Annotated in this window: 86 protein-coding genes and 1 pseudogene (2 of these 87 running past the window's edge); 38 read left to right on the forward strand and 49 right to left on the reverse strand. The window is 66.9% G+C overall.

All coding sequences use genetic code 11. The annotated features are described in order from the left end of the window. Positions 1-1,358, reverse strand: partial view of a PBP1A family penicillin-binding protein gene (locus tag LZC95_43960; GenBank protein WXA93398.1) — the 5' portion only. Its footprint begins 1,126 nt before the window's first position; only the first 1,358 of its 2,484 coding nucleotides appear in the window; the start codon lies at positions 1,356-1,358; the stop codon falls past the left edge of the window. A gap of 203 nt (positions 1,359-1,561) precedes the next feature. On the opposite strand from LZC95_43960, the gene LZC95_43965 reads away from it, so the two are divergent. The 3 genes from LZC95_43965 to LZC95_43975 all read left to right on the forward strand — a co-directional run bounded on the left by LZC95_43965 (position 1,562) and on the right by LZC95_43975 (position 6,430). Next, positions 1,562-3,556 (forward strand): serine/threonine protein kinase, encoded by a 1,995-nt coding sequence (locus tag LZC95_43965; protein WXA93399.1) that lies wholly within the window; start codon positions 1,562-1,564, stop codon positions 3,554-3,556. Next, complete coding sequence (locus LZC95_43970) at positions 3,556-4,656, forward strand: transporter substrate-binding domain-containing protein (protein WXA93400.1); 1,101 nt, start codon at positions 3,556-3,558, stop codon at positions 4,654-4,656. The genes LZC95_43965 and LZC95_43970 overlap by 1 nt, the downstream gene beginning before the upstream one ends. 1,549 nt (positions 4,657-6,205) lie before the next feature. Further along, entirely contained in the window at positions 6,206-6,430 is a 225-nt protein-coding gene (locus LZC95_43975) for a four helix bundle protein (protein WXA93401.1), read from the forward strand. A gap of 70 nt (positions 6,431-6,500) precedes the next feature. On the opposite strand, the gene LZC95_43980 is transcribed toward LZC95_43975, so the two are convergent. Continuing rightward, entirely contained in the window at positions 6,501-7,676 is a 1,176-nt protein-coding gene (locus tag LZC95_43980) for a serine/threonine protein kinase (protein WXA93402.1), read from the reverse strand. 104 nt (positions 7,677-7,780) lie between these two features. Here LZC95_43980 and LZC95_43985 point away from each other — a divergent pair, with 104 nt between their 5' ends. Both LZC95_43985 and LZC95_43990 read left to right on the forward strand, forming a co-directional pair. Next, positions 7,781-8,518: a polyphenol oxidase family protein gene (locus LZC95_43985; GenBank protein WXA93403.1), complete on the forward strand. Its 738-nt coding sequence runs from the start codon at positions 7,781-7,783 to the stop codon at positions 8,516-8,518. A 20-nt stretch (positions 8,519-8,538) separates the two neighbouring features. Continuing rightward, positions 8,539-9,930, forward strand: coding sequence for a pyridoxal-phosphate dependent enzyme (locus tag LZC95_43990; GenBank protein ID WXA93404.1), 1,392 nt, complete (start codon positions 8,539-8,541; stop codon positions 9,928-9,930). Between the two features lie 6 nt (positions 9,931-9,936). Here LZC95_43990 and LZC95_43995 read toward each other — a convergent pair whose 3' ends face one another. From LZC95_43995 to LZC95_44010, 4 genes are read right to left on the reverse strand one after another with little or no spacing between them, the layout of a single operon-like run. After that, a complete protein-coding gene (locus tag LZC95_43995) occupies positions 9,937-10,809 on the reverse strand; it encodes a DMT family transporter (protein WXA93405.1) in 873 nt (290 codons plus the stop codon). After that, positions 10,806-11,768 carry a quinone oxidoreductase gene (locus tag LZC95_44000; protein ID WXA93406.1) on the reverse strand — a complete coding sequence of 321 codons (963 nt, stop codon included), beginning with the start codon at positions 11,766-11,768 and terminating at the stop codon, positions 10,806-10,808. Before LZC95_44000 ends, LZC95_43995 begins: the two co-directional genes overlap by 4 nt. Positions 11,769-11,782: 14 nt before the next feature. Then, a complete protein-coding gene (locus LZC95_44005; GenBank protein WXA93407.1) occupies positions 11,783-12,106 on the reverse strand; it encodes a zinc-ribbon domain-containing protein in 324 nt (107 codons plus the stop codon). Positions 12,107-12,140: 34 nt separating this feature from the next. Continuing rightward, the gene (locus LZC95_44010) at positions 12,141-13,685 is read right to left on the reverse strand and encodes a methyltransferase (protein WXA93408.1); all 1,545 of its coding nucleotides are present in this window, start codon (positions 13,683-13,685) and stop codon (positions 12,141-12,143) included. A 113-nt stretch (positions 13,686-13,798) separates the two neighbouring features. On the opposite strand from LZC95_44010, the gene LZC95_44015 reads away from it, so the two are divergent. The 3 genes from LZC95_44015 to LZC95_44025 are packed head-to-tail and all read left to right on the forward strand — an operon-like array spanning position 13,799 to position 17,031. Continuing rightward, positions 13,799-14,515, forward strand: a complete 717-nt coding sequence (locus LZC95_44015; GenBank protein ID WXA93409.1) for a molybdopterin-dependent oxidoreductase — start codon at positions 13,799-13,801, stop codon at positions 14,513-14,515. Further along, on the forward strand, positions 14,508-15,101 hold the full coding sequence (locus tag LZC95_44020; GenBank protein WXA93410.1) for a PepSY-associated TM helix domain-containing protein: 594 nt from the start codon (positions 14,508-14,510) through the stop codon (positions 15,099-15,101). Before LZC95_44015 ends, LZC95_44020 begins: the two co-directional genes overlap by 8 nt. A 55-nt stretch (positions 15,102-15,156) precedes the next feature. Continuing rightward, entirely contained in the window at positions 15,157-17,031 is a 1,875-nt protein-coding gene (locus LZC95_44025) for an ATP-binding protein (GenBank protein WXA93411.1), read from the forward strand. Positions 17,032-17,038: 7 nt separating this feature from the next. Here the strand turns inward: LZC95_44025 and LZC95_44030 are convergent, their stop codons facing one another. The 3 genes from LZC95_44030 to dinB all read right to left on the reverse strand — a co-directional run bounded on the left by LZC95_44030 (position 17,039) and on the right by dinB (position 19,494). Next, positions 17,039-17,650: a deoxynucleoside kinase gene (locus tag LZC95_44030; protein ID WXA93412.1), complete on the reverse strand. Its 612-nt coding sequence runs from the start codon at positions 17,648-17,650 to the stop codon at positions 17,039-17,041. Positions 17,651-17,733: 83 nt separating this feature from the next. Then, the gene (locus LZC95_44035; protein ID WXA93413.1) at positions 17,734-18,192 is read right to left on the reverse strand and encodes a hypothetical protein; all 459 of its coding nucleotides are present in this window, start codon (positions 18,190-18,192) and stop codon (positions 17,734-17,736) included. A 90-nt stretch (positions 18,193-18,282) separates the two neighbouring features. Next, positions 18,283-19,494, reverse strand: a complete 1,212-nt coding sequence (gene dinB, locus LZC95_44040; protein ID WXA93414.1) for a DNA polymerase IV — start codon at positions 19,492-19,494, stop codon at positions 18,283-18,285. Between the two features lie 16 nt (positions 19,495-19,510). Between dinB and LZC95_44045 the strand changes: the two genes are divergently transcribed. Continuing rightward, positions 19,511-20,812: a pyridoxal phosphate-dependent aminotransferase gene (locus tag LZC95_44045; GenBank protein WXA93415.1), complete on the forward strand. Its 1,302-nt coding sequence runs from the start codon at positions 19,511-19,513 to the stop codon at positions 20,810-20,812. Positions 20,813-21,001: 189 nt separating this feature from the next. Here the strand turns inward: LZC95_44045 and LZC95_44050 are convergent, their stop codons facing one another. From LZC95_44050 to LZC95_44060, 3 genes are read right to left on the reverse strand one after another with little or no spacing between them, the layout of a single operon-like run. Further along, on the reverse strand, positions 21,002-22,180 hold the full coding sequence (locus LZC95_44050) for a hypothetical protein (GenBank protein ID WXA93416.1): 1,179 nt from the start codon (positions 22,178-22,180) through the stop codon (positions 21,002-21,004). 16 nt (positions 22,181-22,196) lie between these two features. Further along, on the reverse strand, positions 22,197-22,898 hold the full coding sequence (locus LZC95_44055; protein WXA93417.1) for a hypothetical protein: 702 nt from the start codon (positions 22,896-22,898) through the stop codon (positions 22,197-22,199). Between the two features lie 17 nt (positions 22,899-22,915). Beyond that, positions 22,916-23,893 (reverse strand): hypothetical protein, encoded by a 978-nt coding sequence (locus tag LZC95_44060; GenBank protein WXA93418.1) that lies wholly within the window; start codon positions 23,891-23,893, stop codon positions 22,916-22,918. Between the two features lie 282 nt (positions 23,894-24,175). Here LZC95_44060 and LZC95_44065 point away from each other — a divergent pair, with 282 nt between their 5' ends. The 7 genes from LZC95_44065 to LZC95_44095 all read left to right on the forward strand — a co-directional run bounded on the left by LZC95_44065 (position 24,176) and on the right by LZC95_44095 (position 43,694). After that, positions 24,176-25,198, forward strand: coding sequence for a hypothetical protein (locus tag LZC95_44065; GenBank protein ID WXA93419.1), 1,023 nt, complete (start codon positions 24,176-24,178; stop codon positions 25,196-25,198). A gap of 210 nt (positions 25,199-25,408) precedes the next feature. Then, the gene (locus LZC95_44070; GenBank protein WXA93420.1) at positions 25,409-25,993 is read left to right on the forward strand and encodes an RNA polymerase sigma factor; all 585 of its coding nucleotides are present in this window, start codon (positions 25,409-25,411) and stop codon (positions 25,991-25,993) included. Next, positions 25,990-26,559, forward strand: a complete 570-nt coding sequence (locus LZC95_44075; GenBank protein ID WXA93421.1) for a hypothetical protein — start codon at positions 25,990-25,992, stop codon at positions 26,557-26,559. Before LZC95_44070 ends, LZC95_44075 begins: the two co-directional genes overlap by 4 nt. Positions 26,560-26,570: 11 nt before the next feature. Further along, positions 26,571-28,019: a hypothetical protein gene (locus LZC95_44080; GenBank protein ID WXA93422.1), complete on the forward strand. Its 1,449-nt coding sequence runs from the start codon at positions 26,571-26,573 to the stop codon at positions 28,017-28,019. Positions 28,020-28,058: 39 nt separating this feature from the next. Beyond that, on the forward strand, positions 28,059-29,975 hold the full coding sequence (locus LZC95_44085) for a chloride channel protein (protein ID WXA93423.1): 1,917 nt from the start codon (positions 28,059-28,061) through the stop codon (positions 29,973-29,975). A 35-nt stretch (positions 29,976-30,010) separates the two neighbouring features. Beyond that, the gene (locus LZC95_44090) at positions 30,011-31,483 is read left to right on the forward strand and encodes a hybrid sensor histidine kinase/response regulator (protein ID WXA93424.1); all 1,473 of its coding nucleotides are present in this window, start codon (positions 30,011-30,013) and stop codon (positions 31,481-31,483) included. Positions 31,484-31,592: 109 nt separating this feature from the next. Further along, the gene (locus tag LZC95_44095; protein ID WXA93425.1) at positions 31,593-43,694 is read left to right on the forward strand and encodes a tetratricopeptide repeat protein; all 12,102 of its coding nucleotides are present in this window, start codon (positions 31,593-31,595) and stop codon (positions 43,692-43,694) included. Between the two features lie 314 nt (positions 43,695-44,008). Here the strand turns inward: LZC95_44095 and LZC95_44100 are convergent, their stop codons facing one another. After that, entirely contained in the window at positions 44,009-46,867 is a 2,859-nt protein-coding gene (locus tag LZC95_44100; GenBank protein ID WXA93426.1) for a protein kinase, read from the reverse strand. A 226-nt stretch (positions 46,868-47,093) separates the two neighbouring features. Between LZC95_44100 and LZC95_44105 the strand changes: the two genes are divergently transcribed. The 3 genes from LZC95_44105 (at position 47,094) to fusA (ending at position 52,344) form a co-directional block, all read left to right on the forward strand. Beyond that, positions 47,094-48,809, forward strand: a complete 1,716-nt coding sequence (locus tag LZC95_44105) for a sigma 54-interacting transcriptional regulator (GenBank protein ID WXA93427.1) — start codon at positions 47,094-47,096, stop codon at positions 48,807-48,809. Positions 48,810-48,960: 151 nt separating this feature from the next. After that, positions 48,961-49,998 carry a sigma 54-interacting transcriptional regulator gene (locus LZC95_44110; protein WXA93428.1) on the forward strand — a complete coding sequence of 346 codons (1,038 nt, stop codon included), beginning with the start codon at positions 48,961-48,963 and terminating at the stop codon, positions 49,996-49,998. Between the two features lie 291 nt (positions 49,999-50,289). Further along, complete coding sequence (gene fusA / locus LZC95_44115) at positions 50,290-52,344, forward strand: elongation factor G (GenBank protein WXA93429.1); 2,055 nt, start codon at positions 50,290-50,292, stop codon at positions 52,342-52,344. Here the strand turns inward: fusA and LZC95_44120 are convergent. The 6 genes from LZC95_44120 to gltB form a co-directional block, all read right to left on the reverse strand. Continuing rightward, positions 52,229-52,705 carry a DUF5990 family protein gene (locus tag LZC95_44120; protein ID WXA93430.1) on the reverse strand — a complete coding sequence of 159 codons (477 nt, stop codon included), beginning with the start codon at positions 52,703-52,705 and terminating at the stop codon, positions 52,229-52,231. The two genes, fusA and LZC95_44120, sit on opposite strands and share 116 nt — an antisense overlap. Positions 52,706-52,723: 18 nt before the next feature. Then, positions 52,724-52,924 (reverse strand): hypothetical protein, encoded by a 201-nt coding sequence (locus LZC95_44125; protein WXA93431.1) that lies wholly within the window; start codon positions 52,922-52,924, stop codon positions 52,724-52,726. Next, on the reverse strand, positions 52,914-53,333 hold the full coding sequence (locus tag LZC95_44130; protein WXA93432.1) for a hypothetical protein: 420 nt from the start codon (positions 53,331-53,333) through the stop codon (positions 52,914-52,916). The genes LZC95_44125 and LZC95_44130 overlap by 11 nt, the downstream gene beginning before the upstream one ends. After that, positions 53,330-53,683, reverse strand: coding sequence for a DUF4231 domain-containing protein (locus tag LZC95_44135; protein WXA93433.1), 354 nt, complete (start codon positions 53,681-53,683; stop codon positions 53,330-53,332). The genes LZC95_44130 and LZC95_44135 overlap by 4 nt, the downstream gene beginning before the upstream one ends. A gap of 147 nt (positions 53,684-53,830) precedes the next feature. Next, complete coding sequence (locus tag LZC95_44140; GenBank protein ID WXA93434.1) at positions 53,831-55,249, reverse strand: glutamate synthase subunit beta; 1,419 nt, start codon at positions 55,247-55,249, stop codon at positions 53,831-53,833. Then, a complete protein-coding gene (gltB, locus tag LZC95_44145; protein ID WXA93435.1) occupies positions 55,242-59,756 on the reverse strand; it encodes a glutamate synthase large subunit in 4,515 nt (1,504 codons plus the stop codon). The genes LZC95_44140 and gltB overlap by 8 nt, the downstream gene beginning before the upstream one ends. A 283-nt stretch (positions 59,757-60,039) precedes the next feature. Here gltB and LZC95_44150 point away from each other — a divergent pair, with 283 nt between their 5' ends. After that, positions 60,040-60,987 (forward strand): glycine--tRNA ligase subunit alpha, encoded by a 948-nt coding sequence (locus LZC95_44150; GenBank protein WXA93436.1) that lies wholly within the window; start codon positions 60,040-60,042, stop codon positions 60,985-60,987. Then, positions 60,984-61,298 (forward strand): hypothetical protein, encoded by a 315-nt coding sequence (locus LZC95_44155; GenBank protein ID WXA93437.1) that lies wholly within the window; start codon positions 60,984-60,986, stop codon positions 61,296-61,298. The genes LZC95_44150 and LZC95_44155 overlap by 4 nt, the downstream gene beginning before the upstream one ends. Before the next feature lie 3 nt (positions 61,299-61,301). Here the strand turns inward: LZC95_44155 and LZC95_44160 are convergent, their stop codons facing one another. From LZC95_44160 to LZC95_44175, 4 genes are all read right to left on the reverse strand, one after another. After that, positions 61,302-62,123 carry a hypothetical protein gene (locus LZC95_44160; protein ID WXA93438.1) on the reverse strand — a complete coding sequence of 274 codons (822 nt, stop codon included), beginning with the start codon at positions 62,121-62,123 and terminating at the stop codon, positions 61,302-61,304. Between the two features lies 1 nt (position 62,124). Then, the gene (locus LZC95_44165; protein WXA93439.1) at positions 62,125-62,733 is read right to left on the reverse strand and encodes a hypothetical protein; all 609 of its coding nucleotides are present in this window, start codon (positions 62,731-62,733) and stop codon (positions 62,125-62,127) included. A gap of 155 nt (positions 62,734-62,888) precedes the next feature. Further along, complete coding sequence (locus tag LZC95_44170; GenBank protein WXA93440.1) at positions 62,889-63,200, reverse strand: hypothetical protein; 312 nt, start codon at positions 63,198-63,200, stop codon at positions 62,889-62,891. Further along, complete coding sequence (locus LZC95_44175) at positions 63,188-63,493, reverse strand: hypothetical protein (GenBank protein WXA93441.1); 306 nt, start codon at positions 63,491-63,493, stop codon at positions 63,188-63,190. The genes LZC95_44170 and LZC95_44175 overlap by 13 nt, the downstream gene beginning before the upstream one ends. Positions 63,494-63,568: 75 nt before the next feature. Between LZC95_44175 and LZC95_44180 the strand changes: the two genes are divergently transcribed. Both LZC95_44180 and LZC95_44185 read left to right on the forward strand, forming a co-directional pair. Then, complete coding sequence (locus LZC95_44180) at positions 63,569-64,348, forward strand: tetratricopeptide repeat protein (GenBank protein WXA93442.1); 780 nt, start codon at positions 63,569-63,571, stop codon at positions 64,346-64,348. Positions 64,349-64,581: 233 nt separating this feature from the next. Continuing rightward, positions 64,582-66,030, forward strand: coding sequence for a thioredoxin family protein (locus tag LZC95_44185; GenBank protein ID WXA93443.1), 1,449 nt, complete (start codon positions 64,582-64,584; stop codon positions 66,028-66,030). 58 nt (positions 66,031-66,088) lie between these two features. Here the strand turns inward: LZC95_44185 and LZC95_44190 are convergent, their stop codons facing one another. Further along, entirely contained in the window at positions 66,089-66,985 is an 897-nt protein-coding gene (locus tag LZC95_44190; protein WXA93444.1) for a LysR substrate-binding domain-containing protein, read from the reverse strand. Positions 66,986-67,078: 93 nt separating this feature from the next. Between LZC95_44190 and LZC95_44195 the strand changes: the two genes are divergently transcribed. Then, the gene (locus tag LZC95_44195; protein ID WXA93445.1) at positions 67,079-68,011 is read left to right on the forward strand and encodes a putative sulfate exporter family transporter; all 933 of its coding nucleotides are present in this window, start codon (positions 67,079-67,081) and stop codon (positions 68,009-68,011) included. Here the strand turns inward: LZC95_44195 and LZC95_44200 are convergent. The 7 genes from LZC95_44200 to LZC95_44230 form a co-directional block, all read right to left on the reverse strand. Then, complete coding sequence (locus LZC95_44200; GenBank protein WXA93446.1) at positions 68,001-68,882, reverse strand: hypothetical protein; 882 nt, start codon at positions 68,880-68,882, stop codon at positions 68,001-68,003. The genes LZC95_44195 and LZC95_44200 overlap by 11 nt on opposite strands. 8 nt (positions 68,883-68,890) lie before the next feature. Beyond that, positions 68,891-71,476, reverse strand: a complete 2,586-nt coding sequence (locus LZC95_44205; GenBank protein WXA93447.1) for a GYF domain-containing protein — start codon at positions 71,474-71,476, stop codon at positions 68,891-68,893. Positions 71,477-71,546: 70 nt separating this feature from the next. After that, positions 71,547-72,188 (reverse strand): ComF family protein, encoded by a 642-nt coding sequence (locus LZC95_44210; protein WXA93448.1) that lies wholly within the window; start codon positions 72,186-72,188, stop codon positions 71,547-71,549. A 59-nt stretch (positions 72,189-72,247) separates the two neighbouring features. After that, entirely contained in the window at positions 72,248-72,874 is a 627-nt protein-coding gene (locus LZC95_44215) for a GNAT family N-acetyltransferase (protein WXA93449.1), read from the reverse strand. Beyond that, positions 72,871-75,126, reverse strand: a complete 2,256-nt coding sequence (gene priA, locus LZC95_44220) for a primosomal protein N' (GenBank protein WXA93450.1) — start codon at positions 75,124-75,126, stop codon at positions 72,871-72,873. The genes LZC95_44215 and priA overlap by 4 nt, the downstream gene beginning before the upstream one ends. Continuing rightward, positions 75,126-76,529, reverse strand: a complete 1,404-nt coding sequence (locus LZC95_44225) for a serine/threonine protein kinase (protein WXA93451.1) — start codon at positions 76,527-76,529, stop codon at positions 75,126-75,128. Before LZC95_44225 ends, priA begins: the two co-directional genes overlap by 1 nt. After that, positions 76,519-76,986 carry a hypothetical protein gene (locus LZC95_44230; protein WXA93452.1) on the reverse strand — a complete coding sequence of 156 codons (468 nt, stop codon included), beginning with the start codon at positions 76,984-76,986 and terminating at the stop codon, positions 76,519-76,521. The genes LZC95_44225 and LZC95_44230 overlap by 11 nt, the downstream gene beginning before the upstream one ends. A 100-nt stretch (positions 76,987-77,086) precedes the next feature. On the opposite strand from LZC95_44230, the gene LZC95_44235 reads away from it, so the two are divergent. From LZC95_44235 to LZC95_44265, 7 genes are all read left to right on the forward strand, one after another. After that, the gene (locus LZC95_44235) at positions 77,087-78,529 is read left to right on the forward strand and encodes an AarF/ABC1/UbiB kinase family protein (protein ID WXA93453.1); all 1,443 of its coding nucleotides are present in this window, start codon (positions 77,087-77,089) and stop codon (positions 78,527-78,529) included. A gap of 10 nt (positions 78,530-78,539) precedes the next feature. Further along, the gene (locus LZC95_44240; GenBank protein WXA93454.1) at positions 78,540-79,757 is read left to right on the forward strand and encodes a site-specific DNA-methyltransferase; all 1,218 of its coding nucleotides are present in this window, start codon (positions 78,540-78,542) and stop codon (positions 79,755-79,757) included. Then, positions 79,750-81,981, forward strand: coding sequence for a lytic transglycosylase domain-containing protein (locus tag LZC95_44245; GenBank protein WXB00269.1), 2,232 nt, complete (start codon positions 79,750-79,752; stop codon positions 81,979-81,981). Before LZC95_44240 ends, LZC95_44245 begins: the two co-directional genes overlap by 8 nt. A gap of 35 nt (positions 81,982-82,016) precedes the next feature. Further along, positions 82,017-83,327 carry a hemolysin family protein gene (locus LZC95_44250; protein ID WXA93455.1) on the forward strand — a complete coding sequence of 437 codons (1,311 nt, stop codon included), beginning with the start codon at positions 82,017-82,019 and terminating at the stop codon, positions 83,325-83,327. Beyond that, positions 83,324-85,741, forward strand: a complete 2,418-nt coding sequence (locus LZC95_44255; protein WXA93456.1) for an MMPL family transporter — start codon at positions 83,324-83,326, stop codon at positions 85,739-85,741. The genes LZC95_44250 and LZC95_44255 overlap by 4 nt, the downstream gene beginning before the upstream one ends. 11 nt (positions 85,742-85,752) lie before the next feature. Continuing rightward, positions 85,753-89,448, forward strand: coding sequence for a transcription-repair coupling factor (mfd, locus tag LZC95_44260; GenBank protein ID WXA93457.1), 3,696 nt, complete (start codon positions 85,753-85,755; stop codon positions 89,446-89,448). Between the two features lie 434 nt (positions 89,449-89,882). Then, positions 89,883-91,136 carry a hypothetical protein gene (locus LZC95_44265; GenBank protein ID WXA93458.1) on the forward strand — a complete coding sequence of 418 codons (1,254 nt, stop codon included), beginning with the start codon at positions 89,883-89,885 and terminating at the stop codon, positions 91,134-91,136. Between the two features lie 201 nt (positions 91,137-91,337). Here LZC95_44265 and LZC95_44270 read toward each other — a convergent pair whose 3' ends face one another. The 14 genes from LZC95_44270 to recA form a co-directional block, all read right to left on the reverse strand. Next, on the reverse strand, positions 91,338-91,844 hold the full coding sequence (locus LZC95_44270) for a hypothetical protein (GenBank protein ID WXA93459.1): 507 nt from the start codon (positions 91,842-91,844) through the stop codon (positions 91,338-91,340). Continuing rightward, positions 91,841-93,622, reverse strand: coding sequence for a serine/threonine protein kinase (locus LZC95_44275; GenBank protein WXA93460.1), 1,782 nt, complete (start codon positions 93,620-93,622; stop codon positions 91,841-91,843). The genes LZC95_44270 and LZC95_44275 overlap by 4 nt, the downstream gene beginning before the upstream one ends. Positions 93,623-93,640: 18 nt before the next feature. Next, positions 93,641-94,234 (reverse strand): hypothetical protein, encoded by a 594-nt coding sequence (locus LZC95_44280; protein WXA93461.1) that lies wholly within the window; start codon positions 94,232-94,234, stop codon positions 93,641-93,643. Next, a complete protein-coding gene (locus LZC95_44285; protein ID WXA93462.1) occupies positions 94,207-95,136 on the reverse strand; it encodes an RluA family pseudouridine synthase in 930 nt (309 codons plus the stop codon). The genes LZC95_44280 and LZC95_44285 overlap by 28 nt, the downstream gene beginning before the upstream one ends. Before the next feature lie 8 nt (positions 95,137-95,144). Then, positions 95,145-96,377, reverse strand: coding sequence for a hypothetical protein (locus LZC95_44290; GenBank protein ID WXA93463.1), 1,233 nt, complete (start codon positions 96,375-96,377; stop codon positions 95,145-95,147). After that, on the reverse strand, positions 96,374-99,076 hold the full coding sequence (locus LZC95_44295; GenBank protein WXA93464.1) for a phosphoenolpyruvate synthase: 2,703 nt from the start codon (positions 99,074-99,076) through the stop codon (positions 96,374-96,376). The genes LZC95_44290 and LZC95_44295 overlap by 4 nt, the downstream gene beginning before the upstream one ends. A 36-nt stretch (positions 99,077-99,112) precedes the next feature. Further along, a complete protein-coding gene (locus tag LZC95_44300; protein WXA93465.1) occupies positions 99,113-100,111 on the reverse strand; it encodes an esterase in 999 nt (332 codons plus the stop codon). Continuing rightward, positions 100,111-100,482: a hypothetical protein gene (locus LZC95_44305; GenBank protein WXA93466.1), complete on the reverse strand. Its 372-nt coding sequence runs from the start codon at positions 100,480-100,482 to the stop codon at positions 100,111-100,113. The genes LZC95_44300 and LZC95_44305 overlap by 1 nt, the downstream gene beginning before the upstream one ends. 74 nt (positions 100,483-100,556) lie before the next feature. Beyond that, positions 100,557-103,253: a hypothetical protein gene (locus LZC95_44310; protein ID WXA93467.1), complete on the reverse strand. Its 2,697-nt coding sequence runs from the start codon at positions 103,251-103,253 to the stop codon at positions 100,557-100,559. Next, on the reverse strand, positions 103,250-103,849 hold the full coding sequence (locus LZC95_44315; GenBank protein WXA93468.1) for a hypothetical protein: 600 nt from the start codon (positions 103,847-103,849) through the stop codon (positions 103,250-103,252). The genes LZC95_44310 and LZC95_44315 overlap by 4 nt, the downstream gene beginning before the upstream one ends. 44 nt (positions 103,850-103,893) lie before the next feature. Next, on the reverse strand, positions 103,894-104,778 hold the full coding sequence (locus LZC95_44320; GenBank protein WXA93469.1) for a hypothetical protein: 885 nt from the start codon (positions 104,776-104,778) through the stop codon (positions 103,894-103,896). Between the two features lie 231 nt (positions 104,779-105,009). Further along, positions 105,010-105,507: a (2Fe-2S)-binding protein gene (locus tag LZC95_44325; GenBank protein ID WXA93470.1), complete on the reverse strand. Its 498-nt coding sequence runs from the start codon at positions 105,505-105,507 to the stop codon at positions 105,010-105,012. Between the two features lie 30 nt (positions 105,508-105,537). Continuing rightward, positions 105,538-106,011 (reverse strand): phosphohistidine phosphatase SixA, encoded by a 474-nt coding sequence (gene sixA / locus LZC95_44330; protein WXA93471.1) that lies wholly within the window; start codon positions 106,009-106,011, stop codon positions 105,538-105,540. Between the two features lie 215 nt (positions 106,012-106,226). After that, a complete protein-coding gene (recA, locus tag LZC95_44335) occupies positions 106,227-107,405 on the reverse strand; it encodes a recombinase RecA (protein ID WXB00270.1) in 1,179 nt (392 codons plus the stop codon). 488 nt (positions 107,406-107,893) lie between these two features. Here recA and LZC95_44340 point away from each other — a divergent pair, with 488 nt between their 5' ends. Together LZC95_44340 and LZC95_44345 are read left to right on the forward strand one after the other, a co-directional pair. Beyond that, positions 107,894-108,208: a hypothetical protein gene (locus tag LZC95_44340; GenBank protein ID WXA93472.1), complete on the forward strand. Its 315-nt coding sequence runs from the start codon at positions 107,894-107,896 to the stop codon at positions 108,206-108,208. Positions 108,209-108,215: 7 nt separating this feature from the next. Next, a complete protein-coding gene (locus LZC95_44345) occupies positions 108,216-108,956 on the forward strand; it encodes a thioredoxin family protein (GenBank protein WXA93473.1) in 741 nt (246 codons plus the stop codon). Between the two features lie 83 nt (positions 108,957-109,039). Here the strand turns inward: LZC95_44345 and LZC95_44350 are convergent, their stop codons facing one another. From LZC95_44350 to grxD, 3 genes and pseudogenes are all read right to left on the reverse strand, one after another. Beyond that, positions 109,040-109,297, reverse strand: a complete 258-nt coding sequence (locus tag LZC95_44350) for a BolA/IbaG family iron-sulfur metabolism protein (GenBank protein WXA93474.1) — start codon at positions 109,295-109,297, stop codon at positions 109,040-109,042. Positions 109,298-109,306: 9 nt separating this feature from the next. Further along, on the reverse strand, positions 109,307-109,588 hold the full coding sequence (locus tag LZC95_44355) for a rhodanese-like domain-containing protein (GenBank protein ID WXB00271.1): 282 nt from the start codon (positions 109,586-109,588) through the stop codon (positions 109,307-109,309). 381 nt (positions 109,589-109,969) lie between these two features. Beyond that, a pseudogene (gene grxD / locus LZC95_44360) lies at positions 109,970-110,284 on the reverse strand (Grx4 family monothiol glutaredoxin). Between the two features lie 57 nt (positions 110,285-110,341). Here grxD and LZC95_44365 point away from each other — a divergent pair. The 4 genes from LZC95_44365 (at position 110,342) to LZC95_44380 (ending at position 113,634) form a co-directional block, all read left to right on the forward strand. Next, complete coding sequence (locus LZC95_44365) at positions 110,342-111,298, forward strand: ABC transporter ATP-binding protein (protein WXA93475.1); 957 nt, start codon at positions 110,342-110,344, stop codon at positions 111,296-111,298. Beyond that, positions 111,291-112,343 carry an ABC transporter permease gene (locus tag LZC95_44370; GenBank protein ID WXA93476.1) on the forward strand — a complete coding sequence of 351 codons (1,053 nt, stop codon included), beginning with the start codon at positions 111,291-111,293 and terminating at the stop codon, positions 112,341-112,343. The genes LZC95_44365 and LZC95_44370 overlap by 8 nt, the downstream gene beginning before the upstream one ends. Before the next feature lie 98 nt (positions 112,344-112,441). After that, positions 112,442-113,050 (forward strand): phospholipase D family protein, encoded by a 609-nt coding sequence (locus LZC95_44375; protein ID WXA93477.1) that lies wholly within the window; start codon positions 112,442-112,444, stop codon positions 113,048-113,050. Continuing rightward, on the forward strand, positions 113,047-113,634 hold the full coding sequence (locus LZC95_44380) for a hypothetical protein (GenBank protein ID WXA93478.1): 588 nt from the start codon (positions 113,047-113,049) through the stop codon (positions 113,632-113,634). The genes LZC95_44375 and LZC95_44380 overlap by 4 nt, the downstream gene beginning before the upstream one ends. Here LZC95_44380 and LZC95_44385 read toward each other — a convergent pair. Beyond that, entirely contained in the window at positions 113,631-114,815 is a 1,185-nt protein-coding gene (locus LZC95_44385; GenBank protein WXA93479.1) for a metallophosphoesterase, read from the reverse strand. The genes LZC95_44380 and LZC95_44385 overlap by 4 nt on opposite strands. A 42-nt stretch (positions 114,816-114,857) precedes the next feature. Between LZC95_44385 and aat the strand changes: the two genes are divergently transcribed. Next, positions 114,858-115,343, forward strand: the 5' portion of a protein-coding gene (gene aat, locus LZC95_44390) for a leucyl/phenylalanyl-tRNA--protein transferase (protein ID WXA93480.1). The gene runs 183 nt beyond the window's last position; the window shows 486 of its 669 coding nt (coding positions 1-486); its start codon is at positions 114,858-114,860; its stop codon lies off the right edge, out of view.

Raw genomic sequence — 115,343 nt, forward strand, 5'->3', positions numbered from 1 at the left:
GGCACCGGCGCCAAAAGGCTCACGCGCAGAAGGCTCCCCACCGGTGCAAACACGCTCGCCGCAAGCCCTTGCGGGTTGTACCGCTCGTAGTCCGCGAGCTTCACCGCACCGGTGACGGTGCCCACCTTCACATCGATGGTGCCCTGCGCATCGTCCGCGCCCGTCGCCACACCGATGAGCACCTTGTGCTTCTCGAAGCTCGGCGTCCCCTCGAAGGGCGCGTCCTTTGCCGCCGGCTTGGCGGGCTTGCCCTTCGACGCCGTCGGCGCCACCGGCACCTTCAGCGCCCCCGTCAACCCGTGGCGCTTATCGTACGCGAGCAGCCCGTCCCGCAACGCCTTGCGGGCAGCCACCTGCAGCTTCGGGTCGATCGTCGTCTGGATGGTGTACCCACCGCGCCGCGCCCCCTCCGGATCCAGCTCGAGCAGCATCCGCCGCGCGCGTTCCACCACCTCGGGTGCCAGCTCGCTGTTGATCTCGACGCTCGGCGCAAGCCGCACGGGCTCGTTGTTGGCCTGCTCGTACTGCGGATCGTTCAAAAATTGCTTCTCGTGCATCTGCGTGAGCACGAAGGCCCGCCGGCTGAGGGCCCGCTTCATGTCCTTGCGCGGCGAAAACGACTCCGGCCCGGCGACCAGCCCGGCGAGCAGCGCCCCCTCGGCAATCGTGAGATCTTTCGCGTTCTTACCGAAGTTGTCGCGCGCGGCCTCCTGGATGCCGTAGCGACCGTGCCCGAAGTAGATGTGATTCAGGTAAAGCTCGAGAATCTCGTCCTTTTCCAGCTCCTGTTCGAGCTTTCGCGCCAAAAGCGCCTCGCGGATCTTGCGCTTGTACGAGCGCTCCGAGTCGAGGAGCAGGTTTTTCACCACCTGCTGCGTGATGGTCGAGCCCCCTTGGCGCTTCTTGCCGGACTTCACGTTCACCACGAACGCGCGCAAGATGCCGAAATAATTGAGACCTTCGTGCTCGTAGAAGCCCGCGTCCTCTGCAGCGAGAACCGCCAGCTTCACGTGGGCGGGCAGCGTCTTGATGGACACGACCGTGCGCCGCTCCGTGAAAAGCTCGGCGAGCAAGGTCCCATCGCGCGCGAGCACCCGGGTCACCTGCGGAGGTCGATAATTTCCCTTGAGGTCCGCAATCGAGGGAAGCTGTGCCTCGAAGTGCCTCACCGCGAAGATCAGCCCTACGATTCCCAGGATCGCGAGCGCCGCCACGGCGAGCCCAATCCGCTTGCCCCAGCGAAAAATCCCTTCCCACGCCGGTGACTTGAAAAACCGCGTCCGCCCTCCGGAAACGTGCCCGTGCCCCTGTCCCTGCCCGTCGTCGTGCCCGTCCCCGAGTCCGCTAGACGAGGGCATCGTTTTGCCTTCGAGCATCTGCCTGGCCGATGGTTTCACACTAGGACGGGAAACGCCGGAGGCCGTTTGCGCCATTCCGGACGCGCGATCTTCGCGTGCCGGCGGACGACCAGAATTATCAGAATTGTCGGAGGGGCCGTGAGGCGGCTTGGAGTTAGCCACGGGGAGGAGGTTATCATCCGCGCCATGAGGAGGTCTTCTTGGTGAGCGCCAGCGATCCGTTGGGGATGATCGGGCAGGTTCTGCACGGCCAATTCCGTGTCGATGACCTCGTCGAGGACGGAAAGCGGCATTTTCTCTACCGCGGCGTGCACCTGATGCTCGAAGTTCCCATCGCCATCAAGTGCATGAAGGCCCCGCCCGGTGGCTCGCACGACCAATTCATCCGGCGCTTTCGCCACGAGAGCCGCCTGCACTACAAGCTGTCCCAGGCCAGCCCGCACGTGGTTCGCGTGCTGGCGAGCGGGACCGCGATGGCCCCCGCGGGCGAGCAGCAGCTCACCCCGTTCATGGTGCTCGAGTGGCTCGAAGGCGAGTCGCTCGCGCAGGACATCGCCAACCGCCGCGCGCAGGGCCTGCCCGGCCGCACCTTGGCCGAGGCGATTCGCCTGCTCGATCCGCCGGTGGAGGCGCTCGCCTTTGCGCACACGCAAGGCATCGTGCACCGCGAGGTCACGCCGGAAACGCTCTTTTGCGCGCGCGTGGGCGGTGGCACGCACGTCAAGCTGCTCGATTTCGGCGTGGCAAAGATCCTCACCGAGCGAGCCCTCGATCTGGCGCCGCCCTCGCAGTCCATGGGCCTCGTCCCCATCGGGGCACCCGGCTATGCGGCGCCCGAGCAATACAGCTCCAGCATCGGCACCGTCGGGCCTTGGACCGACGTGTATGCCATCACGCTGGTCCTGCTCGAGATGATGTTGAACCGCCCCGTGATGGAGGAAGGGCCCATTCCGCTGGGCGTGCGCGTGCTCGATCCGAAGCACCGCCCGACGCCGCGCGCGCTGGGCCTCGAGGTGAGCGATCGGGTCGAGGCCGTGCTCGCGCAAGCCGTGGCCGCGCGCCCGGAGAATCGCCAGCAGGAGGCCGGCGAGCTTTGGGGCATGCTGAAAAATGCCCTGATGCGCGATCAGGACTCGCTGCAGCGTGTCTCGAAGCTGCCGGTCACCGAGGTGCCCCGGCTCACCGATCCGTTGCTCACCGAGACCGGCCCCGAGATGCCCACCGCCGCCCTGCTCTTGTTGAACGAGCGCGAGCGCATCACCCTGGCCGAGGATCAGCGCGACACGCTGTCGGGGCGCGATTCCATCACCGTGCGGCGCCTCGAGGAGCAGGCGCTCCGCATGGCCCGAGCCGCGGCCGATGCCGCCCCGGAGACGCCGCGCGAGCCGCCGACCATGGTCGTGCACGAGGAGGAGCTCTCCTACGACGACCTCGGTGCGAAAACGGTGGAGCGCTCCGCCTTGCCGCGCGCCATCGTGGATGCCCAGGTCACGAGCGGCATGCGCGAGGCCCTCGCGCAGCCGCCCACGCCGCGCTTCAACGACGATCTTCCGCCGCCATCCATGGAAGAGCGCACCGTGGTGATGCAGGCCGACGAGCTGATGACCATCGCCAATGCGCCGCAACCTGTCCTGCCCCCGCCGCCCATGCCGCCTGCCGCGCCCGGCGTCTTGCCGGACTTCCGCCAGCCGATGGATTCCGCCGAGCCGGTCGCGCGTGAGGGTGAGCTCTTCGTGGGCGCCGACACGCTGGACGCGAAGACGATGGACGTGGCGGCCGCCGACATCACGGCAAAGAATCCCGATACGACCACGGTGTCTCCGGTCAAGGCGCCCGCCGCCCCACCGAGGCCGCCGCCCGTCGTCCCCAACATGGGGGCGACCTGGCCGATGACGCAACCTCAGGGAGCCGTCCCCGCAGGTCCCGGCACCCCGGCTCCCTTTCCGTTTCCCCCCACCGCACCGATGACCGGACAGGCCCCCGCCGTCGGGCAAATGATGGCGCCCGGCCAGCAATACATGCCGATGCCGCAACCAGGCGCGCAAGCCGGTCAACTTGGTCAGCCTGGTCAGCCTGGCCAAGCGGCGCCGAAGAAAGAAGCCGTCAGCGTCGCCGTCGTCGCCGTGCTTCTCGTATTGGGCCTCGTGGTCGCGGTGGGCGCCGCATTGTACGTCGCCCATCAATTGGGGTGGATCTGATGGGGGTGCCGCAGCGTCTTTCGCGCATCCGGCACTTCGTCGCCCTCTGCTTTGCGCTGGCCATCTTCTTCGGAGTCGGCCCGCACGTCACCGCCGCCGAACCGCCGCTCAAAGTCTACATCAAGCCCATCGTCCCTTTCACCTTCGAGGAGAACGGGCGCGCGGTGGGCTTCAGCATCGACCTCTGGGAGCGCGTCGCCAAGGAGACCGGCGTCACCTACGAGTACACCTGGGTCAAAAGCGTCGCCGACCAAATCGAAGCCCTCAAGAACAAGCAAGGCGACGTGGCCGTGGCGGCCATCAGCATCACCGCCGAACGCGAAGCGGCCATCGACTTCAGCCAGCCCTTCTACGAATCGGGGCTCGGCATCCTCGTGGGAACGCAGCGCCAAAGCTCCGCCACCGCGCTGGTAAAGAGCGTCTTCACCCTGGACTTTCTCAAGCTGCTCGGCGGCTTGGTGGTCCTTCTCATCATCACCGCGCACCTGCTCTGGTTCTTCGAGCGAAAGCGCAACCCGGATCAATTCCCCCAGGCCTACCTCGCGGGCGTCTGGGAGTCCGCATGGTGGGCCATCTCCACCATCCTGAGCGGTGGCTGCGACGCCAAGGGCCCCATCGTCTTGGGCGGCCGCATCGTCGGCGCATTCTGGATGCTCGCCAGCATCGTGCTCGTGGCCTACTTCACCGCGTCCATCACCACCGTGATGACCGTGAATCAACTGACCAGCGACATCAACGGCCCCGGCGATCTCCCCGGCCAAGTCGTGGGCACCGTCCGAGGCACCACCGGCGACAAATACCTCACCGCGCACCGCGCCAACGTCCGCACCTTCAACACCGTCGAGGAAGCCTATTTCGCCCTCGAGAAAAAGCAGATCAAAGCCGTCGTCTACGACGCCCCCGTGCTCCTCTACCACGTGAAGCAGACGAAAAACGACCAACTCAAGGTCGTCGGCCGCATCTTCGAAAAGCAAAATTACGGCATCGCCCTGCAACAAAACAGCAAATACCGTAAGCCCATCAACGAGGCGCTGCTCAAGCTCCGCGAGTCCGGCTACATGGACGAACTAACCACCCGCTGGTTCGGCCCCACCGATTGAGCAATTAGAAGAAGGAGAGGCTGCCCCACCCGGCAGCGCTCTCCAGTGCTCTCATTGGGCCCATTTCGCGCTGCTGCCCGCCCCAAAGCGGGTGCTCATGCCATGCTTCCCCGCGTCGCAACGCGGCCCCCACGCCGCATGGCATTCCGCGCCCGCAGGGGCGGGCCCCCCTCATCACAGTGCAACGTCAACGCCGCACCGCCCCCGGCCCCCCTTCTCGTCGCATTCGCGATTCGCGATTCGCGAATCGCGAATGCCCCTGAGCCGAGATGCCGACGCCGAGGGGCCGATTCCGATTCCGAACCGCCCACGCCCGATTCCGAGTTCCGAATCCGAATCCGAGTCCGATTCGGACTCGGCGCTCGGCCTTTCGGCTTCGGCTATTCGGCTCGGCTTCGGCCTCGGTTTGTCTCCCCGCCGGTAAGTCAGGAGCTGGCCCCTGCCGTCCAGCTCCTGGGTGGGCGTTAGAGCACTTATCCGTGAAGTGGATCGAGTGCGCTATGGAGCGCCGGCATCCTGCCGGCGGTTAGCCGGCTTCCAGCCGGCGCCGCCATCGCTTGCCACCTGGAAGGTGGCGTACCGCCGGCAAGATGCCGGCGCTCCATGACGTGGCGACTCCTATTGGCCACCACCAACCCTATGGAAAAGCGCTCTACAGCCCCAGGCGACGGCGACGCCCAAAGCGGCGCGCGATTCGCTGTTGGAGCCGGCCGCCGCGGCGAAGCGTGCGATGCGGTAACCGCCTTGGCTACGGTTGCCTTCCGCAATGTTTCAGCGCGATGGAGCTGAGTGCAGTTGGAAGCTGCTCGCCCGAGTCACCATCGCAACGCCGGATACGCGCCGCGGTGAGCCGAAGCACCTCGACCGCTTGGATCGCTCGAGGACGTAAACCTGGGAGGGCGTTGGGTCGGTTTTGCGTGCATGCCCCTCCCAGCGAAAGGCGCATGACAGCGCACAACGCTCGAATGCTCCAAAATGAGGACGCTGGCGCGCTTTCGTTCGCGCACGGCAGGCAAGCAAAACCGCCCCCGGCACCGAGCTCAAATTCGAAGGTGCGATACCGAGAGCCGAGACACCGAGACCGAAAGCCCGAGGACCGAGACACCGACGCCGACGTCCAATGCCGCCAGCCGACATCGATTCCGACTCCGATCGGCATTCGGACTCGGCGTCGGCCCCTCGGACTCGGCGTCGGCCCCTCGGACTCGGCGTCGGCCCTCGGACTCGGCGTCGGCCCTCGGACTCGGCATCTCAACTCAGGGCGAAGGGGCATTCGCGATTCGCGATTCGCGAATCGCGAATGCGACCCGGCCCCCTCGACCCCCGACCTCGACCCCCCCACAAAAAATCACGCCCCACCAACGACCCCACGATGCGGTGCCTTCGTCGCGCGGGGGCGCGTTTTGACCTGTCATGCGGGGCCGCGCACGTCGCGCGCCGGCTCCGTCGTTGGCGGGGCGCGGGCGTTTCGCCGTCACGCGGCTCGCGCGATGGAGGGAATGACAGACCAAAACACACCCCGCGCTCTCCGCTCCCACGCCGCTCTCTCGTGGCCTATCAGGTGGCCGGCGAGTTTTTGCTTGCCGTGAAGGCGGCCAAGATTCGCGATGCCAAGCTCCGGGACGAGACCTTGCGTTCGGCCAAGAGCGTCTGCCTCACTGTTGCCGAAGGTGCAGAGCGCGTCATGCGTGCGGATAGGGCTCGCGCCTTTGCCAGCGCGCGGGGTGAAACCGTCGAGGCCGTGGCTGCCGTCGAGATTGCGGCGCGACCCTGACGCCGAGCGGCGAGTCGCCTTGCTCACTGGACTCGTTCGCTGACTCGCGATTCAACCTGCGAGGGAGGGTTTAGTGCGCCATGAGGAAGCGCATGACCAACACGGCCACGGCGGCGCCCACCACGAGGCACCCGAGGGCCACGGTTCCCAAAAGAAACAACGGGTTCGGCCGCGGTTTGAAGGCGCGGGCCATCGTGCCCTCGCTGCCGAGCGATGACGTGGTGCTCGGCGGCGGCGGGGCGTGGTGGTGGTGATGATGCGGGTGCGGCTGCGGCGGGGGAACCACACGCAAATTGGCACCGTTGGCCGATGGGGGCGGGGGTGGGGCCATGCCACCGACTTGGTGGCGGCCGTCGAGTACGGCTTGGAGGGCCAGGGCGAAATCTGCGGCGCTCGGGAAACGGTCCTCGGGGCGCTTTGCGAGGGCGCGCTCCATCACTTGATCGAGGAGCGGCGGGAACACGCGGCCCTCGACGCGGCGGCTCAGCGGAATGGGCCGGCCGCTCACGTGGAGCTGCAGGTAATCCATGGCGCCCTTGGCCTCGAAGGGCAGCTTGCCCGTCAGCACCTCGTACAGAATCACCGCGAGCGAATAGATATCGCTGCCCGATGTTAGCGTTTTCCCTTGGGCCTGCTCCGGGCTCATGAACTCGGGCGTCCCGAAGACCATGCCCTCTTGCGTCAGGATGAGCGACCCCGGACGCATCTCGCGTTCGGTCACCTTGGCCAAGCCGAAGTCGAGCACCTTCGGGTAGTCCTTCATGCCGCCTTGGCTGCAGAGAAAAATGTTCTCGGGCTTCAGATCGCGATGGATGATGCCGGCCTGGTGCGCCTCCTGAAGCGCGCCGCACACCTGAATCAAGATGGGCAGCGCGCGCTGCATCTGCATCGGCCCTTCGCCGCGCACCGTCTGATTGAGGTTCTTGCCCTCCAGGAACTCCATCACGATGTAGAGCGAGCCGTCCTCGAGCTCGCCGTAGAGGAAAACTTTGACCGTGTTCGGATGGGTCAGGTGGCTCATCGCCCGCGCCTCGCGGCGGAAACGCGAGGCGAGGTCTTTCCGGTTGGTGAGCTTCGGGTGAAGAATCTTCACCCCCACCATCCGGTTCATCTCCGGCTGCAACGCCTTGTACACGGCGCCCATGCCCCCCGTGCCAATCTTCTGGAGGATCTGAAATTGCCCGTTCAGGATGTCTCTGCCGATGAACGGATCCTGCGGACGCATGGGGCGGTTCACTCCGGCCATCGTCCTACGCAGTCGATGGCTAAGGGTCTCGGGTACCTTACATAAGGGAGTTCCACTATAGAGCGCGTTTTCATCGCAATGGTAGCCTTCCGAAACGGGAGCCCATGACCATTTCGCTCATTAGCCCTGCCCTCGCAAGGGCTGGATTTTCGCACGGATTTTCCACACGAGAGGTCGACCTCCGATTCGATGCGCCCGACTATGCGGGTAGTCTCAGGCGCTTTGGCACAGCCGCGGGTATCGACCCACTTCGTCTCGCCCAAGCGCGCCAGGTGCACGGCATCCACGTGGTCGATGCCCAGACGACCCTATGGATCGCTGGCGCCGCGCCGGCTGCGGAGGCCGACGCCATCGTGGCGGAGCCGGGATACGCTGCAGGTGTTCGCGTGGCCGATTGCGTGCCGATCCTCGTGGGCGATCCCACCACCGGTCGGGTTGCTGCCATCCACGCGGGATGGCGCGGCCTCGTGGCAGGCGTCATCCAGGGTGCCCTTGCACGCCTTTCCGCGGGCGGCGCCGATTTGGCGCACTCCGTGGCCGCGATCGGCCCGTGCATTTGTGCCGCGTGCTTCGAGATCGGTGACGATGTAGCCCAACAGATCACCAGGGCGGTGGACAGCAGCGTCGTCGAAACGTCACCTCCCCGGAAACCGCATGCCAACCTCCGCCTCGGGGCACGACGCCTGCTCGAGCGGGCCGGCGTCGGGATCGTCGAGGACGTGCCCGGTTGCACGCGCTGCGAGAAAGATCGCTTCTTTTCGTACCGACGCGACCAAGAGGCGAGCGGGCGCCACCTCGCGGCCATCGCTGCGGGCACGACAAGCAGCTCCCTTACATCGTAGGTGTCTGATACAGACGAAACATGATGCACGGAGCGCTGGAGTCCATCACGCAGGCGGTCGGTCACACGCCCATCGTTCGCCTCAATCGCGTTACGGCGGGCCTCAAGGCCGAGATTTACGTCAAGTGCGAATTTCTCAATCCCGGTGGCAGCCACAAGGATCGCTTGGCGGCGAACCTCCTCCGCCGCGCGGAGGAAAATGGCCTGCGCCCCGGCGGGACCATCGTCGAGGCCACGAGCGGCAACACGGGCGCCTCGCTGGCGCTGCTCGCGGCGGTGCGGGGCTACAAGTGCGTCTTCGTGATGCCGGACAAGATGAGCCAGGAGAAGATCCAGCACTTGCGTGCCTTCGGCGCGCGCGTGGTGGTGTGCCCCACGGCCGTCGAGGCGGACGACCCGCGCAGCTATTACAAAGTATCGCGCCGCATTGCAGATGAAACGCCAAATAGCTTTTACGCAAATCAGTATCACAACCCCGCCAACCCCGAGGCGCACTACATCTCCAGCGGACCGGAGATTTGGGAGCAAACCAACGGCGATTTCGATGCCTTCGTCGCGGGCATGGGCACCGGCGGCACCATCAGCGGGTGCGGCAAATATTTCAAAGAGCGAAATCCCAACGTCCAGCTCGTGGGCGTGGATCCGGTGGGTTCGCTCTATTACGACTTCGTGAAGACGGGGCGGGTCACCAAGCCGTTCTCCTACAAAGTCGAGGGCATCGGCGAGGACTTCTTCCCCACGACGATGAACCTGAAGATCATCGACGAGGTCGTGCGCGTCGACGACAAGGAGTGCTTCCTCATGACGCGCGATCTCACGCGCCTGGAGGGGCTCTTCGTCGGTGGCTCGGGCGGCGCGGCGGTGGCGGGTGCCATCAAGTACGCGAAGGCGCGCGACCGCGCGGAGAAGATTCTCGTCTTCTTGTGCGACGGCGGCAGCAAGTACGTCTCGAAGATCTTCAACGACGACTGGATGCGCGAAAACGGCTTCCTGGATGACCAGCCGGGCCTCGGCACCGTGCGGGACATCCTCGATGCGACGCCGAAGCGCAAGATCGTGACGGCGTCGGCCACCTCGACGGTGCGCGAGGTGATCGATCTCCTCAAGTCGCTCGACATCAGCCAGATCCCGGTGGTGGACGGCGGCAAGCTGCGCGGCATCATCGCGGAGGTGGACCTCCTGCGCCACCTCGTGTCGGGCGCCAAGACGCTGGATTCCACGGTGGGCGAGTTGGTCGAGGGCGACTACGCCACGGTGACGGCCGACACGAAGATCGAGCTGCTCCAGGGCGTTCTCTCGGACGCCAAGGCGGCCCTGGTCATGGCCGGCACGGACGTGGTGGGCATCGTCACCCGCATCGACTTGATCGACTTCCTGGCCAAGGCCACGGTCGAAGGCCCCAAAAGCGCCTAGCCCAAGCTAGTGCCAGGCCGTGCACACGGCGCCGGCGAACACCGCGAGGACACCGGCCACCTGGGCCGGGCGCGAGCGTTCGCCGCCGAGCCAGCCGAAGACTTGCGCGAAGAGCACGGAGGTGTTCCGCAACGTCATGATGACGCCGGCGCCTCCGCGCTCGAGGCCTGCGAGAAAGGCGACGAACGACACGGTGACGAGAAGGCCGGCGATCACGATCGGCCACGGGTGTTCGCGCGCATCGAGAAGGATCTTCGCGGTGCCGACGCGGCCGTACCAGGCGAGGCTCAACACCGCCGCCAACGCCAGCGACACCGCGGAAACGGGTGCGGGCTCGCCGCCGGCGTTCATCGCGCACTTGTAGAACAAGTGGTAGCCCGCGATGAACACCGCGCAGGCGATGGACCAGGCCAGCCCCGCGCGCCGCTCGGCGTGCCGCTCGGCTTTTTTGCCGCCGCTGCGGAGGCCGACCAGCGCGAGGCCGCCCGCCACGAGAAAGCTGCCCACGAGCGCGATGGGCGTAGGCCGCTCGCCGTGCCACACCACCGAGATGGGCCACGTGACGAGAAGCGCTCCGCCGCGGGCAATCGTGTACGCCACGCCGAGCGGGGCGCGCGCCAGGGCCTTCGACAGCGCCACGAAGTAGGCCGCCTCGAAGAGGCCCGCGCCAAGGCTCCAGAGCACGACGCTGAACGAGGGCACTGTTCGCGTGAAGAACAGCGCGACGAGCACCGAGCTCACGGCGCCGATGAGCGAGATGGCCCCGCCGGCGAGCTCCGGGTGCTTCTGTCGCTTGAGGATCGCGTTCCACATCGCGTGGACGAACGCCGACCCTATGACGATGGCCACGATGGAGAAGGGTACGCCGTCGCTGCTCACACCGTGAGAACGACCTTCCCCACCGTCGCGCGCGACTCGAGCCGGCGGTGTGCCTCCACGGCCTCGGTGAGGGGCAGCTGCAGCCCGATGGTGATGCGCAGCCGGCCTGCGGCCACGTCCTCCAGGAGAGAGGACATGGCACGCTGCTGCAACTCCGCCGGATGCGGGGAACGCAACCAATACGCGCTGACCTTCAAGGACCGCGGCATCAGCTCGGCATCCACGTCGAGCTTCGGCACCTCGCCGCTCGCCGAACCGTAGAGAATCAAGTGCCCGAACGGCGCGAGGCTCTTCAAGCTGGCGCGCCACGTGTCGGCGCCCACCGCGTCGAGCACGAGATCGACACCGTGGCCCTCGGTGATGCGCGGGACCTCGCCTTCGACTTGGTCATAGCGAAGGACCGCGTCGGCACCGGCATCGCGCGCCTGGGCGGCCTTCGCATCGGTGGAAACCGTGCCAATGACCTTGCCGCCGAGGGCCTTCACCATTTGCGTGGCCAACAGCCCCACCCCGCCGGCCGCCGAATGCACCAGCACCCATTGCCCTTTCGCGACGCGACCGGCGGTGTTCACCAAGTGATACGCGGTGAGGCCCTGCACGGGGATGCTCGCCGCCATCTCGAACGAAACGTTGTCCGGCAAGGGAAAGACGACGTCCAGACTCGCCTTGGTGAACTCCGCGTAGCACGCCGGGGTAAACGCCACCACGCGCCGGCCGACCCACGCCGCGTCGACGCCGGGCCCCACGGAATGAACCACGCCCGCAGCCTCGGAACCGAGAATGCGCGGCAAAGGCGCCGCTGCATCGTAAAGCCCGCGACGCCGCTCGGTGTCGGCGAAATTCACGCCAGCCGCGCGCACGGCGATGAGCACCTCCCCCGCGCCCGGGGCCGGCGTCTCGGCGTCTTCCCAGCGCAAAACCGTAGGATCACCAATTTGGTGGTAACGAATCGCTTTCATGGCCGGTCAGTTCCTCAAGGTGCGGGGCTTAGAAGCCGCACGTCGATCCAGTAGTGCTGACCATTCGAAAAGAGAACCAGGCATTGCCCCGATGCGACTTGAACGATGGATCCCGGGTAACGATTCCCATCGGACCATTGCACGAGCACCCGGCTTCCGATCTCGAACGAAAGCGAAGGACGCCCGGCCCCGATGGTCGCCGGATCGATGGCCTGCTGCTCGTATTCCGTGGGCATCGATGACTTGATGCTCGCGCGGCGCGCCTGCGAGGTACCGCACGCCGCGCAGAACTTCGCGCCAGCAACGTTTTGATGGTCACACTTCCAGCAAGTGTCCACCCTCGGAGAGTACGACCGGCCTTGAAAATTTGCATCACCGATGCCGGCGGCCGGTGACAGCTTTCTTCTTGGTAAGAATCTCGAGCGTGGCCCAAAAGCCGCCCATGTCCACCTCGCGGGAGAGCTCCACGTCGAAGGGCAGAGCGCGCGCCGCCTTGCGGTTACGCTCGCGGAAGGGCGAAAGCCAGACGAGGCGGCCGCCCGGCGCGAGCACATCGCAGGCGTGCGCGAGGAATTGCTCCAACATGTCGCCCAGCTCTTTGGTGCGCGCCACGCGCAGGCCCATGGGCGGGTTGGTCACGATGAGCGTGACCGGTAAGGGCGGCGTGTAGCGCGTGGCGTCGCCCTGAATCAGGGTGGCCGACACCTTGGCGCTGTCCAAGTTGGCCCGGGCGGCCTGCAGCGCCTTGGGTGCGAGATCCGTCCCGAACAGCGACGCACAAGGACCGAGCCGCGCGCGCTCCACGAGCTCCATGCCGGAGCCCACGAACGGGTCCCACACGACGTCGTCCGCGCGAATGCCGCCGAGTCGCGCCAGCGCCGCGGCGATGGTGGGGTGCGACGCCGCGGGCACGTCGCGCACGCGGTACGAGAAGCGCGGATCCGGAAGGGCGCGCGGGGAGAGCTCCAGCGAGTCTTCCCGCACGAGCACCTCCCACAGGCTCGACGTGGGATCGTTGATCAACGCCGGGCACCGCGCGGCGACCTGTTGCGCGATCTGCCAGACCTGCGCGCGGCGGTGACCGCCCTCGGCGAAGGCGAGGCGGTAGCGAATCGGCCCGCGCGTCCACGTGGTGAAGATGCGCTGCGCCGCCTCCGAGGCGAGCGCCGTCGCCACGTCGCCGCCCGGCGCCTCGATTCGAAGTGCGAAGGAGAGCGCGGTGCGCGCGAGCCAAGCCTGCTCGAGCGGCCCGCGCAAAGTGCCGCGCACCCAGCCCGCGGTGCTCGTCTGCATCGGACCGAACGGCGAGCCGTGGTCCTGCAGTTCGTCCGCGAGCACCGGCTCCAGCCCGCGCCGCACCTGGAATACGATGGGCACGGGCTCGCTGGGCGCGGCCGTCGCATCGATGCTGCCGCCGCCGTCCTGTCCGCGCACCAAGGTGCGCTCGATCATCAGCCGCGCACGGGCTGCGATACGCTGCAGCTCGGGATCCTGCGTCGCCATGTCGGCCAGCAGCGGTGCCGCACTCGCCGCCCCCAAATTGCCCAGCGCCGAGGCGAGCGCGCGCTGCTCTTCGACGGGCACATCGGCCCGGTTCCAGGCGCCCACCAGCGCATCCTCCACGCGCCGGGCCCGTTCGCCACGCAGCTTGCCGAGCGCACGCGCCGCGGCCCGACGCACCTGCGACGCCTCGTCGTTCAGCGCCCGCAGAAAGGCCCCCACGGCCGCGTCGCTCGAAGTCGCACGCGCCAGCGCGCGAACCAGGTGCACCTTCGAGGTGGGCGACGCCTCTTCCCACTGATCCCGCACGACGGCGACCAGCGCCTCGCCAAGCCGCGCCAGCGCACGCTCCACGGCGGACCGAACCGTTTCCTCGGGGTCGACCAGCAGCGCCACCAATCCGGCGGCGTCGCGCACACTGGGGGTAAATCCTGGCGATTGGACAGCGTTTTTTAATTCCAGCGCACTTTTCATCCGTCGGGACCGCCCAGCGTAACCTTTGTGGGGGTGCCGTCGTAACCTGAATCACGATGGAAAAACCCTCTCGTCTGATCGCCCCGAGCATGCTCGACCGGCGCACCTTCCTTCGGGCGGTGGCGGCCGGTACGGGCATCTGTGCCCTCGGGGGCGCGACGTACGTGCTCGCCGACGATGACGCGACCCGCCGCGCGGCCGCCCTCAAGCGCCCCGACGGGCGCCCCCGCCTGCCACCGAGCCAGTTCCTCTTGCAGCGACTGCGTCCGATGGGCGGCAGCGAAGGCGATCCGAGCGCCAAAAATTTCAAGCTGCGCGTCTACGGCGAGGTGGAAGCGCCCTTCGAGATCGACTTCGCCGAGCTGCTCAAGATGCCCCAGGTCGAGCAGACTTGCGACGTCCACTGCGTGACGAAATGGACCGTGCTCGATAGCCACTGGACGGGCGTTCGCGTCGCGGATCTCGCCGAGCGGGCCAAGGTGAAGAAGGGCGCACGCCACGTCATCTTCGAGGCCGTGCACGGATACACCTCGAACGTGCTCTTGCGCGAAGCCCTCGCGCCCAACGTCCTCGTCGCGCACCGCTACGAGGGTGCGCCGCTCGCACGTCCGCACGGCGCACCCGTGCGCGCGTTGGTGCCGGATCTGTATTTCTGGAAGAGCGCCAAGTGGCTCACCGGTATTCGCTTCAGCGCCGTCGATCAACCCGGCTATTGGGAAGTGCGCGGGTACAACAATCACGCCGATCCGTGGAGAGAAGAACGATATGGCTGAAGGCCCCTCTCGGTTTCTCCTCCGGCCATGGTTGCGCGCCATTCATCGCGACGTCGGTTACGTGGCCGTTGGGCTCACCTTCATTTATGCGCTGTCCGGTTTGGCCGTAAATCACATTGCCGACTGGAAAGACGGTGACGCGAACTTCGCCCGTTTCCAAACGACACACCATTTCGCCTCACTCGCCAATGGCAACTCGCGTGATGACGAAGCCATCGCGCGCGACGTGGCGAGCAAACTTGGCATCACCGAGCCACCGCGCGAAGTCTACCGCGCGGCCCCCGACCAACTCGACGTGCAATGGGAACGACGTACCTTGCACATCGACACCGAAAAAGGCGACGTGATCGAAGAGGGCGAAAAGCCACGATTTTTCCTACGTCTCGCGAATTGGCTGCATTTGAATCGTGGCAAGAAAGCATGGACTTACGTGGCGGATACCTATGCGGTGGCGCTCCTCTTCTTGTCCATCTCCGGCCTCTTCATGATCAAAGGTAAGAAAGGCCTTTTGGGCCGTGGCGCGGTGTTGGCGCTCGTGGGAATCGCCATTCCTGTCGTCTATGTGACCTTGGCCGGCGGTCCATAATTTACGAACTGCCCCAATTGACACTTGGTCGGAGTCACAGCAACGTGTCTTGTAGATGGACGACCTCGGGGGAAATCTCGCAGCGGTCCGCCTGCTGCTCGTCGCCGAAGATGAAGCCGACGCCAGCCTCGTTCGAGGCGCGCTTGCTCGTCTTCAAGGACTCTCGGAAGCATCGTTCGCGTGGACGCGCGCGGCCGAAGCCGCATCGTTCGCCCTCGCACGCGACGAGCACGACGTCTGCCTCGTCGATTTCGAGCTTGCGAAGCGAACGAACTTCGAGTTGTTGGAACGACACGGTGGCGACACGCCCATCGTTGTCATGGCCCGGCTAGCGGGCCAAGACGCGGACCCATTCGCAGGCCGCCCGGCCCTCGCGATGCGCGCGTTCGACATTCTCGATCGAAGCCAGCTGGCAACGCCACGCTTCGAGCGCACGCTGCGGCGGGTTCTCGAGCGCCGCAGTTCGCGCGTCGCGCTGCAACGGTCGGATGCGCGCTTTCGCGATGTGCTGGAGCAGATCCCGGAAGCCATCCTGGTGCACGAGCGCGGGCGCATCCTTCACGTGAACGCACGCACCCTGCGCGACCTCGGCTGCGAGCGGCCCGACCAACTCGTCGGCTCCTCGTTGCTCGACTTGGTGAGCGAAGACGATCGCTCCCGGCTCGGAGCAGGCCCTCGGAGCGCAACCAGTCCGATAATCTGTCGCTTCATGCTCGCGGACGGAAGCATGCTCGCCGCGGAGGTCATCGAGGTGCCCATCGTCTGGGCAGGGCGACCCGCGAGTGCCTTGCTCGCGCGCGACGTGAGCCAGCACCTCGACACGCAAGCGCGCATTCTCCTCGCCGATCGCTTTGCGCGCGGGAGCTCGCTCGCGGCTTCGGTGGCGCACGAAATCAACAACCCGCTGGCCTACGTCCGCTCGAACCTGGTGTTCGCCATCGACGAGCTCGCACGCGCCGAGGGAAGCGAGCGGATGAACCATGTGCGCGAAGCCCTCGCCGATGCCCGCCAAGGGGCCGAGCGCGTCGAGATCATCGCGCGCGATCTCAAGGTTTTCTCCCAGGCGCGCGAAGACCGCAAAAGCTCCGTCGACGTGCACCGGGTGATCGAGCTCGCGTTCAACATGACCAAGTCGGAGATCCGCGAGCGCGCGAGGCTGGTCACGGAATACGCTCAGGTCCCGGACATCATCGCCAACGACGGGCGCCTGGCGCACGTGTTCATCAACTTGCTCCTCAACGCCGTGCAGGCGATCCCCGAGGGCCGGGCACGCGAGCACACCGTGCGGGTGGCCACACGCTGCGACCGCGATCGGGTCATCGTCGAGGTGTCCGACACGGGCGCGGGCATGTCGCCGAAGGTCCGCGAGCGCATCTTCGACCCGTTCTTCACGACCGCGCCCACCGTGCGCACGGGCCTGGGGCTCTTCATCTGCCAACAGATCGTGCAGGCGCTGCGCGGGCGCATCACCGTGGAGAGCGAGCTTGGCCGAGGCAGCACCTTCCGCGTGGAGCTGCCCGCCAACGTGTCGGCCACGTTGCCCATCGCCCGACCTCACACGCGCCGCGCCCACCTTCTCATCGTGGACGACGAGCCGCTCGTGTGCAGCTCCCTGCAGCGCAGCTTGAAGCGCGACTACGAAGTCACCGCCGTCCAATCGGCGCGCGCCGCCTTGGATCTCATGGCCGGCGGCACGTCCTTCGATCTCGTGCTGTGCGATCTGATGATGCCCGAAATGAGCGGCATGGATCTCTACGAGGAGCTGCGTCGCACCAACCCGGTGCAGTGCACGAAGCTCATTTTCTTCACCGGCGGCGCCTCCACCGCCGGCGCCCGCGAATTCCTCGAGCGCGTCCCCAATCCACGCTTGGAAAAACCCGCCGACATCGCCCGCATCCGCGAACTCGTCCGCGAGCGCATCGCGAGCTAGTCGCTCACTAGAGAAGCGCGCGGTCCAAGGTTTGGGTCAGGTCGATGAGGTCGACCAGATCTTCCACGTAGTCGAGTTTCGTCGTGTCGATGCGCACGATGGGTGAAAGATCGTACGTGTCGAACCATCGCTCGTAGAGCTTGTGCAGCCCGCGGAGGTACGCCGTGGGGATCTCTTTCTCCATTTCGCGCCCGCGGCGGGCGATGCGCTTCTTCGTCGCGGGCAGGGAGCATGTGAGCGCGATGAGCACGTCCGGCGGACGCAAGGCGCGCAGGATGCCGCGGTACAGACGCTGGTAGACCTCCCAATCGCGCAAGTCGATGTTTCCTTGCGCGTGCAGACTGTGGGCGAAAATCTCCGCGTCTTCGTAAATGGTCCGATCAATGACCGCCGGTGATGGGCATCGCTCGAGCTCTTGATGCAGCTCGAGTTTGTGCGCGAGAAAAAATGCCTGCGAGTGAAACGCCCACCGCTTCATGTCGCGATAAAAATCGGCAAGGTACGGGTTGGCCTCGTTCGGCTCGTAAAAGGCCGTGAGCCCGTAACGCTTCACCAGCCACGCCACGAGCGACGTCTTTCCCGCTCCAATCGTTCCTGCCACTGCGATGTATCGTTTCATCGGGACTCCCGAGCGCCACCGATGTGTCTATTACACCGGGCTCGGGGGTGAAACGGAAACCCGTGCTACCCGCACGACTGTCGCTATTGGGCCAACGCCTCGGGGATCCGCTCCAGCGCCCCGCGCACGGCATGCCGAATGGCCTTGCGCTCGCGGGCACCGGAATCCGAGCCCTCTTGCGCTTGCGCGCGGCCTTCGAGGATCGCGAAAAGGTCGCCGCCCTTCTTCGTGCGAAGCGCGGCGGAAATCACGCAGGTGGTCGCCGTGCCTTGCGACGTCGCTTCGGTGTCCATGCGCAGCAGCGACACGGAGAGAATCACGGGACGCTTGCGCGCGTGGCTCAGGTCGATCGTCGGAAGCTCCTCGACGACCGTTGCGCGCAAAACGCCAGGGACATCGACTCCGTCACGAACGACGCTGGTCGACACTTCGCCCACAACCACCGGTGAGTCTTTGGCATCGACGTCGCCCGGTGCCAGCAGCGCGGCAGCGGCAATCGCGGCGACGACGACAGATCGATACACGTCCCCGATGAGGCGCATGGCTTCCTCTCCCTTGAAAGCGTGATTGCGAAATGCGTGCGCACGTCCGGGCACCACGGGTTGGCCGGGTGCCTCGCGACGAAGCAGGGGCTAGCGGGTTTTTCGACCCCGGGCCAACTTCTCGTCTTTGTCCAAGAGCGCCGCACGTGTGACGCCCTCGCCGAAGCGCTGGCCGATGGCCCTCACCACCTCTTCGACGCGCTGGAATTGCTCACGTCGGACGTCTTTCTCGTCTTCGAACAGCTTGCGTTGCACCCCCGCACCGTCCGCGCCCGTATCGACCAGGCCGGACAGCGACACCCCCGTGAGCCGCACGGGCCCGGGATCGAACTCGCGCAGAAGGCCCCGCGCCGCTGTAAAAATACTGTTCGTATCGGCCACCGGCTCCGGCAGGGAGATCCGACGTGTGCGCAAGGTGAAGTCGGCGTACTTCAATTTCACGACGACGATATTCCCGGCGAGGCCCGCCTCGAGAAGGCGCTGCGCCACACGCGAGGCATGTCGCAACAGCGTTCGCTCGATGTCGGCGGCCGTGCGGAGATCCTCCTCGTACGTTTCCTCGTGGCCCACGGACTTCGCCGCGCGATCCGGTTCCACGTCGCGCGGATCGATGCCGCGTGCGAGATCGCGCACGTGCCGGCCCCAGCTTCCCAGCATCGAGTCGAGCGCGCGTGGATCGGCGGAGGCGAGATCGCCCAAGGTGCGCAGGCCCAGGGCGCGCAGCCGCGGCGCCGTCTTCGGACCGACGCCCCACATCCGCTCGATCGGCAGCGGTGCGAGGAACGCAGCGACGCCGCCATCAGGCACCACGACGAGCCCGTCGGGCTTCTGCAGATCGCTGGCGACCTTGGCCACGAACTTCGACGGAGCCACCCCCGCCGAGGCCGTGAGCCCCAGCTCGCCTTTCACGTCGCCCTTGATGGCCCGCGCGATGGTTTCGCCATCGCCGAACAAAGAGCGGCTCTCCGTCACGTCGAGAAAGGCCTCGTCGACACTCAGCCCTTCCACGAGCGGCGTGTAGCGCTCGAAGATTGCGAACACACTGCGGCTCACTTCGGCGTAGCGATCGTGCCGGGGCGGAACGACGAGGGCTTGTGGGCAGAGGCGCATGGCCTCTGCCATGGACATGGCCGAGTGCGGACCGAATTTGCGGGCTTCGTACGACGCCGCAAGCACCACACCGCGCCGCTTGGAGCCACCGACGAGCACCGGCTTGCCGGCAAGCCGCGGGTCGTCGCGTATCTCGACGGAAGCATAAAATGCGTCCATATCGACGTGGACGATCGAGCGCGGTCTCGGCATCTGTTACAAGCAGAGCATGGCCGACGACGCGAACCGTGACAAAAGCGACAATCGGAATGGGTCGGGAACGCCCGCGCCCGGGGCCTTCCGCACCGTGCCGCGAACCGGTGTCATCTACGTCACGACCGAGGCGAGCAAACTCGGATTTTCCTCGGCGAACCCGGACTGGTGCAACCTCGGTCAGGGCCAGCCCGAAACGGGGGACCTGCCCGGCGCCCCGCCGCGCGTGCACAACGTCTCCATCGACGTCGACGACCAGGAGTACGCGCCCGTCGCCGGCATCACCGAGCTGCGCGAGGCCATTGCTGCATTGTACAACCAATTGTACCGGCGCGGCCTTCCCTCGCAGTACACCGCGGAGAACGTCTGCGTCTCCGGCGGCGGCCGTGCTGCCCTCACGCGGGCCGCGGCGAGCCTCGCGTCGATCAACCTGGGGCATTTTCTGCCGGACTACACGGCGTACGAAGAGCTGCTCGACATCTTCAAGGCCTTCACGGCCATCCCGATTTTGCTCGAGGGCGACCGCGGCTACGCGTTCTCGTCGGAGGAGCTGCGCCGGGAAATCATGGGTCGCGGCCTCGGCGCCATCCTGCTCTCCAACCCGTGCAACCCCACGGGCAAGCACGTGGAGGGCGAGGAGCTCGCGCGTTGGGTCTCCATCGCACGCGAGCTCGATTGCACCTTGCTCCTCGACGAGTTCTACTCGCACTACGTCTACCGCACGCGCCGCGGAGCACTGCCGGTGGAGAGCGCCGCGCGCTACGTGGAGGACGTGAACCGCGATCCCATTCTGCTTTTCGACGGGCTCACGAAGAACTGGCGCTACCCGGGCTGGCGCGTCACCTGGACCGTCGGCCCGAAGAAGGTCATCGATGCGCTCAGCAGCGCCGGCTCCTTCCTCGACGGCGGCGGCTCGAAGCCGCTGCAACGCGCGGCCATTCCGCTCTTGGCCGAGGAGCACGTGGTGAAGGAGACGCTGGCCATCCAGGCCGCCTTCCGCGACAAGCGCGATCGCCTGCACTCGCGCCTCGAGCGCATCGGCGTTCGCTTCGAGCGCGCGCCCGAGGGCACCTTCTACCTCTGGGGCGACGTCAGCACGCTCCCGCCTCCCCTGAACGATGGCATGGGCCTCTTCCGCGCAGCCTTGGACAAGAAGGTCATCGTGGTGCCGGGCGAGTTCTTCGACGTCAACCCCGGCAAACGCCGCGGCGGCCGGCCCTCGCGCTTCCGCCACTACGTCCGATTCTCCTTCGGCCCCTCCGCGGCAACACTCGATACGGCCCTCGACCGCCTCACCGCGCTCGTCGAGGGACTCTAGAGAGGAGAGGAACAGGGAGGGGGGGAGGCGGGGAGGGATACGGCACAAATCCCACCGCGCACCGAGGCTTTTTTTTGGGTTTTCAGTTGGCTCCGTAAGCCAACTGAAAAAAAAACTAGCCTCGGTGCGCGGTGGGATTCGCGTTGTTTCCCTCCCCGCCTCCCCCTCTCCCTGTAAATCTTCCGGCCGTTACAGCACGAGATTGTGGGGGTTCGGTCCGAAGGGGTCGCCGGGGCAGCGTGCAGCCTTGGCCAGGTAGGCCCACATGGCTTTGCTGCCGGGGGTGTTGGGGTCGAGGGCGACGTCGGCGTTGGTGTTGCCGGTGCTGCCGGTCTTGACGTATTTGCCGATGACGGTGGCGGTCATGTTGGGCTGATGGTCCGAGCCGGGGAGGCTTCGGGAGAAGTCGCCGTGGAGGATGACCACCACGTTCATCGCCTTGAGTTGCTCGTCGGTGCGCAGGCGCGCGAGGAAGGTCTTCAGCGGCGGGATGATGCGGTCGTTCATCATATTGCGCACCTTGGTGCCGTCGGTGTCGCCGTGCGAGTCCCAGTTGAAGTCGTCCGTGATGGTCACCAGGTTGGCACCGGCGCGCACCATCAGCTCGGCCCCCACGACCTTGGAGGCGAAGTCGCGCACCGCCGTTTTCTCGTCGCGTCCGTAGGCGGCGGCGATGTCCTTGAAGAAGAACGGCTGCACCGGCTTGCGCAGCGCATCGACCGCCGTCGCGTAGCCGTCCTTGAAGGTCACCAGCGAACCCGGGTTCTTGCCCATCGCGCCGCCGCTCATCGCCGTGGCGCGCGCGATGGCCTCCGAGGCCACGTTGCGCGCGGGCAGCTTCGGATCGGGATCGCCTCCACCCAGCGCGCGAATCGTCGAGCCCATGTCGTTGATCTGCTGGTACGACACGCCGCCCTCCGCATCGCGCGGCCCCGGCGGCATGCGTCCCATGGCGGCTGCCTTGATGGCCGCCGTTCCGCCCATGGCCGCTGCGAGCTGCAGCGCGAACGAGCGCCCATCACCGAAGTTGAGCGCCTGCGCGTTGCTGTGATCCGTGCTCCCGTGCCGGTTGCCAATCGAGGCCATGTGCCGCAGCGAAAACTCGTCCAGGCTCCCGAGCGAGCCGGCATCGACGTACAAGTTGTTCCCCAGCGACTTCACGTTGCCGTCGTTCACGCCGAATGCCTTGTTGCGGAACGAATTCGCACTTGGGAAAAGCGCGTTGTAGCCGCCGCTGAAGAAGATGCTGATCACCGTCGACTTCTCCTCGGCCGCACGCGCGGTGCCCAGCCAACTTGCACCGGCGAGAGCACCGAGCCCTGTCAAGAGGCGACGACGAGACACATGCCCAAAACGCGAATCGCTCATGTTGAAAATCGTTCCTTCAGTAGGCCAAAAAACCCGTCGCCGAGAGGACGCTCGCGCACGCGTACGCCCAGCGCCGTCGCGGCGGCGTGCTCGTGGTCTTGCCGTTGTAGGTCTCTTGCAAGGAGCTCGTGACCGCCACCTCGACGCACGCCTGCACCTCGTCCGGGCCTGCCGCGCGGCTCCAGAATTTGCGCGCCCACGCGAGGCACTGGGCCTTCGCTGTTTCCGCATCGGGCGCCGCAGCGTACTTCGGATCCCCCTGCGCCGAGCCGCTCGCATTGGCCACCGCACCGGTGAGCTGCAGGCAGCCATCGAACGCCACGCGGTAGGCCGTGTACAAGCTCACCGCGCTTGCCTGCGGCTCGAGCGACCATCGCGCCTGCGGCTGGCCGAACGTCGTCGCCGTCGCGCCATCGCCGAGCAAGCTCGGATTGTTGTCCTTGCCCAGCACCCGCGCATACTCCGATGCGAGCGCGCTGTAGGGCTTCGAACGCCCGCGATCGGCCCCGGCCACGGCTTCGAGCCGTCCCGCCGTGAGCTCCACGCCACCGAGCCCCACGTGCGCCATCCCCGTGTCCGCACACAAAGGAACGACCTTTTTCGGATCGTTCTGCGGCGGAGTGTCGCCCGGGCAATTGCTCTCGTCGAGGCACTCACCAGGATGGCTGGCGCTGCAGCCACCGAGGGCGAGGCCGCCCAGGAGCGAGAGACTAAGCAAAGGGAAGCAAGCTTTTTTCATTGGCAAAACCCGGGGCCTTTCGCGATGACCGCCATCGCCGATTGAATCGTCTTGGTGGCCTTGAACGCGTCGATGCAGCGATCGAGCACCGGCCCCTCGCACCGATTCTCGGAGCGCCCGTACAGGTACTTGAACGACAAGCGGCACGCCTGAAACGAGAAATTCTCCGACTCGACCAGTGCCTGCACGAGCTCTTTGTCGTTCGCGATCGACTTGCCCCCCAAAAGGCTCTTCGCGCTTCCCGAGTAAGGCTTGAACGACACCTCGCCCTTGTCGTTGGTCACCTTCGTCGACAGCACGCCCGCCACATGGTCCAGCGCGTACCAATTCTGGTAGTGGCACCCGGCGCACGATCCGGCCTCGCGCCCCTTTGCACTCACGTCGGCGTCGGGCGCGTTGGTGGTGGCCATCAATTGCAGACCGACGACGTTGTTCAAGATGCGATACGCCGTCGCGATCTTCAGGCCGGCCAATTCGTTGCCTGCATAACGAAGCAACCAAGGTTGGCTGCGGAAGTACCCGAGACCATTGGCATCTTCGGTCACCTGAACGGCGCCGTTTTCGCCCGTCGCATCGACCTTGTACGGGCCGAGGAACACGTCCGACCACGGCTTGCCGTTCTTCACGACGTACTTGGCCAGGTGGTACGAGGCATCCTCGGCGGAGTCTTTCCCCGGATCGCGATTGAACTCGGCGTTGACGAAGCGCGCGAACCGCTCCACGAAGTCGCCGCTCTCCAGCAAGGCATCGACGCTCGACGAAGGATCCGACGACGCGAGCAACGCTTCACTGGCCCCCTTGCCCACGAGGGCAATCGAGATGCGGGTGGCACATCGTTCACGAAATGCCTCGACGTCGCCGTCCGCCGCGGCGCCTGCCGTCCGGCCACCGGCCGCCATACCGATGGCCGCAGCGACGACGGGGACGACGACCACCGCCCATCGTGTTCGAGAGTTCTTCGTTCGTGGCGTCATTTCGTGGCGCCTAGAGCAACCCTCATGCCGCAATGATGCGTTGTTACAAGCGAATCAAATCCGCCGCTTTCCAGGGCGTCGCCGGAAACGCCAGAAAGGCGCGCACGTACGGACTTACCCGCATGGATCGCGAGGGTGGATCACATCCACGCCCCGTTCACCGGGTCGCGACGAATCACGATGCGCTCGCGACGCGGGTCGCGAAACTATCGCCATCGGCGCCGCGGTGTGCGATTGACGAGAGATATCGAGCTTTGTCATGCTCGCGGGTTACCTACATCCATGAGAAAGCTGGGGGACATGCGTTGGTACCGAATCGTTCTTCTGGCATCCATGGTGGTGGCCCCCTTCGCAGCCTGTAGCCTCGACGAAGGCGGCTTCGGATCGGCCATCGACAACCCCGATGGCAGCATCACCCCCGACGCGTCGAAGAACGACGCAACATCGGGCGACGCGGGCCCGGGAGATGCCAACCCGAATGCCTGTCCCGGCGGCAACTTCGACAGCTGCAAGAAATACGACGCGGTATTCAAAGATGGCTGGGTGCCCATCGGCTATCGAGACGACGGCACGTCGTGCCCCACGGGCTTCGACGCGCTTCCGCGGGTCACCACGCCGATTGCCGGAGGGTCGTGCAGCTGCACGGGCCAGACGGAGGTAACGGGAACGAAGTGCCGCGCGACCGAGCTGCGGAATCTGCACTGGAACAACAACGCCTCGGAATCGTGCAATGACACCGTCACAAACCCGAACATCACGTTTCCGGACGGTGGCTGCTATCCCTTCGAGAGCGCGCGCATCATGAATCACTTCCAGGCGACGCCGCTCGCTACGAGTGCGTCGTGCACGCTCCAGGGCGTTCCGAACGACGCCGACGTCACTGCCAAAACTCTCAAGGTCTGCACCTCGTCGTTCGACAGCTGCAAGGGTGTTCTCTGCGCGGACAAGCACGTGTGCATCATGCACGACGGCATCGTCAACGATTGCCCCGACGAATTCGGCGACCCCCGTACCATCGGTACCGGCGTCGAGCTCTCGTGCGCGAAATGCAACGGCACCTACTCCGCCACGTGCACGGGCACGGCGTCGCTGTTTACCGACACCGCATGCGGAACCACCCCCGATTCCGTGCTCGTCGACGGCACGTGCAACCAGGTAGACCGAGTCGGTGGCGGCTCCGCGCGAACCTATGCCTCACTGCGTTATGCACCAACGGTGAGCGACGAGTCATGCACCCCGAGCGGCGCCGCCCCGAAGCCGAGCGCTAAGCTCGCCGGCCCGGCCACCGTCTGCTGCCACGACTAACACGCCACGGCGCGGACGATCCCGGCGAAAAACCCAAACGATCCCGAGCACATCCCCGTGCTCGTACTCGTACTCGTTTTCGTGCACGTGCACGTGCACGCGCACGCGCTCGTGCTCGATCTTCTAGCCATTCCCCCGCCCCCGCTCAGTCCGGTGAAATTTCCGAGCTATCCCCAACGAACCCCTTAGAAGTTTATGCTCTCGCTCCTCATGTCCCCGCGCGTCGACCCATCCGTGCCGTCGCGCGTCGCCGAGTTGCACCTCATGGCGGCGGAGCTCCACCCTGTCGTCCGCGCGGTCGTCGCTGCGGTACTGCGTCAAGGCCAAGGTCATCCCGATGTCGAAGATTGCGCAAACGAAGCCCTTCGTCGTGCCCTCGAAGGTACGGCCCGCCTGCGTGACGGCGAGCCGCTACGCCCCTGGGTCATTGGGATTGCCCGCCATGTCGCCCTCGACGTCCTTCGTGCCCGCAAGCGAGCGCGAACCGTGCAAGATGCACGCGATTTTTCCGATGGAGCCGAGGATCTGCCCGCCTTGGTCGAGCGCGTCCCCGACTCCAAGCCCGACCCGCTCGAACGGATGGAAAGCGCGCGGCGCCAGGAAATGGTGCGCAAAGCCATTGCGGGACTCAACGAGAACACCCGCACGGCCCTCGCCAAGTTCCACCTCGAAGGAAAAAGCTACCAGGAGATTTCGGCTGAAATGCAGGTTCCACTCGGTACCGTGGCAACCTGGGTTACACGCGGGCGCAAGGCGATGGCCGAGCTCCTCGACGAGCAAGCGAGGCAATCATGAACGATAACGACCAACTCCCGCTCGAGATCGTTTGGGGCGAGCCTGGCTCCAGCGAGGAGAACCACCTCTCCGAGATCGCCCGCACCGCCATCGCCGATGGGCAGATGTCCATCATCCCCGAGATCGCCCTCGCGCATCTCCACGAGTGCGAAGCATGCACCGTCGCCATCGGCGAAGCGGCCATGCTCTCCGCGCGCGTCGGGTCGCATTGGAACGAAGTCGGCGCGGTCACGTCGAACGAGCACGTTGCCGTTCCCGCTGCTCAACCCGAGGTTCGATTGCCCTGGCTCGCCATCGCGGCTGCCCTCGTTGTCGCGGGTGTGGCGGCCCTTCCGTCGCTGGCCGGCGCCTCGCTCTGGTACGAGCAGACATCGCGCATTCTCCTCCGCGCCATTCCGCATTTGGTGCACGGCATCGTCAAAGCGCTGCAAGGCGGCAACGGAGCGCCCCTCATCGTGAGCTACGCCAGCGCGGTGCTCTTGCTTCTCGCCGGCATCACCATCGGCGTGAAAGCCCCCGGACGTGGACGCCTTGCGGCGCCGCGAAGCCAGTCGGGAGCCTCGTGATGATGCGGCCCATGCGACAGACGAAACAGGAGACGGTCATGAAGTACGGTTTTGGATTCCTTGCCTTCGTTCTCTCGACGACGGTGCTCTGCGGCACCGCGTTCGCTTCGGTGAAGCGAGAAGGGAACTGGCCGAGCGAGGAAAAGAAAATCTCGCTCGACGTCTCCAATGCCCTCAAGACCGACGCCGTGCGCCGCATCGCCGCCGCCGCCGGCTGGAATGTCGTCGTGCATGCCCCGCCGGGCGATCTCGTCGACATCCACGTCAAAGATCTTCCCCCCACCAAGGTTCTCGAGCTCGTCCTCAACGACGGCAACTACGTCGCCCAGCGAGAAGGAAACCTCATCGTCATCTCGCGCGAAATGGGCCCGGGGGCTGCGGGCGTTCCTCCCGTGCCGCCCGTCCCCGCCGTTCCTGGCGTTCCTCCCATTCCTCCCGTGCCGCCCGTCTTCGGGAACGACGATCCCAATCCGGATCCCTCGAACGGCGTGGAGGAAGAGGACGAGGACGCGCCGCCGAAGCCACACCCCGGCAAGAAGAAGCACCATGGCAAGTCGAACGATCGCATCATCACCGGAGGCTCGGCCCGCGTGGAGAAGGGCGACGTGGTCGACGACCTCGTGGTCATGGGCGGCTCCGTCGATGTCTATGGAGAAGTACGCGGCGATCTGGCCGTGATGGGTGGCTCCGCCACCGTGCACGACGGCGGACATGTCCTCGGAGACGTCAGCGCCATCGGCGGGAAAGTGCGACTCGAAAGCGGTGCCTGCGTCGATGGAGAGGTGGGCGTGGTCGGCGGTATGGTGGATCAGCAGCCGGGCGCCAAAGTCGGCAACGAGAGCTCGTCACCGCCGGAAAAGCCCCAGGGCAAGAAAGGCTGGATCATTCCCGGCGTGTCGTGGCCAGGCCAGAACGAAGAACACCGTCCCTGGTACAAGAGCCTCGCCGAACACGTGTCGGACGCCGTCGAGCACACCGCGTTGCTCTTTGTTCTCGGCGCGGTGCTCTTGTCGCTCGCCACGCGCCGCATGGACCTTCTGCGCACCGAAATCGCCGCGCGCCCGATGCGCAGCTTCGCCATCGGCATCCTCGCGACCCTCGCCACCGCCGTCGGCTTGGTGGCCCTCTGCGTGACCGTCATCGGCATCCCCATCGCCATCGTCGGCGTCCTCGTCGGCGCCTTCGGCATCTACGCGGGCATCTGCGCAGCCCTGGCTACGCTCGGCAAAGGCCTCGTCGCGCACCGCACCGAGAACCAACACGTGCACCTTGCGGTCGGTTGCGCCGTCTTCTTGATTCTCTCGGCGCTTCCCCTGGTCGGTTGGATCACGGTCGCGGTCGTCGGGCTCATCGGCTTCGGTGCGCTGGTAGCCACGCGCCTCGCGGGATTCGCCGAGAAAAAGGCCCCGATGAGGTCGACACCGGTTCCTGGCGAAGGCCCGTATCGGAGCTCTCCTTAAGACCACGTCGCGTCAATCGCGGGGTAAGCTGCCCATGGCTTGACCCCGGAGACGCCGCCTCCTTCCACCCCACCGCGTTGGCGCGACCGCATTCGTTCCGCGAGGAAGGTCCCCCCCTCGCCGCTCGACCTGCAGCTGCTCGGGCGGATGCTCCTTCACTCGGCGCTGGTCGGCGCCGCCGCCGGCCTGGTCGGCACGCTGTTCTTCGCGGCCCTCGAGCTCGTCGCCAGCCTGACGCTCGAGCACCTCGCCGGCTACATCCCGCTGCGCGCCCACGGTGAGCAACTCGTGGGCGAGGTCGTGCCGCCCGTGCCCTTCCGGCCATGGCTCCTTTGGGCCGTGCCCGCCATCGGGGCGCTCGGCGCCGGCATCGTCTCGACCAAGTTTGCGCCGGAAACGCTGGGCGGTGGGTCCGACGCCATCATCCACGCCTTCCATCACCAAGGCGGCCACGTACGGCGCCGCGTTCCCTTCGTCAAAGGCCTCGTGTCCGTCTTTACCCTGGGCTTTGGAGGCTCGGGCGGGCGCGAAGGACCGACCATGCTCATCGGCGGCAGCATCGGCTCGCTCATCGGCCGCTACCTGCGGGTCACCGATCGCGAGCGGCGCATCCTCCTCGTCGCAGGCACCGCGGCGGGCATGGCCGCCGTCTTCCGCACGCCGCTCGGCGCCGCGTTGCTCGCGGTCGAAGTCTTGCATCGCGACGACTTCGAATCCGACGCCGTCGTGCCGGCGGTCCTCTCGAGCGTCGTCGCGTATTCCGTCTTCATCTCGTTCTTCGGCGAGTCCACCCTTTTCGCGCACGCCCTGCGTTATCCGTTCGTGCCGGCGCACTTGCCGCTCTACGCGCTCATGGCGATCCTCGTCTCGCTCGTGGCCGCCGGATTCTCGGGCGCGCTCCATGGCGTGCAGCGTTACACGAAGGCCCTCCCGCTACCTGCGTGGAGCAAACCCGCGCTCGGCGGCCTGCTTCTCGGCATCTTCGCCACGCCGGTGCTCATGCTCGTGGGGCCCAGCGTCGGCGACCAGGGACAGGGCCTCGGCATCTTGGGCGGTGGCTATGGCGCGGCCCAAGTGGCCATCACCGGCGCATCGTGGTTTCCCGAAGGATGGCGCGGCGTCGAGCTGCTCGTGCTCCTCGGCCTGGTGAAGATCCTCGCCACGTCACTGACCGTGGGATCGGGTGGCAGCGCGGGCGACTTCGGCCCGTCCCTGGTCATCGGCGGCATCTTTGGCGGTGCTTTCGGCCGCGCGGCCAGCTTGCTCCTGCACGACCCGCGCATCGATCCCGGCGCCTTCGCGCTCGTGGGCATGGCCACCTTTTACGGAGGCCTCGCTCACGTACCCATCGCATCGCTGGTCATGACGTGCGAGCTCGCGGGCAGCTACGACCTGCTCGTCCCGCTCATGCTCGCCGAGGGCATCGCGTTCGTCGCCCTGCGCAATCGTTCGCTCTACCATGCGCAAGTTCCGACCAAGCGCGAGTCGCCAGCGCATCGCGACGAACTCATTTTCGATGTTCTCAAAGAAATCCGTGTCGGCGACGTTGTCATAAAAGACCGGCCGTTCATTACGTTCCGGCGCGATACGCCAGCCCGCGAAGTCATCCATCAAATTGCAAGCTCCGCATGGCAAGACGCCTTCCCGGTTCTCGACGAGCATGGAAAGCTCGCGGGCATCGTGAACGCCGAGGTCATGCGAACGATGGCGGCCGATCCTGACCTCAGCGGTCTGGCTCTGGCCGACGACATGATGGCGGCTCCGGTGTCCGTGCACCAAGCCGACGATTTGCATGTCGCGCTCGAACTTCTCTTGTCGAACGATGCGCGAGAACTCATCGTCTTAGACGATGGCGGACGCATCATCGGCTTTCTCGATGAAGCGGAAATTGCAAAGACGTATCACGGCCGAACGGCAACGAAGCCGATGGCGACGGAGCAACCCAAGGCACACTAGAGTCTTCCCCAGAGAGATATGCGAGGTGAACTGAGATGACGTCGGAGTTCGAGGGTGGGGTTACGCCGTCGAGCATTCTTCTAGTCGACGACGATCCGGCCAATCTGCTCGCGCTCGAGGCGGTCCTCGAGCCCTTGGGGCAGCGAATCATGAAGGCTCGTTCGGGCGAAGGTGCGCTCCGGCTCCTGCTCGAACACGATTTCGCGGTCATTCTGCTCGACTTGCGCATGCCGGGGATGGACGGCCTCGAAACGGCCGCGGCCATCAAACAGCGCGCGAAGTCGAGGCACACGCCCATCATCTTTTTGACGGCCGAGACGAGTCTTCGTCTCAAGAGCTACGAGTACGGCGCCGTCGATTACGTGGTCAAACCGTACGAACCGGCCATCGTCCGCTCCAAGGTCTCGGTTTTCGTGGAGCTCTACGAGCGGGGGCAACGCATCCTTCAACAAGAAGCGCGCCTGCGGCAGAAGGAAATCGAGGCCCTCCAGCTCCAGACCCGCGAGAGCCGGAGGGTCGATCAAGAGCAACAGCGACTCTGGCTCGAGACCATTCTCGACCTCATGCCCACCCCGCTGCTCTTCGTGCATGCCGAGACGGGGCGTGTGCACTTCGCCAACCGGGCCTCGCACGAGCTCGTGGGGGGCAAGCTCCCGGCGCCGCCCGAAATCGCCTACGACGGCACCCCGCACGAGCTCACCTGGCAGACGAACGACGGCATGCGCACCTTCGTGGCCACCGGCGCGGAGATCCCTCAGGGCTACGGCCACGAGGCGATGCGCATCGTGTCGTTGGTCGACGTCACACGTTTGAAACAAGTCGAGGCGGAGCTCCAGAACGCCGTGCGCATTCGCGACGACTTCCTCTCGATTGCCTCGCACGAGCTCCACACCCCGCTGACCCCGCTCAAGCTGCAGATCGAACGCCTGCAGCGCCGCGAGCAAACGCCGACGCAACTGCAAGAGAAGCTCGCGGTGGTCGGGCGCCAGGTCGACCGACTGAGCAACCTTGTGCGCCAGCTGCTCGACGTCTCACGCATCACCGGCGGGCGGCTGCGGCTCACGCCGGAAGAGGTCGACCTCACCGCCGTCGTGCGCGACACGGCCGATGCCCTCTCGTCGGAGTCGCGCCAGAGTGGGAGCGTCATCGATATCCGGGGCGAGGACAGCGTCGTCGGACACTGGGACCCGACGCGCATCGAGCAGATCACGAGCAACCTGCTCTCGAATGCCATCAAGTACGGCCAGGGCAAACCCATTTTGGTGCAGGTATCGCACGACAATGGAAACGCCCGACTGAGCGTGCACGATCAGGGTATCGGCATCGCGCCTGAGCAACAGGCCCGGATTTTCGACAGGTTCGAACGCGCCGTATCGGTGCGTCATTACGGCGGATTTGGCCTTGGGCTCTGGATCGTGAGACAAATCGTGGAGGCTTCCGGCGGTCAGGTCACCGTCGAAAGCCAGGTGGGGCACGGCTCTACGTTTACCGTGGAGCTCCCGCGCTGAGGGAGATACGCTCGTAGTTGCGTTCCTGGCCGGCAAGACGCCGGCGCTCCGTTAGCGCAACCCGCCTCGTTTCTACCGGCGAGACGCCGGCGCTCCACCAGCACTTCTCATGCCTGAATCGCCTCGTCAGCGTGGATCCATCCCTCCCCCCGCGATAGCCTCCCTCGACTCGAAGCTCGAGAGCGAGGGAGAGGTGCTCGAAGCACTCGTCTTCGGCCTCGCGAAAAATGCGTTTCAGCCCGAGTTGTGGGCCAAATTGCACGAGGCGGCCCAGCGCGACAACCGCATGTCCGAGTTGGCCTTCGCCTACGAGGCATTCGGCCAGGACCGGCGCGTCAAAGGCCTTCCCGCCGCGGCCAACGCGGAATTCATGTACAATGCAGCCAATTTCTTCACCGCATTCGGTGACGAATTGGGTGCGATGTCGTACCTGCAAAAGGCCCTAAGCGCCTACCCTGCGCACCTGGGCGCCTTCGAGCGGCTGGAATCGAAATTGATCGCCCGCCGCGACTACCAGGGCCTGGCCTCGCTCTACACCGAGACGGCGCAGCACCGCGGGCGGGTCGATCAGGCGCAGCTTCTGCGGCGCGCGGTGCAGATGATGGAGCTCACCAAGGGCGCACCGGAGCGCATCGTCGATCTGCTGCAGCAGGTCTTGCGGCTGGATCCGGCGGACGAAACGTCGCGCATCAAGTTGGTCGAGTATTACGCAGCGCTGGGGCGTTCGCGGGAGGAGGTGCGCCTTCTCGAGCAAGGGCTCAATGTGGAGCCGGCACCGACACCCGACGGGGCGCGTCGCATGCGTGCGCGGCTCATCGAGCTGTTCGCCTTCGAGCTTCAGGAGGTGGAGAAGTCGACGCCCCACGTGGAGGCGCTGCTGGTCATCGATCCGGCGAACGACACGGCGCGCAGCGTGGCCGAGCGGCTACTGGAGATCCGCGGGGTGGCGGCACGCGCGGCGGCGGCGTTGGCCGATGCGCACGAGCAACACGGCACGCCGCGCGAGGTGGCGCACTATTTGACCCTGGAGCTGGAGCACACGCGCGGAAGCCGGCGCCTCTCGGTGCTGCGGCGCTTGGGGGCTCTGCTGCAGGATCGACTGAACGACGCGGTGGGTGCGTTCGACGTCATCGAGCAAGCGCTGACCTTGGATCCGGCCGACGGATCGCTGCGCGAGCGGTACGTGACCTTGGCCGCCGCACTGGGGCGACAGCTCGATGCGGCAAAGACGCTGGGCAAGGTGGCGGTGACGGCAAAGGACGCGCCCGTCCGTGCACGCATCACGACGGACATCGGGCACCTGTTCGCGCTTGGCGGCGATCGGCGGCGGGCGCGCGCGGTGTACGCGAGCGTGCTCGCGACGCCCGGCGTCCCGGAAGACGCCGCCCTGCACAGCGCGCGCGCTTTGGCCGAGATTTACGAGGCCGATGGCGACCTGCCGGAGCTCGCGGCGGCCCTCGAGAAGCGCATCGCGCTGGAGACGGATCCCGAGAAGGCGCGCGGGCCGATCGAGAAGCTGGCGGAGTTGGCCATGGGCCGGCTCGCGGATCCATCGCGGGCGATTGGCGCGTGGCGGCGGCTCCTGGAGATCGAGACGACGAACAGCCCCGCGCGCGAGCGGGCGCTGGAGGCGCTGGAGCGGCTTTACCTCGATGCGGGCGAGGTGACGGATCTCGCGTTCGTGATGGGCGAGCGCGCGGTGTACGCGCCGCCGCGCGAGGCGCGTTCGCTGCTGATGCGCGCGGCCGAGGCGCTGACCGCGGTGGCCGCGTCCACGCCGCCGGCCTCGGGCTCGCAGGGCACGGAAGCGCACACGCGGGCGATTGCGGCGTGGCGGAGACTCATCGAGCGGTTCGGGCCCTCGCGCGACGTGTACGCGACGTTCATCCCGCTGCTGGAGGAAATCGGCGATTGGGCCGAGCTCGCGCAGGCGCTGGAGGCCGATGCGGCCCTCGTGCCGGAGAGCGATCGCGGGGCCACGCTGGCCAAGGCAGGCGTGGTGCGACTTTCGCGCTTGCGCGACGTACCGGGTGCCATCGATGCATTCCGGCGCGCACTGACCTCCGACGCAGGGGAAAAGACGGCACGCGCCGCGCTGGAAAAGCTGCTGGCGGCAGGCGACTACCGCGTGGCCGCGGCGGCGGCGCTGGAGCCTCTGTACCGGGCGGAGGAATCCGTCGCGGGGCTTCTGCGCGTGCTCGAGGTGCGGGCAGCCTTTAGCGCACACGCCGAGGAGCGACTCAGCGCACTCGACGAAGCGGCGAACGCCGCCGAGCTCTCCACCACGCACCGGGCGCATGCCATCGACTATGCGGGGCGCGGATTGACGGAGGCCGTGGAGAGCGGCTACCCCATCGAGTCGTGGGTGGAGCGCGTGCTTTCCCTCGCAGGCGACGGCGAGGCCAAACGGCGCGCGACGATCTTCGGCAAGGCCGTGGGCGATCGGCCCATCGACTCGCACTCGATGCTGCTCTTGGCGCGGCACGCGGGCGATGCCCTGGCGGAAATCGGGGACGTGCAAGGTGCCCTCGCGCTGCTCCGGCGCGCGCTGGAGTACGATCCGTCGGCCACGGAGATCGTGCGGCGGGTCGACGGCTTGTTGCGAGATGCGGGCAACCCGCACGAGCGCCTCGTGCTCTACCGCGCCGCGCTCGAGCGTGAGCGCGATGCTTCGCAGCAGCGGCGTCTATTGCATGGCATCGGCGCCCTGGCCCGGCACGAGCTCAAAGATCCCCAGGCGGCCATTCAGGCTTACCGCAGCGCGCTGGACATCGAGGCGGAGGACCGCGACGCGTACGCGGCTCTCTGCGAGCTCTACGAAGACGTGGAGTCGTGGGGCGACTTGATCGACCTGCTCGACATGCGCGTGGCGCAGCTCGAAGGGGACCGCGATGCGATGCGCGTGCGCGCGCAGCTCGCAGAAACGGCGGCGGCGCACGGGCAGCCGGAGCGCGCGGGCCAACACGCGCGGGTGCTGCTCGAGGACCCGGAGCTGGCCGACGAGGAGCTCGATGCCATCGAGCGCGTGGCGCAGGCCATCGGCGACATGAACCTGTCGGCGGCGACCTTGGAGCGGCGTGCCGCACAAGCCGGAGACCCACGCGACGCCTTCGAGGCGCTCGGAAAATTGGGCGCGGCGCGGCTGGGGCAAGGCGATCTCGAGGCGGCCATCGACGCCTGGAAGCGCGCCGCGCGCCTGGCCGGTGACTCGAACGAGCTGGTGGAATCTCAGCGCTTCTACGAGCTGATACGCAAAGTCGCGCCCCGCGATACCGAAGCCACCGAGCGCATGGCGGTGCTGCTCGAACAGCAGGAGCAGTGGAGCGGCCTGCCCGAGCTGTACGCGGTCATGGTCGAGACGGCGAAGACCACCGAGGTGCGCTGCTCGGTGCTTCTGCGCTTGGCGCGCGTCCTCGCGGAGAAGCTCAGCGATCCCTCCGGCGCAGCCGATGCCGTGGCGCGGGCGTTCGCGCTCGATCCGCGCAACGTGGAGAGCCTCTCGCTGTTCGAGCGACTGGCCGTGCACTCCGGCGAGATTGCTGGCTTCGTGCGCGCCGTCGACTCCGCCTTGGATGAAGTGGAGGCGCGGTCGCTGCGCGGCGAGTTCATGATGTCCAAGGCGCGCGTGCTCTCGAAGGATCCCATTCGTCAGGACGAGGCCGCATCCACGTACCGCGCGCTGCTGGAGACCGAGGATGCCGACATGGGGGCCACGCACCGCGCGGCGGTGAGCGGTTTCACGAAGCTCCTCGAAGCCAGCGATGCGAGTGCGGCGCGCAACGCCGACCGCCGCTGGCTGCTGGCCTGGAGAGCGAACCATGCGCAGCGGGAAGAGAAGATCGGGCATCTGCTCACCTGGGCACGGGCCGAGGAGACGCTGTTCTCCGACGTGGAGACGGCCCTCAACGTGCACCGCGAGGTGCTCGCGCTCGATCCGGAGAACACCGAGGCTTCGGCCGCGGTAGCGAGGTTGACTTTGGCGACCGGTGACGTGGGTGGTGCCGTTTCGGCTTTGTTTGCGCAGCGCGAACGCAGCGACGGCGCCGCGCGAAGGGCCATCGACATCGAGATTGCGACGATTCTGATCGAGCGCGGTGAGCAGCTCGAGGACGCGGTACGCTGCGTGACGGCTCTGCTCGACGAAGCACCGGACGATGCCGATGCGCTCGGGCTGGCCGGCCGGCTCCTGCGCTTACCCAAAGTAGGTCAACAGGCCGCCGCGTTGCTGGAAAGGGCGAGCCAGCGCGTGGAGGACGGCGACGTGCGCGCAAGCATCGTGAACACGCTGCTGGAAGGCCCGCCGGAGGTCGCGGGCGTGGCCACACGGCGTGCGTGGTTCGAGCGGCTCATTGCCTCGCACGAGGTGCAGAATCGGAAAGATGCGGCGCTCCTGACGACGCTCCGCGCCGCCGAAGAGTTTCCACTCGAGCCGGCGTTCTGGGACCGCGCGGAAGATCTCGCGCGCGATCTGCAGAACCCCGGGAGCCTGGCGGATCTGTACTACCGCGTGCTCGGCGGCGTGCTCTCGCCGGAGGGTGCGCTGGAGATCGGCCAGCGCGCGGTGGCCTTCCACGAAGAGTGGTTCGACGATCCGTCGCGGGTCATCGCCCTGCTCGAGCGCGTGCTCACCATCGATCCGATGGCCGCGTGGGCCTTCGATCGCCTCAAGCTGCTCTTCGACTCGCGCGAGCAGTGGGACGATCTCTTCGCGCTCTACGATCGGGCCATCGCCGCGGTGTCGGAGAAGGATCGCCGGGTCGAGCTCCTCGAGGATGCGGCGCAGATCGCCAAGGACTTCGCGAACCACTCCGATCGCGCGATTCTCTATCTGGAGAAGCTGCTCGCGCTGAAGCCGAAAAACGCGCGCATCACGGCGTCGCTGGAGCGGCTCTACGAGCGCCACGGAAAGCACCGTGAGCTCATCGCGCTCTTGTCGTCGCAGCTGGACGGCATGGGCATCCTGGACGCGCGCGCCGCGCGCATCCGCATCGCCGGCATGATGCTGGACCATTTGAACGACGTGCCCGGTGCGCTCGCGGTGGTCGAGGGCCTTCTCTCGTCCGAGACGAGCGGCCCGGCATCACTTCCCGGCGTGGGCGATGCGCACGCGCAGGTACGTATCAAGCTGGTGGAGTTGCTCGAGCGCATTTTGCAGGCGGCTACGCCGGCACCCGAAGGCAACCGCACGCGCCAGCACGCCGCCGCGTTGCTCAAGGAGCATTACCTGGAGACGGGGCGCGACGTGGATCTCGCGCGCGTGCTCGAAGTGGAGCTCGAGGCGGTCGACGACGCCAAGGCGCGCGTGACCGGACACAAGGAGATCGCAGAGCTGTATGGCCGGCTCGGGCAGGACGCCAAGGCGCTCGAGCACTACGTGGCGCTGGTGATGCTCGAACCGCAGGTGGCCGCGCACCGTGATCGTCTGACGGCGCTGGCGGAAAAGGTCGACCAATTCGATCGCGCCGCGGAGGTGCTCGCCCACGCCGCCGACCAGCCTTCGCTCGACGAAGCGCTGCGCATCGATCTGCTCATGCGCGCCGCCACGATGCACGAGGACCGCCTCGGAGACGGTGCGCGCGCCATCGAGTTGTACCTGCGCGTGCTCGGCGCGCCCAAGGCCGGAAAGGAGGCGCTTTTGGCGGCGACGCGGCGACTGGATCCGCTGTTGCTCGTCGCCTCGCGGCCGCAGGATCGGCTCATGGTCCTCGAGCGCATGAGCGAGCTCGAGACCGACGCGCGCGCACGGCGCGTGGCGCTGGGCACGGCGGCGGAGTTGGCCGCGGAGCTGGGCGAGGACGATCGCGCGATCCGCGCATACGAGACGCGCCTCGCGGACGACAAAGCCGATGCCGAGGCCCTCGATGGGCTCATCGCGCTGCTCGAACGCGGCAAGCGTTGGCGGCCGCTCATCGAGGCCCTCACGCAGCGCGCGCGCATCACGCCGTCGAAGGAGCAAAAGCGCAAGGATCGCGTCACCCTGGCGCGCATCTATCGGCAGGAGCTCGACGAGCCGGATGCCGCCATCGCCACGTGGCACGGGATCCAGGAAGACTTCGGCCCGTCCGACGAGGGAACACGCGCGCTGGCCGGGTTGCTCCACGGTGTGGGCCGCTGGCTCGAGCTCGCGACGTTGCTCGAGGAGTCGGCGAAGCGGGCGCAGGATCCCGAGGTGCGCGCGACGTTTCTGCGCCAGCTCGGCGACGTGCTGCGCGAGCGGCAGGGCGACCATGCGGGTGCCATCGAGAACTACCGCGCCGCACTGGAAGCCTCGCCGCGCGAGCCCGGTGCGCTGGACGGCTTGTACGAGCTGATCGACGAGCCCGAGGCGGTGCGTGTGCTCTACGTGGCGCACACCACCTCGGGCGAGTGGCAGTCGGCGCTCGATCTGACCGAGCATCGGCTCAAGGCGGCGCTGTCAGGTGATCGGGCCGATGACGAGCGCGGGCGCATTTTCAAAGAAGCCGCATGGCTCGCCGAGCAACGTCTCGCCGATCGCGTGGCGGCGTACCGCTACATCGGGCGCGCCTTTTTGCTCGCGCCGCACGACCTGGACCTGGAGACGGACCTTTTCCGCCTGGCCGAGGAGACCAGCGGGTGGAAGGCCTTCGTCGAGACGCACAAGCGCGTGCTCGAGAACCTCGAGTCCCTCGAGACTGAGCGCGACACGACCCTGGTGAGCCGCCTGCATCAGCACCTCGGCGAAGCGCTCGAGCGCCGGCTCGACGACCCCGAGGGCGCGCTGGCCGCGTACGCGCACGCGGTGACCACGACGCCGCACGACACCGATGCCGTGCGGGCCGTGCTGCGCGTCGCCGGGCCGCACATGCGCTGGGACGAGGCTGCAAAGGCTGCGATTTTGCACGCCATTGCGACGCACTCCCTCGACGCTTCGCTTTGGACCACGTTGGAGTCGGTGGCCACGACGCCCGCCGCGTGGGACGCGGCCACCGAGGCCCTGACCCGCACCATCGCGGAGCACCCCGGCCTGGTCGCCCATCTGGCGCGCGATCTCGAGGCGCGGGTGGCCACGTGGCACCGCGATCGCCGCGGCGATCCCGAGGCCGCGGAGCTCGCGTTCGCGCGTGCGCTGACGCACGATCCGCTCAACCCGGAGCTCCTCGCCGCCCTGGCGCAGCTTCAGCGCCGGGCCAAGGGGCGGCCGCTGGTCGAGAGCCTTTTGCGCCTGTCGGAGGCGACCGGCGGCGATTTGGAGCTTCTGCGCGAGGCCTCCGAGATTGCCTCGGAGTCCATCGCGGATCGGGCCCTGGCCAAGTCGATCCTGGAGCGGCTGATGAAGCTCGCCACGGAGCGATGGTTCGGGCGCGAGCCTCCGCGCGACGTCACCTCGGGGACGATGGCCGATCCGGAGCAGTTCGTGCGCTGGACCATCTCGGCGCTGTCGCGCATCTACGAGGAGGAAGGCGACGCCGAAAAGACGGTGGACCTGCTGGTCCTCGCCTCGGACCTCCCCTTCGACAGCGACAACCGGCGCACGATGCGGCACCAAGCCGCGAGCATCGCCGTGGACAAGCTGGGCGATCGCGCGCGGGCCATCGAGCTTTACCGCGCGCTCTTCAAGGAAGATCCCACCGATTTGCGCGCCACCACGGCGCTGGGCGAGCTCTTTCAGCAGCTCGGACGGCACGAGGAGCTGCTCGAGTTGCGCGAGAAGCAATTGGCGCTGGCCCCCAACCCGGCGCTGCGCCTCGAGGTGGCGCGGCTGCAGGTGCATCTCGGTCTCTCGGGCAATGCCATCGAGACGCTGGAGGGGAACCTCAAAGACGAACCGCGGCACGACGAAACGGTGCGCGAACTCGTCGAGGTCTACGTCAAGGCGGAGCGGCACGCGGATCTCACGACGCTGCTCGCCGACCAGGCTGCACTGGCCGAAGCGGCCAGCGACACGGCGGCGGCGTCGCTCTTCTGGGCACGCGCGGCGTCGGTGGCCGAGGAAAAACTGGACGACACGAACGCGGCCATCACGTACCACGCGCGCGTCGTGGCGATCGAGCCGAGCGCCGCATCGTACGATGCCTTGGCGCGCCTTTCGATGCGCCGGCAAGACTTCGCCGAGGCCGCGCAGTACCTGCTCCTCTTGCGCGACATCACGCCGCCGGCCGAGCGCGCCAGCGTGACCTTGCGCCTGGCCGATGCCTTGGTGGCCGCGGGCCGCGAAGAGCAAGCACGCCAGCGGCTCGAGGAAGCCGTCGCCGCGCAGCCCGAGGAAGAGCGCCTGCGCGCGCACCTCGGGGCGATCTACCATCGCACGCGCGAGTACGCGCCGCTGGCCGCGCTGCTAGCGACCGGTGCAGCCCACGCCACCTCGAACGACGTGAAGCTTCTGCGCCTGCGCGAGGCCGCGGACCTGTATTGGCACAAGTGCAACATGCCCGCCGAGGCGGTGCCGCTCTTGGAGCAGGCCGCGGAGCTCGATCCGGAAAACCGCGCGATCCGCCTGCTCCTGGCGGACACCTTGGGCGCGGCCGGGCGCATTCAAGAGGGGCGCGCGCTGTTGCGTCAGGCCATCGAGGCCTTCGGTGGACGGCGGCCGAAAGAGCGGGCGCCGATCCATCATCACCTGGCCCGATTGGATCTCTTGGCCGGCGATCGCACGCAAGCGATGGCCGAGCTCGAAGCGGCCACGCGCATCGACCCAGCGAATGCCGACATTCTGCGCGCGCTGGCCGAGCTCGCACGCGACGATGGGCAGCTGGAACGTGCGGAGCGCTCGTACCGCGCGCTGCTCGCGGTGGTGCGAAGGCAGGACACGCCCGACGAGAGCACGCCCATCGTGCGAACCGAGGTGCTCCTCGAGCTGAGCGAAATTGCCACGCGACAAGGGCAAGCCGACCGCGCCGAGGAGATCCTCGAGTCGGCGCTCGAAGCGGCGACGTCGCACCCGGTGGAGGCTGCGCGCCTCGAGCGTGCGCTGCGCGCGCGCGAATCGTGGAAGGCGCTGGCCAAGGCGCTGGAAATGAAAATGGGTCGCGAGACCGACGATCCCGAGCGCGGCGCGGCCGTGCTGTTCGAGCTCGCGGACGTTCTCGGCAACAAGCTTGGCCGCGAGGATGACGCGTTCGCGGTGGGCCTGCGCGCCCTCGAAGCTGCCCCCTCGTCGCCGAGTGTGCACGACGCGATGCTGGATCTGGCCAAGCGAACGCGCGCCGTCCCGCGCTACGCGGACACCCTCGAGCGGTTGGCCAAGGCGGCCGAGGAACGCAACCGCGCGCTGGCGGGATCGCTGTACCTGCGGCTCGGGAGCGTGGTGGAGCACGAGCTCGAAGACGATGCGCGCGCGCTTTCGATCTTCGAGGACGCGGAGCGGCTGGAGAGCAACTCGGGCGACGTGCTTCGCGCGCTGGAGCGGCTTTACGGACGCGTCGGCCGGCGCGAGGGGCAGGAACGCGTGCTCTCACGGCTCGTCGATCTGGAGGAGCAGGCCACGCGGTCCGATCCGGTCAAGCACGCCGACGCCATCTCACGGCTCGCGGCGCTGCGCCTCTCGATGCCGGGCGGCGTGGAGCCGGCCACCGAGCTTTTGGCGCGCGCGCTCGAACTGGATCCCCAGAGCGTGCACGCGCTATCGGTGCTGCAAAAGGCCATCGATTCGCACCCCGATCGCGCGAAGTTGCTCGATTTGTACGAGCAAACGGGACGCCGTCCCGGGCAGGAGCGCCTTTTGCTGGACGCGCTTTCCCGGCGCAGCGCGCGCCCGGAGACCCCATCTTCGGTGCTGCGCGAGGCGATTTCGCTGGCGCGGACCTTGGGCGAAAAGGCCCTCTTCGAGGAGCTGCTCGAGCGCTACGTGGCCATCGTGCGCAACGATCCGGCGGAGAGCGCGCACGCAACGTGGGCGCTCATTCTTCTGGCCGAGTGCTCCGAGGCGCGCAACGAGCTGCGTGATGGCCTCAAGCTTCGCCTCGAGGCAGCCGATTTCGCAGAGGCGGACGAAGCGCGCAAGATGCGCCTGTTCGTGGCCCGTGTCGCCGGGGATAAACTGGGCGACGCGTACCTCGCCTCCAAAGTGTACGAGCGGCTTTTCGAGGAGAGGCCATCGGACCGCGAGGTGTGGACCGCGCTGCTCGGCCTTTACCGCAAGATGGGCGACGGCGAAAAGCTGGCCCGCCTGCTCGGGCTGGTCGTCGACTACATCGACGAGCCAGAGGCCCGCATCGCCACGCGCCTGGAGCGCGCTCGGATTCTGCTCGAGCGGCGGGCCGAGGACGAAGGCGTGACCGAACTGCGGAACATCCTCGACGAACAGCCCGGCCACGAGGAGGCGGGCGCGCTGCTCCTGTCCATTCTCGAGACGGGAAATCGCGAGCAGGAGCTCACGGAGCTTTTGAATCAGCTCATCGACGCCGCCAAGGACCACGGGGACTCCCCGCTAGTGGCCAGCCTGTCTGCGCGGCTCGGTGGGCTCGTCGAGAACAACGATCCCGACAACGCGATCAGCATCTATTACGCGGCGCTCGATTGGGACCCGAAGAGCGAGCCCGTTCTGCGCGCTCTCGCGCGGCTCTTGGCGGTGCGGGGCGAGCCGGCGGATCGGGCGGAGCTGCTCGAGCGCCTGCTGCCGCTGACGTCGGGCCGCGAGGCCGAGAAACTCGCGCTGGAGCTGGTCTCCCTGCGCGAGGAACTGTGGGATCCCGACGGCGGAGAGCGCGCCATTGCGCTCGGTTTCAAAGCGTGCCCCGAGAGCACGGCTTTGCGCGATCGGCTCCTGGCCCTGTACCGCGAACGCAACGATCTGCCGAAGCTCGCCGAAGTGCAGGTGCTCGATGCCATGGCGCAAACCGATCCCGCGAAGCGCGCTGCCCTTCTGCGGCAGGCGGCGGCGATCTATCGCGGTGAGCTGAGCGACCCAGCGCGCGCGGCGGAGCTGTTGAAAGACGCCCGCGCCGCGCTGCCGGACGATCTGGAGCTGTTCGACGAGTTCGTGACCGCGTTGACCGAGTCCGGCAAGCTCCAGGCGGCGGCCGCGGAAATCACGAGCACGGCGGCATCGCTCCCGGATCACGATCCGCGACGGGCGCCCCTGTTGGCGACGCGTGCGCGGCTTCGTGCGGCCCTCGGCGATCAAGGCGGGGCACTCTACGACTTGGAGCGCGCCTTTTCGCTGGATCCGCAGCGCTACGTGGAACCTCTCACCGCGCAACTCACGCGGCTGCGAGAAGATGCGGTGCAGGCCGGCGATACGGCCAAGGAGGGCGCCGTTCTCTTGCGGCTGGTGAATCTGCTGGCGAAGGCCGGGCAGGTCGAGGCTGCGCGCGTGCACCTCGGCGACATCTTGACCCGCGATCCGAACCATCGCGAGGCGCTCCGCGCGCTGGCCGACATCGAGGAGTCGCTCGAGCATTGGGACACGGCAGCGGCGGCGTACGGGCGTCTGGCCATGGTGGACGAGTCGGCGGATCTTTCGGATCTGGCGATGAAGCTTGCCCATGCCAGCGAACAAGCGGGCGAGCCGGGCTTCGCGCGCCCGGGCCTGGAGCGCGCGTTGCGCAACGATCCGACGAACGTGGAGCTGCGTGAGCGCCTGCGCGAGCTTTATGCGCGCACGGGTGCGAACCGCGAGCTTGCGGAAATGAGCCTCTCGGAGGCGCGCACGGCGTTCGACGACGATGCGCGCTTCGCGAACCTGGTGCGGGGCGCGGCGGTTCTCTTGGAGAACAGCCTGGATGAGCGCACGGCGCTGGCTGCGCTGGAAGAAGCGCGCGCCCTTCGGCCGAACGACATCGAGTGCGCGGCGCTGCTGGCGGATGCGCTGCTCGCCCTTGGGCGGCACGAGGATGCCACCGAAGTGGTGCACGTGACCTTGGCCTCGCAAAAGGGTCGCCGCTCCCGCGATCTAGCGCTGCTGCATCAGCGCCTGGCACGCATTGCCCGCACCGTGGGTGATCGGCCGGCGGAGATGCAGTGGCTGTCGAGCGCGTTGGACATGGACGGCCAGAATGGACTCGTTGCGTCCGAGTTGGCGCGCTCTGCGCTCGAGCTTCGCCAATACGACGTGGCCACGAAGGCACTGCGCACGATCACGATGCTGCGAAGCCCCGCTCCGATTCCGCGCGCGGTCGCCTACCAGCGCCTCGGCGAAATTGCCCACGTCCAAGGCGACACGAAGAAAGCGCTCCTCCTCTTGAAGCGCGCCGTGGACGACGACCCTACGTTGGACGACGCTCGCGCTCTGCTGAACGCGCTCTCTCGTTAATCCGATCCTCGCGTCCAGTTTTTCGACAACCTGGACACGTCCAGCGCCGAATAAATGGACGCACGCACCGAGAGAGCGCCCGCGCCTCGCCATTTTCGCGTGCATCGCGCATGGCGCCCAACTTGCTCATGGGCGAGGCAGAGGAGACGAATCATGGACGGCCAAGCAGCAAAGAAACGAAATGAGAAAAGCCAGGCGAACGAGCCGGCAGCCGAGGAGACCACGAAGGTTCGGCGGGTACTGGTCAAAGAAGTCATTTGCCAGAACTGCGGCAAGGCCAAAGACGAAGGCGATCCGCCGGGCCCGATGAAGTGTCAGTGCCCCGTGCAGTCCAGCGCCGAGAAGCGAGAACGCGACGCCTTTGCCGAGGTGCTGCGCGGCTCCTGACCCCAACGGGCCAACACCACGTTGTAAGCCTTGCAGGCGCCCGCGCGGTCGCCGATGCGCTCCAAGGCCATGCCCAAATGCAAATGAGCCCGGGTATGCGCAAAGGGGAATTGAACCGCCTGGCACGATGATGCTGCACCTCGCAAGTACGGCAATGCCTTCTCGACATTGCCGGTCAGCAGATACACGAGCCCGATGGCATCATCCGTCTCGACATCGCGCGTGAGCGCATCCGCCATCGGCATGTAGTCCGACAACGCGCGCAACGCATCGGCAGCGTCTTGCGGGGTCGCCACCGCCTGCGCATAAGCCCGTATCCAACCGAGATTCTTCGAGGCAACCAGCGGCCGCTGGATCTCGCGCGCAAGCCACGCCTGCCGAGCCCTGTCGAAGGCTTCACGCGAGATACCGCCGGCACGGTATTGGGCTCGAAGCGCAGTGATCTCCCAATCGAAATAGCTCGATCGCAACCACGCGTCGCGCTTTGCCAGGAAGTCCGCGGCAACGCGCGACGCGAGGTCTTTGTCACCGAGCTCCATGGCCATTCCCAATTGCATATCGGTGAAATAGCCATGCTCGTCCTCGTACTTCGCGCTTGAGGTGACGGCACCCCACGCGTCGAGCGCGCGCTCGGCCGCGCGAAAGTCGCCCGCTAAGACATTGAACCGCACCTCGTTCCATTGGTGCGTACTTTCACGTCGCGCCTCGGACGCGAGCTGCGTCATCCGCTGCAGCGTATCGTGCACGCTGCCCATCGAACCGCCGCGACCATAAATGGCACTCGCAAGCCGGAGAGCGGCACGCGGTCTCGGCGACGGCAAGGCCATGAGCGTGCGCGCATTCTTCTCGACGTCGGGGCATCGGCCTTCATGCGAGTCCAGCCGGGTCAAGTACTCCAGACAAAGGGATCCGTAGCTCGAGGCACGAAGGCACGCGCCCAGGGCCTCGCGGGCTTGCGACATGTCGTCGAGCAGGGCGAGCGCAAACCCTTTCTTGGCCCATGCAATCGCGAGCGACGGTTCGCGTCGCAGAAGGTCGTCCAGAACATCGATGGCTTCGCGAAGCTGGCCTCTTTTGATCTGCATGTCGGCAAGCGCGTGAAGCACCAGCCAATCCGATGGGAATGCCGTTCGTGCAGCGGAAAGGCGCCGGATGCTGTCCTCGAGATCCGGCGTCGTGGCCATCGCAGGCGCGTAAGCCTCGAGCAGCGCGAGATCGCGCGCACTGAGTCCACTCCGATGGGCCGAAGCGGCGTGGTGGTGCTCCCGCGTTTCGGCGTCGGTCCAGACGGGGGTCATCGCCAGATACAGATGCGCGGCCGCAAGGCTTGAATCGAGCTCGATCGCGCGCGAAAAGCTGCGCTCGGCCGATTGCTCCGAGGCATCGCGCCAATCTTGGATGCCCGCATTGAGGTGAACCAGTGCCTCTTGCTGGCTCGCCGTCAACTGCGCGCTGGACGAGGGCGCGGCGGGAAGGCGGGCGGCGAGGCGGTGGCTCATTTTGGGCTCGTAGAGGCCCGCCACCATGGCGACGACCATCACGAGGGCCACGATGCCCGGCAGGGCGAGACCGGCCAGCATCGCGCGCACGATGCGGCGGCGACGGCGGCGAACACTGGCGATGTGCCCCGTGCGCGGCGACTCCACCGGGGGCGATGGCGGCGGCGTTTCGCCCTCGCGCAAGGTTCGCGTACCTCGGGCGTCCGGCGGCAAAGGCGACGACGGCGCTTTGGGCGAGGGACTCGCCATCGTCTCGCTGCTCACGACGACGGGCGAAGGAAGCCTCGCCGCCGGCTGCGTGGTCCGCCCGTGCGAATCCTCGCTGTCGGGCGACAAATCGGCGGCCAGCTGCTCGCGAATGAGCGCACTCACGGCAGCAGGCGGCTTGCCGAACACCTCGGGAAACGTCGCCAAGAGCGCCTCGCGCATCTCGCGGGCGGCAGGCCATCGATCGGCCGGATCGAACGACAGCGCCTTGTCGACCACCGCCACGAGAGGCCCGGGCAAATCCGGCGCGAGCTTCGCCAGCAAGCGCGCCGGGCCCGTTGCCGCGGCAACGAGTTGAGCCGCCGAGCCGTCGGTCGCATGCACCAACTCGCCCGAGAGCAACGTGAAGATCGTCGCCCCGATCGCCCAACAATCCGTCGGCGGGCCAATCGCCGCGCTCTGCCCGAGCACTTGCTCGGGCGGCATGAACGCGGGCGTGCCCACCATGCGCCCCGCGGAACTCAACGGAGCGTCGCTTTCGCCCGTCGGGGGCTGGATCCGGCGGGCCACCCCGAAGTCCAGCACGCGGACCGCACCGTCGTAGGTGATGAACAGATTGTCCGGTTTGATATCGCGGTGCACGATGCCCTTCGCGTGCGCGGAGGCCAGCACGTCGAGCGCGTCCGCCATCACCACGGCCACCTCGGCCACGGACAGCTTCCTGCCCGGGGCGCGTTCCGATCGCGTGCGCAGGGTCGTGCCCTCGAGCAGCGGCATGATCAAGAAAGGGCAGCCGTCGTCATCCTCGTCGTCGTCCAACACGGGAACGGCACCGGGGTGCCCCACCTCGTTGGCCACGTAGGCCTCGCGGCTAAAGAGCCGCCGGCTCTCGGCGTCGTCCCATAGCCCCTCGTGCAGGAACTTGATGGCCACCCGATGACCATTGCGGTGCGTGGCCGCATAGACCGCGCCCATTCCCCCAACGCCGATCAGCCGATCGATTCGATATTTCTGCTGAACAATCGCGCCAAGCCGCGCCAACGCGCGCTCTGAAGCCGAAAACGAGAAGAACGGCGACATTGAATTCTTCCGATAACCGGCGATGATGCAGGTTCGGTGCTTTGGCCGTCAAGCCAACCCGGTCCCGTGCGCGCACTCCCATCGGTTTGCACATTTCACCGGTGCTTACACCTCTAGCGGTGAGCCGCGATGTGCCTGAGACGCAACTGGTTCCGCGGACCGCAAAGGCCTATTCTGCAGGCGTTAACGGCGAGTCCTGCGAATGGTCCAACGGACGAGGTATCTCATGGTGGCGCAAGGGCCCGATGCCGGTGCCCGGATGCTCGTGGACCATCATGTTCGAATGGTCGGCCGCGCGCGCGATGCCGACTTGGTGCTCGCCGATCGCTCCGTGTCGCGTCACCACTTCCAGGTCGTCGCCACCGAGCAGGGAACGCGCGTGCACGTGTGCCCCACGGCTGCGCCGCTCGTTCATGCGGGGCGTGAAACGCTCGAGGCCATCGTGCAGAGCGGCGATTCCATCGTCGTGGGCAACACCGTGTTGGTCGTGCTCGAGAGCGATTCCAACGCCGACGATGTCGCGCCGCCCGCATCCTACGGGTCCACGGTGGTGCGCGGCCTCCTCAGCGGCCCGGCCGCCGATGCCCGCGGCTTTGCCGCGCTGTTTGCACTGAACGAGACCTTGGCGTCGGTCGAGGATCCCGCCTCGCTCGATGCCGCCCTCACCGCCTGGGCGAAGGCCTACGCTGACGGCGAATCCGTCTCCATCGTCGACGCCCCGGAGGGCGAGCTCTCGGACGAAGGCAGCGTCTCCATTTTGGAGACCGTCACGCCGGGAGGTAAAGCCCAGATCGTCGTACCAACCCAAGGGCCCTCCCCGCGCTGGGTGACCTTCATCACGACATTGCCGCCCGATCGGGTCACGGATCTGCTCCGGCGGTTGCTCATCGTCGCGGTTCAACTCTGTGGCTCGCGGCTGGCCCAGCTCTCCACGTTGCACACGGTAAAGGCCGAGCTGGAAGTCTTTCGGCGCCAGGCCGTGGGCAGTGCGCACGGCTTTTTGGGCGCGTCGCCGGCGGCCGAGCGGCTCGTTCGCATCATCCCGAAGCTCGCCGTCTCCGACGCCGTGGTGCTGCTCACCGGCGAGACGGGGGTGGGCAAGACCTTCGTCGCGCGGCTGATCCACGAATCGGGCCCCCGCAAAGACGACCCGATGCGGGTGATCAATTGCGCCGCCATCCCGGACAATCTGATCGAGAGCGAGCTTTTCGGCCACGAGCGCGGAGCCTTCACCGGCGCCGTCGCCTCACGCCCCGGCGCCCTGGAAGGGGCGGGCCGCGGGACCGTGCTCCTCGACGAAATTGGCGAGCTGCCGCTGGCGAGCCAAGCCAAGCTTCTGCGCGTCCTCGAGGACCGGCGGTTCGAACGGCTCGGCTCGAACCGCGCGCTCACCCTGCAGGCCCGGGTCATCGCGGCCACCAACCGCGATCTCGAGGCGATGGTCGCGGCGGGCACCTTCCGGAGCGACCTCTACTTCCGCATTTCCGTGGTGAGCGCCCTGGTGCCGCCGCTGCGGGCCCGCGGCGATGATCTGGTGTTGCTCGCGCAACAGATCCTCGCGGACTTCGCTCCGAGCACGGGCCGGCGGATCGATGGCTTCTCGCCGGAGGCGCTCGCCGCCATCCGTCGGTATCCCTGGCCCGGCAACGTGCGCGAGTTGCGCAATGCCATCGAGCACGCGGTCGTGCTGGGCGATGGGCCGTGGATTGCGCCGTCGGACCTGCCCCTCGCGGTGAATGGCCTCGTCGAGGACGATGCCCCGTCCCAGCCCACGAGCGACGATCCCTATGTGGTGCGCCTCCCTGGCCGCCTCGAAGACGTGGAGCAGCGGGCGATTCAGGCGGCGCTTCTGCACACCAACGGCAACCGCACCAAGGCGGCGGCGATACTCGGAATCAACCGGCAGACTTTGTACAACAAAATGCGCGACGAGCCGAAGTAGCGCCGTCGACAAATTCGACGACAACGCCATAACGGCGTCCAAAATTTCGGCAGCACCGCGCACGCATCCTTGCGTGAAAGGTGGTCGTAACGCCGTCCAGGACAGGGGCAGGGCATGGCGAGCAAATTGCTCTTTATCCCCCGACCCAACCATGAAGACCTCCACCGCCGCCGCGCTCGACGAGCGCCTGGAATCTGGCTTTGGACAATCGCTCTCCGATGTCGAATCGAGCGGGCTGGTCGCCGTTGACCCTCCGCTGCTTCGCGCGCTTCGTGTCGTCGAACAAGTCGCCGAACGTCGACAAGGCGTTCTCGTCACCGGCCCGACGGGCTGCGGCAAGGAGCTCCTCGCCACCGAGGTGCATCGCCGCTCCGGGCGCCGTGGGAAATTCGTCGCGGTCAACTGCGCGGCGTTCAACGAGGGGCTCGCGGAGAGCACGCTCTTCGGGCACGTGCGCGGCGCCTTCACCGGCGCCGTTTCCAATGCACCGGGAGCCTTCGTCGAGGCGCACGGCGGCACGCTCTTCCTCGATGAAATCGGGGAGCTGCACCTCTTCGTGCAAGCGAAGTTGCTGCGCGCCCTGGAGGAAGGCACGGTGCGGCCCATCGGTGCCGCGCGGCCCACGACGGTGGACGTGCGCATCGTCGCCGCCACGAACCGCGATTTGCGCAAGGAAGTCGCGGCGGGGCGCTTTCGGGCCGACCTCTATTTCCGCTTGGCGACGTTCGTCGTCGAGGTGCCGGCCCTGCGCACGCGCCCGGGCGATCTGGCCGCATTGGTCGCCCGCTTTCACGCGCAGCACGATCGCGCCTCGCGCGTGCTGCTCACCGAGGCGGCGCACCAGATCCTGCTCCGCTACGCGTGGCCCGGCAACGTGCGCGAGCTGCGCAACGTGATGGAGCGCGTCATGTCCCTCGCGCCCCCGGGCAATGTCGACGAGGCCACCTTGCTCGAGCTGGCGCCGGAGCTTCGCACGACAGCGGTGGACGGCGAGAGCCACGAAACGTCGACCTTGCGTCAGGCCCTGGCGAGGAGCGAGCGGCGAAAGATCCGCGCCCACCTGGAGAGCGGAAGCACGCAGCGGCAAAAGCTGGCCGACGAATTGGGCATCCATCGTTCGACCCTGTGGCGCAAGATGAAGCGCTTCACGGCCTCCACGGAAGCGGATCCGCCGTCGTCGGGGTTCTAGAAGCGATTGGCCATTATCGCTTCTTGACAAAGCATCGCGCGTCCATCAAGTTTCCCATCGTTATGATTCGCCCCATGGTGTTGCTCGAATTTGGCAAACGCGGAGTTGGTCCGTAGGGCGAGGTTCATTTTTGACGAACAAGCTCGAGAGGCCGGCTCCGCGAATGCGTTGAGCCGGCCTCGCTGTTTTGTCTTCGAACCTATTTCCATCGCCGAGCGGCATTGCTCGCGCGCAGAGGGCATCTCCATGCCACGCGACATCCCAATTACCCAACTACGAAATATCGGAATCATGGCCCATATCGATGCAGGAAAGACCACCTGCGCCGAGCGCATTCTCTATTGCGCGGGCCGCATTCACAAAACCGGTGAGGTCCACGAGGGCACGGCCGTGTTGGACTTCGACCCCATTGAACAAAAGCGCGGAATTACCATCAATGCCGCGGCCACCAGCGTGGCTTGGACGCCTTCGTCCGGGCTTTGCCCGGGGCAGGCGCATCGCATTCAGATCGTGGATACGCCGGGCCACGTCGACTTCACCATCGAGGTCGAGCGCAGTTTGCGTGTCCTCGACGGTGCGGTGTTCGTGCTCGATGCGGCCAGCGGTGTGGAGTGCCAATCGGAAACCGTGTTTCACCAGGCCGAGCGGCATGGAGTGCCTTCGCTCGCCTTCGTGAACAAGATCGACAAGCCCGGCGCCGACTTCGACATGTGCCTTCGCGACATTCGCGAGCGCCTCGGCATCGAACCAGTCGCCCTTCACGTTCCCCTTTCGGGTTCGGAGCTTCTCGACGTCGTTCACGGCGTCGTGCTCGGCTTCGATGGTCGTGCGGTGCTCGTTTCCGAGATGACTGCAGCGCATCGCACCGTTTTCGACGCGGCGCGCGCGACGATGATGGAGACCTTGGCCAGCTTCGACGAGGACGTCCTCGCGCTCTTCTGCCAGGGCGGGAACGCGGACGCGCGCACACTCGCGCGCGCGATTCGCACAGGTGCGCTCAAGCGCAAGGTCCTTCCGGTGGCCTGCGGCTCCGCTCTGAAGAACGTGGGCATTCCTTCCCTGCTCGATGCCATCGTCGATTATTTACCCAGCCCCGTGGACGTGCCGGATGTCTCGGGGACGCACCCGCTGCATGGCACGCCGCTCACACGGCGCGCCGACGAACGCGAACCGTTCGCGGCCCTCGCGTTCAAAACCGTGTTCGATCGGGCGGGGTACTTGACGTACGTGCGCATCTACTCGGGCGCACTTTCGACGGGAGACGGCGTGCGGCTCGGGCGCAGCGGTGCGCGCGAGCGCGTGGGCCGACTCTTCCGTCCTCACGCGGACCAGCGCGAGGAAGTGCGCACGGCCTTCGCGGGCGACATCGTCGCCGTCACCGGACTTCGCGACGTGCGAACCGGCGAGACGCTCTGCGCCTCGGACGAGCCCATCGTCCTCGAGCGCATCGACACGCCGGCGCCGGTGGTCGAGGTCACCATCGAACCGAAAACGGCAGACGACCGCGAGCGACTCCCCACGGCGCTCGGGCGCATGCTGTTCCAAGATCCGTCCCTGCTCGCGTGGGTCGATCCCGAATCGGGGGAAATGCGCCTCGCAGGCATGGGGAGCCTTCATCTGGACGTGACGGTCACGCGCTTGCGCGAGGACCATCGCGTCGCCGTCTCGATGGGCCGGCCCGAGGTCGCCTACCGAGAGACCATCGCGCACGCCGCGCGTGTGGCCTATCGCCACGCGAAGCAGCACGGCGGCGCGGGTCAATTCGCGGGCGTCACACTCGCCGTGGCGCCGGGGGCACGCGGATCGGGCATCACCTTTTCCGACGAGACGGTGGGCGGCTGCATTCCGCGCGAATACGTGCCCGCCGTGGAGAAAGGTGTCCGGGCCGCGGCCTCGCGCGGCATCGTCGCAGGGTATCCCGTCGTCGACGTCGCCGTGACGTTGCTCGATGGCGAGACCCACGTCAAAGATTCGAATGCCGCGGCCTTCGAATTTGCGGGCTCCCTTGCCTTCCAGAAGGCCTGCACGGAAGGCGGCGCCATTCTGCTCGAGCCGTACGCGGCACTCGAGATCGCCGTGCCCGAGTTGCACGCGGGCGACGTCATCGGCGACCTCGGTGCGCGGCGTGGGCTGGTTCAACGCCTCGTTCCGCGCGGGCGCAACGCCGTCGTCGTGTCGGCGCGGCTCCCCCTCGCCGAGACGTTCGACTACGTGACGCGCCTGCGGGGTTTCACCCAGGGTCGCGGGACGGCGTCGATGAGGCCCGATGGGTACGAGGTTGCGCCGTCCACGCGATGCGCGGAGGGCGGACCGAAGCGCACACGGGAAGGCCATCGCACGCCGTGAGTCCCAGCTCGGCGCGAAGTCCGCCGGACTTCACGCACGCGTCCAAGACGTCGCGCGGAATGCCGTCGAGCTGGAGCTTCGCCCTGCGGAACATCGCGTGGGTGCCCGCCGCGGTTCGTTCGAGCCACGCCAAGTAAAGAAAGCGCTCGCCGCGCTTTCCATGCACCGCGGGACCTCGAAAGTAGGTATCGGCGCCCGAGGCGACAATCGTGATCTGCGTGATCCACGACGCCTCGGGCGCATCCGCGTCCACCTCACCGACGTGCTCCTTGCCAACCTGGAGCGCCACACGGACGCCCTCGTGCGGACCGCACGCGCGGCCAGGGAGGTTCCGGCCCACGATGGTGAGGAGGACGGTCATGTCGAAAAGTATAAGGCACTACCCCCCTTGACCGGTGAGCTCCTCGTAGACCTCTTCCGACTTGGAGCGCTCGGGCAGGATGTCGCTCACGCGGAGCTTCATCGGGTCCATTCCACCCAGCAGGTGTTGAAGCCATTCGATCAACACCGGGGACAGCTTCAGCGCGGTCTTGAGAAGGTCCAGCGCGATCTCCAAGTTGTCGTTCTTCTCATCCGCCATGGCACACCTCCCCGAGTCCTCGTGAAAGCAAAAGGGCATCCGTGAGCACCGCAGGCAAGGCCACACCGGCACCGCTCAAGGCCTCGCCCATGTTGCGAAGCGCGTTTGCCGCGTTGATCGCGGAACACGCCACGTCGTGGCGCTGGCCATTTTCCCAAGCGTCGACCCCCGATTCGGCCGCCAAAAGCGCGGGGCGGGCGACGTCGTACGCGTCCTTGCAGGTCTTCGCGAGCTGCGCATTGCTGCGGTTCTTCGCGGTGGTCGCGCACACTTCGTCCGCGATGGACACGGCCTTCGCCACGGTAAGAATCGCGGCGCGCGCGTTCTGCCGATCCGGCGCATTTGCACCGCGGGCAGGCGCGCACGCCCCGAGAAGAAAGAGCACGGGTACGATCAAGCCAAGCTTCACGACACGTTCTCCCTGAGCGATGGAGGTGCGGGCACCGGCGCCCGGTCGCTGCCAATCTCGCGACCTCCGCGCAGCGATTCGATCAAGAGATCGTGCCCCGCGATCGCGGTCAACGCCGACACCAGCCCGTCGATCAACGCTTTCTGCCACGGCGTGCCCGCCGCCACGGCCTGAAGGATGCCGGCCACGGCCCCCAGCCCCAGCGCAAGCCACGGGCGCCACTGCGACGGAACCGTCGGGAGCGGCGTGTCCGATTTCAGAAGGCGCACGATGGCGCCAATGACAATCGCGCCGACAACGATCCACTTCCCTTGCGCGGCAAGGGTCAAAAGTTCATCCAAGCTGTTCATGGTTCCCTCGTCGCCAGGGGAACCATCAAGTTCCGAGCCGTTACGAAATCCGCGAAATTACGCGGGTATCCGCCCGATCCGCCGTCGCGCCCCGGTTGCAAGCCGCAACGTGCAACGTTGCACTGCAACCGGCGCTTCGGGTGCTGCTCAGCCGGCGACCCGCTGCGGTTGCGACGCAACGGCAGCCAGGTACCGATCGACCCCGCGCGCGACGCGGCGGCCATCGGCAATCGCCCATACGACGAGCGACTGTCCGCGGCTCATGTCACCGCAGGCGAAGACGCCGTCGACGTTGGTGCGGCCTTCCGCGTCCGTCGCCACGTTGCCGCGCGCATCGAGGGTGAGCCCGAGGGCGGACGGCAAGGTGCGCACGGGCCCGGTGAAGCCCATGGCCAGCAAGGCCAATTCACAAGGAACGGTGAACTCGGTGCCGGGGAGCTCGCGCACTGTGCGATCCGGTAGGATCTCCGCGCGCACCGCCTCGAGCGCCACCACGTTGCCCTCCGCGTCGCCGATGAAGCGCCGCGTGAGCACGGACCAATCGCGGCTGCCGCCCTCTTGATGCGAGGACGACGTGCGCAGCACCAGCGGCCACGCCGGCCACGGATTCTCCCGCGGGCGGGCCTCGGGCGGCCGGGGCAGAATCTCGAGCTGCAGAACATTCGCCGCCCGCTGCCGGTGCGACGTGCCCACGCAGTCCGAACCCGTGTCGCCGCCGCCGATGACCACCACGTTCTTGCCCGTGGCCACGAGCCCGTCGACCTCGTCGCCGGCCACCCGGCGATTCTGCAGGTCCATCGCGAAGTGAATCCCGCGAAGCTCTCGGCCAGGCACCGGAAGATCGCGCGGCACCTGTGCACCGCACGCGAGCACCACCGCATCGTGCTCGCTGCGCACGTCGTGGATCGAAATGGCGCCACCGATGTCCGCACTCGTCACCATGCGAACGCCTTCGGCCTCCATCTGCGCGACGCGGCGATCGATCCCGTCTTTCTCCAGCTTGAAGTCGGGGATGCCGTAGCGCAAAAGCCCGCCGATGCGGTCATCGCGCTCGTACAAGGTCACGTCGTGGCCCGAGCGCGCGAGCTGCTGCGCGGCCGCCATGCCCGCCGGCCCGGAGCCGATCACCGCCACGCGCTTGCCCGTGCGCTGCGCCGCCGGGCGCGGGATCAAGCTGCGCTCGAAGGTCTCGTCGGCGATGGTCTTCTCGATGGCCTTGATGCGCACCGCATCGCCATCGAGCGCGAGGACGCACGATCCTTCGCACGGCGCCGGACAGATGCGGCCGGTCACCTCGGGAAAGTTGTTCGTCTCAGCCAGGCGCGACATCGCACGGTCGATCTGCCCGCGGAACATCATGTCGTTCCACTCGGGGATCAGGTTCCCCAGCGGACAGCTGCCATGGCAGAAGGGCACGCCGCAGTCCATGCAGCGCGCGGCCTCCTGCTTTACCTCGCCCTCCGCCAACGGCAGAACGAATTCGCGGTAGTCGCCCACGCGCTCTTCGACGGGACGCTCTTTCGAACGACCTCGACCCAGCTTGAGAAATCCCGTCGGGTCACCCATGACTCACCTCGCGAAGCCGCGCTTTCTCCCGTTCCAATGCCCGCTTGTATTCCGTCGGAATCACCTTCACGAACTGCGCGCTCGACGCCGCCCACCCCGCGAGAACCGCCGCCGCCTTTCGGCTGTTCGTCCGTGCCGCGTGCTCCTGCACCAGCGCGTGCACTTCCTCGAGATCCTCCGCCGAGAGAGGACGCTCCACCTCGACCATCGCACCGTTGATGCGCTCGCCGAAGTGTCCATCCTCGTCCAGCACGTAGGCGATACCGCCGCTCATGCCGGCGGCGAAGTTTCGCCCCGTCGTTCCCAGCACGACCACGCGACCGCCGGTCATGTACTCGCAGCCGTGGTCGCCCACGCCCTCCACCACCGCGGTGCAGCCGCTGTTTCGCACGGCGAAGCGCTCGCCGGCGCGGCCCGCGAAGAAGACGCGCCCGTCGATGGCGCCGTAGAGCACCGTGTTGCCCACGATGACGCTGCGGTCCGCGACGAAGCGTGCACTCGCCGGAGGCCGTACGACCAAGGTGCCGCCCGAAAGGCCTTTGCCGACGTAGTCGTTGGCATCGCCCTCGAGCACCAGTGAGAGCCCGCGCGCCGCGAAGGCGCCGAAGCTCTGACCGGCGGTGCCTTTGACGTGCACCGTGAGCGTGTCGTGCGGCAGGCCGTTCTCTCCGTACTTCCGCGCAATCTCGCCCGAGACCATCGCCCCGAGCGCGCGATCCGAATTGCGCACGGGCAGCTCGAACTCCGTCTTTTCACCACGCTCGAGGCTCGCCGCCCCCAGCTCGATGATCTTCCGATCGAGCACGTTGTCGATCTCGTGGATCTGCGGCTCCGTACACCGCAGCGGACTATCGCCGGTGGGCAGCGACAAGAGGCGCGAGCAATCGAGCCCGCGCGCCTTGCGGGGCAGCCGCTCGTCGGGGCGCATCGCCAGGCAATCCACGCGACCCACCATCTCGTCGATGGTGCGGAACCCGAGGCTCGCCATGATGCCGCGCAGCTCCTCGGCCACGAAGAAGAAGTAGTTGATGACGTGCTCCGGCTCGCCCTTGAAGCGCGCGCGCAGCACCGGATCCTGCGTGGCAATGCCCACCGGACAGGTATTCAGGTGGCACTTGCGCATCATGATGCAGCCCGATGCGACCAGCGGCGCGGTGGCAAAACCGAATTCTTCCGCACCGAGGAGCGCGGCAATCGCCACGTCCCGGCCCGTCTTGAGCTGCCCGTCGACCTGCAGACGCACGCGCGAGCGCAGGTTGTTCTCCACGAGCACGCGCTGCGTCTCGGCGATGCCGATCTCCCAAGCGATGCCCGCATGCTGAATCGAGGAGAGCGGCGAAGCACCCGTGCCGCCATCGTGCCCGCTGATCAGAATGAGATCCGCCTTGGCCTTGGCCACGCCCGCGGCCACGGTTCCCACGCCCGACTCGGCCACGAGCTTCACGCTGACGCGAGCCCGCGAGTTCACGTTCTTCAAATCGAAGATGAGCTCGGCCAAGTCCTCGATGGAGTAAATATCGTGGTGCGGCGGCGGCGAGATGAGCGTGACGCCCGGCGTGGCGTGCCGTACGCGCGCAATCGTCTCGTCCACCTTGTGACCGGGGAGCTGCCCGCCTTCGCCGGGCTTGGCGCCCTGCGCGATCTTGATCTGCATCTCCTCGGCCGACACGAGGTAATGCGCACTGGCGCCGAAGCGCGCCGAGGCCACCTGCTTGATGGCGCTCTTGCGAAGGTCGCCACGCTCGTCGGGCACGTAGCGGACGGAGTCTTCACCGCCCTCGCCGCTGTTGCTCTTGCCGCCGATGCGGTTCATCGCAATGGCGAGGTTCTCGTGCGCCTCCTTGCTGATGCTGCCGAAGGACATGGCGCCCGTGGCGAAGCGACGCACGATGGTCTGCGCGGGCTCCACCTCGTCGATGGACACCGGCGTGTTGCCCGCCGGAATGGAGATGTCCCAGAGCGCACGCAAGGTGCAGGGCCCCGTGGCCTGGTCGTTGATGCGCTTCGAGTAGTCCGCGTAGGAGCGGTCGTCGTTCAGCCGCACCGCCTTCTGCAGGCTGGCCACCGTCTCCGGGTTCCAAAGATGCGGAACGCCACCGGCGCGCCATGCGTAGGTGCCGCCGACCTCGAGCTCCTGATCCTCCGGCGCGGCGAAGCCCTGCGCATGCAAGGCCAGCGCGTCGTCGGCAACGATGTCGAGCCCGATGCCGCCGATGGACGTCTCCGTCCCGGGGAAGTACGTGTCGACCAGCTTCTGCGAGAGCCCGAGCGCCTCGAAGATCTGCGCCCCGTGGTAGCTCGACAAGGTGCTGATCCCCATCTTGGAGAGCACCTTGAGAAGCCCCTTCTTGAGGGCCGTGACGTACGCCTTCGTGGCCGCCGCGGCGTCCTCGCTCGAGTCGGCGACGACTTCCATCGCCAAGTACGGGTTCACCGCACCGGCGCCGTAGCCCACGAGCAGCGCGAGATCCGCCACCTCGCGGCACTCGCCCGACTCCACCACGATGCCCACCTTCGTGCGCTTTCCAGCGCGCAACAGGCGATGGTGCACCGCCGAGGTGGCAATCAAGCTCGGAATGGGTGCTCGTTCGGCATCGACATCGCGATCGCTCAGAATGAGCACGCTGAAGCCCGCGTCGACCGCGCGCTCTGCCGCGTCTTGGAGCGATTCGATGGCCACGCGAAGGCGTTCCTCGGAGCTCAACTTCGTGCCCGGATTGGCCGGGAACGTCATCGAGAGCACTTGCGTGCGGAAGAACGGGTACGGATTCGTCTTCAGCTTCGCCAGCTCTCGGCTCGTCAGAATCGGATGCGGCAACTCCAGCAAACGACACTGTTCGGGCGTCTCGTCGAGCAACTTGCCCTCGCCACCGACACAGGTGACGAGCGACATGACCAGCTCCTCGCGGATCGGGTCGATCGGCGGATTGGTCACCTGCGCGAACTGCTGCTTGAAGTACCGGAACAGCGACACGGGCTTTTCGACCAGCACCGCGAGCGGCGCATCGTTGCCCATGCTGCCCACCGGCTCTTCGCCGCGCGTCGCCATCGGCGCGAGCACGATCTGCAGATCTTCACGCGTATAGCCGAAGGTGCGCAGCAGCCGCTCGCGGTCCTCGCGCTTGAGCGTGTAGATCTGCGGCACGTCCGGCAGGCGCGCGAGATCGATCTTGTTGTCCGCGACCCACGTCGCGTACGGCTGCCGCGTGGCCACGGCGTGTTTGACCTCCGCATCTTCCACGATGCGGCCCGGCTCGTATTCGCTGCCACAGTCGAGCAAGAGCATCTTGCCCGGCATGACGCGTCCCTTGTGCAAGATCTGGTCGTCCGGCACGTCCAGCACGCCGAACTCACTGGCCGCGAGCACGCGCCCGCCCGTCTGCACGATGTACTTCAGCGGGCGGAGCCCGTTGCGATCCAGCGTGGCGCCCACATAGCGCCCGTCGGTGAACAAGAGCGCCGCCGGCCCGTCCCACGGCTCGACGAGCGACGCGTGGTACTCGTAGAAGGCGCGCAGCTCCTCGGACATGTGCGCCTGCGTCGACCATGCCTCGGGAACGAGCATCATCATGACGTGCGGAATGGACCGCCCGCCTGCGAGCAAGAAGTCGACGACATTGTCCATCGAGGCCGAGTCGCTGCCCTCGGGGCGGATGATGGCCTTGATGTCGCTGATGGCATCTCCGAAGAGGTGCGCCTGGAGCACTTGCTCGCGAGCCCCCATCCACGCGCGATTGCCGCGCAGCGTGTTGATCTCGCCATTGTGGCAGAGGCGCCGGAAGGGGTGCGCGCGATCCCACGTCGGCAGCGTGTTCGTGCTGAAACGCGAGTGCACGATGGCGAGTTGGCTCTGCGTGAGCGGGTCCGCCAAGTCGGGATAGAACGCCCCGATGGACTCCGGCAGCATCAAGCCTTTGTAGACGATGGTGGTCGAGGAGAAGCTACAGACGTAGAAGTCGTCTCCCTCGCCCGCGGCGCTGTTGGCGCGTCCCGCGCGTTTGCGCACCAAGAAGAGCATGCGCTCGAAGTCGCTCATCGCGAGCGGCGCATCGTCGTTCTCGGCGGGCAGCTGGTGCGACGACTTGATGATCTCCGCCGCCTTGGCCTCACGCCCGACGAACAATTGTCGGATGATCGGCTTGCATGATTGGCCGAGGGGCCCGAGCACCGCATCGTCCGTGGGGACGTCGCGCCAGCCGAGTACCTTCAGTCCATAATGCTTCACCGCATGGACGAGGCGCTCTTCCTGCCGCGCACGACGAGCGTCGTCGCGCGAGAGGAAAAGCATCGCGACGGCGTACTTGCCCGCACGCGGCAATTCGAACGTGCATCTCGCACGAAAGAATGCGTGAGGCAATTGCAGGAGCATGCCTGCTCCATCGCCGGTTTTAGGATCGGCTCCCGTCGCGCCACGGTGGGCGAGACGTCGGACGATTTCGATCCCATCCTCTACGACCCCGTGTTGCGGGCCGCGCTCAAGCTCCACGACGAACCCTAGACCGCACATAGCTCTTTTTTTAGCGTACTCCGATGTAACGCATCGCGCCACCTGTTTCAGCTTCGTGATCGTTGCGTCGCGTCGATGTTAACTCAGCCGAAAAGTCGGTCTGCCTGAACGTCAAAGGTAGGACATCAACGCACTGCGCAAATGCCGACCAGCGACCCCGAGACGCAGAGCCTTTCGCTTTGCACCAACAAAGCGAACACCGACCCGCCGAACGGCTCGCCCCCGACCTTTCGGCGGCACTATGCTGCGTTCCCCCCCGGGAGGGGGGACGGGAGGAAATCGCGTGTATTTTCAGGAACTCATCCTAGGCCTGCAAGATTTTTGGACCAAACGAGGCTGCGTCCTCGTGCAGCCGTACAACTCCGAAGTCGGTGCCGGCACGTTCAATCCGGCGACGTTCCTTCGCGCGCTTGGCCCCGAACCTTGGAATGTCGCCTTCGTCGAGCCCTCGCGGCGCCCGGCGGACGGCCGATATGGCGACAATCCCAATCGATTGCAGCAGTTTCACCAATTCCAAGTCATTCTGAAACCGTCGCCCATCGACATTCAGGATCAATACCTCGCCTCACTCCGTGCGCTCGGCACCCACCCCGAGGAACATGATTTGCGATTCGTCGAGGACGATTGGGAGTCGCCCACCCTCGGCGCCTGGGGACTCGGTTGGCAGGTTTGGTTCGATGGCCAGGAAATCAGCCAATTTACCTATTTCCAGCAGATTGGCGGCATCGATTGCCGGCCGGTCTCCGGCGAGCTGACGTATGGGCTCGAACGCATCTCCATGTACCTGCAAGATTGCGACAACATTTATGACGTCGCCTGGGCGCCCGGCATTACGTACGGCGAAATGGCGAAACGCGCTGAATGGGAATGGAGCACCTACAATTTCGAGCAGGCCGATACGAAAGCGCACTTTGCCTTTTTCGATCACGCCGAATCCGAGGTGAAACGATTGATCGGTCTCTCCGAGGATCCGCTCAAGCGCCTCGTATTGCCGGCCTATGACTTCGTTTGCAAAGCCGCGCACCAATTCAATGTGCTCGATGCCCGCGGTGCCATTGGTGTGACGGAGCGCGCCCGGTACATTGGCCGCGTGCGCGGTATTGCCAAGGCCGTCGCCGAATCGTACCTCGCCCAGCGCCAGGCCATGGGCTTTCCGCTGCTCAAGACCGGCGAGACCCCCGCGACGAAGCTGGATGCCGATGCGACGTTGCGCACGGAGGCTGTGACATGAAAACCGTCGCCGTGCTGGCCCTGGCCCTCGTCGCATGCGGGGGCGCGCGGCAGGAAGGCGGCGCGCAGTACCCGGCGCGGGAGGAGGGGTGCGCGGTGGAGCTGTTCCGCGACGCCCCCACGAAGCCCAGCGCGAACATCGGACCTGTCAATGCCAGCTGCGACGAGACCGTGGCGGAAGCGGAATGCATCCGCACTTTAAAAGATCAGGTCTGCAAGCTGGGCGGCGACATCGTGTGGGGGGTGGATCCGGAGCCCCTTCGCAAGAACGGCCGCCAGCAGTGGAGCGGCCGCGCAGCCCATACCAAGTAACACTCAACGATACGGACGAAGCTCCGCCTCGAAGGCATCCCGGTGCGTCAACGCATCGAGGCCCGGAAGAACCAGGACGTCACTGGGCGCGAGGTGGAGCGGGAAGGTGCGCTCGACGGGTGCATCCTTCTTCACCGATTCCAACGAAGCGCCCTTCGCGAGCCGCTCGAGCGCCTCGTGACGAAGGAAGCGCTCCCGCAGTTCGGCAAACGGAGGCTCGTGGGTGCGCGGCTCGTCGCCCGCTTGCAGCACGAGCCCGATGTGCGCGGCGGGCGAGTGCTCTCGCGAACGGAGCGCGTCGGCCATGCGTTTCGCGTCGGCCTCGGACGAAGCGTGAAGCCACGCCGCGTGCGCGAAAGGCCACGCCAAAAAGCGCGCGCGCTCCAGGTCCTTTCCCGTGGCGGGCGCAAAGCCGGGCGAGCACGGCGCGCCCGGCATGACCGCCTCGGCGCAAAAGCCGTCCGTTGCACAGAAGCGCGGACTCGACGCGGCATAGGCCACGGCCACCGGCGTGGGCGCATGCTCCAGCCATGCCTCGAATGCATCGTCGGGTTCTCCGTCGCCCAAATCATCGAGCAGCGGATTCGCGCGCGCCTCCCAGCGCGTGTTCGCGTCGGCGAGCACGTTCTCCAGCGCGCGGCGCTCCTCGTCGGTGAGCGACAGCGCCACGCCCGCAAAGAGCGACGCGTCCAGTTGCGACGACGCGGGCCGCGGGGCATGCGCGCCGCAGAGAACGATGCCGTTCTCCACGGGGCGCGCGCGCAGGAGAAAAAATGCCAAGGCCCCCGCCGCGAGCACGAAGGCGGCTGCGAGGAGAGCCTTCACGTCATCGTTTCTTGGCCGCGAACGCCAGATTATCCTCCGTGGAGGACACGGTGATGACGCCGCCGGCAACCGCGATGTTCAGCGTGTCTTCGTCCTTGGCGTCGGGCCGCTTCGGGCCCGGCTTCGACTTGGCCGTCACCGCGTAGCCGTTCACGGTGGCATCCCAAGCATCGCCCTCGCCGGTGATGGACCAGTCGCCGTTCAACTCCGTGCTGCTCGACGGCGCAGTGCGCGTGCGCACGCCGCTGAAGGTGACCGTCCTTTTGTAGTCGCGGTAATAGTCCTCGCACGAGGCGCCGGTCGTCTGGATGATCACCGTGCGCGTGGCGGTCACCGAATTGCCCGCGGCCGTGATGGCGAACTCGGTGCGATCTTTCGTGGCCGTGCAGTCGGCCAGGCCATGGAAGTTGGGCTTCCCTTCCCGGCCGTTCGCAACGTAGCCCGTCAAGGTACCGCCCGAGATGACCATCTCCGCCGGGCCTCCCGTGTTGTAGCTGGTGATATCCCACACGCCATCGAGCCCCGTCTGGGCCCCATCGCTGTCGCTACCGCAGGAAACGGTGCTCAAAGCGGCCACGAACAATCCCACGAAAGAAAGCTTTCCAACCATCACGCCTCCATAGCCCCGTCCGCTTCACTCAAGCAAGTGCGGCGGGTGCCTGCCCTCCTTGCTTGTGCGAACGATGGGTTTTCCGTCACGGCGGCAGGCACGTCAGGCCACGATACGCAGCGCCGGGAAGAAAATTCCCCCGAACCTGGCCGAAGCTACTCGAGGCACTTCTCCAGGGCGCCGGTGGTCTGGGCGCTCATCGCACATTTGAACTCCATCTCGGTCACCTCGGAGACGCAGCTGCGGAAATTTTCGTCACCGCGCGCTTCGTCCCGTTCACGCGTTTGCTCGGCCTGGACTTGCTCGGCGGAGGCATCGGGAAACCGCTCGCGCACCACCAGGGTCGCGTACCGATCGATGAGCTGCGTGCACTGGTCGGCATCGACCTTTTTCTTGCACGCGAGGAGGGATGTGGACACGAGCAGGGCGGATAGGCCCAGGGCAAAGCGGCCTATCAGCGCAGGCACTGGCTGATCTCGTCCGTCGTCTTGGCATTGCGGACGCACTTCATCATGGCGTCCGTCACTTTCCGGCCGAGGCAGCTGGTGCGCAAATCATCCTTCATTTCCTGGCGGACTTCTTCCTGCTTCTTCTGGATCGCCGCCGGATCGGGGTTGTTCATGGCCTTCATCTGCAATTCGACGTTGCGGTCGACGATGAGCTGACACTCGGCCTCCGTGGCTTCATGCGAGCAGCCGAGAACCAGGGGAGCCGGCCCGGCAGCAAGCGCGATGGCGAGCAGAGTGGACGGTATGCGCATCGTAAGCTGTTCCTTTCCGCACGAACGTTCCGACGTCTTTTGGCCGAAAGAAAGCTTGAATGCTACAAATAGATCGTGTCCCAAGACAGCGTGCCCCCGCCGGGTGGGCCGGCGGGTTCCAATTCTGCCGCCGACGGTGCCATCACCCCCGAAGATTTCCTTCGCCGGGCGATGACCGCGCGCACGCCGGCTGGACGCGCCCGCTATGCGCGGCGCGGCCTGGCGACGACCGCGCCTCTCGATCGCACCACCCACGCGATGCTGCTTCGGCAGCTTTATCTTTCGCAGTTCGAGACGCGGCGCTTCCGTAAGGCCCACGAGATTGCGCTCCAAGCCATCGAGCTCAATGTCCTAACGGACGTCCTCTACCAAGACGCGGCACGGGCCGCGCTTGCCTTGGGCGATCTCGAGAAGGCCATCCTTCATCTGCGGGCGGCCACCCGACGCGGTCCAGCATCGCGCCGGCCGTTTCATCTGTGGACGTTGGGGAGCATTCTTTTCCTGGCGCAACGTTACGATGAGGCCATCGCGTCGCTCACGCGGGCCACGCGCTGGGGCACGCGGGAGAAGCCTCTCTACCGAGCTCACCTCGCGCTGGCCCGCATCGCCAACGGCGAGCACGTCTCCGACGTGTCGGACACCATGCTCGAGCTCGCCCGTGCGCCGTGCGGGCAAGGCTACGGCCGCTTCGTTTTGGGGCATCTTGCCTACGCCGCCGGCGAATGGGTCACCGCCCGCCGCTACTTGGAGGCGTTCGTGAAGCGGACCGAGTCGGGCGGGGTGGCCCGGAGCATCGCGCTCGAGCCGGAGATCCGCATGGCGCGCGCAACCATTGGGAAGATGAGCGCGAACTAAGGTGTCTCGCGCCATGCGAAGGGCGTGGGGGACTGTGGGGGGGACCGATGATCCGGCCATCCTCGACTCAGCGGATCCCGGGGTCCCCAGATTTTTTACGCCCGCCTTCGCATCTGTAAGTGAATGATTTCCGCAAGTTATCCTAACCTCGGCCCCGCCGGCCCTCCCGGCGGAGCGAAACCTCCATGCGGGTGCGCGCGTTGCAGAAGTATGGGAATCAAGGGAACCGCACCATGAACCAAGCCACGCTCACGACCGCGCCGCGCGCGAACAACAAGCGCCTCTGGATCACCTTGGGCGCCGTCGCCGTCTCGGCGCTGCTCATTGCTGCATTTGGTCGTTCGCTCTGGAGCCTGTTCTCCGAGCTTTCACACGATAAGGAAGCCTACGGAAGGCTGGCGCAGGAAAACCCGGCCATCGCGGTCGTGATGTCGTTTGGCGTCGGGCTGGTGAGCAGCCTCACCCCGTGCGTCTTTCCGATGGTGCCCATCACCGTATCGATCTTCGGCGCGACCGAAGCCCAATCGCGCACGCGCGGCGCTCTCTTGTCGGGCACGTTCGTGCTGGGCATCGCCACCTTGTTCGTACCGCTCGGCATCGTCGCCGCCTTCACGGGCACGCTGATGGGTGCGGCGCTGGCCAATCCGTGGGTGGTTTCGGCCATGGCGATTCTGTTTCTCGCTCTGGCCGCCTCCATGTTTGGCGCGTTCGAGATTGCGCTACCGGCGAGCTTGACGAACAAGCTTTCGACGGTGGGCGGCGTCGGCTTCAAGGGCGCGTTCGTTCTCGGTTTGGTGATGGGCCTCATCGCCGCACCGTGCACGGGACCCTTCGTGACGGGCATGCTCGTGAGCATCGCCAACACGAAGAGCATCTTCGTCGGTGGCGTTTCGATGTTCTCCTTCGCACTCGGCCTGGGGATGCTCTTCTTCTTGGCAGGTACCTTCGCCGTGAACCTGCCGAAGGCCGGCGCGTGGATGCTCGGCATCAAGTGGGGCAGTGGCGTGGTGCTGGCCTACATGGCCTTCGCGTACATGCGCGACTCCTTCCCGAGCGTGCGCTCCTTGATCGACCCGGGCACGATCTACGGCACCGTGGGCGGCATTCTTCTCCTCATCGGCCTGGTCCTCGGGAGCATCCACATCGCCGCCGAGCGGCGTAAGTCACCCATCGCGCACTTGTCGAAGCCGATGAAGCTTGCCTCGATCATCCCCGCGGTGGTGGGTGCCTTCATGTTCCTCAGCTGGGGCCAGTTGTTCGCGAACAACCTGGAACGCGAGGCCGCCGCCCGCGAGGCGATCGCACAGAACAAGGACCTTGCCTCGGCCCCGCCCATCGCGTGGCAAGGCAACGCCGCCGAGGAATCGGCGCGCGCCCAGGCCCTCGCGGCGAACAAACCGGTGCTGGTGGACTTCGGCGCGAGCTGGTGCAAGGCCTGCAACGAGCTCGATGAGCAAACCTGGCCCGATCCGCGGGTGCGCGGCGCCGCGGCGAAGTTCGTCGGCATCAAGGTCGACGCCACCGACGACGAAGATCCCACGGTGAAGCGTCTGCAGAAGAAGTACGGCGTCGTCGGCCTGCCCACCGTGGTGATCCTGAACAGCCGCGGCGAAGAGAAAGCGCGCTTCAACGAGTTCGTGACCCCCGACAAGATGGCCGCCGCCCTCAAGGGCGTCGACTGAGTCACGCGAACCGCGTTGTCGAAGGGCCTTTTCCCTGCCGGGAGAGGGCCCTTCGGCTTTAAGAGATGACCGGCGGGTTGCCGTTGGCGAAGGTGTAGAAGCGCGATTCGGTGCCTTGGAGGCCGCCGGCGGGGATGGCCCAGGAGAAGGTGCGGCGCACGGAAAAGTCGAGACCGGGAACGAGGTGAACGCCGCCCGCCACCAGGTGCGGCTGGATCGACCAGCGCGAGACGAAGGCGATGCCCAGCCCCGCGACGGCCGCACCGAGGATGGCCTCGGTGCTCGCGAGCTCGAGATCGATGGCCAGCGGCTTTTTGCGAATGCCGGCGGTGCGCAAGGCGCGCTCGAGGATGGCGCGCGTGCCGGAGCCGGGCTCGCGCCACAAAATGGGGACCCCGGCGAGATCGCGCACTTTGCGGATGCGGAACGGGGCGGTGCGTCCGATGACCGGAACCAAGGCGTCGTCGACGTAGGGCTCGAGGTGAACACCCGCCGCGCGGGAGTGGCCCTCGACCAGGCCGAGAGGAACGCGACCGCTTTTGACGGCGGCGAGAACCTCCTCGGTGTTGGCCACCTCGAGGCGAAGGGGAATGGCCGGATGCGCCGCGCGGAACTTGGCCAGCACCGGCGGCAAGACGTGCGCAGCAATGGTGGTGCTCGCGGTGAGCGACAGCGCCCCGAGCGGCTCCTCGCCCGCGCGCACCGCCGCGGCGGCTTCGTCCAAGGTGCGCTGCACCGAGCGCGCGTACGCCGCGAGGCGTTCCCCCGCGCGGGTCGGAGCGACACCGCGCGCCGATCGGACGAAGAGCGCCACACCGAGCGCTTCCTCGAGTTTGCGGATCTGCGCGGTCACCGCGGGCTGCGAAAGGTGGACGATCTTCGCTGCAGCAGAAATGCGTCCTGCATCACGGACAGCGAGGAAGGTGGGTAGCAGCGTGGGATCGATCGCGACCATTTTCGACGCACGAAGCTATCAGCGAAACGGATGGCACATTGGGTCAAACGATTGGTCCCACGGATGGCTCGGTGCTCAGATCCGCAGGGTGATATGAGTCCTTCCTATTTTCTTCTTCCATTGGGATTCGTGTTGGCCCTTTCGCCTTGGGCTTCACCGGGTCTTTCTCTTTTGGGCGGCGCAGCCATCGGGCTCGCCTGGGGCAATCCGTACCTACGCATCACGCGAAAGCTCGCGCATGCGCTGCTCGTGGCAGCCATCGTCGGACTTGGCGCAGGTATGGACCTTCGCGTGGTTGCGCGGGTGGGCGCGCAGGGCATCGGCTACACGGCGGCGAGCATCGCGGGTGCGCTTTTGCTCGGCATGGCGCTGGCTCGGCTGCTGCGCGTGCAGTCGCGTCCGGGGCTGCTCATTGCGGTGGGCACGGCCATCTGCGGCGGAAGCGCGATTGCTGCGGTGGCTCCGGCACTGCGCGCAAAAGAGGACGAGGTCACCGTGGCCCTTGGCACGGTGTTTCTGCTCAACGCGACCGCGCTGGTTCTCTTTCCCGCGATTGGACACGCGGTGGGGCTTTCTCAGGAGAACTTCGGGCTCTGGTCGGCGCTGGCCATCCACGACACCAGCTCCGTCGTGGGTGCCTCGATGGCCTACGGCGCGCGCGCGCTCGAGGTGGCAACCACGGTCAAGCTGACGCGGGCCTTGTGGATCGTGCCCGTGACCTTGCTGATTGCACACTGTAGCGCCGCCGGGGGAGCCGGCGGCAAAACGGCAGCAGCGCCCAAGCCATGGTTCATCGCCGCATTTCTCGCGGCATCGGCGCTGGTGACCTTCGTTCCGGGCCTCTCGGGCCTCGGCGCTCCGGTGAGCCTGGCCGCGCGGCACGCGATGAGCGCGATGCTCTTCCTCGTCGGCACGGCCATCAGCCGCTCCGCCTTGCGCGCCGTCGGCGTGCGCGCCCTCGCGCAAGGCGTGCTGCTCTGGATCGTCGTCGCCGGAGCGTCTCTGGTGTTCGTCGCTAGGGGTTGAACACTTCGCTTGGCGGCGGGGGCTTGGGCTTGGGCTTGTCCGCGGGGGGGCGAGGCTTCGGCGGCGGCTTGGGCTCGGCCTTCGCCGTCGGCTTCGATTCGGGCTTCACGTCGCCCTTTGTGTCCTTGCCACTATCGGATTTGCCGCGCTTGGCGACGGCCTTGTTGTCGTCGCGATCCGGCGTCGGGCCGTCGCTCATGATGGCGCGCTGCAGATCGGCGACGAAGTCCTCCGCGCCGCGGGCGCCGTTGCGGGCCTCGCGCGAGATGCCGTCGAGCACCGAGTAGGACGCGGTGAGCTCGGCCTGCACGTCGGAGCCGATGCGACCGCCGCGACGGCCGAAGTCTTCGCGCACATGCGGCTCGAGCTCGCGCCCGGACTTGTGCAGCTCGTCGACCTTGGGCGGCACCACGCGCAGGTTCTTCGCGCGCTGCGACACCGCGTGGGCGCACATCTCGATCGAGCGAAAGAGCTCGCGCGTGGCGTCGTCCACGCTCTCGGCGTTGCCCGCGGTCAAATGCGCGTCGTCGCTGGTGACCTCCAGCTTGATGGGCCCCACGTCACGCGCCACCTGGTTCACGCGCTCGTGCGTGGCCTGCACGATGGAGACGTCGGCCGCATCGGGGCTCAGCTTGAGCGTGTCGACAAGGGCGCGGCACGCGGTCTTGCGCTCATCGGGCCAACCCACGGCGGCGACCTGAAGTTCGTGCACCTCTTTGAAGTACGCGTCGTACCGCGTTTCGCCGGTTTCGAAGAGCTCGCCCGCCTTCACCTTCGATGGCCCCCCGAGAAGGTTGCAAGCGCAAGCGAGCGACGCGAACGAAACGAGTACCTTGAAGGGAATGCGAGATCGGGGGATGTGGCCAGGCATGGTTCTCTTTAGGGGCGGGGGCACGATACGGACGTCGCCATCAGCTCGAACCCTTTCCCACCCGCTACCAGATATGCGACCGCGCCGCGACCATCCGGCAGCACGGTAGCCTGCCCCTGCCCCGCGTTCGCGCCTTCGCTCGACACGGTAAAGGCGGAGCCCTGCAGCGCGCCATCGGCATCCAGGGTTTGCGCGCGCACTTGATGGCTCGAAACGGGTCCCTCGGTCCACACGACGAGGAAGCGACCTTGACCGAGCGAGGTCACGCCGGGGGACATGAACGGTGCACCCAATCCGCCGGCGGGCACATTGAACGTCTTGGCAGCCTCCGCGGCGCGATCGGACGCCGACGTTCCCGTGGCCTGCCAACGCTGGTAGCGAAGGGACCACGGCTCGTCGGCATTCGCGCGATCGGCCCAGAGCACGAGCACGGTGTCTCCGCTCGCCGCGATGGAGGGCGAGCCCACCTGCGGGCCGAGGCCTTTGATCTCGGTGAGCTCGCCCTTGGTGACGAGGCTCTTGTCGCCGGCGGCCACGACGCCGGTCCAGATCGAGGTGCCGCGGCGGAACGTGATCGCGTAGCCGCGTTCGGCGCCATCGAGGGGGACGGCGCGCAGTGCTTCGACGGGGCCGTCGCCAGCGAGGGCCCAAAGCGCGCTGCTCTTGCTCTCGCCGCGCGCCGCCCAAACGAGATGGCCATTGGCGACGCCGAAATCGACGGGCGCAGGCCCCGACGACGTGCGCCGTCCTTCGATGGCGTCGCCTTTTCGATCGAGCGAAATGGCGGCCGCGGGCGAGCCGTCTTTGCCACCGGCATGCGCAGGTGGAACAGGGGTGACGCGGCGAACGACGTCGGCGGCCTTGGTGGTGTGCTCGGCCGACGTGGCGAGCGTCGCCGGATCGAGAAGCAAGGTGACGGCTTCTTTGGGCGCGCTGGCAAAGCCGAGGGCGAGGCCCTGGCCCGTCGCCGCGACCTCGACACCGCTTTGCACGACGACCTGCGGCGCAATCGACTTGGGCTGCCCCACGATGCTGCACGGAGGTGCTGCGGCCGCGGCAGGCGGCGGAACCTCGATGACCTCGGGCTTTTTCTCGGGCGCCGCGGCCGATGCGGACGCTCCCGCCGTGGTCATCGCCACGCGGGCCGCCGGATTCGCACGCTCGTTGGCGGCCGTGCGCGAGCTCGGCGCGGTCACCGCTTTGACGAGGGCCACACCGCCGATGACCACGACCAAGAGCCCGAGGCCGAAGATCACCGGGAAGAAAAACCGCGGCTTGCCTTGCTGCACGCGCTCGAGGTACGGCCACCGCGCGAACACGCGCTTCATCAGCGGAGACGGAGCATCGCTCGGGATCGTCTCCAGGCTGATGCTGCCGCCGTATCCACCGGCCGCGGGCATGTCGCGGGGCGGGGCGCTCGATTGAAGGTACGCGGGCATGGGAGCCGTGGCGCCCGATTGGCCACGCACCTCGGGCGGCGGCGCACTGCTCACCCGCCCTGCTAGCGCAGGCGCGCTCGAACGCACCGCGGGCGGCGGGTTCGATGGCGAGAGACGGCGCACCATCGGGCCTTCCTCGGTTTGCTCCACGAGCATCGAGCCGCTCAACTCCTCGACGCTTTCATCGCGGTGCAGACGCGGAACCGGTGGGCTCTTCGGAATGGCCGGCCCAATCTCCACGGCGCCTTCGCCCCACGGCGGCGGACGCGTCACGGCGTTCTTGCCGGCCTGCGCCCCGGGCGCGGGCACCACGATGGGCTGGCTCGTGCGCTCGGGCCGCCCCGGTGGGCTCGCGGCGTCGTCGGCCTCCGACGACGAGGGCGCCCCGCCGAATTGGATCAAGGTCTGCCTCTTGGGCTTGAGCGCGCCCGATCCCACGGCCTTTGCTTTGTCGCCGGGCTTCCCCTTGGCACCGCGTGGATCCTGAATCACGGGCACCCCGACCACGGTGCGCACGCCATCGCGCGGCGGCGGGACGGCGTCGGCGCGGGCGAGTGTCTCGGTGGCCTGCCCCTCCGTCACGGCGGTGAGGTTGACCGACGTGTTCGCCTCCGGCTCGATGACCATCGGCTCCGGGCGCGCAGGCGTTGGTACTTTGCTCGTGCCCGGCGAGGATTTGGGCGCGCTCGGAACGGCGCGCTTCAAATGCGCGGAGCCCGAGGACGGCGGCGCGCTCGGACTCGACGTGCGCGCTGTCGTGGGTGCGATGCCCACGATCGTTTTCTTGGCCGGGGCCGGCGTCGCCCTGGGGCGCGCAGGATGAGGGGCAGGAGTGTTCGTTCCCATGGTGTTCGCTTTGGCGACGGGTGGCTTTGAAACGAGGGGAATGTAGCGCGGTGGCGGCGGCGGTTCCTCGATCAGCGAGCGCCCCGCGACGTGCAGCTGGGCGGCGCCAGCCGCCAAGCCGCCCATCTGCGCACTTGTCTGCAATTCAGGGACATCGTGGGCGGGTATCCACTGTTTCCACCCGCGCCTCCACACTGGAGCATTGGGTGCGATGGATCCCGCGGCGAGGGCGGCCCGAAGTTCGTCGGCTTGCACGGGGCGTTGTTGCCCGCGCGGATCGGCCCAACGCCACTCGTTCTCACCACTCACACGACTTCTCCGGAACGCACTTCATTCAATCATAGCGCGAGCCGTGCCCCAACGTGAGATTGTCTACGCACTATGCGCGGGCCAGTACGACCGCATGTACGATATGTGCTTTGGCCGCATGGACGGCAATTGCTGCCTCGGCAAGAGTCGAGCCGGTGGTGGCCACATCGTCCACGAGCAAGACGCGGCGATTCGCGAGCAAATCCACCTGACGCGCTTCGAATGCGCCGCGCACATTGCGCTGACGGCCCTCTCGGGAGAGTGTCGCCTGTGCCTCGGTGGCTTTGATCCGCGTCAAAGCCCGTGCTTCGAATGCCGCGCCGAGTCGACGCGCGAGCAGCCGTCCCAATAGCGCGGCCTGATTGAACCCACGCTCGACCAGACGCGTGGCATGGAGAGGAACAGGCACCACGGTATCGATGGCGAGAGGCTTTAGCTGCGGCCAAGCACGCAAAAGCAAATGGGCGAGTGGCCGCGCCAATTCACTGCGGCCTTCGTATTTGAATCGCGTGACCGCCGTGGCAATCGCCCCGCCATAGAGAAAGGGAGCATGCAACGTGGCGAGGGGATGCGATGCACCCGGCCCATCCCGATTTGCGGACGCCGTGGCCGCGCACGCCGTGCAAAACACGGTGCGAAAGGGCACGCGTTCGTCGCAGGCGGCGCATCGTTCGGGGGCGACCAAGGCGCCGGCGGCATCGAGAAGGAACATGACGTCCTTCCATCGGTCCGACGCCGAAGGAGATTGCGACGATTCGCCCTCTGGTCGCGTTAGTCGCGTTCGTCGCGTTCTTCGCGGGTAATGGCGAAAATGACGTGGTCTTCCCAATGGTTGGCGATTTTCAGGTAGCGCACGGCATAACCTTCCCGTCGGAAGCCGCATTTTTCGAGCACGCGCATGCTCCCTGGGTTGCGCGGCATGACGGCGGCCTGCACGCGGTGCAGTGCCATCGGGCCGAAGGCAAAATCGACGACCGCATCGACGGCCTCGCTCATGTAGCCCTGACCTTGCAGGTCGCGGTCGATCCAATAACCGAGGTACGCGTTCTGAAAGACGCGGCGCACGATGTTGCTCAAGACGATGCGGCCGATGATTTTCGGCGCCTCTTCGTCCGCGAGGAAAATGTAGAACGCACAGTGCGTACCGCGCTTCCAGAGGATGCGGTCGCGCGCGACTTCTTTGGAGGCGGTGGTGAGCGAGGCGCGCACTTCGCCGGGCGGCGGCGCCGGGCTCCAGGGACGCAAGTGATCGGCGTTGCGGCGGGAGGCGCGTAGGAGCGCGGGAACGTCGGACTCGCGCCCGGGCCGCAAGATCAGGCGCGGCGTGCGAAGAACGGTGGCGAGCGGCGGCGAAGGTGCGCGTTCGATGGGGCGCATCGTGGGATTCTTCGTTGTCATAGAAGCTGCACCGGGTCGATGTCGATGGCCGTGCGAACGGTGCGCTCGACTTGCCCGCGCGCACGCTCCACGGCCAACAAGGTTCGTCGAAGCATCGCTCGATCGCTGGAGCGAAGCATCACGCGAAAGCGAAAACGCTGCCGCAAGCGCGCCAGCGGCGCAGGCGCGGGCCCCAAGATGGCCACCCGGCCCGGGCCTTCGCGCGATGCCGCTTCCGCCGCCTCGCGGGCGACGTTGGCCAGCATGGCGCAGGCCTCGCGGGCCGTGGCCTCGTCGGGGTGATCGACGCGGATCAGCCCGACCCGCGAAAACGGCGGGTAGCCGAGCTCGCGCCGGTCGACGAGCTCGCGCTCGAGGAACGCGTTCACGTCGTGGCGGAGTGCATGGACGATGGCCGGGTGTTCCGGCGTGTACGTCTGAATGAGCACGCGCCCGGGAACGTCGCCACGTCCCGCACGGCCGGCCACTTGCACCAGCAGATGGAACGCGCGCTCCGCCGCGCGAAAGTCCGGCAGCGACAACGCCGCATCCGCGTTGATGACGCCCACCAGGGTCACGTGCGGCAAGTCGTGGCCTTTGGTCACCATCTGCGTGCCCACGAGGATGTCGATCTCGCGCGCGCGCATGCGCCCGAGCACCGCATCCACCGTGCGGCCGCTCGCCACGTCGCGATCCAAGCGCGCCACCTTGGCCTCGGGGAAGGCGGTGGCCAGCGTCTCCTCGAGCTTCTCCGTGCCGAGTCCCTCGAGGGCGAGCGCGGGGCTCTTGCACTTGACGCAGTTGTCCGGGAGGAGCGTCTCGAAGTCGCAATAATGGCAGCGAAGGCGCTCGCCATGCCGCTTGTGAAAGGTGAGCGCCACCGAGCACGAGGGGCACGAGCAAAGCTCGCCGCACGCCTCGCACCGCACCGCCGGGGAAAAGCCGCGGCGGTTCAAGAAGAGGATCGCCTGCTCGCGCGCGGCCAAGGTTTTCTCCAAGGCGCGATGCAGTGGGAGGCTGATGCGCTTGTCGCCCGTGGGGCCAGGGCCCATGCGCCGCAGGTCCACGATTTCGACGGCGGGCATGGGCTGGGCGCGCGCGCGGTCGGGCAGCACGAGCTTCGTCGCTTTGCCGCTGCGGCTCAAATGCTCGGTCTCGAGCGATGGCGTGGCGCTTCCCAGGATGCACACGCCGGCGGCGCGGTGCGCGCGCAAGATGGCCATGTCGCGCGCGTGGTAGCGAATGCCCTCCTCCTGTTTGAACGAGGGGTCGTGCTCTTCGTCCACCACGATGAGGCCCAGATTGCGCACCGGCGCGAAGAGGGCGCTGCGCGCGCCGATGGCCACGTCGAGCTCTCCCGCGCGCAGTCGCTTCCACATGACGAGGCGCTCGCGCGGCAGGAGTCCCGAGTGCAGCACCGCTACGTCGTCGCCGAAGCGCGCGCGAAAGCGCGAGACGAGCTGCGGGGTCAGCGCAATCTCCGGGACGAGCACGATGGAGCCCTTTTTCTGCTGGCGCGCGGCCACGATGGCCCGGAGGTACACCTCCGTTTTGCCCGAGCCGGTCACACCGTGGAGCGCGAACGTCCCGCCGCTGCTGGGGGCGGCGAGCGCCGTGGCGATGGCCTCGACGGCGATCGCCTGCGGCGGCGTGAGCTCGGGCGGGCTATCCCGCGGTGCGGGCGCGGCGAAGAACGAGTCGGCCTGCACCTCGCGCGAACCGGTCGTCACCAGGCCGAGCTGCGTGAGCTTTTTCACCGCCGCGCGCGCACTCTTCCAGCGACCCTCGAGGTCCACCAGGGACGTCTCGCCCACGGCGCGCACGTGCGCCAAAATCGCGCCGGCTTGGCCGCCCAGGGCCGATTCCTCAAGCTTCTCGGTGGGCGCCACGGTTTGCACGCGGCGGGCGGAGATGCCCTTCTTGGTCTCGAACAGTGAGTCCTCCAGCGCGCGGGCGACGGCGCGCTCGATCGGCGGCAGGGCGAGGCGCATCACTTCGCCGATGGGCGCAAGGTAGTACGCGGAGAGATCGCGCAGGAAGGCGAGCAGCTCGTCGGTGAGCGCCGGCTCGTCGTCGAGGACGTCGAGGAGAGCTTTCACCTTCGGCGGCGGCTCCCCTTCCCCGGCCGTCACCACCACGCCGACCAAGCGCCGCGATCCGAAGGAGCAGAGCACGCGCGCCCCCTGCCGCGTGCGCCCGGCAAGCCGCGCCGGGATCTCGTAGCTGAAGGTGTGTGCCATCGGCACGGGGAGCGCGACGTGGGCGAGCAACATCAGATGGACTCGAGAAAACCCCCGCGCCACACGGCGGCGCCGAGGGCCGCGACGATGAGCAGGAGGACGAGCAGCAACACGCGAGCACGCCGCGAGCTGTCCTTTTTTGGAGCCGGCTCCGGAACCGCGGGCACCTCCACGGGAGCCTCCACCGCCGGCTCGATCTGGACCAAGGGAAGCGCGATCAGCGCCTTGTCGTTCGGCAGCGGATCCAGCGCCGGCACCTCCGCCACGGGCGGCGGCGGCGCCGAGGCGGACTTCACGGGAAATGTCGATACCGGCGGCCCCGATGGCGAGCGCGGAACGGGGGTGACCGAGTCGCGCGCTTCGCGAACCTCGAGGCTCTTGTTCACCGCGGCAGCAGCGCGCTCGCGCATGCGGCGGTGCGCGATGACCTCGTTGCCGAAGTGCGTCGAGAGCCACACGCCCAGCTTGATCGGGTTGGGCATCCGCCCCGTCTCGATGGCGTACGCCTCCAGATCCCGCAGCATGGCCCCCGCCGAGGGGTAGCGGTTGCTCTTGTCCACCGCGAGCGCCCGCATCACGATGCCATGCAGATCGTCCTCGCGCGGGAGCGAGCGCTTGGGCAACGCCGGGATCTCCGCGTTGCGCGCCAACTCGAGCAGCGCACCGCGCGTCGCCGTTTGCCCCGGCAGGCGATAGAGCCTTCGCCCGGCCAAAAGCTCCCAGAGCACGATGCCTGTCGCAAATACGTCGGCCCGCGCATCGAGAATGGCCCCGCGCGCATGCTCCGGGCTCATGTAGCCGGCCTTGCCCTTGATGGCCTCGTCCACGAGCGGTGCATCGCTCGCCAGCGGCGCCACCACGTCGTTCGCGTGGGCGATGCCGAAGTCGCAGACCTTCACCTCGCCGTCGAACGAGATGAGCAAATTCGACGGCGAGACATCGCGGTGCACGATGCCCAGCGGGCGGCCCGATTCGTCGGTGCGGCGGTGCGCGTAGTCCAGCCCGCGCAGCACGCACGTGACGATGTAGAGCGCGAACTCCATGGGCAGCGGCACCTTCTGCCGTGAGCACCGACGGAGCAGGGCATTCAGATCGAAGCCCTCGACGTACTCCATGGCGATGAACAGGCGCCCGTCGACCCGCCCCAGTTCGAAGACGTGCACGATGTTCGCGTGCCCGAGCTGGGCGGCGAGCTTCGCCTCGTGGGTGAGCATCTCGGCAAATTGCGGGTGGCCGGCATACTCGGGAAGAATCAGCTTGAGCACGCAGAGGCGCGAGGCCCCGAGATCGCTGTTGCTGCGCGCAAGGTAGATCTGGGCCATCCCGCCGCGGCCGATGAAGTCGAAGAGCGTGTAACGCCCGAGCGCGTGCGGCAGGCGCAGGGCGGCCGGGTGCGGGTGACGCTCTTCGGGTGGCGCGAGCTCGCTACTTGCCACCGTCGCCACCGAACCCCGGGATCTTCGGAAACGCACTGGGCAAGGAGCTCGGGAACGGCGGAAGGCTAGCCGCGTCGAACGGCGGAATCTTCAGCGCGGCAGCATCGAAGCCCGGAATCGTAGGCCACTGGAAGCCGGGCGGCAGCACCACGCCCCCATCGGCGCCCACGGCCGCGTCGATCATCGCCGTTCCGCCGTCAGGCAGCTTCACCACGACGCGGCGGCTGCCGCCCGATGCACTGCCGCTGGTCAGCGGTGCCACGGGCGATGCGGCAGGTGCCGGGGTGGCCGTGGCACTCGGCGTCACGGTCGCGGCCGGCACGGCGCCGGAGGCTGCGGGGGGGCCGGCGTCGGCCTCGTCATCCTTCGAGAGCCATTTGCAGGCCGCAAGGGGGACGGCGAAAGCGATGCCACCGAAAATGACCGCACGATGCAGCCGCGAACGAGAGCGTGCCATTGTGACGGCCACTTTACACCTGACCGACGATGCTCGTCATCCAGCCGGGCGCGCCAGTCTCGACTAGTCACAGCCCCGCGATGCCAGCATAATGCGCTCCATGGCAGCTTCGCGAGACCGGCCGGATGCTTCGCCGATCCCGCTCGAAAAACGGCCGGACGCTCCGCCGACCTCCCGTCTCGGGCGGCTCGCGAAGTTGGGAGCCCTGGCACCACGAGCGATCCCCCTCGCCACGGAAGCGATGAAACGCGCCGTCGGCATGAAGCGCACCGAGGACGAAGAGGCGCAGGCCCGCGCCAAAGTCCTCTCGTCGGCGAAAAAAACCGCCGAGGCGATGCTGAAGACGCTCGGCGAGATGAAGGGGCTCCCCCTCAAGCTGGGTCAGATGGCCTCGTACATCGATGGGCTCGCGCCCCCGGGGTACGAAGAGAAGTTCCAACAGGTGTTGAAGCGACTCCAGGCCAAGGCGCCCCCGCTGTCGCGCGATGCCGCCATCAAGGTGGTGACCGAGGAGTTGGGCGACCACCCGTCGAAAATCTACGAGCACTGGGAGGCGGATCCCTTCGCAGCTGCGAGCATCGGCCAGGTCCACCGGGCCTTCAGCCGCTCGGGCGATGCGGTCGCCGTGAAAGTGCAGTACCCCGGCATCGACAAGGCCATCGAGAACGACCTGAAGAGCCTCTCTCTCCTGGAGACGATGATCGCGCCCGTCGGCCGCCGGTACCAGAGCAAGGAGACCCTGGAAGAGATCAAGGCCGTCTTCCTTTCCGAGCTCGACTACACGCGCGAAGCCGAGACGGCCGAGCTTTTTCGCCGCATCCACATCGACGAGGCGGGCGACAAGGACATCGTCATCCCGCGCGTGCACCATAGCCTCACCACGCGCCGCGTCCTCACCTGCGAGATGATCGACGGGATGGACTACGCGACGTTCGCCGAAACGGCGACCAAGGACGAGCGCGATGCCGCGGGGCAGACCATCTGGCGCTTCATGTTCCGCGCGCTCTACGCGCACGGCGTGCTCTACGCGGATCCGCACCCGGGCAACTACCGCTTCCTCGGCGGCGGCAAGGTGGCGTTCTTGGACTTCGGCTGTGCGAAGTTCCTGCCGGCCGACATCGTGACGCGCATGAAGCGCTACGTGATCGCGGCGCAGGATGCGGACTGGGAAGAGTTCGACCGCGCCTGTGTCGAGGTGCTTGGCTACGACCCGACCGATCCCGACGGTTGGCCGCTCTACACGAGCTACACGAAGCTCGTGCTCAAGCCGCTCATCGAGAATACGGAGTTCGAGTTCTCGCACGAATTCGCGCGCGAGGCGGTGGCGTACCTGGTTCGCAACGGCAAAAAGATCATCCTTCGCCCCGACGAAAAACTTCCTTCGCTCCCCAAGCCGATTCACATGCCGGTGGACCATACCTTCGTGAATCGTCTTCAGTGGGGCCTCTTCAGCGTGCTCGCCGGCCTGAACTCCAAGGCCAACTGGCGGAGCATCACGGAGCCGTGGATCCGTGGTCCCGTCACCGAGCACCCGCGTATTTAGTGGAGTGCGGGTGGCGCTGAGGAAACTCGCCGCGTACGGCGACGACAAAAGCCCCAACATGGTCATCCGAGGCGACAACCTCGGCGTGCTCGAGCACATGGCGTCGAACGCCCATGCGGGGCTTTTTCGCTGCATTTACATCGATCCGCCGTTCAACACGGGGCGCGTTTTTCGCGAGTACCACGATGCGCGCCACCCCGAAGCGTGGAAGGCGATGATGGCGCCGCGGCTGCGCGCCATGCGGCCTCTGCTCCGGGACGATGGGGCCATTTTTGCCGAAATCGACGATACGCAGCTAGGGTGTCTCCTGTTGCTGATGGATGACGTCTTCGGAGCCGACAACCGCATCGCCATCGTCACGATCGTGCGCAGCGCCACGACCGGGCACAAAGCGATCAACCGCGGACCGGTCAACGTCACGGATTACCTGCTCATCTACGCCAAGGAGCGAAAAAACTTTCGCCCTTCGGCCATCGTTCGGAAACGCGCTGGACGCGATCCGGCGTACAACCTCTGGCTCGTGAATCCGGACGATCCGCCCAGCGCGTGGCAATTCTCGCCGCTCAAGGCCGAGGTGACGACACACCTCGGCTACGCGCGACGGACCGAGGCCGTGCGTGCGCTCGGGGCCGACGGCTTCGAACGCGAGCTCGAGCGCTTCTCGCTGGCGCACGCGCGGCGCGTGGTTCGATTCGCGCAGCCGCGCTACGAGGCGGTGAGCCTGGCGGCACGGGCGCTCATCGACCGATCGCGGGCAGAGCCGGAGCGCATTTTTTGGCTCGATCGGGGCGCGCGCCACAAGCCGATGATCCTCCGCGGTGGAAACCGGCTGCTCTTTCTGGCGGACAAGGTTCGCAAGAACGATGGCGGTGAGCCTTACCTGGCCGAGCCGCTCACCAATGTGTGGAACGACATTCCGTTCCAAGGGATCGCGCGCGAGGGCGGCGTGGTGTTCACACGCAACAAGAAGCCCGAGCGGCTCCTGGAGCGCGTCCTGACGTTGGGCACCGAGCCAGGCGACTGGGTGCTCGATCCGTTTCTCGGGAGCGGGACGACGGCCGCGGTCGCGCACAAGATGGGGCGCCGCTACGTGGGCATCGAGGAGACGGGGACCTTGGACGAACTTTGCATCCCGCGGCTTGCGCGCGTGGTGGAAGGCTCCGATGCGACCGGCATCACACGCGCACAGGGCTGGCGCGGCGGCGGAGGCTTCGGTGTCTATGCGTAGCGCCGTGGTCACGCTGGCGACAATCGCGGCGCTGGTTCCGTCGTGCGCGCGCCGAGAGACGGCGAAAGAAGGGCCCGCGGCCGTGGCCGCCGCCGATGCGAGCACCTTGATGGTGCTCCCACGCACGAGCGACGGCGGTACGTCGCCGCCGCGCGAGGTCCCGCACTGGGCGGAGTCGGTACGCATGCAGGCGTGGGACGATGCCGCACGTGAGCTCGATGCGCTGCCCGACGCCGAGAAGCAAGAGCCGTCGATCCGGTACGTGCGCGCGCGTGTGGCGCTGGCGCGCGGCGGCGCGGCCGAGGTGAACAAAGCCATCGCGCTGCTCGACGACTTGAAGACGGCGCTACCGCTTCTTGCCGACGACATCGAGCGGCGACGCGCCGAGGCCAAGTTGAGCGTCGGCCCCTTCCGCGATGCGGCCGACTACTACAACGGCCGGGGCTCGGCTGCGGCGCTGCTCAAAGCGTCGGAGGCCTATGAGAAATCGCAGATGCCCGTGCCGGCGCGCGCGGCGTGCGATCGCGTGATTGCGCTGGACAAGCATACGCGCGCGCAAGAGGCCGAGGCACGGGCGCGGCGGATCCGCCTGGGCGTGCGTACCCCCACCGAGGATGCGAGCGATGCGCGGTGGATCGTGGTGGAGGCGCCCGATCTCACGTGGGCCAAAGACGCCGAGGCGACGCTGGCGAAGAGCGATCCCGCGCATCCGCTGACGGCGGAGGAACTGCTCAAGCGCGCGAAGGTCCTCGGCGATGCCAACATGGTCGACGAGGCGCTGGAGTCGCTGAAGAAGATCGCGACGGCGCCGGGCAAGGCCGTGGCGAACATCGACCGGCTGCGCGCCAAGGCGGACATTTTGATGCACGCGCGCACGCACGCGCTGGAAGCGTCGAAAGCCTTCGACGAGTGCGTGGCGGTGGGCGGGCCCAAGGCCGCGGATGACGCCTTCCACGCCGCGCGGGCTTTGTCGCGGGCAGATCACGATGACGAGGCCATCGAGCGCTATGCGCAGGTGGCCCGGCGCTTTCCGAAGACGCCGTGGGCCGAAAAGGCGTCGTTCTACGGGGCGCGGCTTCATCTGCTGCACGCGCGCTGGGCGCAGGCCGCGGCGGCGTTCGACGAGTACGCGAAGAACTTCCCCAAGGGCGACGAGAAGCGCGAAGCCCTGCGCGGGCGGGCCATCGCGCGCCTGATGAACAAGGACTACAAGCTCGCGCGAAAGCACTTCGAGGAGCTCGCGGGCGACGAAAACGATGCGATCGCGGCCGCACGGGCGACCAATTTGGCCGCGCTCGCCGCGCTGCACGACGGCGATCGCACGCAGGCCGTGCTCCGCTGGACGGACGTGGCGCGCAGCCGCCCGCTCTCGTGGCCCGCGCTGGTGGCGCGTGCACGCCTGGCCGAGGTGAAGGCGCCGCTGCCGCCGGCCATCGACCCGCCGGACCCGAAGAACGCATGGCAACCGCTCAGCATTTCCATCCCGCCGCCGGTCGACATGCTCTTTCGCGTGGGGCTCGATGCCGACGCCGAGGCGCAGCTGCGCGAGCGCGAATCCCTGCTCACGTCGGCGGCCACCGGGCGCGGCGTGGAGGCGTTGTGCGAAGCGTACGGCTACCTCGGTCGGGCGAAGCGGCGCTACCAAGTGGCGCAGCAGATCCCCGCCGCCACCTTGGCGGCGGCACCGAGCCCGGCGACGGAGTGGGCCTGGGAATGCGCTTTTCCGCGGCCGTACGATGCCTTCGTGCGCGCGGAAGAAACGGCGCACCACCTGCCGAGCGGCCTGCTCCACGCCGTGATGCGCGTGGAGAGCGCGTTCGATCCCGACGTCACCTCGCCGGCCCGCGCGGTGGGCCTCTTGCAGCTTCTGCCCGAGACGGCGCTCACCGTGGCCAAGTCCCTCGGGCAGCCGAATGCCGAGGTGCTTCTGACCAACCCGGCGCAGAACATCAAACTGGGCGCGCGCTACCTGAAGGAGCTCATCGAGCGCTTCCACGGCCAGATCCCGCTCGCGCTCGCCGGCTACAACGGGGGGCCGGATGCCGTCGCGCGCTGGATGTCACGGCTCAAGGACGCTCCGCTCGATGTCTTCGTCGAGCAGATCCCCTACACCGAGACGCGCGCGTACGTGGTTCGGGTCATGGGAAACTTCGCCCGCTACGCCTTTCTGCAAGGCGGAGAATCGCAGGTTCCAACCGTGACGCTCACATACGACAAAGATTGAGGAGACTGTAGTACCGTGGGGGTCGGATACGTGCCGTGATCGGGCTCCTTCTCGCTGCGCTCTTCATCGTCCTGAACGGCTTTTTCGTCGCCGCCGAGTTCGCATTCGTCAAAATGCACGCGACGCAGCTTCACCCGCGCGTGCGCCGCGGCGAGAAGCGGGCGATTTTCGCGCAGTCGATCATCGAGCGGCTCGATCGGTACCTGTCGGTCACGCAGTTCGGCGTCACGCTCGCAAGCCTCGGGCTCGGTTGGATCGGCGAGCCCGCCATCGAGCGCCTCGTCTTGTCGTGGGCCGGGCCCTTCATCCACGGCGAGGCCGAGAAGGCGCTGCACGTGGCCATCGTCATCGTCGCCTTCGGCTTCCTCACCTTCGGCCATGTGCTCTTCGGCGAGCTCGTTCCCAAGTTGATCGCGATCCAGCGCTCCGAGTCGACCGCGCTTTTCTCGGCCACGCCGCTGCACGTGATGTACTTCGCCTTCCGCCCGCTCCTGTGGATCCTGGAGCGCGCCTCGGCCTTGATCCTGCGCTTCATGGGCCTCTCCGCCGACGCGGCGAGCGAGGGCACGCTCTCGGAGGAGCAAATCCTGGGCATCTTGGCCGCGAATACCGCGCGCAGCCCCATGGGCAAGGAGAAGAGCCAGCTGCTCGAGCGCGTGCTTCGCTTCTCCTCGCGCACCGCACGCCACGCCATGGTGCCGCGCGTGGACGTCGCCTCGCTGCCCATCGACACACCGCGCGCGGACGCGATCCGCTTCATCCGCTCGCAGCAGTATTCGCGCCTGATTTTGACCAAGGATCGATCGCTCGACAACGTCGTCGGCTACCTCTACGTGAAGGACTTTCTGCTCGAAGAGGTGCTCGGCCAGGGCGATTTGAAGAGCCTCCGGCGCGACGCGATCTTCGTGCCGGAGACGCAAGGTCTGCTGGACGTCCTGCGGCGCATGCAAGAGTCGCAGATCCCCATCGCGGTGGTCGTCGATGAATACGGTGGCACCAGCGGCATCGTCACCATGGAGGACCTCCTGGAGGAGATCGTCGGCGAGATCCGCGACGAGCTCGACGAGGAGCCGGCGGCGCTGGTGAAGGTGCCGGGCGACGAGCACGCGTGGGAGGTCGACGCGCGATTGAAGATGGACGACCTGCGCTCCATCGGCGTGCTGGTGGAGAACGAGGACGCGGCGGAGCCCATCGGCGCGGTGCTGCTCGAAAAATTGGGCCGTATGCCGCGCAAAGGCGACAGCGTGGCCATCGCCGGCAATGCCGTGGGCATCGTGAGCGCGCTCAGCCGGCGCCGCATCATCCGCGTGCGCGTGCGCATCACCCCGCAACCGGCCGCCGCGTGAGTCGTTTCTGGAAGTGGCTCTTCGTCCTCGCCACGGTGGTGAGCCTCGCGCTCTCCACCTTCAAACTGCGTTTGTCGTCCGACCTGACGGATCTTTTCCCGAACCGCAGCGAGACGACGATGCTCATGCGCTTTCTGCGGGGCTTCGGCGGCGGCGATCTCGGGGTGGTGCTGGTGCGCGGGGAGGATCCGGCCGACGTGGAGGCCTCCGCCGTGGCGTTGGTGGGGGAATTGAAAACCAAGGCGAGCGTGGCCCGCGTGCTCGATTCGGCGCCGCCGCCCAAGGATTTCGATCCGACGTTGGCCTGGTCGTACGCCAGCCCGACGGCGCGGGATCGCTTGAAACAGGCGCTCACGCCCGAGGGCATGCGCGAGCGGCTCGAAGGCACGCGCGAGCTCTTGCTGGCGCCGGGCGCGGCGGAAATCGAGGAGCGCGCGGCGCGCGATCCGCTGCGGCTCACCATGATTCCCTGGGAGCTGCGCACCGAGGTGGCGGCGGGCGTCAACGTGGGAACGGGCTCGGGCGGCGCCTTCGTCGGCGATGGCGGGCGAGCGCGGTTGGTTATTTTGGAGCCGCGCGGCAGTGCCTTCCATGGCAACGACGCCGAGAGCTTCGTCACCGATGTGCGGGCAGCCATGCGCGCCGCAGCGCGGCCCAAGGTGACCATGGATCTCACCGGCGGGCATGCCATTGCCGAAGCAACGGCCGACATGTTGCGCCGCGACATGATCGTGAGCTCCGTGCTGTCGACGGTGCTCGCGTCGGTGGTGTTCCTGGTGACCTTTCGGCGGATGCGGGCGCTGCTCGCGGTGCTTCCCCCGCTGGGGCTGGGCACCCTCTGGACGATGGGCATCGCGGCGCTTTTTCCGACGGGTCTCTCGGCCATCGCCACGGCGTTCGCGGCGGTCGTGGTGGGCGTGGGCGTCGACACCGGCGTGCACGTGTACGCGGCGTTGCTCGAGGGGCGAAGGCGCGGCCTCTCGCCCGCGCAGGCCGCGCGCCACGCACGCGAAACCACGGCGCGTCCGACCTTGCTGGCGGCGCTGGCCGCAGGCTTCGCCTTCGCGGCACTGTTTCTGAGCGAGCTTCCCGCGGTGCGGCAGCTCGGTATCCTGTGCGGTGCGGGCGAGGTGCTCACCGCCGTGGGCATCTTGCTGGTCACGCCGGAAATCGGCGCGTGGCTCGAACGCGGTGCGCCGCCGCCGCGGCCCGTGCATCGATGGACGTCGTTCGTGGACGCCCTGACGCGCACGCGGCCGCGCGCCCTTGCCGCGCTGCTCGTGTCGCTGGCGCCCTTCGCGTTTCTCGCGGTCTTCGGCTGGCCTGCGGCACACGACACCTTGGTCGCGATCCGGCCGCAGGCCTTAGCGCCGCTGGCCACGCAGCGCGAGATTTACCGGCTCTTCGGCAGCAAGGAAGGCCAATGGCTCGTCGTGACCGCCGATCGCGATCCCGAGCGCGCCACGGAGCGGGCCGATCGCGTGGCGGAGGCACTGGATCGGCTGACCACGGAAGGCACCATCGACGGCTTCGACACGCTCACCAACTTTGCGCCGTCACGGGCCACGCAGCGCGCGCGCCTCGCCGAGCGGGATGCGCTCGATCTGGCGGCGAAACGGCCCGCGTTGGAGACCGCGCTGGCCGAGCGCGGTTTCGACCCTTCGGCCTTTGGAAGCGCATTCGAGGCGTTCGAGCACCCTTCGCAGGCGGTCACGAGCATGGACCCGAAAGGGCCCCTCGCGTGGATCATCTCGCGGCACATGGCCCGCGAGGGCGATGACACCCTGGTCGTGAGTTACGTGCGCCCCAGCGGCGATCCCGCGAAGGACGCACGCGCGCGCGCCGCCATCGCGCAGGCCGATACCGAGACGGTGATCACCGGTTACCACCAGCTCGAGACGGCGCTGCGGCATGCGCTTTCGCACGATTTGCCCATCGTGGCGCTCTTGGCCCTGGTGCTGGTCATCGTCACCTTGCGCGCGGCGCTGCGGCGCGGGTTCGACGTCGCGCTCACCTTGGCAACCATCGCGGTGGAAGTCAGTGCGGTGGCCGCGCTCATGCGAATTTTCCACGTGCGGCTGCACGTGTACGACGCGTTGGTGATGCCCGTGCTGGTCGGCATCACCATGGATGAATCGATGTTCCTGCTCCACGCGGCCCGTGCCGCGCGGGATGCCGGGTCGTCGATTGGCGAAGCCATTGCGCGCGCCCTTCGCACCGAGGGCCCGCTGGTCGCCTCCACGGCGCTCACCACGGCGGCCGGGTTCGCTGCGCTTCTCGCGTGCCGCTTCGAAGGTCTGTTCGATTTGGGCGCGGTGGGCGCGCTCGGTTCCGCGCTCGGGCTTCTGGCCGCGCTCGTCGTCATCCCCGCGGGACTACGACTTGCTCTTGCAAGGGGCCCCCACTCCGAATAGCTGAGATGCCCGTGGATCTGCCGGAAGTCCCGCTCGAACCGATCCTGCCGCCGGAGGGCGTGGTGGCCTCGCGCCTGCGGGAGGTGGTGGCCCGCGCATTCGCGATTCGCGATTCGCGATTCGCGAATCGCGAATCCGCCAGCAGCGGAACCCGGCTCGATGTCGCGGGGGTCAAAGGCTGCGCGGGCGCCGCGCTGGTCGCGGCCCTGGCGGACACGGGAAAAAAGCGCATCGTCTTCGTCACGGCCGATCTCGACGGCGCGCGCCGGGCCGCGCAAGACTGCGGCTTCCTCCTGCGCGGCGCCCCCGACGACGAGAGCGCGGAAGAAGCCGCACTGGGCGACGTGCTCTTGTTCGCAAGCCACGAGTCCTCGCCGTACGCCGAGGTGAACCCCGATCGCCGCGCGGCCATGAGCCGCATGGCCACGTTGTTCCATTTGGCACACTTGCCGTGGCGCGTGCTCGCCATCCCCGCGAGCGCGCTGGTGCGGAAGGTCGTCCCGGCGGACGCCATCGGCCGGGCCACCGCGAAGATCGTCGCCGAGGAGGAGCTCGATCGTGACGCGCTCGTCGCGAAGCTCGCCGAGGCGGGCTACCTGCGCGTTCCCGTCGTGGAAGATCCCGGCTCGTTCGCCGTTCGCGGCGCCTTGGTCGACGTGTGGCCTCCGAGCAGCGACGCGCCCATGCGCATCGAGCTGTACGGCGACCTCGTCGTGTCGATCAAGGCGTTCGACCCCTACGAGCAGCGCACCGTCAAGGTGAACGGCCAAGACGTCACCTTCCCCCACGTGTGGCTCCCGCCCGCGCGCGAGGCCGTGCTCACGCGCGAAACCACCGCCCACGCGCGCGAAAAGGTCGTGCACCTGGCCGACGCCATCGATTGGCCCACCACGAAGACGCGCGCGCTCACCGAGGACGTGGTGAGCGGTCGCGGCTTCTTCGGCGCCGACGGCTTTCTCCCGGCGTATTACCCCGAGCTGGTCCCGCTGATCTCGTACCTCGGCGAGGACACGCTCGTCGTCCTCGAGGACCCCGCGGCCATCACCACCGCCGTGCGCGAAGAGCTCGCGCGCGCCGACGAAGACGCGGCGAGCCATGGCTCGAGACCGCACTTCCCACCGACGGCGTTCTACATCGACGAAGCGCGCGCGGCCGAGGAGATCGCGCGCCGCGGGGTCGTCACCTTGCATGCCACGCCGGTGCTCGGTCAGACCGAGGGCGAGGGCCTCGCGACCTTCCAGACCGCCACGAACGCGCTCGATCTCGCGGCGCGCGATCACGACGATCTGTCGCGGGCCGTGAAAACGGCGCGCTCTTCCAAGGGAAAATCCGCCACGCTCGCCCCGCTGGTGCGGCGCATTCGCTACTGGCGCGAGCACGGCCTGCGCGTCTTCCTCACGGCGCGCGCGCAGACGCAGGCCGAGCGCCTCACGTCGCTCTTGCACCACCAAGGCATCACGTGCCGCGCCAAACTCGGCACCTTCGACCCCGCATGGCTCGCCGAGCCCGATAGCGCCGATGCGGAGATGGCCCAAATCGTCGTGGGCCCCCTGTCGCGCGGAGGCTTGCTCCCCGCCGAGGGCATCGTCATCGTCACCGAGGAGGAAATCTTCGGCGCCCGCGCCCACCGCCGCAAAGAGCGGCGCGCCGCCGATCCTACGCGCCCCTTCCTCGAGGATCTGCGAAACCTCGACGTGGGCGACTACGTCGTGCACGTGGAGCACGGCATCGGGCGCTACCTCGGCCTGGTGCACAAGGCGGTGGGCGGCCTCACCGTCGACCTGCTCGTGGTCGAATACGGCGGCGGCGACAAGCTGTACCTGCCCGCGTACCGGCTCAATCAGATCCAGAAATACTCCGGCGGCGAAAATTCGCAGCCCAAGGTCGATCGCCTCGGCGGCAGCACCTTCAGCCGCACCAAGGCGCGCGTGCAAAAGGCCGTGCGGCAGATGGCCGACGAGCTATTGCGCCTCTACGCCGAGCGCAAAGCGCAGCCCGGCGTCTCGATGCCGGCCATCGATGACGACTACCGCGCCTTCGAGGCCACGTTCCCCTTCGATGAAACGCCGGACCAAGCCCGCGCCATCGCCGAGGTGAACCGCGATCTCGACGAACCGCGCCCGATGGATCGCCTGGTGTGCGGCGACGTCGGCTTCGGAAAAACGGAAATCGCGCTGCGTGCGGCCTTCCGCGTGGCCATGACGGGCAAGCAGGTCGCCCTCCTGTGCCCCACCACGGTGCTTGCGCAGCAGCACTTTCGCACCTTCGAGGCGCGGATGCGCGACTACCCCATCACGCTCGCATCGATGAGCCGCTTCCAGACGAAGAAGGAGCAAGACGAGACCGTCGCGCGCCTCAAGGACGGCAAGGTCGACATCGTCATCGGCACGCACCGGCTGCTCTCGAAGGACATCCACTTCAAAGATTTGGGCCTGCTCGTCGTCGACGAAGAGCAGCGCTTCGGCGTCACCCACAAAGAGCGCATCAAACAGATCCGCACCCAAGTGGACGTGTTGACCCTCACGGCCACGCCGATCCCGCGCACCTTGCAGATGGCCGTCAGCGGTTTGCGCGATCTCTCGCTCATCACCACGCCGCCCATCGACCGCCGCGCGGTGCGCACCTTGGTCACACGCTACGACGAGCAGGTGCTGCGCGAGGCCGTCACGCGCGAGCTTTCCCGCGGCGGGCAGGTTTTCTACGTCTACAACCGCATCGAGGGCCTCTACGAACGCGCCGGGCGGCTGCAAGAGCTCGTACCTCAAGCCCGCATCGCGGTGGCCCATGGTCAGATGGCCAAGGGCGGCACGGCGCAGGAAACGGGTGCGCTCGAGCAGACCATGTTCGACTTCGTCGAGGGCCGCTACGACGTGCTCGCAGCCACGGCCATCGTGGAGAGTGGCCTCGACATCCCGCGCGCGAACACGATCATCATCGACCGCGCGGATCTGTTCGGCTTGGCGCAGCTTTACCAACTTCGCGGTCGTGTAGGTCGATCCAAGGAGCGCGCCTACTGCTACCTCGTGGTGCCCGAGCTGGAAAAAATGACCGACGAAGCACGCGCGCGCATCGAGGCGCTCGAGCGGCACACGGAGCTCGGCAGCGGCTTCCAAATCGCCTCGCTCGACCTGGAGCTGCGCGGCGCGGGCGATCTGCTCGGCGGCGAGCAATCGGGCAATGTGGCCAGCGTCGGGTTCGACTTGTTCTGCCAGATGCTCGAAGAAGCCGTGCACGAATTGCGCGGCGAGCCGGTGGTGCACGAGGTCGATCCCGAGTTGTCCTTCGACGTTCCTGCACTCCTACCGGAAGATTACGTCAGCGACGTTGGCGTACGCCTCTCGCTCTACAAGCGCCTGGCCAGTGCCCTCGACGAATCGCACGTGTCCGAGATTGCCGAAGAAATGGAGGACCGCTTTGGACCTCCGCCGGACGATGCGCGGCGTTTGGTGCAATTAATGGCCATCAAAACCGAACTGCGGCGCCTGCGCGCGCTGGGCTGCGAGGCCAATGCCCAAACCGTGACCTTGCACCTGCGCGAGGACACGCCGCTCGACCCGAAAAAGATCCTCGATTTGGTGCGTGCGAAGCGCAGCCCCTACCGGCTCACGCCCGACATGCGGCTCTCGCGTCGTTTCGACGGCAATGGCAATGGCCTCACCAACGCCGAGGCCCTGCTGCACGATTTGAGCAAGTGCCTAAAAGATTAGGGAATAAGGGCTGAGGGTCGGAAGGCGTTCCACCACCATGGCAACATTTTAGAGTGGTGCCCCAACGTGCGCTGATTTGATATCAGGGTGTCGGAGCTGTCGCATCATTCTTACATTCTTTATCGCGCCGACCTGTCCTAGGGTGGACGGCCTCTCAATCGATCCCGCGGGGAGGGCGCGAGCGGGAACTCACGCAATGGCAGCAAACGGAGGCCAGCATGTTCGCTCCGCGCATGGCGCAGCAACGTTTTGCAGTAATCGTAGTGGGGGCAATCGCGGTAATTTCGGCCGCAGCGTGTGGTAACGAAGGTGCGGATTCTTCCGCGTGCCAATCGCCACAAACAACGCAGGCACTTGGAAAAACCTATCAAGTTGGACCTGGAAAAGCGTACGCATCGCTGAACGATGTCGTCTCGCTCCTGGCAGCGGGCGATGTGGTCGAGGTTTACGGACAATCGACTCCTTATGCCGGCGGAATCAAATTTTCCAAGTCAGGCACCAAGGCGAGCCCCATCGTCATTCGGGGCATTCGAACCAACGGCGCACGTCCCGTGATTTCCGGCGGCGATAGTACCGTTCAGTTCGACGGAAGCCATTATGTATTCGAAGGATTCGACGTCAAATCGGGAAATGTGAGGAATATCTTCCATCACGCGGACGATATTTCGATAAAGGACAGCATCGTCCGCGATTGCGCGGGTCACGGTATTCTCGGCGCCGACGAGGATTCTGGCTCGCTCACGCTGGATCACGTGGAGGTTTACGGGTGCGGGAACGGCACCACGAAACACCCGATTTACATGGCCACGGACGAAGTCGCTTATCCCGGCTCGGTGTTCCGTATGCAGTTTTGCTACGTGCACGACGGCAAAGGGGGCAACAACGTAAAGAGCCGCGCCGAGCGAAATGAGATTTATTACAATTGGATCGAGGGCGCGGCCTACCGCGAAATCGAGCTCATTGGCCCGGAAGGTGCCGATCCCGCGCTGAAACGCGAGGATTCGGACGTGGTGGGCAACGTGTTCGTGAAGAGCGCGCAGGGCTCGAACGTCGCGCGCGTCGGCGGCGATGGAACGGGTGACACCTCGGGGCGGTACCGTTTCGTGAACAATACGTTCATCCTGGCGGCGAATTCACCTTCGGCCATTCAGGTTTACGACCGCATCGAGTCCGTCGAGTTCCACAACAACGTGTTCTATCGAATCGGCGGCGGCACCATTCCGGTGTTCCGGACGACCGAGGCCCAATGGGTCAACGGCGAGAGCATCACCGGTTCGAACAACTGGCTGCCCGCGGGAAGCAGCGTCGCCACGTTCACCAACACGAAGACGGGCGCCGATCCCGGTTTCGCCAACTCGGGCCAGCGCGACTTCCGCTTGGGAACGAGCAGCGTCCTCATTGGGCAAGCGCTGTTGCCGACGGCGAGCGCCGCGGCGCACCCCTTCCCGTCGCCACTCGCAGCGGCGGCATTCAGCCCGCCGCTTCACGCGGTCGAAGCGGCGGACAGGGCCACCGCACGCGCGAACTCGGGCAAGGTCGCCATCGGCGCCTACGAGAACGGCGCTCAAGCGAGCACCCCGGTCAGCGTCGGCTCCTCCACGGGAACCGGCGGCGCACCCGGTGCGGGCGGCCAAGGCAGCGGCACCGGCGATCCGTCCTCGCCGTCGGGCGAAGGGAGTTGCCGCTAGCTAGTCAGTCTAGCTAGAGCATTTATCCGTGAAGTGGATCGAGTGCGCTATGGAGCGCCGGCATCCTGCCGGCGGTTAGCCGGCTTCCAGCCGGCGCCGCCATCGCTTGCCACCTGGAAGGTGGCGTACCGCCGGCAAGATGCCGGCGCTCCATGACGTGGCGACTCCTATTGGCCACCACCAACCCTATGGAAAAACGCTCTAGATGTGCCCGCCCTTGCGGGTGCACTCGGCCTTCTTGGCCTCGCACATGGCCTTGATCGCCGAGTCGGTGTTGTAGGCCGGGTGGTTGCAAAACCGCGCGGCCTGCGCGCACTCGGGTGGCTGGTTGCCGGCGGGGGGCTGGCCTCCCGTGGCCGTTCCCGTCGGTGTCGTCGGCGTTTTTCCGCCCGAGGCCGACGCGGTGGGCTTCGGTTTCGCGCTTCCGCCACTTCCTCCGGAGGCGGGCTTTTTCGTCGGCTCGCTGCCCCCGGTGAGCGGCGCGAGCGGTGCTACGGGATCCCCGGCGCCCGACGAATCATCCTTCGGAGCTTCCGCGGTCGCGGAGGGCTGGGCGGCGGCGTTCGTGGTCGGCTCCGCGGTCACCGGCGCAGCGCCGGCGTCGACGGAATTGAAGTCGACCTGCTTCTTGCAGCCTGCGAGGGCGGCAAGTCCCGTGAGGAGCACCGCGCCGGAAAGAACGGCATCTCGAAAGCGAATACCCGTCACAGAGTACCTCCCTGGGCTCGGCACGCGGCCGTCTTGCTGTTGCAGAACGGAACCGCCCTCGGATCCGTCGCGGCGCGCGCGCACCAAGTTCGTGCCGCTGCGCATTCCGCGGGCTCTCCCGGTCTTCCCGGCTGCTGGGGCGGCGGCGGTGGTTGCGTCGCCGGCGGCTGGACAGGCGGCTGGTAGGGGGGCGGCGGAGGCAAGGGCTGCTGCGGCTGCTGGGGAGGCGGCTGCGCAGTGGGCGCCGAGGCGTCCTTCCTCGTACTGGTGGTCGGCGGTCTTTCCCTCGGAGGCTCGGGCCTCTCCTGCCGGAGCGGAGGAAGACCCGCCCCCGTGCTCGGCGGCGTCGTGGTCGTCGGCGTGGCCGATGGGGTCTCGCTGGGCTGCGGCGGCGGTGTGGTCGCCGCGGTGCTCGCCGACGGAAAGAGAGGCTCGGTGCTATCGGCCCCCTTGCTGCCGCCGCTGAAGGCTCCCATACCCGCAGCCACGGCGACGCCGCACACCGCGAGGGCCGCGACCAAGCCACCGATGATGAGCCCTTTGCGCGCCCCACCCCCGGAAGCGGTCTCCGACGACGGATGGTACGCCGGCACCACCGGTTGCGCCGGCGGCGGACCGTAGCCCTGATTCGGCGGCGGACCGTACTGCGGCGCACCGCCCGGCGGCGGCCCATACCCCGGCGCGTCCACTTGCGCGCCAATCTCGGTGCCGCGGCGCTGCTGCGGAACGTCGCCCGTGCTGTACCCCGGCGTAGGCCCCGTCACATAGCCCGCCGACACCCCCGGTGCCGTACCGCCGTATCCACCCGCTGGACGCCCCTGCTCGTAACCCGCGGCAGGCGCCTGTTGAGCCCCGAGGGCTGCGGTCTGCGCGTAGGCAAAGCCGGCAGGCGCTTGCGGCTGCCCGGTGAAGGCATTGTAGAACTCGCGCACCGTGGAGAAGCGCTGCCCGGGATCTTTCGCGAGCGCGCGCTGAACGGCATCGCGCATCGCCTGCGGAACGCGCTGGCCCATGGGCTGCGTCTCGATGGGCGCGGGCGCCTGCACCATGTGCGCGGTGGCCCATTCGTAGGCCGTGTTGCCGTTGAAGGGCAGACGCCCCGTGAGCATCTCGTAGGCCATGATGCCCAGCGAATAAATGTCGCTGCGCGCATCGATGGGCCGCCCCGTGAACTGCTCGGGGCTCATATACGGCGGAGTGCCCAGCACCATGCCGGCCTGCGTGAGCTTGCGCTCTTCGCTGTCCTCTTCCTTCTGCCGCTTGGCGATGCCGAAGTCGAGCACCTCGACCCAATCCTTCTGGCCGGCGCGATCGCAAAGGACCACGTTTTCTGGCTTCAGGTCGCGGTGCACGATGTCGTGCGTATGCGCTTCCTCGAGGGAGCCGACGACCTGCGAGAGGATCTTCTCCACGCGGGTGGGCGCCATGGGTCCTTCTTTTTCGAGGACCTCGGCCACGCTCTTGCCCTCGACGTACTCCATCACGATGTAGAGCGTGCCGTCGTCGGTCTTGCCGAAGTCGTAGACCTGAATCGTATTCGGGTGCTGAAGCTCGGCGATGGTGCCGCACTCGCGCTCGAACCGGGCCAAAATCTTCGGATCGTGCGACAGATGCGGATGCAGCGTCTTGATGGCGACCTTGCGGGTCGTCGCGCCGAGCTTCTGCTCGCCCACGTAGACGACCCCCATGCCGCCTTCGCCGAGGACGCGAATGACGTTGTAGCGTCCCGCGATGGTCTGACCGACGAGTCCCTGTGAGCCTTGTTCCGGCGAATTCACGGCGTCAGAATCGCATACCTACGGAGCGCTCGCATCCTTTCTGGTGTCCGTGGGGGGCCACGGTAGGGACCAGCGCTGATCCGTCCCCCTATCCCAGAGCTCGAGCCGCGTGCCGCGGGCGGTGGAGGGGAACATGACACCGATGCGGCTGACCAGCTTGGCGTCGAAATCGACGCGATTTCGGTCCTTACCGGCATCCCCGGCGTCGATTCCGGCGGCCACGAGCATCGGGAAGTCGAACCGGGCCCGCTCGATGACGGTTGGACCCTCGTAGAGCTCCAGGGCAAAGCGGCCCATCGCCCGGGGGGTGGCCTGTGGCGCGGGAAGCTCCACCTGGTGCATGCCCAGCAGGTACACGTCGCCGTGGTCGTAGCGCAGGTCGAAAATCCACTGGCGGCGCTCGGAAAGCGGCGGCGGATCCGGGGCGATGCGCACCTTCTTCGGGTCGACGGGTGTCGATGCATCCGGGGCGCGCTTGGAGAGGGAGAGGCGACCTGGAGAGGCGTCGACCCCGATGCCGCCGGCCTCGGCGATGGCGCCGAAAAACACCGCACACATCACGAGGATGCCGGCGAATGCCAAGCTCAAGACGACGGTCGACCAAGAACGCACGACACAGCGATATCCCATGCACCGGCGTCGCCGCCAAGCGTCGTCCACAGGTCGCGGAGCTTTCTTTCCCCCGGGCTCGGGCCCACGCGCACGTCGAGTACGCCGTCGAGGCGAACCCACGCCGCAAATAGCGCAACCTGCGACACTTCGTGCACCTGGCCGGACGGCAACCTTAGCCGCGAACCGGTCCCATAGACGCGGTCGCCAAGCAATGCGGCACCGGCATGGCTCGCGTGGACGCGGATCTGATGGGTGCGCCCGGTGCGCGGTGCAATGGCGAGCAGCGCGAAGGCTCCGGCGCGCGCCACGGTTCGATAAACGGTCTCGGCGTGCGTAGCGTCTTTGCCATTCACGGCGCGGTGCCGCGGATCCGCCGCGCGCCCGATGGGAAAGGTCCACGTGCCCTCCTCGGGATCGGGCGCCTGCGCAGCGATGGCGACATAGCGCCGCTCGTACCGCCCCTCGTCCCGTGCGCGCTTGGCCTGGTCGCGGGCTCGCGCGGTCAGCGCAAAGACGACCACGCCGCCCACCTCGCGATCGAGGCGCGACGTCGGGTGCACCGCCGAGGGGTCCATCTTCGCGAGACGCGCGGCGTGCGCGAGGAGCGAGCCCTCGGCGCCACCGTGATCGGGAATCGTGGGAATGCCCGCGGGCTTTTCCAACGCGAGCCAATCGCGCGTGCGATGGAGCAGGCGCACGTCGTCGCCCTTGCTCGTGGTGCGCGCAGCACGCGGGGCAGCGATGCGCACTTCGTCGCCCACGCGAACGGGCTCCTCGCCGCGGGTGGCGCGACGGCGCCCCACGAAGACGCGACCGTCGGCGATGGCGCGGGCATCACCGCCGGCGGCGCGCACGATGGCGTCCACCGTTTTGGGATCCCCTTCGCGCACGATCCACCGCATGGCTTACCTCAGCGCAGCGACACGGGGGGCTTGGCGTGCAGCCAGGGGCGGAACCGCGCGCCGTCGTCGCAGAGGATTTCCCCCGAGCACGGGGCAGCCGCTTTTCCGGCGTCCGCGGCGGCCTTTCCGCCGTCTGCGGTGCCGGCGTCCGCGGGACGCAGGCCGCGGCACTCCTTGGCCAGCATCGCCGTCACATCGGCTTCGCTCACGCCCCAGAGCCGCGCACACACGAGGTTGTCCAGTGACGACGCGGCCAGGGCCGATGCATCCGCGGGTGCCTCCTTCACGAGAAGCGACTTCGGTCGGGCAGGGCACGCCTTTTTCGCGTAGACCGCGGCCACCTCGTCGGAGGACGAGAACGTGCCGTCCGGGCGCGAGTGCAAGGCCAACAGCGGCCCCGCCAAACGGCGCTCGGAGACACCGCAGCCGCTGCGTGGAAAGTCGGTCGCCGCAAGCGGCGAGCCTCCGTCAGTTATCTCCGGGGACTCGGCCGTGTAGACACCGTTGGTCAGCAGATCGGGCCGGCCATCGTCGTCGATGTCCTCCACCGCCCCGAACTCGGGAGCGGCGGCGTACGGCTCGATCTTCTTGCCCTTGAAGGTCCAGAGGCGCGCGTAGGGCTGCGAGACGCCATCGCGCCCCCAGCTTGCGCCGGTGAGGATCACTTCGTCCTCGCCGTCGTGGTCGTAGTCGAATGCGGTCGGCTGCTCCAGGTCGAGCGAGCGATCCACGCTCGAGACGAACGGCGCCTGCGGCAAGGTCACACGCTCGCCCTTGCCGGATACGTGCACCACGTCCCACAGCACTTCGACCTCGGTCGAGGCGTCCTTGGTGCGCACGCCCGTGGGAACCATGGCCCAGATGCCCGTGCCGCTGTGGGTGTGCGCGGCCACGCAGTGGGCGTCGCGGAAGAGATCCGGCAAGAGCCAGCCGGAGGCATCGCCCATCTCGGAGCCCAGCTTGCGCGAGGCCGTGGCCTCGATTTCCTTGGCAATCGTCTCGCACAGGCTCTCGGCGCGCGCAGCGTCGGTGCCGGCATCCTCGGCGTCGGCCGCGCCGGCTTCCGGCTCCGCGCCCGCATCCGGCGCCGCCGGCACGACATCGGCCGCGGCCTCGGCGGCCGCCGGCTTGTCCGTGTTCGCCTGGATCAGCTTTGCCACGAAAATCGCCAGCGCCAGAACGGCAATGATGACGCCGAACGACACGAGGACACGCCACGCTCCGCCGGTATTCGCCTTCATACTGACTCCCGCAAACGCTCCACCACGCCCCGGTCGCCGTCCACACGCACGCGATCTCCCGTGCGGATGATCCGCGTCGCGAAGGCCACGCTCACCACGCTCGGCACACCGAATTCGCGCGCCACCACGGCCGCATGCGAGAGCGGTCCGCCTAGCTCCGTCACCACGCCCGCGGCCATGAGGAAGAGGGGCGTCCAGCCCACGTCCGTCGTGTGCACGATGAGCACTTCGCCCGGCTCGAGCTCACCCATGCGATCCGCGCCGAGAATCACGCGGGCGCGCCCTTCGACGACGCCGGCGCTCGCGGGCACGCCGCGAAGCAGATCGCCGCCCGACGGCGGCAGCACCACCGGCGGCGGCGCACCGATGAACGTCGAGGGCGGATCGGGCCGTCCCTGATCCCGCGCGAACTCCGCCCGGCGCGCCCGCACCAGCGGCGCCAAATCGCGGCGCGACATTTCCAGGGCACGAACGATTTCGTCCACCGTGAGAAAGAACACGCTGTGGATGCCCGCGATCGGAGAGCCCGACGTCACGAGTGCGGCGTGATCTTGTGCGAGCTCGGGGGCCAGGCGCAAAAGCCGGCGATCGGCATCGAGGAAGACTTCGCGCAGCATGCCCAGCACACGCGTGACCCACGTGCGCATCCGCTCGCGCAGCCGCGCCGCCTTTTGGGCCCGCGCCACCAGGTGCCGTACCAAGGTTTGCTCGAGCACACCGAGGCGCGGCATCAACTTGAGCATCTCCGCATCGGCGTGGGCGCGCGCACGCGCCAGCGACGACTCGACCTCGCGCACTTGGCCGCGGATGGCCACGCGCAGCATCGTCAGCACCTGGCGCACGTCCTCGCGCCAGCGCGGCGTCGAGAGCTCCGCCTCGCGCACCGCGCGATCGCCGTACAACTCGAGAAAATTCGCGAGCGCACGGCGGGTGGGCCCTTCCGGGATGGCGTCGAGCCCCACCGTGGACTCGGAGTCGATCGCCGCGAACGCCGCCGGTTCGCGCCGCGCCAGCTCGGCCACGCGCATGATCCCGATGGCCGGGCGCGCGCTCTCGAGATCGCGAATGCCCGCCGTCAGCGCTTGCGCGAGGCGCTCGGCGACCAGGGGACCAAAGTTGCCCTTCGTCTTTTGGCTCTGGCCAATCTGCGCCAAGCTCGCCTTCAGCGCGAGGTGCGTGCCGAGCGCGCTCGAGGCGCAGGTGAGCATCACGGTGCCCGTGCGCTCGAGCAGCGCCTGCACGTCGCGGATGGTTCGCGCGAGCCCTTCGTCGGGCAAGATGGCCAAATCCAGCGCGTTGTGGGCTTTTTCGGCCTTCGTGGCGGCCTCCTCGAAGGCGTTCACGTCGGCATCGAGGCGCAGTTGCTCGCGCAAAAGGCGCGAGGCCGTCATGGGAAAGCGCGCGTAGAAGCCGCGCCGCGAGACGTCGGCGACTTGATGCGCCACCTCTTCGCCCGCCGAGCCGCCCGCGAGCTCCACCAAGGTGCGCGGGTCGAGCCACGGCACTTGCGCGGCGATGCGCATGAACTGCGTCAGGTTCAGATAGAAGCGCCCGTACACGTTGCCGACGAGGCGCGCGCTGCGCGGCACGCTGCAGCCAAGGGCAGCGAAGGCGCGGCGAAAGCCCGCCTCGCTGAAGTCGCCCGCAACGGACCACGTGAGCGGCGTGGCCACACCCGGCAGGGCTTCGCCCACGTTCACGCTGCTCCACACGGTGAAGGCGTTGCCGCCCTCGGGAAAGCCTTGACCGGTGATGGGCCGCGCTTGCACGAGCCAGGTGCGCTCGGCGTCGCACGCAAACTCGACGTCCCACGGTCCTGCGTCGAGCCGCTCGAGCCGCGAGGCGATGTCCGCAAGCTCCTCGATGCGCGTGGGGCCGAGCGCCGGTTTGTCCGGCTCGGCGACGCTCACCTCCTTCATGCCGCCATCGACCACGACGAGGGCGCGCGGTTTGCGCGCGATGACCGCCTCCATGAGGCGTCCGTGCGTGTCGATGCGAAGCATATCGGGCGTGCTCACGCCATCGACCACCGGCGAGCCCAACCCGACGGCCGCATTGACGATGCGCTGATCGCGCGAGAGCCATCCGCTGGTGGGCGGCTCGGGCGAGCGCGTGAACATCACGCCCGCGGCCTCGGCCTGCACCATGCGCTGCAGGACGACGCCCATGGACACGTCGCGCACGCCGTGCGCCGCAAGGTACGCGAGGGCGCGGCCCGAGGCGATGGACGCCCAGACCTCGCGCACCGCATCCGCGAGCGCTTCTTTCCCGTGAACCGCGAGCCGCGTCTCGGCGAGGCCGGCCATCGAGACGAGGGCCCCGTCTTCGCACGTCGCACTCGAGCGCACGGCAAGCCCCCACGGCGCCGTCGGGCCGATGGTTTCCCAGAGCTCGGCGAGTTCCTCTTCGAGCCCCTTGGGGAGCGGCGCGTTCAGCAGCTCCTGGCGCGCCTCGGCCGCGCGGGTGGAGCCGCTTCGCCCGCCGGCTGCACGCAAAAGCGAGCGCGGATCGCATCCGGGCGAAAGCTCGCGCAAGGTGGACTGAAAGGCCTGTTGGCCGAGGATCCACGCATCGGGCACGGGGAAGCCGTGCTTGGCGAGCCAGACGAGGCGGGAGGCTTTGCCGCCGATGGCACGCGCATCGTCGCCACCGCGTTTGCGGGTGAGCGCTTCGAGCGACGTGAGCCAGGGCGACGACATGGCTCGGCGATATTACTCATGTTTCGACGCGCAACGTCATCTCGCGAGCACCTGATCGTGCCAGAAGAGCAACTCGATCGCGCCCGGCCCGCGGTTGAAGACGTAATCGTGCGGCCCGGGCAGCACCGCGAAGTCATGGCCGATACCGGCCGCACGCCACGTTTCGCTCGTACGGGTGACGGCCCGGCGAAAACTGTCCCGTTCGCTCGTGGTCAGGCGCAATTTTAGGTCCGGGCGCCGGGCCCGCGCACTTTTCGCCAGCTCCGCCAGCTCGGCGGCGGCCACGCCGGTGTTGTGGATGGCGGGCTGCAACGCACCCACCGCCCCGAACACCGCCGGCTGCCCCAGCCCTGCACGAAGCGCCACGATGCCGCCCAGCGACACGCCGTCGATGCCGGTGGCCTCCGGCGAGGTGAGGGCGGGCGTCTCCGCGCGCACCCGCGGCAGAAGCTCCGTGGTCAGCGCGCGAGCGTACGCGTCCACGTCCTCCGCGCTGGACAGATTGAGGTCCGGCACATACGGACAGGCAATGATGAGGCGCCCAAAAGGGTGCTCCGCCAAGGCGCGGTTCAACTCGGCCAAATGGGCCGGGACGACGAGCCCTTCGAAATCGTCTTCCACCAGGGGCGGCGCCGACAGCCGCCCGAATGCGCGTTCGAGCGCATAATCCCGCGGCCAGCCCATGGCGCCGAGCGCGGGTCCTTTCAGCGCTTCGCCCCGCCCATGAAGGGCGATGACCACCGGAAATCGTTGCTCCGGCGCTCGTGCGCGGGGAACGACCACCACGGCCCGTTCGATGGGGCTCGGCAATGTCCATTCGAGAAGCGTGACCGCTCCGCGCGGTGCCTCGGCCAGTGCATCGACCGACGCGTCCGTTTCCGCCGCGGAAATGGCGGGAGGCGCGGCCTCGACAACGGGCTTCTCCTCAGCACCCTTTGCACTTTGACGGGATGCTGCATCCCGACGGCACGCCGCCCCCGCCCCCGCCAGCGAAGTTGCCAAGACCGAGAGCAAGGCGCTGCGCCGTGAGATCATTAGCCCTCAGGCAAGGTGGGCGCTTGGCCCGCAGCTCCCTTCACCAGATCCACCAGCGTGGGATCGGTCGCCAGTTGCTCGCGCAGCGCCTTCTTGATGGCGTCGAGGTGCGCGGGGGCGAGCCCCTGCAAATGCGCCGTGGCCTGGTCCAACTTGAGATCCAGATATCCGTTCAGGTCGATCTGACCTGCGCGGAGCTTTTCCAACGGTGAGGCCGCGGTCCCTTCCACCGCGCCCACGGAGCCAGCTTTTTCGGACTTTCCAGCCTTCTCAGCGAGCGTGGCCTCGAAGGACTGACCTGATTTTCCCACCTCCGCCGTCGTGTTCGTCGGCAGCGTGGGCCCCCCTTTACCGATGCGATCGATGCCCATGGCGTCCTCTCTTGACGATACTTCCATTCCACCTACGTGCACATCGGTCGCCGGCTCGAAGTCGTTTCCTCATTTTATTTCCATCCGATCGTTAGTCGTCGGACGCGCTCTTCCTCGGGTAGACCATCGCTGTAAAAAAGAGCTCCCTCAAGAAAAGCGAGCGAGATGTCCAGCGAGGGGGGGCCGCTCAGTGCGATGAGCGGAAAGACGCGCACCGGCGCGGCGGACGTGGCGGGATTCGGCGGAAGCTCCACGGCATCGAGCGAAAGCTCGTCACGCGTGCTTCGCGCGAGGATGGCGCGAAGCGGTCCTTGCGCCTGCACATTCTGGAACGCGATGGCCGTCGGGAAGCCCGGGCCCATGCCGGCGGTGCGAACAGGTTCGCGAACGGGCTGCCCGCTTGCGTCGAGCCACGCCACCATTGCGCCATAGGCGGCCGAGTTGTTCGGTTCCGTTCCCATGGGCGCCTCCTCGATCCAGCCAACGGCCACGCCATCGCCGGCCGGGGCCAGTACGGGCGACCGCGAATGGGCCGCCGTGGCCAGGACGCGCACCTCGCTCGTGCGCTTTGCATCGCTCGCGCGCAAGGTGGCGACGTACACGTCGGCGAATCCATCGTGCGGGCTGTCGCGCGGATCGGAAAAGGCGAGCCACACGCGATCGCCCTGCACCAGCATCGAGAGATCGCTCGCGTCGCCGGGGGCGCGGGTCACCCGTTCGGGTGGCGAGACCCGAAGCTCGGGCGAGACGCGTGCGGCGTAGACTTCCCCGTTGCCGTCCTTGCCGTCGACCCACGCGACGATCCATCCATTTTTGACCCAGCCCACGGCGACGTCGCTCGCGTCGCCGCGGTCGTTCGTCACCTGCTGCTCACGCAACTTCTTCCCGTGGCGATCGACACGCGCGAGGTGCACTTGCGGATCGCCACCGTCGCGCGCAACCCACGCCACCGCGGCGCCATCGTTTCCATCGGAGGCGATGGCTACGCCGCCGACGCTCAAGGCGCGGTTGGTGAGAAGCGCAGGCTTGTCGCGCGTCGCCCCTTTGGCGTCGAGGTCATACAAGCGGATCGTGTCGCCCGTGGCGATCGTGGTCGGCGGTGCCGGTGGCTGCTTCGACCCTGCGGGCTTGCGCCCACCGTCGCGTTTGTCCATCGCCGGTGGCGACGATACGAGCGCGAGCAAGGTGCCATCGCCCGCGCGGGCCGCGGCGAGATCGGTGAAGGCTTCGCGGGCGGCCACCGTGGTCAACGACACGGGGCGCGGTGCGTCGGGCGGAAGCGGCGGCACGAGCGGCGCTTTGTAGAGCGACGTGCGCGCGGCCACGTGCGCAGCATGCACTTGGCTGACCCCCGGCGCGCCATCCTGCAAGGGAACGGCCGCGAGCGCGAGGCATTCGCGCGCTTCTTTCCCGCCGCAATCGAGTCCCCACGCGAGCGCAGCGTCGCGCTGTTCGCGAAGGCGCATCGTTTCGACCTGAACGGGGGCGAACTTCTCGTCGAGCCGGAGGAACGTGGGCCCCGGCGACACGGCGGCGCATGCGTCCGCGCTCGACTTGAGCGGACATGCACGCGCGTTCACGAGCAGCCCCACGCCACGGCCCGCCGGCGCGAGAACCGGCACGGCGTTGCCCTCGAGCTCCAACGTGACGGCGGCGTCTTGTGCGAGCTTGCCGGCCGCGTCCATCTTCGCCACATGAAGCCGCCCGGAGCGGCCGGTGCGACCCGACTCGTCCCACGCGAGGGCAGCCGCATCGCCAAGGGACACGAGCCCCACGAGCTTGGCCCCGCCGATGGCCGTCACGGCCGGCATCGGCGTGCGCACCTTCTCCTTCGACGAGGCGCGTTCGTCGAGGGACACCGTCATGATCTGCGGGTCGAAGCCCGAGCGGTCCGTCCAGGCGAAGACCCAGGCATCGCCCACGGGCACCACATCGACGTCGCTGCCGACGAACGAACGCGCGGCGATGACCTCGGGGGCCCCCACCGCGCGCGCATCACCGTCGAGCTTCGTCCAGAGGAGGCTCGGCTTCTGCCCAGCCTCGCGCGAAACGAGTGCGAGCCCGGCCCCCATGGTGGTGGCGACCGCTTGCCAGCCGATCACGCCTTTGGCGAGTGGCGTGGGCACGCCGCGCGGACGGCCATCGGAATCGAGCGGCACGCCGAAGATGTTCGCCGACGAGTCGCGCGTTTCCTCGGCCCATACGCAGATGGCCCCGCGCGCCGTTGGAACGACCTCGACCCAAACGACGTTGTCGGTCGTGCGGGTGACCTCGATCACCTGGCCGCGGGCGTTGCCGTCGTCGGCGACCCCGACGAGCTGGATGGCCTTGCCCCGATCCGTGAGCGAGGTCCAGAGCGCCACGTACCCCGGCCTGGCTCCACCGGTGGGCCGCAAGACCAACATGTCGACGTCGCCGTTGGCCGTGGCGACCACCCGCGCATTCGCCGACGGTTTTCCGTTCGACGCGGCGATGGGGGCGGCCACGACCTTGCGCGCGGCGCCTTCCGACGCGATGTAGCCCACCATGGCCGTGCCGTCTCGGCGCGCAAGGTAGGGGCCCAAGGTGCGCTCGGGCACCGTGGCCACGAGGTACGACTCGAGCTCGGGCTTGCCGCGCATCGAGTCCGCCCCGCCCTTGTTCGCCGGCGCGGTGCTGTGGGTGACGCCTTGTGCGGAAAGCTTTGGCTTCGAACTGCCGCAAGCGCTCACGAGCGAGGCCACCGCCAGGGCGGCGAGCCGGATCCAACGGGTACGACGCGGCGCGGTCATCGACGGTAGATGACTTGGTCCGAGAACGTCTTCTTCAAGGTGATGACGCCGGCTTTGCTTCGGGGAAACGGCGCGCCGAGCAGCGCGTCGCGGATGCAATCGAAGAGCACTTTGTCGTGCACCTGCCCTTTGGGACCTTTGACGCCGATGAGGGTCCCCTCCTGATCGATCCCGAGCTCGACGATGATCTCCGCGTGCGGGCTCTTGCGCCGTTCGCGGGCCGCCGCGACGCACTTTTCCACTTCCACGTGACGGGTCTCCAAGGCTTCGTCGATGAACTCCGTCGCTTCCTGCGCGGTGTTGGCGAAGGGCCGCTGCGTCTTCGCACCTCCACCGGCGGGCACCGACGGGTTGCCCGCGTTCTCCTCTTTCGAGGGGACCGCACTCGCGTGCGTGGGTTGCGTCATCGGAGACGATGAAGATGGAGAAGAGGAGGTGGCGGGCGAACTCGCCGCGGTGGTATCGGTCGCATTCGGCGTCGGGGCCTTGGAGGCCGGCGTCTCGCCTTCCTGGTTGGACTTGTTGGAGCCTCCGCACGCGATCATGAGCGAGGCGGCAACGAGCCAAGCCGGCCAGAGCATCCCGGGAATTCGCATTCCCTCCTCTTATCAGAAGGAGAGGATCGGCGAATCAGAGAGCGCTACGAGCGGAGCAAGCGGCCAATGTGCGCCTTTTCCCAGCGAAGGGCGCGCTCGAAATGGCGGAAGTGCGTCTCACGCTCGCGGAACTCCGGCGGATGAAGCTGCCGGCGGCCCTCGCCGCCTTTGCGCTGCCGCTCGGTCGTCTTCGCGGGAATCACGTGGTGAAGCATCTCGTGGTAGACGATGTACGCCACGAAGTAGCGAGGCACCCAGGCCTTGTCGAGCGCCGGGTGGATGCGAATGAGACGCTCGGTCGAGCTGTAGCTTCCCAGCTTGATGGTGTGCCGCGAGCGGCTCTTGGCGGGGCGGCGACCGGCCTTGCCCCACGTGATGAGCGCATTGACCGAGTTGTTGAAGTACCGCGCGTTCAAGTCGTTGAAAAGAGCGAGCAAATCGTGATGCTCGCCAGCGGTGACCAGCTTTTGATGCCGCGGACGCGCCAGGCGGCCACCGTTCTCCTCGATGTAGTGCCCGATGCGAAGGCTCGAGTCGCGATCGCTATGCGTCACGTACCGAACGAGCGCGTTCACGATGCTGGGCGGCGCGTCGAGGAACATGTGGTGCACCCGGGCGCGAAGCATCCCGCGCTCCCAGTGGTGCGACACGATGGCGTGCCGGTTGTCGGTGATCGAAAGACTGACCGGACCCGGGTAGACCTTCATCAGCCGGCGCTCGAGCGCCTGCCGCGCACCCTCGTGAACGAACAGGTGCGGCGAGGCCGTCGGAAAGAGCTCGGCGATGTTGGCGCTCACGCGCTCGGGCACCCGGATGGCCACAGCCCCCATCGGGCGGGCGAGGGTCTTGCCACGTGCACCCGCAGCCGCGTGATCGCGGGTCATGCCCCACGCGGTTGGCTGCAGCGTCAGTACGGTCCGGGCGCCCATGGATGTCCTACCGGGCGAACTAGGAAATGGGTCCGGGGTTGTCAAGGAACCGGAAATCTATGAGCAATTCTCAATACATAGATGCGAGGCCTTTTGCCCCCAGAGAGCCCGGTTTGTGGTAGTTGTATGTAAGTAGAAGAAGGTAAGCCGTTTTCCCTTGACCCAGGGCCCCCGGCGCGCCAGCCACCTGGCCGATCGCCTGACCATCGCGACTTCGTACGCCGCGGGGGGTCACCCACCGTTTCGCTTGTCCAACACGCGGGGTCGCCATTCGACGCGCTCGCCGCGGCGCTCGTTCGAGCCCGACGAGGTCGAGGTTGGCGATGGGTGGGATGGGGACTCCCGCGTGCGGCGGGACGACGGCGGAAGCCCGAGACCATGGTCCTCGGCGCGCAGGCGTTCGGCTTTGCGGCGCTTTCGCTCCTCGACGATCTCCACCTCGGGCACCTGGACGACGATGGGGCCGGGCCCGGTCACCTTCGACTGACAGGCGAGGCGCAACCCGACGACCTTGGCGACGTTCCCAAGGTGCACGAGCTCTTGCGGACGAAGGGGCGAGAGGGAGTCCCCCCCGCGGACCACCGTGAGGCGGCAGAGTCCACACGATGCGACCCCGCCACACGACGTGGCGATGGGATAACCATTCGACTGGAGCACCTGGAGAAGGCTGCTCCCCTCCGGTGCATCGAAGGCAACGTCACTCGCCGCGATGCGAACTTTGGCGTGCACGTCCTTCAGTATACCCCGCCTTGGTCGTGTCTATCGTTTGAGGAATTGAAGCGCCTTCGGATCGAGGACGAACCGCAGGCGCGGGGGCACCTCGCTTTTGACGGTGATGGAAACGACCATCGCCTTCTCCACGTTGATGTGCAGGCCCGTGAGCTCGGCAATGAGACCGGAAAGATCCGGCTGGTGCCCCACGACCATGACGCGCTTTCGCCGCGCCGCCGACACCTCGCGCACCAAGTCCAGGGCACGGGCCCCCATGGCGAGCTCCCGGCGCGTCTCGATGGGCACTCCGATCTGGCACTCGGCATGGACGATCTCCGCCGTCTGGACGGCGCGCACCAGCGGGCTCGTGAGAATCACCTTGGGTGCCTCGCCATGGGTGGCGAGCGCCCGCGCCACCTGCCGCACGCGCTCCCGTCCACTGACGCTCAACACCCGATCATCGTCGCGGCCGCTCGGCGCAAAGTCCTCCGCGGGCCCATGCCTCATGACGTAGAGCTTCATCCTTCGGCGCTTATATCACCTACCTCTTCTAGAACGCCGAACAGGTTGTGGACCGAGTATTTTCGCCGAGGTCCGAGCAGCGCGAGGCGCTCCGACGAGATAACTGCTGTTGCCAATTTGAGGAGGAGCCACGAAGCGATGCGACGGAGGTCGGCGGAAAGACGACGGGAGCAGCCTGTTCGGCGTTCTAGAGAGGCCGCCGACGTAGCCCTTCGTCAATGAACCTTGCTGCCCGCCCCGTTGGCAGGACGCTTCGCATCCTTCGCGTCTTTTGCGTCCTTCGACTCCTTGGCTTCCTTGCCGCCATCTTTACCTGACGAGGTGGCGGGGGCCGCAGGTTCGGTGACGCCGATGCGTTTCACGCCGTGCTTCTGCAGGATCATGTGTTCGAGCTTGTCCATCAGCTCGGGGTGCGATTCGAGGTACGACTTGGCGTTCTCGCGGCCTTGACCGATGCGCTCCCCTTGGAAGGAGAACCAGGCGCCGCTCTTTTCGACCAGGCCCTGATCCGTGGCGAGATCGACGATGTCGCCCGCGCGCGAGATACCCTGTCCGTAAAGAATATCGAATTCCACTTCCCGGAAGGGAGGTGCCATTTTGTTCTTCACGACCTTCACGCGCGTGCGATTGCCGACCACCATGGGGTCTTTGCGGTCGCTCGAGGCGGCCGCTTCTTTGATGGCGCCGATGCGGCGAATATCGAGACGGATGGATGAATAGAACTTGAGTGCGTTGCCGCCGGTCGTCGTTTCGGGCGAACCGAACATGACTCCAATCTTCATACGAATTTGATTGATGAAGATGAGAAGGCAATTGGACTTCGATACCGTGGCCGTGAGTTTGCGCAGGGCTTGCGACATCAATCGCGCTTGCGTACCCACGTGGCTATCGCCCATGTCGCCTTCGATTTCCGCCTTGGGAACGAGGGCGGCCACCGAGTCGACGACCACGAGATCCACCGCGCCCGAGCGCACGAGCATGTCGGCAATCTCGAGGGCCTGCTCGCCGAAGTCGGGCTGCGAGACCAACAATTCATCGGTCTTCACGCCGAGGCGGCGCGCGTATGTGGGATCGAGCGCGTGCTCTGCATCGACGAATGCCGCAACACCACCTTGCTTTTGCACATTCGCAATTGCGTGAAGAGTGAGCGTCGTTTTGCCGCTCGACTCGGGCCCATACACTTCCATGATGCGTCCGCGGGGATAGCCGCCGATGCCCAACGCGAGATCGAGCCCGATGCTGCCGCTCGGAATGACGGGAAGCTCCGGCTGGAGGGTCTGCCCCTCCTTGAGCCGCATGATGGACCCTTTTCCGTATTCTTTCTCGATACTTGCAACCGCGAGCTCGATGGCCTTGCCCCGGTTTTTGTCGTCCTGTTTGTCGTTGATGCTCATGGCTCGGCTCGCTTGGTTGGAGAAGGTAAGGGTGGTTCTACTGCCAGTATGTTCAGGTGTCCAGTCTTTGCGACGTGGCGACGTAACTACACACCCAACAGTGGGTGATGCGCGTAGGAGCATGCGCGTCTGTGCGCGTCAACACACGCTAGAAGACACGGAGAAACACTGAAGAAATGCGCGAACGAAGAAGTGCCGTCTCATGCACTTCCAAATTGGACGAGGTACATGGTTTGCGTTAGGAACGTCACCATGAACCTCGCGGAGAAAGTCATTCACACGCCCTCGCCCCAAAAGGCTGAGGAATCGCGCATCCCCCAAGAACCGCCACCTAGGGAGCGTGAGAACTATTCGGCGGAGGAATTCGCTTCGGACGATGACCTTTACGCCAACCTTCCGTGCACGGACTGATTGGGCACGGTTGATACTGTGAAGATATAGGGCCCTAATTCAAAAAGGGGCGAAACCTGCGGCCGGTCCTCCAGCGTGTGGTTGATGAGCTTCTGGCGCGACACAGCGATCATGTATCGCTGGACGCGGTCGGTGAAGCGCTCGGCGCCTTGGCGGTGACGACGGACGAGATCGACGAGCTCATATGCGCGCTCGAGGATGCGGGCCGTAAGGTAGAAATCGATGACGGAGGGAGCGGTGTCGAACGATTGCGGCACGTTCTCGACGGGATACGTGTGCTCCGGGCACGACTGAATCGTGCGCCGACCCCGCAGGAGATCGCGGAGCATACCGGGCTCACCCTATTTGCGGTGAAGCATGCGCTGGCCCTTGCGCGCGTGATGCGGCAATAAGTGGCCCATGGCCTACGTGTATTTCTCGAAGTCGTTTGCGTGTGTTGCAGTCCTCGTTGGCGTCGGCACGCTCGCGGCGTGCGGGAAAAGCGCGCCTTCAGCCGAACCTGCCGGTGGTACGACGGCGGCCTCGTCTCCTCCTTCTGCAGAGCAGCAGACGGCCACGTCGACGAATGCCGCGAATGTCGCGGCAGCCGCGCCGCAGCAAGCGGAAGTCGGAAAACCCGCTCCGGATTTCACATTGCGGGATCTCGATGGCAAGTCGGTGAGCTTGCATGACTACCGCGGAAAAACGGTGGTGCTCGAGTGGTTCAATCCGGAGTGCCCGTTCGTGCGCAATGCGCACACGAAGGCCTCGCTGAAGACGTTCCCTGCCGAACAGATTTCGAAGGGCGTCGTGTGGTTGGCCATCAACTCGAATGCGCCCGGCAAGCAGGGCAACGGCGTGCCGGCCAATGCGGAGGGCAAGAAGAGGTACGCGATGCAGTACCCCATCTTGCTGGACGAGAGCGGTGAGACGGGCAAGCGCTACGGAGCAACCAACACGCCACACATGTTCGTGATCGACCCGCAAGGGGTGCTCGCGTACCAGGGTGCGATCGACAACTCGCCCGATGGCGAGGGCGAGTCGCCCACCGGTGGGAAACTCGTGAATTACGTGCAGGCTGCGCTTGGTGATTTGACCGCGGGACGTACCGTCTCGACCAAGAACACCAAGGCGTACGGCTGCAGTGTGAAGTACCGATAGACGCGTGCCGAGCGGACGCCCGCGTCCGCGCGCGCGGACGCATTCGTCCTGACGCAGGCCTACGCCGCCCTGCAAAATGACGTCTACGGAACGATGGTGCGCAGCGTATCGACCGCGTGCACGGGCGCGCCATCGCCGGCCATGAGGTGCGCAATGGCCGAGTAAACGAGACGCTGTGCGTCGACGCGGCCGAGGCCCGCAAATGCGGCGGACGTCACCGCGATGGTGTAGTGGCCGCCGCCGCCGGTGACCTCCGCCTTGCTGCCGGCAATCTTGGATTCGATGGCGGACGTGATGGCGGCAATGATGTCGCCTTTGAAGTTCGTCGGGTGGTCGCTCATGGCTGTCCCTTAATAGCGCGGAACGCTGGGATCGATGTCGCGCGACCAGGCGTCGATGCCGCCTTCCAAGTTGAAGACGCGCGTGAAGCCGGTGGAGAGAAAGCGCTCGGCGGCGGCGCGGCTGCGCATGCCGTGGTGGCAATGGAAGACGATGGTCGCGTCCTTGGGGAGGCCCTGCAGGTAATCGACGCCGTCGTCATCCAGGTGGCGAGCCATCTTCAAGGAAGCGATGGCGCGCTCCTCGGGGGTGCGCACGTCGAACAGCTCGAACTTGTCGCCGCGGTCGATCATCTCCTTGAAGGCCTTTACGGAGAGGGGCTGCACGCGCGGCGGAGCGTTGGGGTTCTCGATCTTGAAGCCGCCCTCACCGCCCGCACCGGAGACGAAGTCGATGTGCACGCCGTTCGCGCGTCGCGCGGTGGCCTGATCCATCAGGAGCACCAGCCCGTCGACCTCCACGAGAACGTCGTCCGCCTGCTTTTCGTCGATGAACAACTCGTGCTCGAAGTTCGACGGGATGTGCAAGCGCGGATGATCGTCCGAGCCGCCCAAGGCTTGCTTGAACGCGCCGACGGCGGCCGGGGACAACGTGACCTTCGGCCCCGCAGGCCCGGGTCCAGCGGAGGTCCCACCAGTGGACGGAGAACCGGCCAGGCCTTGAATACTTTGAAGCAGCGACGCAAGCTCACCGGAGGCCCGCATTTCCCGCACGATGTCGCAGCCGCCGACGAACTTACCGTCCACGTAAAGCTGCGGAATCGTCGGCCAGCTGGAGAAGGATTTGATTCCCTCACGCAGGGCTGGATCACTCAACACATTTACCGTCTTGTAGCTCGGCAAAAACTCGTCGAGGATGTTGACCACCTGCGCAGAAAATCCGCACTGCGGAAAATGGCGGTTCCCCTTCATGAAGAGAACGACCCGGTTTTCGCTTACGATTTCAGCGATCTGTGCGTGCGTGGGATTCGAACCGGTTGCATTGGCCATCGTACGTGACGAGCCATGCTATACGCCGGCAGTTCCGTCAAGCCGGCTCGAGCAACAATGACCGAGAATACGAAGCCTCTGGCAGTCCGATGCAAGGGCCTGATCAAGGTCTACACCACGCGACATCACGAAATGGTGGTGGCGGTGAATCGCCTGGACCTGGAGGTCCACGCCGGCGAATGTTTCGGCCTTTTGGGGCCGAACGGGGCGGGAAAGACGACCACCGTCGAGATTCTCGAGGGGTTGCTGGCGCCGACCGCCGGTGAGGTAGAGCTCTTCGGCAAGACCTGGGAAAAGGACGAGCGGTTCCTGCGCGAGCGCCTGGGAATCTCCCTGCAGCACACGCACCTGCCCGAACGGCTCACCGTGCGCGAGACCGTGGAGCTGTTTCGCTCGTTCTTCACGCAGGGGCGCGATGTGGGCGAGGCCCTCGACCTGGTGGCGCTCAAGGACAAGGAAAACGCGCGCTACGAGACGCTCTCCGGCGGGCAGAAGCAACGGTTGGCCGTGGCGTGCGCGCTGGTGGGAAATCCCGCGCTGCTCTTTTTGGACGAGCCGACGACGGGGCTCGATCCGCAATCGCGCCGCATGCTCTGGGAGGTGGTGCTCGCCTTCAAGCAGCAGGGCGGCTCGGTGCTGCTGACCACGCACTACATGGACGAGGCCGAGCGCCTTTGCGACCGCGTGGGGGTCATCGACCATGGGCAGATGATTGCGCTGGGCACGCCGAAGGAACTCATCGAGTCGCTGGGCGGGCAGCAGATCGTCGAATTCACGGTGGAGGGGAACGACGAGGAGGTGAACCTCGATGCGCTCTCCACGCTTCCGAGCGTGCATTCGGCGCGCTGGCACACGGGGAGGATTTCCCTCACCGTCGGCCAGCTTCACGAGGCGCTGCCGGCGCTTTTGGCCCACGTGGACCAAGGCGGGCGCAAGCTCACGGGGCTGTCGACCCACCACGCCACCCTCGAGGACGTATTCGTCAATTTGACCGGAAGGCAGCTTCGTGAATAACGCGCGTCTCACCGCCATTCGAGAGCTGGTGCTCACCCGCTGGCGCACCTTCTACCGCGAGCCGGGGACCATGTTTTGGACCTTCGGTTTGCCCGTGGTGCTGTCGATTGCCCTGGGCATGGCCTTCCGAAACGAGGAGCCCGAGCCGCTTCCCGCGGCGGTGCAGGAAGGCCCGCGCGCGGAGCACGTGCGCGAGATGCTCGCGAAGAGCAAGGACATCGAGGCCAAGGTGCTCTCGCCCGAGGCCGCGCACCAAGCATTGCGCACGGGCAAGGTGCACGTGGTGGTCATTCCCTCGGACAATGGCGACGGCAAGGTCACCTATCGGTTCGACCCGACGCGCCCCGACAGCCGTCTCGCGCGCACGTTGGTGGACGACGCCCTTCAACGCGGCGAGGGCCGGCCCGACGTGGTGCCCACCACGACCCAGCACGTGACCGAGCCGGGATCGCGCTACATCGATTTCTTGATTCCCGGTTTGGTGGGCATGGGCCTCATGTCCAGCGGCCTTTGGGGAATCGGATTTGCGCTGGCAGAAATGCGTACGCGCAAATTGCTGAAGCGGCTCATCGCGACACCGATGCACAAAAGCGATTTCATGCTTTCGTTCCTTTTGGTGCGCGCGGCGCTGCTGTCCATCGAATTACCGCCGCTCTTGGTATTTTCGTATTTTGCATTCAAGGTCGGAATCAATGGCTCGATTGTCACGCTGACCTTGATTGCGCTTTTGGGTGCATTGGTGTTCGCCGGGATGGGGTTGCTGTTCGCGTCGCGTTCGGAAAATCCGCAGATCGTCTCGGGGCTCATCAACGTGGCGACGTTTCCCATGTACCTGTGCTCGGGCGTGTTCTTCTCGACGGCGCGCTTTCCCGATTGGACGCAGCCGTTCATCAAGCTTTTGCCGCTCACCGCACTCATCGATGGGCTGCGCGCCGTGATGATCGATGGCGCCGGAATCCTGCAGCTCACGTCGCCGATTTTGGTGCTGGCCGTTTGGGGCTCGGTCTGCTTCGCAGGCGCGCTCAAGCTCTTCAAGTGGCATTGACAGGTTGTGGGGGGGCTCCGCCTCCCCCACACCCCCCGAGAATGGGTTGACCCCGCCGAGAATTGGCTCGGCTGGGGTAACTCAGGCACAATTACGGCGTGTTGGAGGCCCGAAGTGTCCGCGCCCGGTTGATTGTCGATCGCGAGCATTACGACTACCTCGTGAAGGAGGCCATCGAGAAGGCGCGCTTCAGCGTGTGGATCGCGACGGCCAACGTGAAAGAGATGATGGTCGAAGCGCCGATCGGCACGACCGCGCGGGCGCGGGGGAAGTACCTGTCGATCCTCGACAGCTTCGACGCGCTGACCAAGCGCGGGGTGGATGTGCGGCTGCTGCACGCGGGGCTTCCTTCGCGTGCGTTTCGCGAGGCGCTGGGAAAGCGAAAGCGGCTCGTGAAAAGCTTGATGATGCGCCGGTGTCCGCGCGTTCACCTGAAGTTGATCGCGATCGACGGGCGCATTCTTTATCTGGGGAGTGCGAATTTCACTGGGGCGGGGCTTGGCGCGAAGGGCGAGGGTCGGCGCAATTTCGAAGTGGGTATCGTCACGGACGACGATGTCATGCTCGATGCCGTGCAAGCACGGTTCGATACCATTTGGTCGGGGCGTGAATGTCGCACATGCAAGCTTCGCAGCGTGTGCCCGAAGCCACTCGACACGCCAGTGCTTGCGAAGCATAACCAAACCGTACGAAAGAGGATGACATGAAGCTGAATGCCTGCCTCTCGCTAAGCGCCCTGGTATGGGCTGGTGTGATCCTGGTGGCGTGTGGTGGCTCGAACGAGCCGCCCAAGGAGCCGGAGTCGATCGCCACGCCGCTTCCTGGATCGAGCCACACGGGAAATTGGAGTGCGAAGACGTCGGACGGAACGACGCCCCCCACGTCCGATGCAACGACGACGAGCGCGCACACGACGCCGGCGGCGCAGCCTGCCGTTGCACCGCAAGCGCCACCCGCGCAGCCGGTGCCCGCGGGGCCGTGCGATGCGTGCAAAGGGCCCGTTTCGAGCGATCTGCAGGCCGCGTTGAACAAGCGGGTCGAGAACGAGGCGCGCAAGTGCTACGAGCGCGTGCTCACGAATCGGCCGACGGCACGAGCGTCGCTCAGCCTGGACGTGCGCGTGAGTCGCGATGGGTCGACGTGCGATGCCGTGGTGCAGTCCGACGGGCCCGAGGTGCCGGGGCTAGCCGATTGCGTGGCGAACGAGTTTCGTCGCGGCGGATTCCCGAGCCCGGGCAGCTCGTGCGTGCTGGCCAAGGTGCCGATTCTGTTCACGCCGAAAGCGCATTAGGCCGAACGTAGAAGATACCGGCGCACGGCGCGGGGGGCGTCGGCGGGACCCTCGATTTCGATGTAGGGCCGGCCGGGTGCGCGGCCGGGGAAGGAGAAGCTTCCCGTGTTGGCGTAGCGCTCGGTGAGCGCCTCGCGGTGCGTGTGGCCGAAGACGACGAGCTTCGCGTCCGTCACCCCGGCAACGCGCTCCGCGCCCGAGGCGAGCCGCTCGACGACGGACCCCGTGTAGCGGTCGTAGCCCGCCGCCCAGCTCGCGAGCATGGCGATGGCGCCCATCGAGAGGGTGACGCTGCCGACGAAGGGATGGCCCGAGGCAAACGCGATGGCGCCCCCCGCGGCGGTGACGGTGGCGAGCACCCGATCGAGGTAGCATCGCGCGAAGGTGGCCCGCACGCTGGCCAAGGTCGGGCGCGGCGAGAACGAGAGCAGCTCGTCGAGCAGATCACCGGCGAGGCCGACCGATTCCGCGAACGTGGCGGTGTGGGCCATGCCCTGGGCGCGCTGACCTTCGAGATCGAAGCGCGTGCCGCTCTTGCCGAGGGCACCGAAGGCCGTGTGGAAGAAGCGGTAGATGACGTGGGGCGCGCGCACGCCGTACCACTGGAACGACGAGAGAAAGAGCTTCAGCGGCGTGCCATCGTTGGCGTTCAGGTAGCGGTGCGCCCCGGTCGGGGCGATGAACTCCTCCACGAAGTGCACACCGAGGCTCGCCCCCGGCGCGAGCGGATGGGCCGGCGCATTGTCGGGGTCGTAAAGGTGACCGTGCTCGATGTGGATGCCGCCGTCGCGGAAGAACCAGGGCGTGGAGCGCAGGCCCTTCTTGGCCACCGACGACGAGACGCCCAGCGCACCGCCGAGCCGCTCGGCAAAATCGGGCTCGCCCACCTCGGCGTCGTGGTTGCCGGAGACGAGCCAGAGCTCCCCTCCCCTGTCGAGGTGGCTCGCCAGAGCGGTACGAAGCGCCGAGTGCGCCAGAATGGCCTCTTCCGCGGTGCGGCGGCGGTTCTCTTCGCCGTGGCCCTCGGCGGACAAATCCAGGAGATCGCCCGCGAAGACGAAGCGGTCGCCGGGGTGAGCCGCAACGAGGGCGGCGAGATCGTCCACGACCGAGCGCGGCGTCTGACGAAAGAGATGTACGTCACCCAGGACGAAGGTGCGAAAAGCGCGAGAAGCGGTCATGGTGAAGGAGAGGCGCTCGATCCTCTAGCATAGTCGGCCACGATGCGAGCCACGGAGCCCCCGCGCACGGAAATCGTCTTTCCCGATCCACGGGAAACGCCCGAACCCGGCATCGTGGCCGTGGGAAGCGACTTTCGCGCGGGCACGCTTCTTCAAGCCTACCGCCGCGGCATCTTTCCCTGGCCGCATGGGCCGCACGTGCTCTGGTTCTCGCCCGATCCGCGCGCGATTCTTCCGCTGGAGCACGAGCTGCACTGGTCGCGCAGCCTGCGGCGCACGTTGCGCAAGCACCCCTTCGAGGTGACCGTCGACGAAGCCTTCACCGAGGTGATGAAGTCCTGCGGCTCGACCCGCGACGCTACGTGGATCACGCCGAGCCTGGCGCGCGGCTACACGACGCTCCACGGCCTCGGCTGGGCCCACAGCGTGGAGGTTTGGGAACGCCACGGCGAGGAGCGCGAACTGGTCGGCGGCATCTACGGTGTGGCCATCGGCAGCCTCTTCGCCGGTGAATCGATGTTCCACACG

Source organism: Sorangiineae bacterium MSr12523, from assembly GCA_037157775.1.
Lineage (GTDB): Bacteria > Myxococcota_A > Polyangia > Polyangiales > Polyangiaceae > Pendulispora > Pendulispora brunnea.

Bases quoted from the DNA above. Each gene is read 5' to 3' on its own strand.
- LZC95_44175 (WXA93441.1), bottom strand. From the start codon at position 63,493: ATGCGCATACCGTCCACTCTGCTCGCCATCGCGCTTGCTGCCGGGCCG.
- LZC95_44350 (WXA93474.1), bottom strand. From the start codon at position 109,297: ATGAGCGACCACCCGACGAACTTCAAAGGCGACATCATTGCCGCCATC.
- LZC95_44290 (WXA93463.1), bottom strand. From the start codon at position 96,377: ATGAAGGCGAATACCGGCGGAGCGTGGCGTGTCCTCGTGTCGTTCGGC.
- LZC95_44155 (WXA93437.1), top strand. From the start codon at position 60,984: ATGAAAACCGTCGCCGTGCTGGCCCTGGCCCTCGTCGCATGCGGGGGC.
- LZC95_44345 (WXA93473.1), top strand. From the start codon at position 108,216: ATGGCCTACGTGTATTTCTCGAAGTCGTTTGCGTGTGTTGCAGTCCTC.
- LZC95_44235 (WXA93453.1), top strand. From the start codon at position 77,087: ATGGCAGCTTCGCGAGACCGGCCGGATGCTTCGCCGATCCCGCTCGAA.
- LZC95_44110 (WXA93428.1), top strand. From the start codon at position 48,961: ATGAAGACCTCCACCGCCGCCGCGCTCGACGAGCGCCTGGAATCTGGC.
- LZC95_44060 (WXA93418.1), bottom strand. From the start codon at position 23,893: ATGACGCCACGAACGAAGAACTCTCGAACACGATGGGCGGTGGTCGTC.
- LZC95_44030 (WXA93412.1), bottom strand. From the start codon at position 17,650: ATGAAACGATACATCGCAGTGGCAGGAACGATTGGAGCGGGAAAGACG.
- LZC95_44230 (WXA93452.1), bottom strand. From the start codon at position 76,986: ATGGCACGCTCTCGTTCGCGGCTGCATCGTGCGGTCATTTTCGGTGGC.
- LZC95_44190 (WXA93444.1), bottom strand. From the start codon at position 66,985: ATGGTCGCGATCGATCCCACGCTGCTACCCACCTTCCTCGCTGTCCGT.
- LZC95_44075 (WXA93421.1), top strand. From the start codon at position 25,990: ATGAACGATAACGACCAACTCCCGCTCGAGATCGTTTGGGGCGAGCCT.
- LZC95_44125 (WXA93431.1), bottom strand. From the start codon at position 52,924: ATGGCGGATGAGAAGAACGACAACTTGGAGATCGCGCTGGACCTTCTC.
- LZC95_44070 (WXA93420.1), top strand. From the start codon at position 25,409: ATGTCCCCGCGCGTCGACCCATCCGTGCCGTCGCGCGTCGCCGAGTTG.
- LZC95_44065 (WXA93419.1), top strand. From the start codon at position 24,176: ATGAGAAAGCTGGGGGACATGCGTTGGTACCGAATCGTTCTTCTGGCA.
- LZC95_44000 (WXA93406.1), bottom strand. From the start codon at position 11,768: ATGAAAGCGATTCGTTACCACCAAATTGGTGATCCTACGGTTTTGCGC.
- LZC95_44380 (WXA93478.1), top strand. From the start codon at position 113,047: ATGAAGCTGAATGCCTGCCTCTCGCTAAGCGCCCTGGTATGGGCTGGT.
- LZC95_44080 (WXA93422.1), top strand. From the start codon at position 26,571: ATGCGACAGACGAAACAGGAGACGGTCATGAAGTACGGTTTTGGATTC.
- LZC95_44320 (WXA93469.1), bottom strand. From the start codon at position 104,778: ATGGGCGCCCGGACCGTACTGACGCTGCAGCCAACCGCGTGGGGCATG.
- LZC95_44365 (WXA93475.1), top strand. From the start codon at position 110,342: ATGACCGAGAATACGAAGCCTCTGGCAGTCCGATGCAAGGGCCTGATC.
- gltB (WXA93435.1), bottom strand. From the start codon at position 59,756: ATGTGCGGTCTAGGGTTCGTCGTGGAGCTTGAGCGCGGCCCGCAACAC.
- LZC95_44315 (WXA93468.1), bottom strand. From the start codon at position 103,849: ATGCGAATTCCCGGGATGCTCTGGCCGGCTTGGCTCGTTGCCGCCTCG.
- LZC95_43970 (WXA93400.1), top strand. From the start codon at position 3,556: ATGGGGGTGCCGCAGCGTCTTTCGCGCATCCGGCACTTCGTCGCCCTC.
- LZC95_44310 (WXA93467.1), bottom strand. From the start codon at position 103,253: ATGACCGCGCCGCGTCGTACCCGTTGGATCCGGCTCGCCGCCCTGGCG.
- LZC95_44305 (WXA93466.1), bottom strand. From the start codon at position 100,482: ATGGGCATCGATCGCATCGGTAAAGGGGGGCCCACGCTGCCGACGAAC.
- LZC95_44140 (WXA93434.1), bottom strand. From the start codon at position 55,249: ATGGGTGACCCGACGGGATTTCTCAAGCTGGGTCGAGGTCGTTCGAAA.
- LZC95_44285 (WXA93462.1), bottom strand. From the start codon at position 95,136: ATGCGGTGGATCGTGCGCGAAGGGGATCCCAAAACGGTGGACGCCATC.
- priA (WXA93450.1), bottom strand. From the start codon at position 75,126: ATGTTGCTCGCCCACGTCGCGCTCCCCGTGCCGATGGCACACACCTTC.
- dinB (WXA93414.1), bottom strand. From the start codon at position 19,494: ATGCCGAGACCGCGCTCGATCGTCCACGTCGATATGGACGCATTTTAT.
- LZC95_44015 (WXA93409.1), top strand. From the start codon at position 13,799: ATGGAAAAACCCTCTCGTCTGATCGCCCCGAGCATGCTCGACCGGCGC.
- fusA (WXA93429.1), top strand. From the start codon at position 50,290: ATGGCCCATATCGATGCAGGAAAGACCACCTGCGCCGAGCGCATTCTC.
- LZC95_44120 (WXA93430.1), bottom strand. From the start codon at position 52,705: ATGACCGTCCTCCTCACCATCGTGGGCCGGAACCTCCCTGGCCGCGCG.
- LZC95_44215 (WXA93449.1), bottom strand. From the start codon at position 72,874: ATGACAACGAAGAATCCCACGATGCGCCCCATCGAACGCGCACCTTCG.
- LZC95_44385 (WXA93479.1), bottom strand. From the start codon at position 114,815: ATGACCGCTTCTCGCGCTTTTCGCACCTTCGTCCTGGGTGACGTACAT.
- LZC95_44135 (WXA93433.1), bottom strand. From the start codon at position 53,683: ATGAACAGCTTGGATGAACTTTTGACCCTTGCCGCGCAAGGGAAGTGG.
- LZC95_44210 (WXA93448.1), bottom strand. From the start codon at position 72,188: ATGTTCCTTCTCGATGCCGCCGGCGCCTTGGTCGCCCCCGAACGATGC.
- LZC95_44025 (WXA93411.1), top strand. From the start codon at position 15,157: ATGGACGACCTCGGGGGAAATCTCGCAGCGGTCCGCCTGCTGCTCGTC.
- LZC95_44095 (WXA93425.1), top strand. From the start codon at position 31,593: ATGCCTGAATCGCCTCGTCAGCGTGGATCCATCCCTCCCCCCGCGATA.
- sixA (WXA93471.1), bottom strand. From the start codon at position 106,011: ATGAAGCTCTACGTCATGAGGCATGGGCCCGCGGAGGACTTTGCGCCG.
- LZC95_44050 (WXA93416.1), bottom strand. From the start codon at position 22,180: ATGAGCGATTCGCGTTTTGGGCATGTGTCTCGTCGTCGCCTCTTGACA.
- recA (WXB00270.1), bottom strand. From the start codon at position 107,405: ATGAGCATCAACGACAAACAGGACGACAAAAACCGGGGCAAGGCCATC.
- LZC95_44105 (WXA93427.1), top strand. From the start codon at position 47,094: ATGGTGGCGCAAGGGCCCGATGCCGGTGCCCGGATGCTCGTGGACCAT.
- LZC95_44245 (WXB00269.1), top strand. From the start codon at position 79,750: ATGCGTAGCGCCGTGGTCACGCTGGCGACAATCGCGGCGCTGGTTCCG.
- LZC95_44195 (WXA93445.1), top strand. From the start codon at position 67,079: ATGAGTCCTTCCTATTTTCTTCTTCCATTGGGATTCGTGTTGGCCCTT.
- LZC95_44295 (WXA93464.1), bottom strand. From the start codon at position 99,076: ATGTCGTCGCCCTGGCTCACGTCGCTCGAAGCGCTCACCCGCAAACGC.
- LZC95_43985 (WXA93403.1), top strand. From the start codon at position 7,781: ATGACCATTTCGCTCATTAGCCCTGCCCTCGCAAGGGCTGGATTTTCG.
- LZC95_44090 (WXA93424.1), top strand. From the start codon at position 30,011: ATGACGTCGGAGTTCGAGGGTGGGGTTACGCCGTCGAGCATTCTTCTA.
- LZC95_43990 (WXA93404.1), top strand. From the start codon at position 8,539: ATGATGCACGGAGCGCTGGAGTCCATCACGCAGGCGGTCGGTCACACG.
- LZC95_44045 (WXA93415.1), top strand. From the start codon at position 19,511: ATGGCCGACGACGCGAACCGTGACAAAAGCGACAATCGGAATGGGTCG.
- LZC95_44100 (WXA93426.1), bottom strand. From the start codon at position 46,867: ATGTCGCCGTTCTTCTCGTTTTCGGCTTCAGAGCGCGCGTTGGCGCGG.
- LZC95_44200 (WXA93446.1), bottom strand. From the start codon at position 68,882: ATGCCTGGCCACATCCCCCGATCTCGCATTCCCTTCAAGGTACTCGTT.
- LZC95_44355 (WXB00271.1), bottom strand. From the start codon at position 109,588: ATGATCGACCGCGGCGACAAGTTCGAGCTGTTCGACGTGCGCACCCCC.
- LZC95_44020 (WXA93410.1), top strand. From the start codon at position 14,508: ATGGCTGAAGGCCCCTCTCGGTTTCTCCTCCGGCCATGGTTGCGCGCC.
- LZC95_44185 (WXA93443.1), top strand. From the start codon at position 64,582: ATGAACCAAGCCACGCTCACGACCGCGCCGCGCGCGAACAACAAGCGC.
- LZC95_44300 (WXA93465.1), bottom strand. From the start codon at position 100,111: ATGATCTCACGGCGCAGCGCCTTGCTCTCGGTCTTGGCAACTTCGCTG.
- LZC95_44165 (WXA93439.1), bottom strand. From the start codon at position 62,733: ATGGTTGGAAAGCTTTCTTTCGTGGGATTGTTCGTGGCCGCTTTGAGC.
- LZC95_44035 (WXA93413.1), bottom strand. From the start codon at position 18,192: ATGCGCCTCATCGGGGACGTGTATCGATCTGTCGTCGTCGCCGCGATT.
- LZC95_43980 (WXA93402.1), bottom strand. From the start codon at position 7,676: ATGGCCGGAGTGAACCGCCCCATGCGTCCGCAGGATCCGTTCATCGGC.